Origin of the sequence: Synechococcus sp. GEYO (assembly GCF_900473955.1) — a bacterium.
In the GTDB taxonomy this organism is placed as follows: domain Bacteria; phylum Cyanobacteriota; class Cyanobacteriia; order PCC-6307; family Cyanobiaceae; genus Synechococcus_C.
In genome coordinates this window covers 277,325-392,667 of record NZ_UCNL01000007.1, presented here as the reverse complement: position 1 = coordinate 392,667, position 115,343 = coordinate 277,325, and the positions used below count along the sequence as shown (strand labels likewise).

Sequence of the window (115,343 nt, the reverse complement as noted above, 5' to 3'; positions counted from 1 at the left end):
CCTGCACCCTGAACCAGGGCTGCAGAAGCAGCGTTACCTACAGCAGAGAGAACAATGGTGTCATTACCGATGGTACCGATCTCATCGCCCTTGATTTGAACTGAACCGGTAAAGGCTCCACCAGCAGAAATGGTGTCATTACCACCACCACCTGCAATGGTTGCGTTTTGGAAGGTGGCACCAGCACTCAAAATAATGGTGTCATTGCCAGCTCCTGCGCCAATCAAGCTGGTGGTAACGCGATATGCAGAGGCAGTGATCAGGTCATCACCTGCGTTACTACCAATTGTGCTTCCAGCAACCCAGTTACCAGCACTCAGAACGATGGTGTCGTTGCCACCACCACCTTGAATCAGCGAGGCTGTGAAGGTTCCATTGTCAGCTGAAACTACGTCGTTTCCTGCACCGCCAAGGAAGCTGGCGTTAGCATTGTCTCCGGCTTCACTTGCAGAAAATGCAATTGTGTCATTACCTTCACCGCCGTTCAAGCGAACAAGAGTGAAATTAGAAACACCACCAGCTGAGGCGGTAATTACGTCATTTCCTGCAAGACCCTGAACGGTGACCTGGAGGCCTGTGTTGAGAACGATTGTGTCGTTGCTGTCCGTCCCCAGTGTGGTTGTATTGGGTGACGGAACAAAAATGTTTGCCATTGATCGAAGCGGGTCAAAAAGGACGGACCATTAACATAGTAGAGAGTTTGGGAGCAATGGTCAACATCAAACCGAAAACTGCTCTATTTGGAACAAGTAAAATATTTGATCCAATCAATCACTCTAACGTCATTTCCCTACAGCAAGATAATTCTCAGACACAATCTCAAGTGTCTACCGTAGAAATCACTTTCTAAGCTATTCGAGACCGATCTGAGACAAAAGCTTTGACCATATTAGGTTAAATTCAGAAAGTGAATACTTATTGGAAAAAACCCTGGCACGTGTTGAGTATTCAATTCTAAGTTCAGGGTTATTAAACAATTCATTAATATGTTTAAAAGCAGAATTAGGATCACCTGGTTCACAGAGGACGACAGGTGACTGCAAATCAGTAAAAAGACTTTTTACAGACAAAGTGTTCCAAGCAACAATGTTGCATCCAACAGCAGCTGCCTCAAAAAAACTCCAACTTGGCACAAAATCTAGAGAAAAATAACAATGGACATCACTTCTTCTTAAAAATGCTCTGTAATTTTTTAAATTTAAGCGACCTAAAAATCTTACTTTCTTCTGGTCAATCCAAGGTCTGAGTTGTTTAAAGGCCCAATCACCCCAAGTTTTGCCTGTTGGAGGTGGTGATGGATAATAAAAGCATTGGTTAAGACCAGCTATTTCAACACATACATCGTTTCGTTGCGTTAGAAGTTCTTTAGCAGCCAAGACAAACTCAGGAAAACCTCTCAGAGGTTCCATTCCGCGAGTGCCATATGTTAATAGCAAACTTCGAGAATTAGATCGTTGCGTTGTATCAGGTGAAAAAAAATCGGTATCTATTCCATCAAAACAAATATTACAGAGTGGCTTTATCAAGCGTGGAAGCATTGACTTCTGCCAAAGTGTAGGAGCAACAAGCAAGTCAGACTGACAAATCTCTAAGGCGATAATAGAATTACGTTTGGATGATTTTTGAGTCTGCAAAAAAGACTTGCTCATCCACTTAGTCTTTGAAAACATTCCCATAGGGGCAAGAGATGGTTCCAAAAACCACCACTCAATATATGAGATAATTTTACTTTTAGGCCAACATAAACGTAAAGCATCACCTGCACCCCAGCCAGAATGGGACACAATTAGATCAGGGTAAAAGCCTTGCGAGGACAATTGTCGATAAGAAGTGGCAAAAACTTCTTTAAAAACCTTCATTTTTTGAGTTTCAGTTAAATTATTAAACTTGTCATCACTTACTCGAGGGTCTTTGATCTTCAAACATCTGACTCCTTTAGGGAGCTGACCTGAAGCAGTTCGGCACAAAAAAGTAACGGAATCGCCTTTATTTAGATGATATTGAATATGACCCTTAAATTGTGCGGGACAATTGGTGTGTATAAATAATATGGCTCTGCTCATGCTAATCTTTGGGGTAAGGATCAAATAAAAGTCACATGCATCTACAAGACGCTATTAAGGCGCATATGAACGGACAACTAGAGGAAGCAGCAAAACATTATCAGAACGCATTAAAAACAGACAAGCAAACACCTGTACTCTACCAAAACTATGGGGCATTGCTGAAACAACTTGGCAAAGTTGAAGAAAGCCTCGTAATTTTGACAAAAGGAAGGAAAATATATCCAAATTGGGCTGGTATATCAATCAATAGAGCAAATACTCTGAAGAAACTCCACAGACCAGTAGCTTCTTTAGAGGAATCACTAGCTACTTTAAGAATATTCACAAAAGAAATAGGAAAGAAACCACAAGATGCTGAATTAGGACACTGGGTAACTACTATTAGACTACTAAGAGAACTTAAGCAAGACGAATGGGCCCTTGAAATCTGTAGACTCGCATTAGATTGCTACCCAAATAATGACAAATTGATTGTTGAAACAATCCTGATTGTTCAAGAATATACTGATTTAGACAATAAACCGGAACTAGCGTCAATTCTGGAAAAAACTCTTGAGAAATTACCTGAAAGTTACAAGCTCGAATATATTCTGAATCAACTAGGCGCCGCTGTAAAAAATGGTGACGGTAGCGAAGCTAATAAACTATACGAAAAATCGAAAATTATTTTAGGAGAGGCATTAGCTGAAAACCCGGACAATTCTGGAGAAATACTAAAGCAGTTTAACTCAAATTGCTGGAACTTTGGCTGCATGATAATAAAAAAACAAGAATTTAAAACAGGATGGAAACTATTCGATCATGGCCTACAAACCCCCGCTATAGGAAAACAAAGATGGCAGAGAGCAATGAAGAAGCCATTTTCTCACAATCAATTAAAACTTTGGAAAGGTGAATCGCTAAAAGGGAAAACAATTTTAGTCATTGAAGAACAAGCAGTAGGAGATGTGATGATGTTTTTAACAATTCTGCCAAATTTATTTGAAGAAGCCAAACATATCACATTGGTACTTAATGATAGACTGGTACCTATCTACGAAAGAAGCTTTAAAGCAGAAATATCAAAAAAGAAACTTACTATTGCTAGGCTAAAGAATTTGAGCCAAACCAACACAAAAAACTTTGATTTTCAAATACCACTAGGATCAATATGCCAATATCGATGCACAGACCCCGAAAAGTATTCTAATTTTGACCCAGTAGTAAAAGCGAATAAAACTGAAGCGCATGAATTGCGCAAGTCATACCTTAAATCTAAACCTAATGCGACTAAGGTGATTGGTATCAGCTGGTCTGGAGGTGGAAGAAAAGACAGAGTCAACCTGAAGTCTGTAAACACAAAGATTTTTACTGAGGTACTCAAAAAACATCATGACATTTTGTTTGTGAGTTTACAATACGGAAAGGTTTCGGCTGTACTAGAGCGCTGGAGCAAACAAAATTTCAATGTAATTAATGATCAAAGAGTAAATTCACTAGCGAATATGGACAAATGGATATCACAAGTTGAAGCGTGTGATGCAGTAATTAGCGTAGCGAATACAACAATTCATGGTGCAGGAGGATTAGGTAAACCAACTATATGTCTATTAAGCCGATCATCTGATTGGCGTTGGTTAGAAGACGAAGGCACTCAAAGAAGTTATTGGTACTCAAGTGTTGGAATCGCAAGACAAACATCGAACGGGAGTTGGGAGACCGCTATGAAAGAAGTGTCCGATTGGATTGATAAAGGTTGCATGCCCTATACTGGAAAACAATTCTACGAATCAAAATGAGTATTGCCGATCTTCATCAGTTGTATGAACAGGGCTACTACAAAAAGATTGTTAATATAGCAGATAAAGATGATGAATTTGACCCCGAGACTCAAAGACTTATAGCAGCAGCTAATTTTCAGCTTGGAAATTATTCAGATTGCCTTAATTTACTTGCAGAAATTGAAGGGTCGTTTCTAAACGAAGGATCCTTCTATTCGCTTTATGGTGCTGCTTTACGAAGAGTTGGGCTTCTGAAAGAGTCCCTTGATAAATTTAAATCTGCTATGGAACTTAGCGAGGAAGACAGGTACATTAAAAACAACTATGCGAACGTATTAGTAGACCTAGGCCAACATACAGAAGCTATTGAGATTTTAAAAGGCATTGTAAATCAGTATCCAGAATACTTAGACGCAAAAATCAATCTTGAAAGAGCAGAAGATAGATTAATTAAATCAAAAGACGAGAAAGATATAACAGAAGCCAAGACACAAGTATCTTCAAAAACAGATTTCGACCCATTGATGGCTGCGTTTTCAGATGAAGAAGTTGATCTTGCAAGCAAATCGCCATTAGGTAATACAGCTCAAAATCCTGTTATAAAGCATATACCAGATACCAACAAAGACAAAAAGATCTTGGAAAAACTAGAGCTTTTAAAGCAAACATTGGCCGAAAAGAACTATACCTTTGGGTTAAGTCTTTGCTCAGAACTAAAAGTACTCGGACTTCCAGCAGACCTAACTTACAAATATGCTAGCGACTGTTACGTTGGGCTCCAAAAATATGTCGAAGCGGAAATTTATTTATTACATTCCGCATTGCTTAATCCAAACAATATTAATTCAATAATCAATTTAGTTTCAGTATGTTCAATCAAAGGAGATCTAGAGAGAGCAACATATTTTTTTGATAAAATAAAAAATAAACCTGAATTAGACCATACACAAAAAGTACATTTAGAAAAAATTCTCGCGCAACGCACTAAAGAATTGAAAAACAAACCATTCAAGTTTGACTCCTAAGAGTCAAAATATTTATGTTGATTGCTGATTGTAGAGACTATAATAACGCTTCTTGTTTTTTATCATCTCATCATGAGTTCCATATTCAACTAATCTACCTTGGTCCATCAAAAGTATTAAAGTGCTCTCTTGAATAGTAGTAAGGCGATGAGTAATAAAGAATACTGTCCTATTTTTAGCCCATTTTTGCAGGTTCAGACATAGTTGTTTTTCTGTGCTGTAATCTAATGCACTTGTTGCTTCGTCCATCACTAGCAATCTGGGATTAGAAAGTACAGTACGAGCTATTGCGATACGCTGACGTTGACCACCACTAAGATTTCCACCTCTTTCTGCTATAGGAGTAGCATATCCTTGTCCAAGACTCATAATAAAATCATGAGCGCATGCTATCTTTGCTGCTTCAATAATACTTTCAGTGCTAGCATTGGGATCATTTAAAGCAATATTTTCGGCTATTGTACCTTCAAACAGTAGAGAATCTTGTGGGACTATGCCAATCTGACGTCTCAAGCTTGAAAGATCAATTTTAGCAATATCGTAGTCATCAATAAATATACGACCTTTTTCAAGCTCATATAGTCGAGCCAAAAGCTTCATCAAAGTACTCTTTCCGCTTCCGCTTTGACCCACAATTCCGATATATCCTCCGGCTGGGATATCAATAGTGACATCATTGACTTGATAAGGACCACTATTACCAAATCGAAAGCGTACATCCTCGAATCTAACTGCACCCTGAATATTAGGCAGGGGGATTTGCCCGCTCTCACCCTGCGTGGACATTTCAGGGTTCTGATCGACAATATCACTCAAGCGTTCCATTGAAAGTTGAACTCCCTGGAATCCCTGATAAAGCGTGGCTAACTGTAAAAGAGGGCCAGTTACATTACTACTGATAATTCTGAAAGCAATCAACATACCTAAAGTTAATTCACCCTTCAGGACTAACCACATACCCACCCACAAGACTAGCAATCCACTTATTTGATTTAAGAACTTTCCTACTTCAGAAGAAGTGGAGCCAAGTGCAACACTTTTAAATCCTTCACTGACAAATACACGATAGCGATCTTGCCACTTCCATCTAGAAGTTAATTCAAAATGCTGTGCTTTTACTGTTTGAATACCACTAATGACTTCAATTAAGTGACTTTGAGTACGAGCTTGAGCTACTGCACGCTTCCGAATCAAGGACTTATAAATTGGGGACAAACCAACAACCATTATTATATAAAATGGGAGAGTTGAAAGTGCAACAGCTGATAACAGCGGAGAATAGACGAGCATTACAACTAAATACATCGCCGAAAATATTATGTTCAAGACGCTTGTAAGTGCAGTTCCCGTCAAAAAACCTCGAATAGTGTTTAGTTCACCAAGGCGTTGGCTTAATTCACCTACAGGACGCTTTTCATAGTATTTGAGAGGAAGAGAAAGTAAACGATCAATCACAGAACTGCCTAGGGTGAGATCCATACGATCAGTGGTGTCAACAAAAATGTATGTACGCAAAGCAGTAAGTATTCCCTGGAATAGTGCCATTACTACCATTGCTGTCCCAAGTACATTCAGGCTGCTGAGATTACCTTGACTTAAGACTTTATCTATAATTTGCTGAATTAATAGAGGAATACCTAAACCAAATAATTGGGCCAGGAGAGACGCTACGAAGATTAATGCTAATGAACTACGGTACTTAAAAAGCAATGGAGTAAACCAACTCCAGCCGAAACGACTTCTAGGCGTAGTTGAGGTTCTTTTTGGAAGTGCTAAACGGACTTTTGAAGTAGGAATTTGCGTAATCAGTTCACTTAAAGCAAGCTTGCGCAAGCCTCTCTGTGGATCAGCTAAAATAATTTTATTTCCACGACTTCCGTAATATATAACAGGATGCTCTTCTAAAAATAAGATAGCTGGAGCTTCAACACTCAAAAAATACTTGGGATTAATGTCTGCTAATTGTGTGCTAAAGCCTATTGACTCGCAAATACCACCAAGCAATTCAATAGATAGACTTTTATCACGCTTAATGTGACCATCGAGAGCTTTCCGCACCGAATCCTTTCTAAAAGGGGTTTGAAAATATAAAGAAATCATCTCGCTGACTGCTACACCTTCTTCAAGCGGCCCAGAACCTCGACATATAGGAAAATAATCTTTATCTTCAAGATCATCCGCCTCTAATATTCCTAATTGTTGAAGATTGGTAGGTGGATTGTCAGCATTCATAGCGCGAATGCCTTTATTATTTAGTTGCTGACCTAAATTAATTGCCATATTAGACGGAAATCCAACGCAACGGTAAGGCATCTGATATCCAGGTATCTCTGGTATTACCATTCCATTTGCTAAGCTTGAACCCATTGGCATTCCTGGCACATTTGAAGTACTTAGATACCAAGAAATACTTGAATTAGGTATAGAGCTTGGAACCTTGAAAGGTTTACTAGGTTCAACAGTAATGGCCGACGCTTGAGCAGATAATTCAGAAAGTTTGTTATACCAATCCGCTTTAAGCTGTGGAGATAAATCACTAGCAGCTAGTGCAACAGCATAAGATTCTTGTGCTACTGGTAAACTTTTGAAAAAATCGGCAAAAGTCGTTGAAGCTAAAAAAGCTTGGATAAAATAATCTGCTCTTAAAGATAAAACGATACTTTCACAAGTTGCACTAACCCACTCACAAGGAGCACCGCGCGTCAAACCGACCCATCCAAGTAATTGCCCCGGACCACGCTTGTCAAAAGTGATAGGTCCAACACCCTGAGGGTCTGGTACCAATAAGCGCATCTCACCAGAGACAATTAAGTAAATTTCATTAGGGAGTTCATCAGGCCTCAGAAGGCGATAGCCAACATCACATCGTTTCAGTTCTGCTCCTTCAAACCACTTATCACGAAACTTGGAAGTCAAGAGACTGAAGGGCTCTTGTTTCGTTAAAGACGCTAAGATTTTCTCGAGCTGAACGGAGGATGCAGCTTTCAAGAGCGAGTAGCTATGACTTCTATGACTTTAAAGCAGCAAGTGCATACTCAGTCATTGAGCGGAGCCATCGGTCAAATTCATCACAAAGCAAACGCTGCCTCATAGCATCATCTAAACGCGCTTCAACAATTTCATCCAATTGCACAATTGCAAATATATTTCCAAGACGTTGTGGAGGTGTAAGCTCTCCAGGAGAAAGACTTCTTAATAGTATATCTAAACCGAATGGTAATTGAGACATAGGTTGTTGAGAAATTTTACCACCCTTAGAAGCTTCAGGACCAAGGCCAAATTCTTGTGCTGCTTGTGCAAAAGTAATTTCTTTGGCTTTAATGCGATGGAATAACTCAAAAGCCAAATTCTTGTCAGACACACGAAGTAAATTGCAGCTCGCTTGGTCGAGATCAACTTTACGTTCAAGATACCAAGCATCAACTCTATGGTTCCAACGTGCTTTAGCCCAACATATAGACGCAGGTCGAACCTTTAACTTATCTCGTAATTGTTCAATAGTAAGGCCCATCTCCTCTAAACTATTTTGCTTCAGCCATGCAGACTCAAGGTCAGAAAGAACAAGTGTATAATCTTCTTTAGGCCAAATAGTTTCATCAGAACAAGCTTCTTTAGAAATTTCAAGACATACCCAATATTCAACAGACCGCTTTAACAATCCTGCCAACGTCAAAAAATCAGAAATTTGAGAGAATTGGCTTTGAAGTCTTTGACGTCGCGCAGGTTTCAACCATAATTCTGGCAACGGATCAAGGACATCCACACGGGAATCATTTGGAGAGGTCATGCATGTGACAATGGTGTTTGATTTTTGAATCTCAAGGAGCCTAGGCCTACATGGCAGAAGTAATCAGTGACAAGCAGCGTCAGCTTAATAAAGCCCTGCACGAAAATGCCGAACAATTTGGAAGTCGTGATGATGGGGGTGGGGTCGCCGGAAAGCTTCCAGCAGCACTACAACGTATGCATGAGATGGGGATTTGCAACTCAGTTCTTGACTACGGAACCGGCAAAGGGCGGCTGTTAAAACGTCTGCAAAATAAAATAACTGCACCAATCAAAATCAGTGGTTATGATCCTGCTGTAGAAGAATTTTCGACAAAACCAGAAAAACCTGTTGATATTTTAACATGCTTGGACGTTTTAGAACATATTGAAATGGATAGTATCGATGCTGTTCTTGACGATATCAAGAATCTTACCAAGCAATTTTGTTACTTAGTCATTGACTTACAGCCCGCTGTTAAAAAATTAGCCGACGGCAGAAACGCTCATATTCTCTTGGCTCCCATGGACTGGTGGGTATGCAAACTTAGCCAACGCTTTAGCTGCGTAAGCTCATTCCCTATTTACCACCAATCTGGGGTTCCGCAGAAAATCGTATTTGCCTGCACTCAAAAAACTAAAATATTGCCACTAATGTATGGCTTTATAATCAAGCTCAAAATACATGATTTTACTATGGCTGGTGGAATATTAGATGGAATGATGCGAAAATAATGCAAATTCTTGTTATCCATCAAGGCTTTCCTGGGCAGTTTATTCATTTATTGCCACGTCTAAATAGTAAAGGTTACAAGATTACTGCAATAAGCAAGCCATGGAAAGGAGCTGCTCCATTGCCGTCATGGTTAAATTTTCATAGTTACGTGTTAAGAAGAGGAAATTCACTATCAATTCATGAATTTTGCTCAGAAATGGAAAGCAAAACCCTAAGAGCTGAAGCAGTAGCTCTTAAAGCCCTAGAATTAAAAAAAGAAGGTTATCAACCTGATTTAATCCTAGGCCATCCGGGATGGGGAGAAATGCTGTTCTTGAGTGAAATATGGCCTAAAGCCCCCCAGCTACATTACGTGGAGTTCTTTCACGGAGTTCCAGGTACAGATGATGACTTTGATGGTGGATTAAAACTCGAACGTACATGGGTTGATGGAGCGAGAGCGAAGATAAAAAATGCGCACAATCTCTCCTGCTTAAATCAAATGACCCAAGGGATTACACCGACAAAGTTTCAGCATTCATTACTACCAAAATGGGCACAAGAACGAACAACCATAGTTCACGATGGTATTGATACAAATTGGCTTAAACCTAATTCAAAGGCCAGTCTAGAAATTCCAGCTCATGACAGTATGCCTAAGAATCTAAAAATTAAGCATGGAGATCCTTTAATTACGTTTATCAATCGTACTTTCGAGCCTTATCGTGGAATTCATATTTTTATGCGAGCATTAACGCATATTCAAAAACAGCACCCACAGTTACAAACCATTCTGATCGGACAAGATACGGCTAATGTCAGCTACGGCAAAAAGCGGAATGATGGGAAAGGTTGGTTAACAACCTTACGCAATGAATTAGGTACATCATTGGACTGGTCACGAATTCACCAAATGGGATTAGTATCTCACTCGTCGCTCCTAAAAATATTTCAAATCAGTTCTGCGCACATCTATCTAAGCTATCCATTTGTTCTTAGTTGGAGCCTTCTTGAGGCAATGAGCTGTGGGTGCTTAGTAATAGGAAGTGACACTCCTCCTGTCAAAGAGGTTATTAAAGACGGCATAAATGGCTATCTTGTTCCATTCAATGACGAAAAAGCAATCTCAAATACTGTAACAAAAGCACTTGAACAAAATTCTGGCAACATCAGAATATCGGCAAGAGCTCATATCCAAACTCATTACGAACTTCAAGATTGCCTAGAGAAACAGATAGCCTTAATAGAAAACTTTGCATGAATCTAATAATTGTAAACGACCTTGATTATATATAGTTCTACTGTTGGCGAATACTCCGAACACTATCAGTCTGATCGACTAGCAAGTCACTAATTAATCCTATAACTCTTTTTTCTCTCAATTTCATATTACTGGTAACAGTCATTCCTGCTTGAAGAGGGATTTGAACATTCTTATTTTCTAGGAAGCTACGATTTAACTCTAATTTTACAGGAAACCGATAGAAATTCATATTGGTATCCGGAGGCAATGCATCTGCTCCAATCTGCGAGACAACACCATTAAGCTCTCCATATCGAGAAAAAGGAAAAGCATCAACTCTTACTTTGGCTTTTTGCCCAGTTTTTACAAATCCGATATCTTGATTAGGAACAAAAACCTCTGCATAAAGACCTTTCTGAGGAACAATAGAAAGAATACGCTCGCCTGCTTGAAGAACACCTTCAACACGAACTTGAGGGTCAAATACAATTCCAGCAACCGGAGAAGTCACGTTCTGGTACTGTAATTGAAGTTGAGCTTTTTTGAGCTGGGTTTTCATTTGATTAATACTCTTTTGCGTATCTAATCTGTACTGGGCCGCTTGTAGATCAAGCTGATTTAATTGCTGCTTTGTCTCAGTAATCTGTTTTCTAATTGTATACATTTCATCAAGCTGCTCTAACAATGAAATTCTTTGAAAGCCTCCCTGGTTTACTAATGATTGGAGCTCCTTGGTAATTATGCGTTTTGTATTTAATTTTTGATTTAATACATCAAGTCGGCCCTGTGTAGTTTCTTTTTGAATTTTGATTGATTCTAATTTAGATACTAGTTCTTTTTCTTCCACAATAATTAACCGAGTAAGTAGAATTTTTTCATCAGCAGCTTGTCTCGTATCAAACTTCATCAAAAGTTGTCCAGCCTCCACAGCCTCTCCATCGTTAAATAAGACTTCTGCTACACGACCTCCAGCAGGGGTTTTTACCTCAACCGTACCTCCAATTGACTTAAGCTGACCCTGCACGGTGACTACTTCATCAATACGGAAGACAAATCCACCGATTAATGCAAGAGAGCCGAGTCCTACAAGAAGTCCTGCTAAACTCTGAGCCCAAACCGGGGTCTGACGTAAAACTAGGTTTCGGTTTCGTGCTAACCAATCATTAGCTGCATTGCCAGCTTTGTCTTTAATGCTTTCGGATTGATTTGATGGGGTTTCCTCTGACGGATGGCTATCCTTCGGAGGCTTTGCGTTTAGCTCACCTTTGGTTCTGCTAGAGGGCTGAGAGTCTTTCATTAAAGTACTTTAGAACATACGACCTTTCCTAAGGTTGTAGATCAGGAAAATCGAGCATGGAAAGGAACTGGCCCTCTCTGTTTCCAGTTCACTGGATCAACCTAAACCGTCAGTCAACACGTAGGCTGCGCATGCAATGGGCATTAGAAAAAGGTGGATGGACTCACCGACGATGGATTGCCGTCGATGCCAAAGACCCACAACAACACTTCTGGTCAATTATGCGACCATGGCACAGAGGCTCTGCATTACCTGGCCTCCAACGCATAAACGAAGTTGAATCTGAGCGAATAACCACACGTGCAGAGCTCGCATGTCTAAGCAGCTGGCAAACTTTAATTGAAAACTTAAGTTCTCAAAGCTCTCCTTCTGGTTGGTTTCTTCTGATGGAAGACGATGTGGGTTCAAGTCTTGCTTGCCCGGACGCTTGGCCTATAAACTTTGCCCAACTTATTAAGGCAACAGGCCCATCAAGTCTTATTATTCAGTTAGCACCTATTAGCAGCAGAGCACGCTATAAACTCTACAATCAATGGCATATAAGCAAGGGAAAAAGTATTGTCATATCCAAAAAAAACATCCGAAGTCATGGAAACGGTGCTGTACTTTTAAATCAAAAAGCTCTCCCGTTTTTGCGTCGTAAAGTCGGGCGTTGGCTTGAAACGCATTTGCCAAATCACCACTTTTTAACACACCCATACTCAATAAGACCTGTCGCTGACAAATGGCTATATGGATCCCTGCCTGCTGAGAGCAGTTGGGTTTGCACATATCCTCTATTCTGCCTAGATGCAAACGATTCGAATCTGCATCATCAGCATGTCAAAGACTTTCACATTCCCAGCAGAGATTTAACACTTAAACTGTGGAAAGACGAGAAAGCTAACAGACTTCTTGAAGCCTTTAAAATTTGGAATAACTACAGCAAAGACAATTGAGACTCTGGGTCAAAGTCGAACACTCCGGCCAACGTGAGTGACCCTTGATCATTAAAAATATGAACCTCGCCATTTTTTGAGCTTATTAAATAATTCAGACTGGATTCAATTTCAATTTTATCGCCATCGATGATACTGAAATCAGTAATAATATCATCTCCTAAGCCAAGACGGAAACGATCACTTCCAGCGCCTCCAGTAAGAGTATCTTTACCTCCACCACCGACAAGAAGGTCTGCTCCTCCGCCTCCATTTAATCGATCGCTCGCATTCCCCCCACGAAGAATATCATCGCCACTGCCGCCAAAGAGTTGATCACGACCGAAAGCACCCTGCAACCAATCATTACCTTGATTGCCATTAATTACATCGGCTCCACCAGCACCAATGATTCGATCATCCCCAGAAAGACCGGATATTTTCTCAGAATACTTAGCCCCAAAAATAACATCGCTATCATATGTTAACCACTGATGCTCCGCTCCCCAAACATGAATAAGAGCATTTAGGTCATTATCGGTGAAAAAATCCGGCCATAAATTACCCTTTGGCGAGCGATAAGCCATAACAGTTTCTTCTGGGTATGAACTGTTCCAAGGATCAATGATGCCTTTTACTGCATCACCATCTTTATTTTCGAACGGATGTTCAAGGCCCAACGAATGACCAAACTCATGTATCAGAATATAACGAAGATAATTCTGATCATTTTGAAGTTTCGGATAGTCAATAAATAGCTCCCAACCGCTAGACATATCAGTTGTAGCAAGTCCCAAGACATCATCATCACCTAAATCAATTTCAACATCATAGTAAAGATCAACATCGGCCTGAGAAGCTGTCAATGATTTACGAAAGTCAAGATCAATAATAGCGTCAAGCTTCTGCACCATTGAATTAAAAAAATCTACATCAGAACCAGGAATACCAACTGATTGTATACTTTGCTGGTTGTAACTGCCCCCAGCAACAGTAACTTTGCCGCCAGGCTCATGAAGATAATAATCCATTATTCCGTCAGTCGCAGTTACATTGCGAGTAACGGAAACAAAGACTTCATCAATAAGTTCTGCTGGCGCTATAGAAAGCCCGTACAAGGCTTTTCCTTCAACGTGGCGCCCTGTCGAAAGAGACCCAGCCAGCGATTGTTCGCAGAGAATACACATACAACACGAGTTGGGTCAACTGGAATTCTTCCAAACTAGCCCTTCCATTAGCGAGAATTGTGCCTGAAACATAATTGATTGGTGAAAATTTTTTGGATTTTATTGTGATGGCCTGCTCAGGCAATAAAAGAGACATTATAGCCAAAATGATCGTGCACCACTCACAATTCGATAGATATCAACGGACCACTGATGCCAAACCCCACTCGAGGTAATGACGAGCCCTCCAGCCCAACTCAGCACTAAGGCGAGAAGATCAATTGCAAAATCAGGCTTGTCGAGGCTGACAGACAGACTTTGAGCTCGTTCAGCAAACACGTGCTGACTAAATCGCAGATAAGAAAAGAGCTGGAAAAAGGAATCCGCAACAACTTCATCGTCCACCAGCTTTGAGCACGGTCTTAATGGTGCGGAACAAAATCATTAAATCTAACCAAGTGCTGAAGTGAGTCAGGTAATAGAGGTCATAAGACAACTTGAGATCGGAGTCGTCAATACTGCTGGCATAGGGTGCACACACCTGAGCCCAGCCACTTAGGCCAGGACGCATCCAGTGCCGCTTGCGGTAGTGAGGAATACTGAGCTCAAGTTCCTGCTCAAGCTCCGGTCTCTCCGGCCGTGGACCAATCAGGCTCATCTCCCCGTTCAACACATTCAAAAGCTGCGGCAATTCATCCATTCGCACCCGACGCAGCAGACCACCAACGACGGTGATCCGATCATCCCCAGGTTGCGTCCACTCAGCAGGCGCGTCCACAGGTTGCTCCTTCATCGTGCGCAACTTGAGGACGCGAAACGGTCTCCCCAGCCAGCCACTCCGCTGCTGCACATAAAACACTGGGCCACGATCCTCAAGCCAGATCAGCAAAGCCGCTACTGCGATAAAAGGGGCTGTAAGAAGCAACAACACTGCTGCCATCAGTAAATCAGCCATCCTCTTCAGCTGGGCCTGCACACTGAAAATGGCCGCCCAGGGAAGGTCGTCATAAGCGAAGGTGACATCACCCATCAGACCAGGAGGCAGACGCTCCTGCTGCTGCTCAAACAGACTCAGCACAGACACACTGCGCAGGAGCCGCGGATCACGCATCTCCAAACTGTCAAGCAAGGAGCTCATGCCTGAATCACGGCGAATAGCCGCACTGACAGCCACCAGCAACGACTGATCCTGCCGATCCAGACGTCGTTTCAATTGCGAGGCACTAATCGGAGATAGCCGCTGGCGATGAGGTACACGCTGCCAGGCTGTGAGCACAGTTTGGATTTCATTACGGTGGGCCAGCAACAACAAACGGGGTGCGTCGGTTAACAGCAGACCACGACGCAGAGCCAATCTCACCAGGAACGCCCAAATGGTGATCAAAGCCATCCAGACGAACTGAACACGTCGATAGACCAGCCATACAGCCTCATCAGAATTGATCAACCAACGGACCGTCGCCACCACCATCAAGCTCACCACAGCAGTAATCAGCAACCGCTGAAGCAAGATCGGCAAAGCAAGACGTCGCCAACGCAAAACCGTGTAGCTGCCGAACAACCAACCAAGCGACGGGTAGAGAATTAACGAAAATAGAAGCCAGCCACCCTGCCCTTCAAGACTGCTGCCCCCAATGTTCAAACTAAGCGCGGAAGGCAACCAGATGATTAATCCCAACGCCAACAGTTGACCAAGTGCATCAAGCAGCAGCGCGCGCACCAATAGGGTGCGTGGATCATGCCTCCACACGATTAATCACCTCTTCTAAAGAGGAGCGCCAGTGTTGTGGGCGAAGTTGCAGCTGCTCTCTCGTGCGGCTGGATGCCAACAGCGCATAGGCGGGTCGCTTCGCTTGAGTTGGAAAATCAGCGGTAGTAATAGGTAGGACCTGGGCCGCCTTAGACAGGAGACCTCGTGCAGCAGCCAACTCACCAATCGCAACAGCAAAGTCATACCAGCTGGCGACACCGGCATCACTCCAGTGCTGCATCCCCATCACCTGGAGCTTGATCACAGCCCAGCACGCTGCAGCCAGTCCTGAGGTTGAGGTGGGGCAGCCAACCTGATCCGCAACCACGTTCAAAGACTCGCCGACTTCTGCCTTAAGACGGTGCAAGCGAAGCATCGTGAATAAAAAATTTTGGCCAACTGGGCCGTAAACCCAACCAGTGCGAAGAATCGTGGCGCGACCCTCATCAGAGCAGCCCAGAATTTCATCCACCGCCTGTTCCCCCGCGGTCTTGGTAGCGCCGTAGACCCCCAACGGATCTGGAGAATGCACCGGCTCATATGGATGCCCCTGACAGCCATTGAACACAAAGTCGGTGCTGATCTGCAATAGTCTGCCGCCGGTTACAGAGAGAGCTTCGGCGAAAGCACGAGGAGCCCCCGCATTGACTGCCATTGCCTGCTCTGGTTCTGATTCCGCCTTATCCACAGCCGTGTAAGCGCCAGCATTGAGAACCCAATCGGGACGATGCGCATGCACTGCTGAACGGCAGGACTGGGGATCAGAAAGGTCTAACTGCTTGCGCGCTGTTGCGATCAGCTCAACCTCGGCCGGCAACGACGCAGAGAGAGCCTGGCCCAGCTGACCGTCAGCACCAGTGAGCAGAATCTTCACTCGAACACTTCTCCCATCGACTCAAGCATCGACAACATTGGCGCCTGCGCATCTTTCTCAGTGAGCAATGGTTCGATCACCTCAGCCAACTGCAAGGGCCATTGAATTGCCAAGGTCGAATCATTCCAGCGCAAGGATCTTTCGCAGTCTCGATTCCAAAAGCCACTGGCCTTGTATTGCACTTCGGCCACATCGCTAAGGGTGAGGAAGCCGTGAGCGAATCCCATAGGAACCCAGAACTGCTGATGGTTATCGGCTGACAGCGTCGTCCCCACCCATTGGCCATAAGTCGGCGAAGCGCTGCGCAGATCCACAGCCACGTCAAAAATACTGCCCACACTGCAGCGCACCAACTTGCCCTGCGGTTCGGGGAGAAGCTGAAAGTGCAGACCACGCAAAACTCCACGGCTGGAGCGCGAATGATTGTCCTGACGAAACTGCAGACACTCGACCTCAGCGGCAGAAACTCCGTCATTCATCAAATCGTTGCGAAAGCAACGCTCATTCCAGCTCTCAAAAAAAAATCCCCGTTCATCAGCGAACACTTGAGGAGTGATCAGCAGCGGCCCCTGGACCGGCTGACCGGTCGCCGTCAAAAGCCGTTCAGCTGTCATGAGCGGTCTCCGATGAGCGGCTCTCCAGTTTGCGCTTCAATAGAGCATGCTCTCCTCTGGGCTCATTGAGCAGCTGCAGTAAATAGCGGCCGTAACCGCTCTTGAGCAAAGGCTGAGCCAACTGCTCAAGTTGAACGCTATCAATCCAGCCCTGGCGCCAGGCCACCTCTTCCGGGCAGCCAACCTTCAAACCCTGTCGTTGCTCAAGAGTTCGGATGTAAGCCCCTGCCTCCTGGAGGGAATCGAAGGTCCCGGTATCGAGCCAGGCCATGCCGCGGCCCATAAGTTCCACCGTGAGCTTCTGCTCCTGCAAATACATCTGATTAAGGCTTGTGATCTCCAGCTCACCTCGGTTGGAGGGCCTCACCCTCAGCGCCCTCTCCGCCACAGTGTGGTCATAGAAATACAGTCCCGTTACGGCATACCGACTACGCGGCTGAGCCGGTTTTTCTTCAATGCTGAGGGCCTTTCCAGAGGCATCGAACTCAACCACGCCGTAACGCTGAGGATCGCGAACGGGATAAGCAAACACAGTGCCACCCTGCTCACGTGCCATGGCTGCCTGCAACTGAGAAATCAATTCATGCCCATGAAAGAGATTGTCACCTAACACCAGAGCTGCCGGCGCTCCATCAAGAAACTCTGCACCGATCAAAAAAGCCTGGGCCAGCCCATCCGGGCTCGGCTGTATGGAATATGAAATGGTCATCCCCCAGGCTCCGCCATCGCCCAGCAAGCGCCGGAATGCTGCTTGGTCGTGGGGCGTGGTGATGATTAAGACCTCACGGATCCCCGCCAGCATCAGCGTGCTGAGCGGGTAGTAGATCATCGGCTTGTCATAGATAGGCATCAGCTGCTTGCTCACCGCAGTGGTGAGAGGAGCCAATCGGGTGCCGCTGCCGCCAGCAAGGATTATCCCCTTTCGCCTCATGGAAGGATTGCCGATACACCGCGGATTTTGGTCATTTCAGCATGCAAGGACTGGGAAAACCTTCAAAACCGACTTTCGATGCAGGAATGCGAGATTTCAAGAACAACAACCTTGAGGACAGATGATGAAGATCTGATTGCCAAAAGCATGGCCCGCATCCATCTGGTTGAACATGCACCAGGAGCCCCAGGCCTGCGCCTGATGGGGCTGGGGCCAAACCTACGCCCGACGCGCGGTCTGCTCAAACTTCGACGACTGTTGAATAAACACGCCTTCTGGGCCCAGGGACGCAGTCGTCAGCAACTGCGTGAAATGCTCAACGGCAGCCAGGTGATTGTGAGCCTCTGGCGCGGCAAACGGATGGTGGGCTTCGGGCGAGCCAGCAGCGATGGGATCTACAGAGCCGTGCTCTGGGATGTGGTGGTGGCCGGCGACCTTCAGGGTCGTGGGCTCGGGCGGCGGGTCGTTGAAGCGTTGCTGGCTTCCCCAAAATTGCGTGAAGTGGAGCGGGTGTATCTGATGACCACCAACAGCAATGGCTTTTATGAACAAATGGGATTCAGCAGCGTTTCCTCTCAGCACTTGCTGATCCGAAAGCAATGATTCAACAAGCGGATGAAGAGATTCGAACTCTCGACCCTCTCCTTGGCAAGGAGATGCTCTACCACTGAGCTACATCCGCAGGCCAGCCGGTGAATGTCACCTGACGACCTGAGAAGCATGCACCACCAAGGGGCCGTTGGTCAATCCACCGTTCAAGCCGCTGGCAATGCCTTCACAAGAGAGCCCATTTCCAGAGCCTGCAGGGCATAACTCCATCCCAGATTGCTCTTGATCCCTGCCCGCTCGAGCGCTTGCTGCATCGTATCGGTTGTGAGCACCCCGAAAATCACGGGCACACCGGTGTCACGAGACACGCTGGCAATTCCCTTGCTGGCTTCGGCGACCACAACATCGAAATGGGGCGTGTCACCACGAATGACAGCCCCAAGCGTGATCACCACTTGGTAACGACCGCTGCGAGCCAGCTGCTGGGCCACCAGAGGTAACTCAAAAGAACCAGGCACCCAGGCCGTATCGAGCTGATTGCTGTCTGCACTGGTGTCAATCCCATGGCGTCCAAGACAGTCAAGGCAGCCGCTCAACAACTTGGCCGTGACCAGGTCGTTGAATCGGGCAACAACCACAGCGATGCGCAGGCCCTGCACATCGGTGAACCGTCCTTCAAAGGTGGCCATGACGCCTTGATCCGTTCATCCCATGTTCACACCCGACCGGCGTGAACTGGATAAAAAAGATGCCCGTAGGCCCGGGCTGACCTCAGACCACGAAAAAACTCATGCCCCAGTTCACCAGCACCAAGGCGACCCAGGCAATGCCACCCAGCAGAATCAAGCGATTGGAGCGGCCACTGTCCTCGTTCGAGGCGTAAAGAACTGGCACAGCCACGATCAAGGCAAAGGACATCACCACCAAGGCCAGAACGGTGAGGGTGTTAAGGATCTGCATGGTGAATCGGTCGACGCCAGGTCGTTCACGGGGATTCTCACATGTGGGGGAGAGTCGTCTCCGTCGTCTGCGCATCAAGCTTCACAGCTTGTGGTGAACGCCATCGGTACGATCCAGCGACTTCCGGATGTCCCATGCCCCGCACCTGCCCCCAGCCCGAGGAGCAGTCGCTGCAGGGGAATCTGTTCGGCGCTCCGGAACCGACTGATCAACCCACAGCCAGCTCTGCCAGGGCTTCTGAGGCCTTAGCCGCGGATGCACTGGCTGAGCTCACTGACGCCAACCTCAGCGCTGATGCCTCTGCCCGCCCCAGGCAGCGACAGGGCAACAACAGTGATCCCGACAAGGCCTCCAACCAGGCCGAGGAGCTGACCGGCTCAGACAGCGACGAGAGCGATGCCCCGCCTTGGGCCCACCACAGCCAGGTGGATCAGACCCTGCTGACGCCGATGTTGCGCCATTACGTAGAGCTCAAGGCGGAGCACCCTGAGCGCGTACTGCTTTACCGACTCGGTGATTTCTTCGAGTGCTTTTTCGAGGACGCCGTCGAGCTCTCACGGGTGCTGGAACTCACTCTCACCGGCAAGGAAGGTGGCAAGGCGATCGGACGCGTGCCAATGGCGGGAATTCCCCATCACGCCGCCGAGCGCTACTGCGCTGAACTAATCCGTCGTGGTTACTCCGTGGCGCTCTGTGACCAGCTGGAGACCACCCCCACCAAGGGGGCCCTGCTCAAGCGCGGAATCACCCGTGTGCTCACCCCGGGCACGGTGCTGGAAGAGGGCATGCTCGCTGCCCGCCGCAACAACTGGCTGGCAGCGGTGGTGGTGGAACCTGCCAGGAGCAAGCAACCCTTGCGCTGGGGCATGGCCAGCGCCGATGTGAGCACGGGCGACGTTCAGGTGATGGAACGCAGCGGCAGCGATGCCCTGCACCAGCACCTCGCACAACTTGAAGCCTCGGAACTGCTCTGGGCAGCCAGCAACGACACCAACATGCAACGCCCTGCCTGGTGTCCTGAACGCCTGAGGCTCAGCCCGATGGCGCTCACTCCCTTCAGCCGCCCTCAGGCCGAACAAGCCCTGCTCACGCACTACCGGCTGGCTGGCCTGGATGGCCTTGGCCTGCAAGAACTACCCCTTGCCCTGAGAGCCTTTGGTGGACTGCTGCAATACGTCAATAACACTCAGCCGCTCGAAGAGGCAACGCGGGTGCCCCTGGATGTGCCAAAGATCGTGCAAGCCGGCGATGCCCTGGTGCTCGATGCCCAGACCCGCCGCAATCTGGAACTGACGGCCACCCAACGCGACGGACAACTCCAGGGGTCACTGCTCTGGGCCATCGACCAGACCCTCACAGCCATGGGTGGGCGATGTCTGCGCCGCTGGCTGGAAGCACCGCTGATGGACATCAACGCCATCCGCGAACGGCAAAGCGTGGTGAGCCTGCTGGTGAACCAGAGGCCCCTACGCCAGGGCTTGCGGCGGCTGCTCAGGCCTATGGGAGATCTGGAACGGCTGGCGGGTCGGGCTGGCGCCGGTCATGCCAGCGCCCGCGACCTGGTGGCCATCGCCGATGGGCTGGAACGCCTACCTCGACTGGCCAGTCGCCTGGAGGGAACGCTGGACACATGGCCTCAGATTCTGGAGGCGATGCTGCCACCAAACCCAGCGCTCGCTGAACTGGCGGCCTCCGTCCGCCATGCCTTGGTGGACGCTCCACCGCTCTCTCTAAGCGAAGGCGGACTTATCCATGACGGGGTGGATCTGCTGCTAGATGGCCTGCGCAATCAACTCGATGACCAGGACGCCTGGCTGGCCGAGCAGGAACGATTGGAGAAAGAGCTCAGCGGCATCAGCAACCTGCGTCTGCAATACCACCGCACCTTTGGATATTTCCTGGCGGTGAGCAAAGCGAAGGCCTCCTCCGTGCCCGAACACTGGATCCGCCGCCAGACCCTGGCTAACGAAGAACGGTTCATCACTCCTGAACTGAAGGAGCGCGAAGGCCGCATCTTCCAGCTGCGGGCACGGGCCTTTCAGCGCGAATACGAACTGTTCTGCAAGCTGCGCGACCAGGTGGGCAACATGGCAACACCAATCCGCGAGGCGGCCCGTGCCATAGCGGGGTTGGACGCACTCACCGCCCTAGCTGACACGGCTGCCACAGCAGGTTGGTGTGCTCCGCAACTGAGCGACGATCGCGCGCTCAGGATCACCGCTGGCCGGCACCCAGTGGTGGAACAGTTACTGGTGGAAACTCCCTTCACCCCGAACGATCTTGGTTTGGGAGCTGACACCGACCTGATCGTGCTGACAGGGCCCAATGCCAGCGGCAAAAGCTGTTATCTGCGCCAGATCGGCCTGATCCAACTGTTGGCCCAAATCGGCAGCTGGGTGCCTGCATCATCCGCTCAGGTCGGCCTTGCCGATCGCATCTTCACGCGTGTTGGCGCCGTGGATGATCTGGCTGCAGGTCAGTCCACCTTCATGGTGGAAATGGCCGAAACCGCCAACATCCTTAACCACGCCAGCGACCGCTCCCTGGTGCTTCTTGATGAAATCGGCCGTGGCACAGCCACCTTCGATGGCCTCTCGATCGCCTGGGCCGTGAGCGAACATCTGGCCGGCGATCTCAAGGCGCGCACGGTGTTCGCCACCCACTATCACGAGCTGAACAACCTGGCGGAGCAGCGGGCCAACGTGGCCAACTTCCAGGTGATGGTGGAGGAAACCGGCGAGGATCTTATTTTCCTACATCAGGTTCAGATCGGCGGTGCCAGCCGCAGCTACGGCATCGAAGCCGCCCGTCTGGCCGGGGTTCCCTCCCGCGTTGTGGAACGGGCCCGGCAGTTGCTCGATCAGCTGGCGGCCTGAGCGGCTCGAAGCAGGGCATTGACTGCTGCCGCCACCAAACCGGCACCACCGCGCGTTCCCTCCAGGCGGATCTGAGCCAGAGGCGTCGACGCCAGTCGGCGCTTGCTTTCAGGGACGCCCACGAAGCCAACCGGCATGCCGATCACCAGCGAAGGGGCAAGGGCACCGGCATCCAGCTGGTCGAGCAACTGCTCCAACGCGGTCGGGGCACTGCCCACCAGCAGCAGCGGCATGGGCTGCCCCTTCGCGCTGGCCGCCTGCGTGAGTTCCGGCCAAGCCCTCAGCATCGCCGCGGCGGAACGGGTGGAATCTTGCGGTGAAACCTCAGGCGCCCAGTCGAGCAGGCAGCGCACCGAAGAGCCCAGTGTGCGCGCAGCCATCGGCGTTACGGCAGCCGCGGCCATGGCCGTATCGGTGAGGATCACTGCCCCGCCCTGCAACGCCCCAAGTCCCTGCTCGCAGGCCCCCTCGCTAAAGCGCAACAGCGGCGGCAGGCCTGGATCTCCACTGCTGTGCACCAGACGTTCCAACACCTGCTGCTGCAGAGGATCGAGTCCCGTCTCCCCCAGCGAAGCCCGAATTAGACGGATGCTTTCCGTGAAGATCGGATGATCGGCCATTGCTCCACATTCCTCTGACAGGGACTGCCAGTCGGGGCAGACTTCGACATTGTCCGACGACACGCCTTAATGCCGATCCAGTTGTTCTGGGGCGATGATTCCGCCGCGCTGGAACGGGCGGTTCAGACATTGATCGAGAAGGCGGTGGATCCGAGCTGGGCGAGCGTGAACGTGAGTCGATTGGATGGCAGCGAGGCAGGACAGGCCAGGCAGGCCCTGGAAGAAGCACGCACACCACCCTTCGGCGCTGGCTCCAGGGTGGTGCTACTGCAGCGATCTCCCTTCTGCAACGCCTGTCCCAGTGAGCTGGCCGATCGCTTCGAAGCCTCTCTGGATGGCATCCCTGAAAGCACAGAGCTGCTGCTTTGCCATCCCTCCAAACCCGACGGCAGACTGCGCACCACTAAAGCCCTGATGAAATGCATCAAGGCAGGAGAAGCCTGCGAACGCAGTTTCAAGTTGCCGGCGGTCTGGGACGGTGCTGGCCAGCGCCAGCTGGTGGAGCGCACCGCTGAGGAACTGAACCTGAGGCTGGAGTCCGGTGCCGTGGATGCCCTGATCGATGCCATCGGCAACGACAGCGCCAGGCTGACCATGGAACTGCAGAAGCTGGCTCTTCATGCTGAAAGCAGCGGAGAGGCGCGCATCAGCGCCAGCTCGGTTGCAAGCCTGATCGAGGGCCTCAGCACCAACGCTCTGCAGGTGGGGGACGCGCTGCTGGCAGGCGATCCAGGCCAGGCGATTGCCTTGCTGGATGCCCTCAATGACGCCGGCGAACCGGCCCTGCGCATTGTGGCCACGCTCACCGGTCAAATCAGGGGGTGGCTCTGGGTGATGCTGCTGGAACAACAGGGAGAGCGGGACGTGGGGGTGATCGCCAAAGCGGCAGGAATCGGCAACCCCAAGCGCATCTATGTGATGCGCAAGCAGCTGCAGGGGCGTTCACCCCAGCGCTGCCTCAACCTGCTAGGCCGCCTACTGGATGTGGAAGCAGCCCTCAAACGCGGCACCCAGCCAGGAGATGCGTTCCGCGATGGGCTGCTTGGAGCAACACAGTGAGACAATCGCCTGCGAAATGAGGCGGCATGGATGGCCCTGCTGGTGCAGAAGTTCGGCGGAACCTCCGTCGGCAGCGTGGAGCGCATCCAGGCCGTGGCCAGGCGTATCGCCAACTGCAGGGAGACGGGGCACGATCTGGTGATCGTGGTCTCGGCCATGGGTCACACCACTGATGAACTCACCGCCAAAGCCAACGCCATCAGCAGCAATCCACCCCAGCGAGAGATGGACATGCTGCTGGCCACCGGTGAACAAGTATCGATTGCGCTGCTCTCCATGGCGCTGCATGAGCTGGGCGTGCCTGCCATCTCCATGACTGGCCCCCAGGTGGGCATCGTGACCGAATCCGCACATGGGAAGGCAAGAATCCTCGACGTGCGCACCGATCGACTGCGCAGCCGACTGGCCGAAGGTCGCGTGGTGGTGGTGGCCGGGTTTCAAGGCACGAGCCAGAGCAGCGGCGGCACCGCTGAAATCACCACACTGGGGCGCGGAGGCTCCGACACCTCAGCCGTCGCCCTGGCGGCAGCCCTTGGTGCTGCGGCCTGTGAGATCTACACCGATGTACCAGGGGTGCTCACCACCGATCCCCGCAAGGTGGAAGACGCCCAGCTGATGCCTCAGGTGAGCTGCGACGAAATGCTCGAACTGGCCAGCCTCGGCGCTGCCGTGCTGCACCCACGCGCGGTGGAGATCGCGCGCAACTACGGCGTCACGATGGTGGTGCGCTCCAGCTGGAGTGATGAACCCGGCACGACACTCACCAGCCGCAACGCGCGACCCATTGGCCGCGAAGGTCTTGAACTGGGCAGACCAGTGGATGGCGCCGAGCTGGTGGAACACCAAGCCGTGCTTGCTCTCTCCCATGTGTCCGATCAGCCGGGCGTTGCCGCCCAGCTGTTCGAAAGCCTGTCTGAGGGGGGCGTGAATGTGGACCTGATCATCCAGGCCACCCACGACGGCAACAGCAACGACATCACCTTCACCGTGGCTGAAACTGACCTGGAGAGGGCTCGCAGCATCTGTGAATCCCTGATCCAGAAGCTGGGCGGTGAGCTGGTCGCCCAGTCCGGGATGAGCAAGCTGAGCATCAGCGGCGCCGGAATCATGGGCCGACCTGGTATTGCCGCAGGTTTGTTCCAGACCCTTTCCAGGGTGGGCATCAATCTGCGTGTGATCGCAACCAGTGAAGTGAAGGTGAGCTGTGTGATCAACGCCGACGTTGGCAGCAAAGCCCTACAGGCCACCCAAGAGGCCTTCGAACTGGAGGCTGGTCAGATCAGTCTGAATCCAAGCGCGAGCGGCGAAGGCGAGCCTGAAGTCCGTGGCGTGGCCCTCGACCGTGACCAGGCCCAAGTAAGCGTGCGCCATGTGCCCGACAAACCCGGAACCGCCGGAGCCCTCTGCAATGCACTGGCCGACGCGGGCATCAGCCTCGATGCCATCGTCCAGTCGGAACGCCAACACGCCGACGGGAGCCGAGATATCAGTTTCACTCTGAAACGCGAGGATCGCAGTGCGGCGGATCGGGCCCTGAGTGCTCTGTTAGCTCAGTGGCCTGGAGCCCTTCTGGAAGATGGTCCAGCCATTGCCAGGGTCAGTGCCGTGGGAGCGGGCATGCCTGCCACAGCGGGTACCGCAGGTCGCATGTTCCGTTTTCTGGCAGAAGCGGGCGTCAATATCGAAATGATCGCCACCAGTGAAATCCGCACCAGCTGCGTGGTCGCGGAGGCCGATGGTGTTGCAGCACTTCAGGCCGTGCATGCCGGTTTCAAGCTGGGCGGCAGCACCCGCCATGCCGCCAAAGGGAGCGAATCACCTCTAGTGGCCTAGCTGAACCTCGGCAACTCAGCTCTGACCAACCAGCTTCTGGCGCAGCTTCTTGATCCGATCTCGAAGGTTGGCAGCCTCCTCAAAATCGAGCTTCTTGGCTGCGTCTTTCATCTTGACTTCAAGCTGATCGATCAGTTCGGGCAAGGCATCGAGAGCCATGCCATCAGTGTCATCCTCCAAGGCTTGAACCGCCTTGCTGGCGACCTGTACCAGGTCGGCATCGGGGCCATCGGTCTTGAGTTTCCGTGAGAGCTCGAGAAACGAAAGAATCGAATTGCTGGCTTTTTTACCGGCCGCCGTCGGCACAATTCCATGTTTTTCGTTGTGGACCTGTTGGATCTTGCGCCGCCGTTCGGTCTCCTCGATCGCCTTGGCCATCGAATCGGTCATGTTGTCGGCATAGAGCAGCGCAACCCCCTCCACATGCCGCGCAGCCCGGCCGATCGTCTGAATCAGTGATCGCTGCGCTCGAAGGAATCCTTCCTTGTCGGCGTCCAGAATTGCCACCAGGCTCACCTCGGGCAGATCCAGGCCTTCCCGCAGCAGGTTCACACCCACGAGCACGTCGTACTCACCCAGGCGCAGGTCCTGAATGATCTCGATGCGCTCAATCGAATGGATCTCCGAATGCAGGTAGCGCACCCGCACCTTGTTCTCGGCCAGGTAATCGGTGAGGTCTTCCGCCATGCGCTTGGTGAGCGTGGTCACCAGCACGCGCTGCTGCTTCTCTGCCCGCGTTCGGATCTCTCCCAGCAAGTCGTCGATCTGACCTGTTGTCGGCCTCACCTCCACAACAGGGTCCAGCACTCCAGTGGGACGGATTACCTGCTCCGCAACCTGGCCATCACTCACCTTCACTTCCCAGTCGCCGGGCGTGGCACTCACAAACACGGTCTGGCGTGCCTTCGTCCAGAACTCTTCACCCTTGAGCGGCCGATTGTCGGCTGCACTGGGCAGACGAAAACCATGGTCGATCAACACCTTCTTGCGGGCCTGATCGCCGTTGTACATGGCCTGAAGCTGTGAACAGGTGACATGGCTCTCATCAACAATCAGCAGCCAGTCGTCGGGGAAATAATCGATCAGGCATTCCGGCGCGGAGCCCGGTTCACGTCCGGCCAGATGACGGGCATAGTTCTCAACGCCATTGCAATAGCCCACCTGCTGCAGCATCTCCAGGTCGTAGGTGGTGCGCTGCTCCAGTCGCTGAGCTTCCAGCAACTTGCCTTCGGTTTGCAGGAACTCCAGTCGGTCTTTGAGCTCATGGCGGATATCCTTCACCGCCAAATCCAGACGATCCTTCGGCGTTACAAAGTGCTTGGCCGGGTAGATGTTGATGGTTTCAAGACTCTGCAGGATTTCGCCAGTGGTGGGGTCGACGTAGCGGATCGCCTCCACCTCATCACCAAACAGCTCCACCCTCACCAGACGGTCTTCATAAGCAGGCCCGATTTCCAGCACATCGCCCTTGACGCGGAAGCGACCGCGCGTGATGTCCATGTCATTGCGGCTGTACTGGTTATTCACCAGTTCGCGCAAAGAACCTCGTAGGTCAAGAGATTCACCAACCCGGAACTGCACCGATGCCTTCAAGTATTCACTGGGTATTCCCAGGCCATAGATGCAACTTATGGAAGCCACAACAATCACATCGCGGCGTTCAAACAAGGATCGCGTCGCTGAGTGACGCAGCATGTCAATCTCTTCATTGATCGATGCTGTTTTGGCGATGTAGGTATCACTGACTGGCACATACGCTTCCGGCTGGTAATAGTCGTAATAGGAGATGAAATATTCCACAGCATTGTTGGGAAAGAATTCCCTCAGCTCATTGCAAAGCTGTGCAGCCAGAGTCTTGTTATGAGCCAACACCAGAGCAGGACGACTGGTCTGAGCGATGACATTGGCCATCGTGAACGTCTTGCCTGTGCCGGTCGCACCCAGAAGGGTCTGATAACGACGACCACCATTCACGCCCTCCACCAATTGAGTGATCGCCGTCGGCTGATCACCTTTAGGGCTGTAGGGGGCAGTCAGGTCGTAGGCAGGCATGGTCCTCGCGCTGTAAACCCTGAATGGGGCACCCACGTTACGGGGCCCATTGGGGCGCGCGTGTCCGCAGCAATCAGACTCGGCTGGTGACCTCACTGCCTAAGGCTTCACGCAGACCGCGCACCACAGCCACCATGGCAAGCTCATCATCGAGGCGATTCACCGCAGAACCAACGCCCACACCGGCTGCGCCGGCTGCGATCGCCATCGGCACGGTGACAGCCGAAAGACCCGATGCGCACAGCACCGGTGCCGTCTCACCGACGTGATGCAGAGCAGCACTGATGCTGTGAGCCGCGGCCAGAGTAGGAGCAGCCTTCTCAATCAGACCAAGGCTGCCGGCGCTGAAGGGCTTGGCACTGGTGCCACCTTCGGTCTGGATCAAATCGGCACCCGCCACCACCAGGTCCACCGCCAGCTGTTCTTGCTGATCCATGGGCAACACATGGGGAACGGTGACGCTCAGCACAACCTCAGGCAGCAAGCCGCGAGTGCGGCGTGTGAGTTCCAGCACCTCTTGAGCTCCGAAGATGCGCCCCTGGGGATAAAAGGCATCAAAGTTTCCGATCTCCACCATTGCCGCTCCAGCAGCCACAGCAGCGGGAAACTGCTCGGGCTCCACAGACGACACGCAGACCGGCAGGCCACCGGACGCCTCAACCGCCAACTTCACCAGTTGCGGATCACAGGCCACATCAAGCAGATCCGCTCCACCCAATCCAGCGGCACGGGACACGCGAGCGACCGAATCCGCATTGAAGTTCATCAGACCGGCGATCACCTTCAGCGCGGAACGCTGTTCAAGGCTGCGGCGGAGGGCAGCAGGCAGCAGAGAAAGGCGGGACATCAAGCTGACATCAGATGAATGCATTCTCACACCGCACGAACAGGCAGGATCGAATCGACATTCACCCAGAGCGATGAGAGCCGGCGAGCCTTGGCTGAACTGGCACGACAGACTTCACCGCCAACTTCTACAGAATCCCCAGCTGCTGCCTAAGGGGGCAACACTGTTGCTGGCGGTTTCCGGCGGTCAAGACTCAATGGCTCTGCTGGGGCTGCTGAGGGATTTGTCCGATCGACATCACTGGACTCTGCTGCTCTGGCATGGAGACCACGGCTGGCATCCAGAGTCCGGACGCATTGCCAGCGATTTGGCCAGCTGGTGCCAGACGCAACAGCTGCCACTACTGATCAGCACCAGCAAGTTCAGCACCACTGGCAGCGAAGCCAAGGCCCGTGCATGGCGTTACACCGAGCTGCATCAGGCCTGTGAGCAGCTCAACCTCAACAGCCCGGCCAACCCTTGCCGCACGGTCGTGACTGGACACACCGCCAGCGACCGAGCCGAATCACTGCTGTTACAACTCAGCCGGGGAACGGATCTGGCCGGGCTGGGCAACCTGCATTGGCAGCGGCCCCTCAATGCCACGTCAGCGAATGACATTCGCCTGGTGCGTCCGCTGCTGCAGTTCAGTCGTGAAGAAACCGCCGTCATCTGCCAGGACCTGAAACTACCGATCTGGACAGACCCGAGCAACGAAGATCCACGCTTCGATCGCAACCGCATCCGTCAGGAGGTCCTGCCGGTACTGGAGGCCCTGCACCCCGGCTGCAGCAGGCGCATGGCTGAACTGAGCGAGCGAGTGTCCCAACTGCAGGACACCCAGAGCGCACTGGTGACGCTGAGTCTGGACAAGCTGAAACGACAGGACGGCGCCTTACAACGATCGCCACTGCAACAACTGCCCGGTTCAGCACGACGACTGCTGTTGCATGGATGGCTGCAGGCCCAAGGCATGCCAGCACTTTCGGCCAGGCAGCTTGAAGAACTGAGCACTGCCATCGGTCCAAGCCAACCACCTGGTGAGCGTCATCTGGCCGGTCGAAAGCGACTCCACTGGTGCCGGGACTGGGTACAACTGGAAGACAGGAACTGAACTCACTTGGACGGCGACTTCCAAAGCAACTATCTCGCCGCTGAACAGGCCTACGGCGCTGGTGACTTTGAAACTGCGCAATCCATCACTGTTGAACTGCTCAATTAGCTTGAGCCAATCCAGGACAAGGGTGCTGAACGGGATGCAGTGCTGGCTTGGCGAGCCTTCGTGGCATTACTAGCGGGCCACATGACCTCTGCGGCTTTCAAGCCCCTGATCAAGCTGAAAGGCATTACCAGCTGGTGCTGACCAGTCACCCACAGGACACACTGCGGGAACTCGCGGAACAGGGACTGGAACGGATCAGGAGCGGTCGTGAGTCGGTGACCAGATCCACGCAGGCGACTGATCCAGCTGAGGATCGATTCAAGGAGTCTCTGGCAACCAAGGACTCCCTTGCCTAAGTGGCTGACCCTTCTATCAACGCGGCATCCCCGGCGGTGGACTCAGTGGAGCCGAGCGTCGTCACAACCGCGATGCCCTGGCTCAACAACGACGAACAATCAGACGACGGTCATGACCAAACCCTCTCCATCGAGATCAATGCCGTAACTGAGCCTGAGCCCGAAACTGAACCTCAGCCGATCAGTGAACAGGAACCTGAGCCTGGATCCGAACCTGAAGCAGGCGGTGAACTCGGCCAGGAGACAACGACTCAAGCCGTAACCCCAGCACCCAAGACCAAAGCCGACCCGGAGATCAGCGACACAATCCGGAAACGTTTAAGGGAAGGCAGGATTGTGGTGGAACTGCCAGCAACAGCCTTACCGCCATCCGAGGACAACTCAGACAGCAGCCAGGCCCCTAGCCGTTGGTCGTGGCTACAAAAAGCCTCACGCCGCAGCTGAGCGGCGACGGCGGGTACGGCCAGCGGGCATGTCTTGATCGACGGCTGGCGCTGCAGAGGCAGGTGCAACAGGCGCAGGCTCCTTGGAGGGCGTGGAGGCTGGCGAAGCTGCGGCCACAGGTTCCTTCACTGGAGCCGACTTGGCCTCAACAGCAGCTGAGCGAGATGTCGTGATCACCCGCGCTGGAGTGCCTTCGCGGTTGCGATCTCGGCCACCACCACCGTGCCGACCAGCTCCATGACCACCGCCATGGCGACCACCACGTCCACGGGGCGCTGGACGGTCATCGGGCTCAGTGTCCGCACGGCCTTTGTACACAGGTGTTCCTGCTGGTGCCGGCTGCACCAAACAGAGGATCAAAGGCTCCACCTGAAGTTCACGGCGCATGCGGCGGCTGAGACCGACCTCCACCTCCCGCTGCACACCCATCCAGTCGACATCCGGGGCCTTGCCACCTGTGTTGCGGGTGAGCTGCTTCCAGCGATTCTCAAGCACCCACTTGATTTCGCGTTCCGTCCAAAGCGACATCTTGCGGGCATCGGCAGTGGTGACGACACCGCGAAGATTCACGCGAGGTGGAGCCACCATGGCGCCATCGGTACTGATCGCAGCAAGGATCGTGACGATGCCATCTTCTGCCAGTTGCTGACGTTCCTTCAGCACGCGGGCATCAACAATGCCGTTGCGCGACTGATCGAGCAGCTCGATACCAGCCTTCACAGGATCCGACTTGGTGATTGAGTCTGCGGTGAGCTCAACAACATCGCCGTTATCAATGATCAGCGTGTTGTCCTCAGGAACGCCCATGGAATGACCGGTCCTGGCATGACGGACCAACATGCGGTGCTCACCGTGCACGGGCACGAAAAATTTCGGACGCGTGAGAGCCAGCATCAGCTTCTGGTCCTCCTGGAAGCCATGGCCAGAGACATGAATGCCCTCTCCCTTGCCGTACACGACCTTCGCGCCCAGCATCATCAGTCGGTCGATCGTGTTCACCACAGAAATGGTGTTTCCGGGAATCGGGCTCGCGGAGAAGATGATCGTGTCAGAGCTCTTGACTCTCACCTGCGGGTGTTCGCCGCGGGAGATGCGACTCAGTGCGGCAAGGGGCTCACCCTGACTGCCGGTCATCAGCAACAGGGTTTCACGATCGGAGACATTGTTGATCTGCTTGATCGGCACAAACAGCTCATCCGGAGCACGCATGTAGCCCAGCTCACGGGCCTTGGCGATCACGTTGAGCATGGAGCGACCCAGCAAGCCAACCTTGCGGCCGTTCTTGAGAGCAAGCTCAAGGATCATCGACACACGATGAATTGAACTGGCAAAGGTGGTGACGATGACACGCCCCTCGGCCTCGGCGATGTGACGGTCAAGGTTGGAGAACACCGACCGCTCGGGAGGACAGAAACCCGGCACCTCGGCATTGGTGGAATCGCTGAACAGGCAGAGAACTCCCTTGTCGCCGTGGTGAGCCAGCCGAGCCAAATCGAAGTGCTCACCGTCGACAGGGGTGTGATCGAACTTGAAGTCACCCGTGAAAATGATGGTTCCCACCGGTGTGGAGATGGCCAGCGAAAAGCTGTCGGCCATCGAGTGGGTGTTGCGGATGAACTCCACTGAGAAGTGCTGACCCACCTTCACCACGTCGCGAGGTCCGACGGTCTGCAAGGTGGTGCGATCGGCGACACCCGCCTCATCCATCTTTCCGGTGAGCATCGAGAGAGCCAGTCGCGGCCCATAGATCACAGGGATATTGAAGTGCTTGAGATGGTGAGCGATGCCACCGATGTGGTCTTCATGACCATGGGTAACGATCATGCCGCGGATGCGCTTCTGGTTTTCTCGCAGAAAGCTGGTATCGGGCAGAACCACGTTCACGCCGTGCATGCCATCGCTGGGGAAAGCGAGGCCGGCGTCAACCAGCATCAGGTCATCGCCATATTCAAAAACGCAGGTGTTCTTGCCGATTTCATGCAGTCCTCCAAGAGGAATCACTCTCAGGGTGGGTTGCTTGGTTTGGGCAGTTGTGACGGTCATGGGGTCGCTTGCGTATGGAAAAAATCAATCAGGGAGGCGCACATCAGCGCAGTCAGCAGCCTTGGCGTCAGGTCTGACGCAGGGCATCGAGGGCTTCGGAGAGGGCAGCGCGCATGGCGGGCTCCAGCGGAACGAGGGGAAGTCGGGGAGCACCCACCGGCCAGCCACTCAACTCCAGAGCGGCCTTCACCGGAATGGGATTGGTGGTGGCGAACAGGGCCTTGAACAGTGGCAGTAACTGCTCATGCTGCGAAAGGGCAACCGCGTTCTGACCAGCCAGATAAGCCTCAATCATGTTGCGCAGTCGGCGCCCCACCACATGGCTGGCCACACTGACAACGCCCACGGCGCCCACCGAGAGCATGGGCAGGGTAAGAGCGTCGTCACCGCTGTATATCGCCAGGCGATGACCACAGGCCTGACGGAGCTGAGAGACTTCTTCCGTAGTTCCGCTGGCAGCCTTGAAGCTCACGACATTGGCGCAATTCATCAGCCTGGCAACTGAGGCCGGCTGCATGTTGGAACCTGTCCTACCGGGAATGTTGTAGAGCATCAACGGCAGGTCAGACGCAGCTTCCGCAATGGCACGGAAATGGGCTTCCATCCCGTCTTGAGGGGGCTTGTTGTAGTAAGGCACCACCACCAATGCACCATCGGCACCTGCTGCCGCCGCCTCACGCGTGGCCTCAACCGCCTCACGGGTGCAATTACTTCCAGTTCCCGCCAGCACATGCACGCCAGGGCCCACGGCCTGCCGCACTGCCTCGAACATCTTCAGTTGCTCGCTCCAGCTGAGCGTGGGGGATTCTCCTGTGGTGCCGCACACCACTAGAGCTTCCGATCCCTCATCCACCAGGTGACGTGCCAGACGACCGGCGAGCGCCAGATCCACACCGCCCTCTGCATCGAAAGGGGTGACCATGGCTGTCACCAAACGGCCAAAAGGAGTGGGAGAGAGTTCTGCAGCAGTGCTCATGGCGTTCAGGCGGCGGGCAACAGCAGTTCAGCGATCTGGATGGCATTGAGAGCCGCACCTTTGCGGATCTGATCTCCACACAGCCAGAACTCAAGTGCGTTCTCTTCACTGATGTCCTGTCGAATCCTCCCCACAACCACCGGATCACGGCCAGTCACGTCCGTCGGCATGGGAAAGCGATTGCTGGCAGGTTCCTCGAGCAGTTCCACCCCGGGGGCAGCGGCGAGCAGCTCGCGGGCTTCCTTCACGGGAAACGGCTCAGCGAATTCCACATTGACTGCTTCTGAATGAGCGCGCAGAACCGGCACCCGTACACACGTCGCCGTGAAGCGAAGCTGCGGCAAACCCATGATCTTGCGGGTTTCATGGACCATCTTCATTTCTTCTTCGCAATAACTGTTGGACTGCAATGGTGAGTTGTGCAGAAAAAGGTTGAAAGCCAATGAGTGGGGGAGAACCTCACTGTTGGGCGTGCCGCCATCAAGCACCACACGGGAGAGATCCTTCAGTTCCTCCATGGCCCGGGCGCCAGCACCACTCGCTGACTGATAGGTGCTGACGACCACCCTGTGCATCGGACGCTTCGCAGCCAGAGGGGCCAGAGCCAGCGTGAGCAGGATCGTGGTGCAGTTGGGATTGGCGATGACACCGTTGTGCTCAGCAGCAGCCTGCGGATTCACCTCAGGAACCACCAGAGGCACGCCGTCTTCCATGCGGAAGGCACTGGAGTTATCCACCATCACAGCGCCAGCGGAAACAATCGCTTCACGCCATTGGCGAGAGACCGAACCGCCAGCGGATGCGAGCACCAGATCGACTCCCTGAAACGAGGACTCGCAGACTTCCTGAACCGTGATCGTCTGTCCATTCCAAGAACAAACCTGCCCAGCGGAACGGGCAGAGGCCAGCAGACGCAGCTCAGCAACCGGAAAGTTGCGTTCCTGAAGCAGCTGAAGCAGTTCCTGGCCCACCGCACCACTGGCACCAAGGACGGCCACCGTTAGAGGTCGATTCGGTAACGAGTTAACGGGGGTCAAACGGACGGGGACACAGAGACTTACGGGCAGGTGGTGCAACCACCGGCTGCAACGACCCTGAACACTTGAAGCCAGGGTGTGGCTTTTCCTACAAAGCAGCTTACGCGGGGGTGATGGTCAGGCACTTAATTAATGTGTTGGGCTGCTTGTACCTGCGACCCAGCCGATGAGTGCCGCCAGCCTGAAGGTTTCCACCTCCTCCCGTCCCGGTAGCCGACTGGCCGTGGAGGTCGCTGTTCCTGCGGAACGCTGTGAAGCCAGTTATGAGGAAGCGATCAAACGACTGAGCCGCAGTGTCAATCTGCCGGGGTTCCGCAAAGGCAAGATTCCCCGCACCGTGCTGGTGCAGCAGCTGGGAGCTTTGCGGATCCGTGCCACAGCGCTGGAAACTTTGGTCGACAGCGTTTGGCGCGATGCCCTCGAACAGGAAACCATCGAAGCTCTCGGCCAGCCTGAACTGAGCGGCGGCTTCGATGAACTGCTGGAGAGTTTCAAACCGGGTGAAGGCATCACGGTGACGCTGGAAACCGATGTAGCTCCCACACCAAAGCTGAAGAGCACAAAGGGTCTGAAGGCCGAAGCGGAGAGCGTCAGCTACGACCCGGCCCGCGTGGACGAAATGCTCGAGGACTCACGCCGCCAGCTGGCCACCGTGGTTCCCGTGGAAGGACGCAAGGCAGAGAAGGGAGATATCGCTGTTGTGGGATTTAAAGGCAGCTACAGCGATGACGGCAGTGAGATCGAGGGCGGCAGCGCCGATTCCATGGATGTGGACCTCGAGCACGGCCGCATGATCCCTGGCTTCATTGAAGGCGTGGTGGGCATGGCAGTTGGCGACAGCAAAACCGTGGAGTGCACATTTCCCGATGACTATCCCAAGGAGGATGCACGCGGTCGCAAGGCCAACTTTGAGATCGAACTGAAAGACCTCAAGACCCGCGAGCTACCTGAACTGAACGATGACTTCGCCAAGCAGGCCAGCGAACAGGAGTCTCTAGCCGATCTGCGCAGCGACCTTGAAAAGCGTCTGAAGGATGACGCCGAGCGCCGCGCACGCAGCAACCGGCACGACGCCTTGCTGGCCGCACTCGTGGAACAGCTGGAGGTTGAGCTTCCCGAAAGCCTGATCCAGCAGGAGGTTCGCAATTTGGTTGAACAGACCGCTGGACAATTTGCCCAGCAGGGCATGGATGTGAAATCTCTTTTCACTCCCGAACTGGTCCGCAACCTGATGGAGTCCTCACGACCTGAAGCGGAGGAGCGCCTGCGCCGAAGCCTCGCCTTAACAGCGCTGGCCGAGAGTGAAAAACTCACAGTCGAAGACGGTGAAATTGACGCCAAGCTCGAGGACGTGAAGCAGCAACTCGCCGGCGAACGCGACATCGACCCCGAACGTCTTCGTCAGGCCGTGTTGGACGACCTGCTTCAGGAGAAGCTCCTGGGTTGGCTGGAAGACAACAGCACTGTCACCGACAAGGCACCTGAAGACTCAGGCAAAGAGAGCAAGGGAACAGCCAAGAAGGCCGCGGCCAAGAGTGGCAAACCCGCTGAAAAGAAAAAAAACACCAAGGCGAAAAGCGCCAAGAAGGACAGTGATGACGCCGAAGCCTGATCTACAGCCATAGATTGCATGCAAAGCCCGCCAGCCGCCGAGTGATCGACGTCCGCAGTCACCATCCAATTCAGAACCGCTGGCAGGGGATTCAACCTGTCTCGCAGCATCCTCAGGCAGCTCCTGGAGTGCTGCCCACGGTGGTTGAACAGTCTGGTCGAGGTGACCGCGCCTTCGACATCTATTCCAGATTGTTGCGCGAGCGGATCATCTTTCTTGGCACCGGTGTTGATGATCAAGTGGCGGACGCCCTTGTGGCTCAGCTGCTGTTCCTCGAAGCGGAAGATCCCGAGAAAGACATTCAGATCTACATCAACTCCCCAGGCGGCTCTGTGACTGCAGGCCTGGCGATCTACGACACCATGCAGCAGGTGGCTCCTGACATCGTCACCATCTGCTACGGCTTGGCAGCCTCCATGGGAGCATTCCTGCTGTCTGGAGGTGCCAAAGGTAAGCGACTGGCGCTTCCTAACGCACGGATCATGATTCACCAACCCCTTGGTGGCGCTCAAGGCCAAGCTGTTGATATCGAAATCCAAGCCAAGGAAATCCTGTTCCTCAAGGAAACTCTCAACGGTCTAATGGCCGATCACACCGGCCAGCCCTTGGACAAGATTGCCGAAGATACGGACCGGGACAACTTCATGTCTCCCGCTGAAGCCGTTGATTACGGCTTGATCGATCGGGTTGTGGACAGTTTCGGAGACGGAGAAATCGTTACGGAGGGCTGACACCAGCCCGTTCTGTCGCGATCCTCAGTATCTGGAGTTGAGATCGTTCCGATCCTGCTCTGTGTTCCGACTGACCTGCGAAGCGCCCGATGGCCAAGTTCGACGCCCATCTGAAGTGCTCCTTCTGCGGAAAGTCCCAGGAGCAAGTGCGCAAGCTGATTGCCGGACCCGGTGTCTACATCTGTGATGAGTGCATTGATCTCTGCAACGAGATTCTGGACGAGGAACTGATCGACGCGCAGGGTGGTGCCCGGCAAGGCAGTGAGCCGACGCGCAAGAGCGGCTCAAGCCAGACGCGCAAGACCACAAAGCCTGCCCCAACCCTCGCCTCCATTCCTAAACCACAGGAGATCAAGGGTTTCCTTGACCAGCAGGTCGTGGGACAGGACGCTGCCAAAAAAGTGATGTCTGTGGCGGTTTACAACCACTACAAACGCCTGGCCTGGCAGGGCGACGGCAAAGGGGAAACGGAACAGACCGCCACCAGGCTGCACAAATCCAACATTCTTCTGATCGGCCCCACGGGGTGTGGCAAAACGCTGCTTGCCCAAACCCTGGCGGAGATGCTGGATGTGCCCTTCGCCGTGGCCGACGCCACCACTCTCACGGAAGCGGGCTACGTGGGCGAAGACGTGGAAAACATTCTGCTGAGGCTGCTGCAGAAGGCCGACATGGATGTGGATCTCGCTCAACGGGGGATCATCTACATCGACGAAATCGACAAGATCGCTCGCAAAAGCGAAAACCCATCGATCACCAGGGATGTTTCCGGTGAAGGGGTGCAGCAGGCACTGCTCAAGATGCTGGAAGGCACCGTTGCCAATGTCCCACCGCAGGGCGGCCGCAAACATCCCTATCAGGACTGCATCCAGATCGACACCAGCCAGATCCTGTTCATCTGTGGCGGTGCGTTCGTGGGGTTAGACGATGTGGTTCAGAAACGCATGGGTCGAAACGCCATTGGCTTCGTGCCAAGCGACGGACGCGGTCGCGGCAAGGCCACACGCGACCTTCAGGCTTCCCAGGTGCTGCGTCACCTCGAGCCCGATGACCTGGTGAAGTACGGACTGATTCCTGAGTTCATCGGCCGCATGCCGGTGAGCGCTGTTCTAGATCCACTGGACGAACATGCCCTGGAATCCATCCTCACCGAGCCCAGGGATGCCTTGGTCAAGCAGTTCAGAACGCTGCTGAGCATGGACAACGTGAAACTTGACTTCGAGGCAGGAGCCATCGAAGCCATCGCTCAGGAGGCGCATCGACGCAAGACCGGAGCTAGAGCCTTGCGCGGCATTGTCGAAGAGCTGATGCTCGACCTCATGTACGAGCTTCCCTCCCGCAAAAACGTGCCGGACTTCACAATCACCCGCGCCATGGTGGAGGAGCACACAGGCGGCAAGGTGGTTTCGCTGCCCGGCAAGGATCGCCAGCAGGAATCAGCCTGATCGGACCAGCCCCTGCGGTTCAGAAGACCCCACTCTCTCCGAGCCTGTCTGAACAGGAACTTCGCGAGAGACTCATGTCAGCCCTCGATCAAGGCCATGGCCACCGCCGACCATCTAAGGGTTCCTCGTCAGCACGGTTTGTTCCTGCACCACGGGATCGATCTGGGCGATGGCTCGGTTGCCCATTACCTGGAAGGTCGGGAAATCCTGCGCAGCTCCCTCGAAGAGTTCAGCAGGGGGCAAGAGGTGCGCATGGTCAGCCATGAAGAGGCATCGCCGGCGGGGGTGACCCTGAGAAGGGCCATGAGCAGGGTTGGCGAACAGAATTACAACCTGCTGTTCAACAATTGCGAGCACTTCGCCAACTGGTGCAAAACAGGGCGGCATCGGAGCGGTCAGGTGGAGGACTGGCTCCATACAGGCAGCCTCGGTGCACTGGCACTCGGCCAGCTGATGCCTGCGGCCCTGCTCACCGGCCTGGGTGTGCTGATGCGTAAGGGAGTCGTCGATGAACAGTCTCGCCAGCGTGCCAGGCGAGCTTTGGAACAACTTCAGAAGCTGCGAATACGACTGATGCAGAAACTGGACAGCACCCTGGAACAAGCGGAGACCTGGATGCAAGGCATGCCTGGTCAGGGGGCTGATGAACGCGTGACTCGACGCAGTCAGCAGCTGTTGCTCACAGGCCGGAGCATCGCCGATGAACTAGCAGCCGTTGAAGACATGGAAAACAAGCTCCATTCACTGCTGGATGAGACCTCTCAAGCAGAAAACAAAGTCTCACGACCTGAACCTCGGTAGCCTCAGAATCCTGCCGGCAGTGCATGAGCCAGCCGTACCAGCCACTGCATCACAAGTACCGGCCCCAACGGCTTGATCAGCTGGTGGGCCAGGAAGCGATTGCGGCCACCCTCGGGCATGCACTGCGCACCGGACGCATTGCCCCGGCCTATCTGTTCAGCGGGCCTCGCGGAACGGGTAAAACGTCCAGCGCTCGCATCCTGGCCCGTTCACTCAACTGCCTAAGCAACGACGGTCCGACGCCGGAACCCTGTGGCAACTGCGAACTGTGCAACACGATCGCCTCAGGCACAGCACTGGATGTCATCGAGATTGATGCCGCCTCCAACACCGGCGTCGACAACATCCGCGACCTGATCGAGCGCTCAAGGTTCGCTCCAGTGCAGGCGCGCTGGAAGGTTTATGTGGTTGACGAGTGCCACATGCTCTCCACCGCAGCCTTCAATGCGCTGCTCAAGACCCTGGAGGAACCACCTCCACAGGTGGTGTTCGTGCTGGCCACAACCGACCCACAGAGGGTTCTGCCCACCATCCTCAGCCGCTGCCAGCGATTTGACTTTCGGCGCATTCCTCTCGATGCACTTGAGCAGCACCTCCAATGGATCGCCTCAGAGGAGTCGATTCCAATCCAACCGGAAGCTCTGCATGTGGTGGCCCAACGTGCCCAGGGGGGCCTGCGCGATGCAGAGAGCTTGCTGGATCAGCTCAGCCTTCTACCTGGACCAATCGAAGCCGGAGCGGTATGGGATTTGCTGGGAGCGGTTCCTGAGCAGGAGTTGCTGGAGCTGGTGAAGGCCATGAGCACCAGTGAGCCCGTGACGCTGCTGGAAGCGAGCCGTCAATTGCTTGACCGCGGCCGTGATGCCGGATCCGTTCTTCAGGGCATGGCAGGGATCCTGCGGGATCTCGTGCTGATGGCCGCTGCTCCAAATCGACCTGAACTCACCGGTGTCTCCCCACAGTTCCGCGATCAACTGCCGGACCTCGCCAAATCCATTGGCAGGACACGACTGCTGCAGTGGCAAGCTCAGCTTCGAGGCGCTGAACAACAGCTGCGTCAGAGCGTGCAACCTCGGCTCTGGCTGGAGGTGCTGCTGCTCGGTTTGCTGGCTGAACCAGCCGCAACGACAAGCGCAGCAACCTCAGCACCAGCTCGAGTGAGCTCTGCGGCTCCTGCGGCTTCAGTGGCTGCTCCAACACCAGCGCCTGCCCCAGCACCAGCTGTTGCCTCAACAGCCAAGGCCTCAACAGCCGATACCTCAACAGCCGTGCCAGCGGTAAGCCTTCCCGACACATCCAACACCCACTCGCCGCCTTCACAGGCAGCTACAACATCCGAACCCCCAGCTGAAGCAGCTGCAACCACTCCCGCTCCAAGCGAAGACCTTGGCGAGCTCTGGCAACAAATCCTGGCCAGTCTGGAACTTCCCTCCACGCGCATGCTGCTGTCGCAGCAGGCCCGGCTGGTCCGGATCGACAGCCACCGCGCCGTCGTGCAGGTTTCCGGGAACTGGATGGGCATGGTGCAGAGCCGAGCAACCTTGCTGGAAAAAGCGATTGCAACTGCCATGGGAGGCAACCGTCAGCTGGTGCTCGAAAACCATGGAGGCGCAGCTCCGATGGCAGCAATGCCGAACCCAACAGCATCCACAACGGCACCGCCACCTGCACCAGCTCCCAGCAACAGCGTTCAGCTGCCTTCCCCCCCTGCATCGGCGGCTGTGTTGCCAAACAATGCAGCATCTCCAGCACCCACATCAGCAACGGCTTCTGTCCAGCCGCCGCAGGCAACTGCAGCTCCCTCGATTGCCACCAGCCAGACAGCACCTGTTCAGACAGGCACTGCCGACGTGTCGGCTAAAGCAGCAACAGTCCCGTCAGTGCGCGCTGAGCCTTCCGCTATGGATGAAAAGGTGAAGCGCTTCGCTGACTTCTTCAATGGTCAGGTCCTGGACGTGGACCTGGAATGACCTCGGGGTCATAACCAATGATTTCCTTTTCGCGAAACGTGACATAACGAATCGCCTGCCGGCTAGCCCAAGAATATGCAATATGAAGATCGCCATCACGACCCTCAATAAGAGACGGATAAGCCAGTTGGCCATTGAGATCCCAGTTCATCTGACCACAGAAACCAAATCCACTGTCGATATCGCGAATCCAAGGCCAGCTAAGACCGTCGTCATCGCTTATCGCAATTGACAATGGCCAGCGGGTACGTGGCCAACGCGCATTTCCCCATTCATGCACATGCTCGCCGGAATCAGAACTTATTTGCACAAAACCGAATTTGTTGAAAATCAAAGCCAATCTTCCACTAGCCAATCTGCAGGCTTGAATAGAACTGTTATTATTGGGAAGTTCAGTTGCAGCTGGTTTTGACCAATGTTTTCCGCTATCATGACTTCTGCTGAGATAGATGCAATCAGCCAATCGACTGCGTAAAAACATTAATAATGTTTCTCCATTCTCGGAGGAGACAATTGATCCATGAATTCGACCTACGCTCTGTGGAACTTCAACGGGTTTGGACGTAGGACGACCTTTGGAATCAAGCCTTAACACCTCGGTGTAGTCGTGCCCAAAAGCACCGCCTGCCTCAAGGGTTCGATATATCGGCAAAAGCCAAGTTCCATCGGCAAGAGGATGAGGCGGATGACGGCAAAATGCAGGTGTATTGAGAAGATCCTCAGCATCCGACCAAGCGTCCCTTCCCCAAGTCTCGAGAGACATCGGATTAAGCGATTCAAGCGGCAGAGACTGATGGCGAAGTGCAGCTGTCCATTGCATTGAGAAACTTGTTTCTTCATCACGCCAAGAGATATCCTCAGGCGAACGAACATGTTGAGCGGAATGAATCAAGTGAAGACAACCGTCACTGACAAATAGAAGGGGATTTTGCTCTGAACGTTTTTCATCTTGAGAAACAACCTGAGGCTCTATCCAACATTTAGTTTCCTCAGACAGGAGGCTGAGATAAATACACATCCCAGATTTTCCTTCTCCATCTCCTGCCATCCAAACGCAACCGAGAAGGTTTGGACGAATCCAACAAAGCTGAGGAGCATGATTTTGCTCCCCCATGGGCTCGAGTAAAGACCAAGCACCAAGTTGAAAAGGGGTTGTGAAAATTTCTCCAAAAGAAATATCTTCATATCTGTCACTAGCCAAGGCCAAAAAACTTGAATACATAAATTCTTAAGCCTGAATTGTCTCCTCTTGTCCGCTGTGCGTGGTTTTGGCCCAGACAAGTCGTTTAGGAAGAAACGCCATGCGCAGGGTGACCCAGGGGATCACAAGGAACCAGTGACTGAGATAGGCGATGCCAAGCAGAAGATTGAAAAGACCCGGCGAGGGCAAATCGGGCCCTTCGCTGGGGCGTCGACAGCCACGCCAATAGGCAACCCCGGACACGCTGAAGGCCACGATCGACAGAGGCCAATAAGCCGGCGTGGTGCGGCTAATCACACTCGTGAACAGATCCGCCCAGGAGACCACAGGAAGGGCGTACTGAAGCAAGAAGAAACATGCCATATCCCTTCGCTGGGCAGAGGTCAGACGCGAAGAAATTAAGCCCGGCCAGTAGTCGAGAAAGCGTTGCAAGCCTCCTTCTGCCCAACGCTGGCGCTGCTTCCAGAGTGCCTGAAGCGACTCAACGGCCTCCTCCTGCACCGGTGGATCCCAGAGGATGCCAATCCGAGCTCCGTGAAGCATCAAACGAAAACTCAGATCCAGATCGTCAGTGACGGTGTCCTCATTGAAACCACCGCAGGCTTCCAGCAGATCCCGACGCAACAGCTCACCATTGCCGCGCAGTTCAGCCACTCCACCACCGGCAAGCCGTCCATCCTGAAGCTGGGCATCAAAGGCCATCTCCATGGCCTGAACACGGGTTAACCAGTTGCTGCTTGCATTCGTTACCGCTTTGCGCATCTGAACGGCGGACCAATCACCGCTGGTTGCGAAGGGCATCAACCGTTCCAGCTGATCCGCACTCAGCTGGGCATCCGCATCAAGAATCAGCAGCCATTCACCCTCGGTTTGAGCCAGAGCGGCATTGAGAGCACCCGACTTTCCTCCGCCGGCATTCCTAGGCCGGCTGATCACCCGCAATGAAGGGAAACGAACCTGAAGCTCTGCGAGACGGTCGGGAGTGCGGTCTTCGCTGCCGTCATCAACCACACACAAACTCAGACGTCCATCGGGATAGCGCAAGGCACTGAGGCGCTCCACCAGGCGAGTGACCACCGCTTCCTCATCACGGGCAGCAACCACGACATCCACCGTTGGGAAGAGCTCCGCTGACATGGCCGCCGAGAAGGACGGGGAATCATCCGGATCGCTGCCCTCGCTCTGCGTGCTCTGCTGATCAGGGCCTCGCATCAAAGTGCGCAGGGCATAGCCCCCGAGCACCATCGCCAGAGTGAAGGCAGGAATCAGACTCCGGGATGGATCCAGCCAATGGGGCGCCGCGCCGGCCCAGCCACAGGCCGCCAGGAAGAAGACCGTCTTGCCGCGGCGGTGATCTCCAGTCCCTGCGGCCACAGCCCTCCCACCACGACGAAACATGGAGAACTTTAAGGGGCCTTAGCAGGAGCGGACCCAGCAGGAGCTGTGAATGGCCCCAGGTGGGTTCCGGGGTAATAGTGCTGCAGGATTCGCTGAGCACTCCAACCGCGATCGGCCAGATCGATCGCACCTGCCTGAGACAGCCCCACTCCATGGCCAAATCCTCCGCCTTGGAAGCGCCAGACCCCCGCCCCTTCAGCGTCAACAACGAACAACGTGCTGGGCAAACGGCGAAGGGTGCGCCGGATGGCATCCAATTCCAAGACCACGGGTTTGGCTCCACGATCCCGATCAATCTCAAGGGCGAGAACCCTTCCGCTGGGCCCGCGCTTCTGCACGCTCATCGATGTCGGGACAGTATCTCCCTGGTCTGCAGCGGCCAGGGCCTGGGCTAGCTGTCCTGCGGTGTAAACACGGCTCCATCGAAAACGGGGATGACCTGCTCCATAGGCACCACCCCCGTTGTTCAACAGAGCCTGAACGTCCTGGTTGCTGCGCAGAGGCAGGGAGATCGACTGACCCCAAGCGGCCGCACCATCCGCTTGAACTTGCACGTAGGGAAGTGGCTCCATGTTCCAGGCCTCCTGGGCGTAAGCACTCACACCGCCATTGGTCGCGTGATACACCGCATGAATCGGCTGGCCATCCCACAACAAGACCTCCCCGGACGTGGCACGGATGGCCTGTCGAACGGCTGGACTTGCCAGCCGTGGATCGCTGTACACCTGGCATTGGGTGTCACTGCAGAGGTGATATCCATCCAGAGCAAAACGATGGCTATTGGCCAAAGCCCATGTGCGAGCCAGCACAGCCTGAGCCTGCAAAGCAGCCGCTGGGGATCCTGCTCCGATCTCATGGGGCACCACCCCCTCGAGATAACGCTCAAGCGGAAGCTGCTCCAGCAACGTCCAGCTGCCATAGGCGTCCGCCTGCAGACGAAACGGTCCGCGCAGAACACCACCGTTCCAACGCATGCCATCAGGAGCTTGCACTTGCAGAGGCCCCTGCAGGGTGCGTCCTCCCTCGGGCCCCTCGAGCACGGGCATCACAACACTGCTGATGCGCTGACTGACCTCACGCAGAGACACACCTGCAAGATCAAGCGCATCAGCGGGAGCCCAAACCTCCCATTCGCCTGGATGAGCCACCTGCGCCTCCACCCCCTGACCACGCCATCGCTGAGCGATTTGCTCGGCTGACTCGAAACTCGCAAAGGGTCCGGCCACACGTCGGGCCACATCGAGAGGTTCCAGGAGAGCGACGCGTCGCCAGCTGAAGCGCAGCCGGTCAACCGACGACACAAGCTTTCCGGCTTGATCCAGCAGTCGTAGTGGAGCAGCTCCCGCGCTGATCAACGTCAATTGAGCAGCCGATCGATCGGACCGAGTTCCTGCACCAAGATGATCATCGAGTGACACCCAGAGAACGGAGTTCCTGGCCGAGGGCGGCAATGGCACGCTTCGATGAGTCGGCACCACAACAGCCTCATCTTGAGCTTCAGAAGGAGGCGAAGGCTGCTCGATGACCTGGGCCTGACAACCCAGGCCCGCCCAAACCGGAAGCCAAATCCAGGGGAGAAGCTTGAAAACTGCGACTGGAGCGGAACGGGGCATCACAGCGGGCTGGACAGCTGATCTGAGCATGAACCTGAACAAAGGGTTTGGCTGAAGGCAGGTTGAGGTTCTATGTTTGTTGTTTGTGCCGCGCACTGCCAGAGAAATGCCCAAGCTCAAGACCCGCAAAGCAGCCGCCAAGCGGTTCAAAGCAACAGGCACTGGCAAATTCCTGAGACGCCGGGCGTTTCACAACCATCTGCTGGATCACAAAAGCCCGAAATTGAAACGGCACCTGAAAACGAAAGCTGTCGTTGATCGCACCGACGAAGAGCGTGTGGCCCTGATGATGCCCTACGCCTGAGACACGGACTGCTTTGCAAGCAGTAGCTGATCACATCTTCCTTTAATTCCCTTTCTCAAGACCCATGGCACGCGTTAAAAGAGGCAACGTCGCCCGTAAGCGTCGCAACAAGATTCTCCGTCTGGCTCGTGGCTTCCAAGGCAGTAACGGAACCCTCTTCCGCACCGCCAATCAGCGGGTCATGAAGGCTCTGTGCAACGCCTACCGCGATCGGCGCCGGCGCAAGCGCGACTTCCGCCGTCTGTGGATTGCCAGGATCAATGCAGCAGCTCGCATGAACGGTGTGAGCTATAGCCGTTTGATCGGTGGTCTCAAAAAAGCTGATGTGCGCATCAACCGCAAAATGCTGGCACAAATGGCCGTGGTGGACCCCTCCAGCTTCGCCAGTGTGGTGAATGCAACTCAGGGTTGAATAGCGTCCCTTTACGGGAGCTCAACCAGCCTTCATGAATTCCTTCCTGCCGCAGACCTACCTGCTTGGGCTGATTGGCTTGCTTGCTATTGCGGCCGTCATTTCAGGTCGGCAGCTTCTACGAGTTCGCCGTGATGAATTAGAGCTCATTCGTCTTGAGCAATCCGAAGCTGGGTCCTCCAAGGATGCTGGAGATTTGTATGAGCTCGCCTCCGTCCAATTACGCAAACGTCTTTATCCGAAGGCCACAGCAACATTGCGTCAGGCCGTGAAACGCCTGAACAATGAACCTCAGGAAGCTCGGGCTCTGATCCAGAACGCATTGGGATTTTCCCTGGCTGCTCAGAAGGATTTTTCAGGAGCTGTAAGGCATTACAAATTTGCCCTGCAGGCCAAGCAGGACTATCCAGTGGCCCTGAACAATCTCGCGTTTGCTCAGGAGCGTTTGCTCAACAGGGAGGAAGCAGCAGACCTTTACCGCAAAGTGCTGGCACTTGAGCCGTCGAACAAAACGGCAAAAAACCGACTCAAACGATTGGAACGCGCAGCAAGAGGCCAAACAACCAGCTCCTTCATCGAATCGCAGAAGAGCTCACCAGAGAGCTCTGACAGCAGGGGCTTCTGAACCAGGACAGCTTGGAGCCAAGCTCAGGCTGCCGCCGCGATTGGTAAGCCGTGGAGCCTGCCAGCTCGAAAGGGACATTCCCTGAAGAGCGAGGTAACTGCCACCAGGCTCGAGGTCGTCCGTGAGCTGGCTGGCAAGCGGCAACAAATCCAACTGATCCGACGATGCATTGAGATTGCCCTGCACCAGCGTGCTGATCTCGCCGATCTGCATGTTTCCTCTCAGATCAACCATCTGGCCGATGGGCTGAACACTCGCAAAGGTGAGTTTCACATCCACGCTGTTGCCACTTGAGAACGACATGTAACTGCCGCACCATTCTCTCGGCATCGACATAGCGATATTGGCGGCCCTGGCAATCGGATCAAAACGCTGAACCGAACCTTCAAGATCAAGTGGCTCCGTCAAGGCGGAGGCATCGAGAGGTAGTGACGGTTCGAACGTCGCCGGAATCTCAATCGGCGCGTTCATGTCCATAGTGATGGGCATGACAAGAACGGATGATGGCCGCAGGGTAGGTCCCTCAACCGTGGCCTGTTCGACTTCCGATCCGGTTCCCCACTAGTCCGCAGCTCATTCAATGGCTTCGACCCCGTCCAACACCGACCCACTTCTGATCGGTGGTCGGCAGTTCAACAGCAGGCTGTTCACCGGCACGGGCAAGTATCCGAATCTGGAAGCGATGCAGCAAAGCCTCGTTCGCTCCGATTGCGACATGGTGACCGTGGCCGTAAGGCGTGTGCAGACAGTGGCAGCCGGCCACGCCGGCCTGATGGATGCCATCGACTGGAAACGCATCTGGATGCTGCCTAACACCGCTGGCTGTGCCAACGCGGATGAAGCCGTGCGTGTGGCCAGGCTGGGCCGCGAGCTGGCCAAGCTGGCAGGCCAGGAAGACAACACGTTCGTGAAGCTGGAGGTGATTCCCGACAGCCGGCACCTTTTGCCGGATCCCTTCGGAACTCTTGAGGCTGCTGAACAGCTTGTGAAGGAGGGATTCACAGTGCTGCCCTACATCAATGCCGATCCGCTGCTCGCCCAACGGCTTGAAGAGGTGGGCTGCGCAACAGTGATGCCCCTGGGTTCACCGATCGGATCCGGGCAGGGGCTGCGCAACGCATCAAACATCGCACTCATCATCGAGAACGCCGGTGTTCCAGTCGTGGTGGATGCCGGGATCGGGGTCCCCAGTGAAGCCGCCGCCGCTCTGGAAATGGGCGCCGATGCCGTCTTGGTCAACAGCGCCATTGCCCTAGCGGGCAATCCTGCGGCGATGGCTGAAGCGATGGGTCAGGCGGTTCAAGCGGGCCGCACTGCTTACCTTTCTGGCCGACTGCCAAAACTCGAACAAGCCAGTGCCAGCTCTCCGACCACCGGACTGGTCAAGTAAAGACTAGTGAAGTGACATGAAGCAAGCGACATAAATGAGGTCATTAAGCAATTGCACTCATAAGGTCCGTCCAGTCACAACGGACCCATGCAGGTCACAACCGAAGACGGTGGACGTCTGAATGCCTTTGCCAAGGAGCCCCGCATGGAGGTCATGGCCAAGGAAACCAGCCGCAGCAGTGCCTCCAGAGCGTTGATCATCAGCGGCTCAGTGCTGGTGGTGGCACTGATGGCCCTAACCGTGGCGATCAGCTGAAAACCCTGTAGTAGCTTGCACCTCATTGGCGGCTCGCACGCTTCAGCAGGAGTTTGGGGTGAAAGTTCTCGTTCTCGGTGGTGACGGCTTCTGCGGCTGGCCCTGCGCCGTGAATTTGGCGGATCAGGGCCACGATGTTGTGATCGTGGACAACCTGAGTCGCCGCAAGATTGACATCGACTTGGAGGTTGAATCGCTCACACCGATTGCCAACATCGGTGATCGCCTCAAAGCCTGGGAAGAGACCGGCGGCAAGCCCATGCGCTTCGTGCACATGGATATCGCCCACGAGTACGAGCGCCTGGTTGATCTGCTCAACCAGGAAAAGCCTGAGGCGGTCGTGCACTTCGCTGAACAGCGCGCAGCTCCCTATTCGATGAAAAGCAGCGCGACCAAGCGCTACACGGTCGACAACAACGTCAACGGAACCCACAACCTATTGGCCGCCATCGTGGAATCCGGCCAAGACATTCATGTGGTCCACCTAGGAACCATGGGCGTCTACGGATACGGCTCCCACAGAGGCGCCACTATCCCTGAGGGCTACCTGAAAGTGGAAGTCCCCCAGCCGGATGGCAGTCGCTTCGAGGAGGAAATCCTCCACCCGGCAAGCCCTGGCAGCGTCTATCACATGACCAAGACGCTGGATCAGCTGCTCTTCCTCTATTACAACAAGAACGACAAAGTCCGCATCACCGACCTGCATCAGGGCATCGTCTGGGGCACAAACACAGACGCAACCGATCGCGACCCACGGCTGACCAATCGTTTTGATTACGACGGCGACTACGGAACGGTGCTCAATCGCTTCCTGATGCAGGCGGCCATTGGCTATCCACTGACCGTGCACGGCACTGGGGGCCAGACACGCGCTTTCATTCACATCCGCGACTCCGTGCGCTGCGTCCAGCTGGCCCTTGATAACCCTCCAGAACAAGGCGAACGGGTCAAGATCTTCAACCAGATGACCGAAAGCCACCAGGTGGGTGAACTGGCCAAGAAAGTTGCAGCCCTCACTGGAGCCAAGGTGAACAACCTGCCCAATCCCCGCAACGAAGCCGTTGAAAACGATCTGATCGTTGACAACCGTTGTTTCATTGAGCTCGGGCTCAACCCCACCACACTCGATGACGGCCTGTTGAAGGAAGTGGTGGAAATCGCCACCCGTTACGCCGATCGCTGCGATCGCAACCGCATCCTCTGCACCTCTGCCTGGACGAAAACCCAGGCCCAAGCCATCGGCTCCGCCTCCTGATCAGGCCCTTCCCTTGAAAATCGCCTTCTTCACCGAAACCTTCCTGCCCAAGGTCGACGGCATCGTCACCCGCCTCACCAAAACGGTGAAGCATCTGGTGGACGCCGGCGATGAGGTGATGGTGTTCTGTCCAGAAGGCTGTCCGGAGGAGTACATGGGTGCCCGCCTGATCGGTGTGCCCGCCATGCCTCTCCCGCTCTATCCGGAGCTGAAGCTGGCTCTGCCACGACCAGCTGTCTCCGAAGCGATCGACAGCTTCGCGCCAGACCTCATTCATGTTGTGAATCCAGCGGTGCTGGGGCTCGGGGGCATCTGGCTCGCCAAGACCAAATCAATCCCGCTGGTTGCCAGCTATCACACCCATCTGCCCAAGTACCTCGAGCACTACGGCATGGGCATGCTCGAGCCATTGCTGTGGGAACTGCTGAAAGCTGCCCACAACCAGGCCCTTCTGAATCTGTGCACCTCCACCGCCATGGTTCAGGAGCTGAGTGACAAGGGGATCCAGCACACGGATCTCTGGCAGCGAGGGGTGGACACCGAACTGTTCAGTCCTGAGCTGCGCAGCAATGCAATGCGCCAACGCTTGATGGGCGATCAAGACGACCGCGGTGCTCTGCTGCTCTACGTGGGCCGGCTCTCCGCCGAGAAGCAGATCGAGCGGATCAAACCTGTGCTGGAAGCTCTACCCGATACTCGTCTGGCGCTGGTCGGAGACGGACCTCACCGCCAGCAACTGGAAAAACATTTTGAAGGCACGGCCACCACATTTGTGGGCTACCTAGCCGGTGAAGAGCTGGCAAGCGCCTATGCATGCGGTGATGCTTTCCTCTTCCCCTCCAGCACTGAAACTCTCGGACTGGTGCTGCTGGAAGCAATGGCAGCCGGTTGCCCGGTGGTTGGAGCCAACCGCGGCGGCATTCCCGACATCATCACCGACGGCGTGAATGGCTGTCTCTATGAACCCGAAGGCAACGATGGAGGTGCTTCCAGCCTGATCACAGCCACGCGTCGCCTGCTCGGCAATGACATCGAACGCCAGTCACTGCGCAGAGCCGCCAGAGAAGAAGCAGAACGCTGGGGCTGGGCAGGTGCAACGGAACAATTGCGCGGCTACTACCGCAACGTTCTCCAGAAGCAGCAACTGAGCGCTGCCGCCTGAATCATTGTTTGCCGCGGGTGCGGTTCCAGACCTCCATTACCTTTTTAGCCATCGGCAGGGCATGCACTGATCCGCCGCCAGGTGTGTTCTGGGCAAAGGCCACGATCACGATCTTCCCCTCTGGATAAGGCGCGTACGTGGCGAACCAGGCATGGTCCGGTCCGCCGGTGCTGTCTTCTGCAGTTCCTGTCTTGCCTCCGGCCGGTGGAATCCCAGGACCGTTCAATCCATAACCGGTGCCATCAGACACCACCTTGCGCAGACCCTCGCGGATCTTGTTGAGCGTGGATGGTTTGATATCGACTTTTGTGCGCCGAGCAGGGTCAGTCCAGTCGAGCCCCTGATCTGCCAGATGGGGGGTGACCAGCCAGCCACCATTGGCGAACACGGAATAGGCCCTGGCCAACTGGAGAGGCGTGATCTGAACCACCGACTGCCCGATGGAAGCACTGGCCATGTCTTCCGGAATCCAGGGGGTCGTTCCGGGGTCAGCCCAGCCACGACCGGCCGCCGCCCAGTCTTCATCACCCACGAGCCCCACACTTTCCTCCCAACCGATCTCGATGCCGGTCTTCTGTTGAAAGCCCAGCGCATCCGCCGCTTTCTTCAACGCAAGGGATCCTGAGCCAACACCTACTTGGTAGAAAAAGGTGTTGCTGGAGAAACGCAAAGCATCGGCATAGCCGATACGTCCAAAGCCGGCACCGTTGTGATCAGGAAAGCAATGACCTCCGTAAGTGATGCAGGCGGTGGTGTTGAGTTGCGTATCAGCAGGAAACTTGCCGGACTCCATGCCGGCCATCGCCGTCACAGCCTTCCAGGTGCTGCCGGGGTCATAAGCATTCATAGACCGGCTGAGCAAAGGCTTTTTCGGATTGGAAAACAGTGCGTCGTACTCCTTCTGGGTGGTGACGAGCTTGGAGAAGAAATTGGGATCGAATGTGGGCTTGCTGGCCAGAGCAAGAAGGGCGCCATTGCTGGGATCCATCGCGACGATCGCACCACCAGGCTTGTCGGCCAAAGCCTGCTCCGCTGCCCTCTGTAGATCCAGATCCAGCGTGAGCTTGAGGTCCTTGCCGGCAACCGAAGGCCGATCGCCAAGATGACGCTGCACCTCGCCCATGGCATTCACTTCGAGCATCTGCCCACCCCAGGCACCGCGAAGATGGGTTTCGTAAGCTGCCTCCACGCCGATGCGCCCGATGCGATCTCGGATTTTGTATCCCTTGTCGGCGAGAGTCTTGTATTCCTGCTCCGTGATGGGCTGGGTATAGCCCAGGGCATGAGCCGCCAGGGTGCCGTGAGGGTAGAAGCGCAGGATGTCCACATCCACCTGGGCCCCCTTCAACCCCTTCGACTGTTCACGGAAACGCAGAACCTGCTCAGGTTTCAGATCGGTAGCCAGATTGATGCGATAACCGTCCCGTGCCTGTCCGCTGCCGCGGCGCTGATCCAGAACGGCCGCATCAAGACTCAGCAAGCTGGCCAGACGATCGCGCAGGTCTGGCCAGCTGGCTTCGTCCACCAAGCGAGGCTCGACATAAAGGGAGTAGGTCAATTTGCTGGAGGCCAACACCCGCCCTTTGCGATCCAGCAGCCGTCCTCGTGTCGGTGAACGAGGAACAAGGCGAATGCGATTCTCATCAGCCAGTTCGCGGTAGCGGGACCCCTCAAGCACCTGAAGCCACACCAGGCGGGAGACCATCGCCGCACTCACCAGCAGAACGAGCGCCAAAAGCACCAGTGGCTGCTGACGCAAACCGCTCTGACGCTGACCATCCCGTTGCGAGAAACCAGGACCCGCCATCCCAGTCAACTCACCTTGTTCACCAGCGCATCCAACCGCTGCAGACGCCCATCAATCCGTGCCAGAACGTCCTGCAACTGCGACGCGTCACTGTGATCCGAATCGAGACTGTCTTGCAGCGCCACAGGCTCATCCACCTCCACCTGGACAGACATCACAGGATTTCCCAGCCCGGGGCTGATCTGATCCAAGCGTTCACGAACCTCCCGAGCCGCGACTTCACCCTGCTCTCGCAGATCGCCAAGGGGATCATCCCCTCTGGCGACCGACTCAACGGCCTTGGCGGGGCCATCCGTGCGGACGCGATCGACAAACGCCAGACCCATCGGTAGAACCTCCTGCATCAGCGCAAGGCGCAGCGAATCAAGTGGTTGGCTATCGGCCATAGAGGCGGGCCTAATGATTCAACGAAGTCCAGTCTGCTCCGAAGGGAGAACAAGTGTCGGACAGGCTGAACGAGAGGACCCCAATGACCAGCCGATCACACCGGACAGCACGACAATCGCCACGATCGGAACCAAAGCATGATGCGTGGTCTCGAGGGCAATCCACTCAGACCAGCCACGCCAGAAGCGATCCCGGGCAAACCGACGCTTCTCCCGGCTTTGAAGTCGTACCCGCCTTCGGTACGACTTCTCCACCCAGCGCTCGAAGGAGCGCTTCTTGGTGATCGCCATCTTGCGCTCGACCTCAAGCAGCTGGCCTGACGTGAGCTCGGGATGAAACGTTCCGATCAGTTCCAGACTTTTCAGGAACATCTCCACCGCGCCATCCTTGATCTCCTGATCGGAGGGATCCAGCAGAGCCCACTCCAACTCTGGATAGAAACGGCCGCGATTCTGCTGGATCTGATCCTCATTCAACTGTCCAGGCTCGCGCAACCAGCGATCGGTGTTGCTGTCGAAGCGCCGCCAGTAGAGAAACGGATTGATGTAAATGGTCTTGCCAGCAAGCTGGATGCTGTCCTGCTGGAGACGTCGCTGCAGTTGCTGGTCCTGCTGTTGGGCAGCGGTCACATCCTTGAAGCCGGGGGCCAAGGTTATCGGTGCTGGCAACGGCCTACCAGCCCCCTGAAGGCACTCCTTGACACTCCCGTCGAGGGCCAACTTGGACTAGCAAAAAAGCAACTAACTCAGCCATGAACCAGCCAGTGCTGGATTTCAAAGCCTGAGCTATTCCCACTCGATGGTGCCCGGAGGCTTGCTGGTGATATCCAGCACCACACGGTTCACACCTTTCACCTCATTGACAATGCGATTGGAAATGGTCTCCATCAGGTCGTAGGGCAAGCGCGACCAGTCAGCGGTCATACCGTCTTCACTGGACACGCATCGGAGCACAATCGGCCAGGCATAGGTGCGCTTGTCACCCATCACCCCCACCGATCGCACAGGTAACAGAACAGCGAAGGCCTGCCAGATGTCGTGATACAGACCAGCCTCCTTCACCTCTTCACGCACGATCAGGTCAGCATCACGGAGGCAGTCGAGCTTCTCAGCTGTGACTTCACCAAGAATGCGAATGGCCAGACCCGGACCAGGGAAGGGATGACGACGCACTATCTCCTCAGGAAGTCCAAGTGAGCGACCCACTTTGCGCACTTCGTCTTTGAACAGCTTGCGCAGCGGTTCCACCAACTTGAACTGAAGATCCTTGGGAAGGCCACCCACGTTGTGGTGGCTCTTGATCTTCACGGCAACTCGCTCCCCGGTCTTGGGGTCAACGTTGGTTCCTGCACTCTCGATCACATCGGGATACAGCGTGCCCTGGGCCAGGTAATCAAAAGGACCGAGGCGACGACTCTCCTCTTCAAACACACGGATGAATTCGGTGCCGATGATCTTGCGTTTCTGCTCGGGGTCCGTGACGTCCTTGAGCTTGGTCAGGAATCGTTGCCGAGCCTTGATGTACTCAACGTGAATATTGAACTTGCGGTCGAAGAAGTCCATCAGGAACTCAGGCTCACCCTTCCGCATGAAGCCCTGATCAATGAACATGCAGGTGAGCTGATCACCAATGGCCTTCTTGAGCAAAAAGGCCAAGGTTGATGAATCCACGCCACCTGAGAGAGCGAGCAACACCCTCTTGTCACCCACCTGATTGCGGATCTGCCTAACAGCTTCCTCAATGAACGTTGCTGTCGTCCAATCAGGCTCGCAACCGCAAATGTGGTAAACGAAATTACGAATCATCGCCATGCCGCAGGTGGAATGGACCACCTCGGGATGGAACTGCACGCCATACAACTGGCGATCATGATTGGCAACGGCCGCCTCAGGTGTATTGGCCGTATGGGCAAGACGCACGAATCCCTCCGGCAGCGCCTCCACCGAATCCCCATGACTCATCCACATCGTGGAGCCGTTATCCACATTGGTGAGTAAGTCCGTGGGATCGTCCACTTCAAGCGGTGCTTTGCCATATTCCGCTTTACCGGTGGCTGCCACCACACGACCGCCCAACTGCTGCACCATCAGCTGCATGCCGTAACAAACGCCGAGAACAGGAATCCCCATCGACCAGATCTGTGGATCACAGAGGGGAGCACCGTCGGCGTACACCGAGCTTGGGCCACCGCTGAGGATGATCCCCTTTGGCGCGATTTGACGCAGCTCTTCAACGGATGTGCTGTAGCCCAGCACCACGGAGAACACCTCGGTCTCTCGCACCCGGCGGGCAATCAGTTCGGAGTACTGGGAGCCGAAATCAAGAATGACGATGGCCGGCTGACGCGGACCTTCAATCGGAACCTGGGACATCTCGCACGAAAGCCGTGGAACGGTAGGCCGCGAAATCGGCCGCCAATGAATCAGCGTAGAGAAGGGCCTTGACCTGAATCAGCAGCCAAAGGATGCAGTTGAACGCCGCAATGCCGAAGCATCAGTAGACCTTCAGGCCCTGCCCAACGCAGCTGACGATACCGATTGAACAAGGCTGCACCAACTCGCATGCCGGTGCAGCCATAGCGCTTCAGATAAGCCTCACTCCTGCCTTCAACCGCCTCAGCCACGGCCATCCAGAGACCCATAGCCTGCTCCAGATCATGGGCTTGCAACCAACACCAGGCCTGTTCCATCGAAGCGGTTTGAAGCAGGGCGCGAATGGATTCCAGATCGAGGCCCTGCTGCACGGCCAGAGCAGCCAACACTTCAAGACGTGCATCAGCGAGGTGGTGATGGGTGTGAAAGATCCCTCCCGCCAATTTGATCAGTTTTCCGTGATATCCGAGCAAGAGCAGCTGCCGCACTCCGGATTCAGCAGCAGCAACCAACAAGGGGCCGATCCAGTTTCCTGACTTCAGTAGCGGCTGCTGATCAGACAGTCCCAACTGCTCAGCCAGATCCAAACCGTTTTCACCAATGACAAGCGTCAACCGACCTGCGAAACCGTTCTGATCAGTGAGCTCACGCAACCGCTCACGAGCCAATTGCAACTGATCAGGGGAAGCGCTGGTCTGCACCTCAGCCTGCGTGCCAATCAATGCGAGACCATCAACCACACCGAAAGCTGAATTGCTGGTGCGCAATGCCAACTCCCGTCCGCGGGGAAACACCACCTCAACATCCAGGCCACCCAAAACTGGCAACAGATCGCTGAGATTGAGCTCAAGCAACTCACGGGCGAAACCTGAAATACACATTGACCGTTCTTGCTCCAGCCGACCAACGCCCTCGCCGGCGTGGATCTGCAATCCCTCCCCAGGGGAGCGAAGGCTCACAAGCACCCAGATCTCCAGGCCGCGGGTGAGATCCAATCCAGCACCGGGATCGCAGATGCTGATCGCCAGTGCCTTGTCACCACCATCCAGCAGCGAAGCCGCATGCAGCTCCACACGACGCAGCCCCTGTTCAGCAGGAATCCTGAGATCAACGCTCGTGGGCGCTGCGGATCCAGCAAGAACAAGCGCCGCAGCTCGCGCCGCAGCCGCCACCCAAACAGGCAGGGTCAGCCCGGATCCTGAATCGGCAAACGTTGTGGCGATGGGAAATCCTGCAGATCATTTTTTAGGATGGACGATTGGCACCCATCGAGCCCGTGCAGGACAAGCTCACCCTGATGATCCCGGGACCCACCCCGGTGCCCGAAACAGTGCTCAAGGCCATGGGACGCCACCCGATCGGCCATCGAAGCGGCGAATTCCAAGCCGTGGTGGAACGCACCAATACACAGCTGCGCTGGCTGCATCAAACCAACAGTGATGTGCTGGTCATCACCGGTAGCGGTACCGCCGCCATGGAGGCGGGAATCATCAACACACTCAGCCGCGGAGACAAGGTGCTCTGTGGTGACAACGGCAAGTTCGGCGAACGCTGGGTGAAAGTGGCGCGGGCCTACGGCCTGGATGTGGAAGTCATCAAAGCCGAGTGGGGTCAACCACTCAATCCAGACACCTTTCGCAGCGCACTGGAAGCCGACACGACCAAATCAATCAAGGCAGTGATCCTCACCCACTCCGAAACCTCCACCGGAGTGATCAATGACCTTGAGACCATTAGTGGCCATGTCAAAACCCACGGCATGGCTCTCACCATTGCGGACTGCGTCACAAGCCTTGGAGCCGCGAACGTACCAATGGATGCCTGGGGCCTTGACGTCGTGGCCTCAGGTTCCCAAAAGGGGTACATGATGCCCCCCGGCCTGAGCTTCGTTGCCATGAGCGATCGAGCTTGGAAGGCCTATGAACGCTCCGATCTTCCGAAGTTCTACCTGGACCTTGGCCCTTATCGGAAAACAGCCGCCAAGAACAGCAACCCCTTCACTCCGGCAGTGAATCTCTACTTCGCACTGGAAGCAGCGCTGGGGATGATGCAAACCGAAGGCTTGGAGGCAATTTTTGCTCGCCATTCCAGGCATCGGGCAGCTTCCCATGCAGCCATGAAGGCGATCGGTCTGCCACTGTTCGCCGAGGAAGGGTATGGCAGTCCTGCCATCACGGCTGTAGCACCGCATGGCATTGATGCGGAACAGCTACGCAAGGCTGTTAAAGACCGCTACGACATCCTGCTCGCAGGCGGTCAGGATCATCTCAAGGGCAAAGTCTTCCGGATCGGACATCTTGGATTTGTCTGTGACAGAGACGTGCTAACGGCAGTGGCAGCAATCGAATCAGTTTTGCAATCACTCGGTCTGCACAAGGGCTCGATGGGTGCTGGGTTAAGTGCAGCCTCAGAGATTTTGAGTCAGTGAAAAGCCAGAATGACTATTGAGAAGTTTCCAACATGAGATAGAATATTTGAGTGCGGGTGTAATTCAGCGGTAGAATGTCAGCTTCCCAAGCTGAACGTCGCCGGTTCAAATCCGGTCACCCGCTTTATAAATTGATAAACAATAATCTTCTAACTGCGACTACCCCAATTGGAAGTTGAAGCTCTTGGTTTAATCAGTTGAATAACCTGTGGGCCAACACTACCGGCCCTGCGTTCATGATTGAGAGCCCTCAAGATCAGTTGGGCTGACCCAACAGTATTTCCTTCGCTTGCCTGAGCGCGCGCTTGATCAAACCATTGGCGTGCTCGGATGAGCAGTTGTTCGCGATCAGGCTCCACGGATTGAAGAGGTACAGCAGATTTCAACAACGTCGTCAAAGCGACAATGCAATAATTGCATGAATAATATCAAATGGTCGCGGAAAATATCAATTCACAAAAAAGCGAAGAGTCCAAATATTTGACCCCGGGCTTCTTGCGTCTCAAGCCCGTTTCCTGTCGACAGGAGCAATCACAACTCAAGTGCCTGGTTCTTCGATATTGCCGCCCAGATCCGCGATCTGAGCACGCAACTGATCAGACCTTGATCGATCACCTCTGGTAATGGCTACAGCTAAAGCGAATTCCAGCTTTTCAAGTTGATGACCACCTTCAAAGAAACCGCTGCAATTCGCAGACGACAATCCGGGTGAACCTGGAGCGTGGGAACAACGGCTGTTGCCGGTATTGCGAGGACCAGAGGTTGAAAAGGTGGTGGATGCCATGGTCGGCTTTCTTTTTATTTTGCCACCTGTGACCAGCTTTATGCAGCTTCAGCCTCGTATTCGGACTCACTCATAGAAGGCTGAGACAACGCTCCTGCAGAGTCGGAAGCCGCATCCGAACTCAGCTGAGTGCTGTTGAGCAACTCCTGGCAATCAAGCAGCAGTTGGTCCACGTCATCGAGGCGCTGCCGTTCTTCAGCAGGCATGGTTTCTGCCTCGCTGCGCTGCTGACGGACCTGCAGCTCCAGACTCTCGAGCCTCTGTTCAAGCTTCACCAAGCGCTGCGACAAGGCGTTGAGCATCTGGGCGACATCTTCCGCCGTACGGGTGATGCGGAAGGACACAGACTGAGTCATCCGAAGACAGGCGAGTGTTGGCCTGATGACAACACATGGGTGGCCAACTCTCAAGAGCAGTGCAATGAGGCCATCCCGCTCTGCCTTCAAACTGAGAGATCTGCTGCCTGCGGGTGCCATGCCTTCTCTGATGACCCTGCTGGTGTATGCCCTGGCCGGCACTGGCATGGGACTGCTCGCCATGAAAACTGGAATTCCCGCAGCACCGCTTGCGGGCGCACTGATCGGTGCTGCAGTCGTGAGCATGAGCGGACGCGTTGAAGTTGCCGCATGGCCGCCCGGTACACGCACCGCTCTTCAAATCGGAATCGGGACTGTGATCGGCACCGGACTGACGCGAACCTCTCTTGAGCAGCTGCAACAACTCTGGAAGCCTGCGGTCCTGATCACTCTCACGCTGGTGATGACAGGTCTAGTGATTGGTCTGTGGACCAGTCGTCTGCTTGGTGTCGACCCGCTCATCACCCTGCTGGGAGCAGCGCCCGGTGGAATCAGTGGTATGAGCCTGGTCGGAGAGGATTACGGAGTTGGCGCCGCTGTTGCGGCACTGCATGCCGTACGACTGATCACCGTGCTTCTGGTCCTACCACTGGTGGTGAAACTGCTCACCCCTCTGGGACTAGGTAATTCCTGATTCCCCTCTGGACAGTCAAACGGGAGCCGATACGTTGACGCAGATCGCCTTCCCTGTCCATCAATGGCCAGCCTCCGCACCCGCCTTGCCGTCCTGCTGCCTATGGCGGGGATGCTGCTTGTAGCTGCTCCTGTTGAGGCAGCCAGCACCGACTCCAAAAAAGGGGCTGAGATTTATTGCTTCATGCGCAGCAAGGGCAATGATCACTCTGTGAGCTTCGAAGCCTCCTATGCCTTGATCAAGCGTCAGAGCCGTGGAGTGTTCAAGACATCTCCGAAGCATGCGGCCGTCATGATCACCGAAACCGTGGTGGAGGAACCCGGCAGCTATCCGGATTGCGGCCAATATCTTGGCGATCTGTTTGGAGGCAAAACCTCCAAGAAGTCCTCAAGCACCTCCAGTGAGAGCACAATCACGAGCAGTGGTTTTACCAGTGAAGCTTCAACGGACTGGGATGCTGATGATCGGTACAGCTACTGAAACCCTTGTCATTGCATAAGCCTGCGCGAGCCGATTGGCGGTCCACATGGCCGCAGTCGGTTCTCCTGATTGGTGGTCTGCTGCTCACCATCCAGGCCTGCAAGAACTCCGAGAGTCCTCAAGCTGCGTCACCAGATCCACAGGTGAAAGCATCCAGCTGCCTTGAAAACATCAATCTGGAGCGACTGGACAAAGCCCTAGGGCAGTGCAATGCGGTTGTGGCAAATCACCCTGACAATCCATTGCCACTGACCGACAGGTCATTGATCCAAACATTGATGGGGCGTGATGATGAGGCTTGCGCTGATGTGAGCCAGGCCATCTCCCTGCTGAATAGCCGGAACAAATCCAAAGACCCTCTGCTCAAGCACGAGCTGGAGGTCCGTCAGCAATCCTGCAAACATCGGGCCACCATCGCCGGCAACGGCTGACGATTCACACTGATGCGACGCGGACCCAGCAGCAACTCGATCTTGTCAGCTTTGCTCGCCACCAGACCATCCACAAGTTGATCGGCCAAACCAAGCTGAAGCCAATGGCTGGTCAGCCCACCATCCATGCCGATGCGGTGGCAACGATCCTCCGCCTGGTCAACATCGCCCGGGGTCCAGGGCCGCTCCAGAAGCACAACCTGACGTGCCCGATGCAGTGTGAATCCCAACCCTCCGCATCCATAGGTCGCCAAAAGCAGGTCGGTCCCACCAGCCTGAAAATGATCGACTGCAGCCTGTCGCTGTTCCGGTTTTTGCCGACCGGTTAACAGAACACCACCCAGCCGCTCCTGCAGAAGCTGCAGCGGTGACACGAAGGAGCTGAACAGCACGATCGCCTGACCATCAGCACGCAACTGCTCCACAAGCGCCTGAGCAGCGGGGAGCTTGAATTCGGCCGCAATCATGCGCAGGGAGGTGAGCACGGCCAGTGATTCAGCATCCGAACGCACTTCGCCGAGCTGCACGCGTCGGCGATAGTCCTCCACCACAAGACGCAGGCGGTGATCGAATCCCAACGCCTGATCAGCAGCCAGTGCAATGCCATGGCAGCGGCGCTGCTTGGCGGGCAGACCCAGCACCTGCTGCTTGCGTCGATGCAAAACCAATGGTCGGGTGAGGCGGCGCAATTCCTCCAGACGACTTGCACCATTGGCACGCCAGCGTCGCCGACCACCCTGCTCAGTCCAGTGTCCTTGGCAAAAGATCTCCTCAAAGGAACGCTGATCACGAGCCAGTGGATGATCCATGGCCGCCAGTAGCGGAAAAAACTGAATCGGTCGACCATTGCGGATGGGTGTGCCCGTGAGCATCCACACCGCCCGCAGGCGCGGATGGCGAGCCAAGCGCAACATGGCCTGGGTTCGCTGAGCCTGAAGCGACTGGGCGAAATGAGCTTCATCAACCACCAGAAGTGTTCCGGCTTCCGGAAGGTCAGCCGGCAACCGGGCCCAACTGTGCAGTGTGCACTCGAGATCGAGAGACTCAACTTCGCGCTGCCAGTGCGGATGAAGTCCCACAGGAGCGATCACCATCAAGCGCAGAGGTACGGCACGCATCAGTGCACGAGCTGCCAATAGCGACGTGAGCGTCTTTCCAAGACCCATCTCATCAGCCAGCAAGGCTCCGCGACGTGCCAGCAACCAACGAGCACCCGACCGTTGATGTGGCAGCGGTACACGGCCATCCGCTAGGGGCTGATCCAGGTCGGCACGAGCCATCAGCTCCCGGTGACGAGGAAGCGGTGGCAGTGGATGACGATGCCAGTCCAGCCAACGCAACAGATCGTCTTCAACCCGAAAACGTGAACCCAAACGGTCGAGTAGGTACTCGGCTGCGGCCAGTGGAAATTCCCAGCCATGCTGCGAACCTTTCCAGAGTCCCCGAGGCCTGATCCGGCCCATCTGCGCATGGGTGACGGCATCAAAGGGATAGGTGACCCTCACCAGTCCTGAAGGGGTCAGCCCAAGGCTGCAGCAGGACGTTGATGATGCCGTAACGACATTTCAGCAAATGCAATTGTATTGCTTCTTGTGCTCCCAGCAAGGGGCTTGAAGCTCAAAAATCACACTTCAAAAAGTGCCAAAAATGCAGCGAAGAACACATTGACGAACCCAGCGAAAGCGCCAGAATTCTTTCAACCGAACCATTCGGATGCATAACAGGGACGCGGTTTTCCTTGAAGATCTATGCCCCAAACTGCGAGTCCGAAGATGGCGTCAATCACTACATACTTACACCGGTAAAAGCTGTATTTACTGCGGAAAACAATCTGAATCGATTGATCATATTCTTCCAAGAGCCAAGGGCGGTTTAAGCACCACCGAAAACTGCGTTCCAGCCTGTCTCTCATGCAATGGGCATAAATCTGATTCTGAAGTTTTTGATTGGTATCGACGCCAACGCTTTTACGATCCGCGACGAGCCATGGCGATCCGTGCCTGGATGGATGGAGATTTGCGGCTTGCCCTGAGACTTCTGCAGTGGGCTCAACCCGAATTGAATCAAACCTCTCACGCATCAATGGCACCTGATGCTTCACTCAATCACCAGAGTCATCAGAACTGGGGCCTCGAGGCTGCCTGAAACGACTGAACCCGATCCTGCATCACCAAACTCTGCAAGCTTCTGCTGAATGATGCTGCTGACAAATTGAAGCCTGCTGTTCAGGCTGCTCGGGTGCCAGCACAAAGGCTGCACTCACCAACACCGAGGCGAAGACGGTTGCCGCCAAGCGACGCAGAGCAGTGCTCTCGCCAGTTTCCACGACCATGCTGCGATTGCCAGCACTTCGAGGCAGCATGGATGACTGAGACGACATCAGGGGAAGACAGGAACTGGTCACGGCTGCATTGCCACTGATACGTTTGTACTCATGACGGAATCACTTGTCAACCGTTGCCGATCGCTGCCCGCTGGATCCACGTTGTGCATCCTTGGGGCCGGCTTCAGTGGACGCCGGCTGGCTGCACTGGCTGAGGCCCTGAACATCAGGGTGCTCACCACGAGCAGAAACCCCGATCCCGAGAGCAGAGATCTACGTTTTGACACTGCCCAAAACCTGATACCAACCGACGCTGAGCTGGATGGCGTGACCCATCTACTGAGCACGATTCCACCTGGGCGGGATCAGAACGACCCTGTGTTGCGGACACTGGGGCCTCAGCTCAGGCAACTGCCGCTTCGTTGGGCGGGCTATCTGTCGACCACAGGCGTCTATGGCAACACAGAGGGGGCCTGGGTGAGCGAAGCGGATCCACCACAACCCGGTCAGGACCGCAGCCGCAGACGCCTGGTCTGTGAACAGGAGTGGATGAACAGTGGTCTGCCAGTGCAGATTCTGCGGTTACCAGGGATCTACGGACCAGGTCGCTCACCCCTCGCGGCTGTGAAGGCCGGCAGCCTGAAGCCTGTCCATAAGCCGGGCCAGGTGTTCTGCCGGGTGCATGTCGATGACATCGCCGCGGCCTGCCTGCACTTAATGCACTGCTCTGCTGCAGGACAGCACCCTCCCGTTGTGAACCTCTGTGATCATGAGCCCGCTCCCAGTCATGTGATGCAGCGCCATGCCGCAGACCTTTTGGACTGCGACCTGCCAGAGACTCGCAATTACACGGATGCTGAAGCTGACATGAGCGCCATGGCCCGAAGTTTCTGGGCCGAAAACCGCAGAGTGAGCAACGATCTTCTCTGCAAGACACTTGGCTACACCATGGTTCATCCCAACTTCCGCAGTGGGCTTGCCCACTGTCTGGAAGCAGAAAGACTCATGGGGAATCCGACTCAGAGCTCTTCGGGCTAAGCAGAGGAACCTGATCCAGCTTCAAGGGCTGATCAGGATCAATAAAGGTCAGACCTGCATCATGCAGCAAGCGACTCCACTGAACTTCCAGCCATCCCTCCCGAAACGCCGTTCCCAGGCCGTAGAGCAACAGGCCGATCACCAGCCAACGCAGCATGACCCCATCCATCGAATGCCATGACGCTAAGCAGCGCCTCGTAATCGCACTCGGTGATCCTGCTGGGATCGGCATGGAAGTCACGCTGAAAGCCCTGGCTGATCCCAGGCGGCCAGCGGACATGCCGATGCCTCTGCTTGTTGGCTGCAAGGCCAGCCTGCAAAAGACCGCTGACCAGCTCAGAGTGCATTCACAGGATCCCATCGCAGATCCAGATGCATTGAGCATTGAGGATTTACCCGTGCCCGGAGGGCCTCTCGAACCCGGCGACGCAGGACCAACAAGTGGAGAGGCAGGTTTCCAATGGCTGAGCAGAGCTGTGGAGCTGGTCCAACAGCAACAAGCACGGGCACTGGTGACCGCACCGATCGCGAAACATGCCTGGCATCAAGCCGGACATCGCTATCCCGGACAGACCGAACGTCTTGCGGAACTGGATGGACGCAACACTGCCTCGATGCTGTTCACGGCTGTCTCACCGGCAACCGGATGGAGGCTGAACACCTTGCTGGCCACCACACACATCCCGCTTGGACAAGTACCAGAGGTTCTCACGGCGGATCTGGTTGAACGCAAGCTCGATGAACTCGCAGGGTTCTGCCTGCGTTTCAATCCCGCTCCTCAATTGCTGGTGGCCGGCCTCAACCCGCATGCCGGAGAGCAAGGACAACTGGGAGGTGAAGAGCAGCAGTGGCTGAACCCGCTACTGGAGCGCTGGGCAAGCAAGCATCCTTGCGTGCAACTGAGAGGCCCCCTCCCTCCAGACACGTGCTGGTTGAGTGCTGCTGAAGCATGGAGCAACAGTGCTGGTCAGGTCGGACCTGATGGAATCCTGGCCTTGTATCACGATCAGGGCCTGATTCCGGTGAAGTTGCTGGCCTTCGATCAGGCCGTGAACACCACTCTGGGCTTGTCTTTTCTACGAACCTCCCCCGACCACGGCACCGGCTTCGACATCGCCGGACAAGGAGTGGCAAGAGGAACAAGCATGCTGGCCGCCATCCAGGCGGCCTGGGAACTCAGCCGGGCTTGACGCGCATCAGCACCTGACCGAATTCCACCGGGGTGCCGTTATCCACAAGGATTTCAACCACTTCACCTGCGACCTCCGCCTCCAGCTCGTTCATGAGCTTCATGGCTTCAAGAATGCAGATTGTCTGACCGGCATTGATCCGATTACCGATCTCCACGAAGGGAGCTTCACCTGGGGCAGGAGCGGTATAGAAGGTGCCGACCATTGGTGCTGTGACATCGACCAGGTCAGAACGGGAACCCGCCGCAGCCGGTGGAGCCGCTGAAGCTGATTCTCCCTGGGCGGGAACATCAACTACTGGCACCGGTGCTGGAACCTGAGCGATAGGGACCGCCTGGGCAGCCACGGCTGTAACCGGCAAGTTGCGACGAACTTCCAGACGGAAGTCGTCGCCTTCAAGGCGGAACTCCTGGATATCGCTTTCACCAAGGGCATCCAAAAGCTTGTGCAGCTGATCGTGATCGAGTTGCATAGTCAGCTGCTCTCCCGACCAAGATAGGAATCATTGCGCGTGTCCACCTTGATCTTCTCGCCTATCGAGAGAAACAGAGGAACCATCACCTGAGCACCAGTTTCAAGGATCGCAGGCTTGGTTCCACCGGTGGCAGTATCACCTTTCACACCAGGATCGGTCTGGGCGATCTCCAGCACAACGGAGTTGGGCAACTCCACTTCGAGGGGCTTCTCGTTCCACGAGACCACACTCACTTCCATGCCCTCCTTGAGGTACTTGCGGCTGTCACCGATCTGCTGAGCGGTGAGGCGAGTTTCCTCATAGCTCGACATGTCCATAAAGACATAGTCCTCACCCTCCATATAGGTGTGCTGGAGAGTGGCTTTCTCCAGAACAGCCTGAGGAAGCATCTCTCCGGCACGGAAGGTTTTGTCGACAACGCTCCCGGTCTGAACCGCCTTGAGCTTGGTGCGAACGAAGGCCGACCCTTTGCCAGGCTTCACGTGCAGGAACTCGACCACGCGCCAAACGGCACCGTCGAGCTCGATCGTGGTGCCGGTGCGAAAGTCGTTGCTGGAGATCATTCCCGCCGAACTGTTCAGGGGATCATACGGCTGTGCCAAAGTCCTTTCAGCACCTGGGGTTCTCCTTGGCGATTCGGTTGGGATTTCAACGCTTTAGCGCATGGCTTATCAGCCTGCTGATCATGGTTGGCCTGGCCTGGACCCCACCCGCCTTGGCGGGACTCCCCCAGGGAAACGCAGTGCAGGATCCAGCAGCGATCCTGCGTGATTCGTTGCCCATGAATCAGCAGGACCTGCGCGATCTTCAACATCAACTTGAAGGCACCAGTGATGACTTGCGTGCCAAGCGCTGGAGTGCTCTCGGACGCGGTCTCAAACGCACGCAATCCCTGCTGAGCAAAAGAAGGGAGGCGATCATCGCCGCGATGCCCAGCGATGATCAATCCAAAGCCGACCAGATCCTTGATGCAGTGGCCGATGACCTAAACGTTCTGCAGGAACGCATTGAAAACAAAGACAAAGCCGGGTTTATCCAGTCACGACGCAAGACCCTCAGCCAGATCGGTGATCTGGAATCACTGCTGATTGATGATCGGCTGCCTGACATCCCGTCGGAATTCGACGACCTGCCACGGCTGGCAGGCCGAGCCACCGTGGTCATCGAAACCACTGAGGGCGATCTGACGGCTGTGGTGGATGGTTACAACGCACCGCTGACTGCGGGTGCATTCATTGATCTCAGCCTGAAGGGCTTCTATGACGGCCTGCCCTTCAACCGTGCGGAAGATTTCTACATCCTGCAGAGCGGAGATCCCAAAGGACCTGACATTGGCTATGTGGATCCAAAAACCAAGCAGGAACGCCACGTGCCCTTGGAAATCCGTGTTCCCGATGAGACGGAAACTCTTTACAACCAAACCTTCGAAGACGTCGGCATGTTCAAAGCCACTCCGGTGCTTCCCTTTGCCACCCTGGGAACGCTGGGTTGGGCACACTCCGATCAGGCCCTGGATGACGGCTCATCCCAGTTCTTTCTGTTTCTCTACGAAGCAGAGCTGACACCAGCAGGGCTGAATCTGGTGGATGGGCGCAATGCAGCCTTCGGTTATGTCGTTGACGGATTCGATGTGCTCGAGGAACTGGGCGTCAACGATGAAATCAAACGGATCAAAGTAGTCGAAGGGGCCGATCGACTCCAGCAGCACGCCTGAGCTCCGTGACGGTCACACTGGCTGGGCTGGGTGAAGCGGAGCTGCTCAGGCGGCTAGCTCGCTTCGCTCCTCCTGGCCAGCTGGCTGATGACACGTGCACCTTGGCCGCCGACACCCGGCAGCTGCTTGTGAACACCGACGTACTTGTGGATGGCATTCACTTCAGTGACCGCACCACAAGTCCAGCGGATGTGGGCTGGCGGGCCGTGGCAACCAACCTGTCGGATCTGGCAGCCAGCGGCGCCGTTGCTGTGGATGGGATCACAGTGGCTCTGGTGGCACCTGGAAGCACTCCATGGAGCTGGGTTGAGGATCTGTACCGCGGTATCAGCGAAGCGCTCAACTGCTATGGAGGGATCCTGCTGGGAGGAGACTGCTCCGCAGGCACAGAAAAACTGATCTCGGTCACCGCACTCGGTCGACTCGGGCCTTTACGCCTGCATCGTGGTGATGCTTGTCCAGGCGATTGGCTCGTCACCAGCGGGCACCATGGACTAAGCCGTTTAGGGCTAGCACTGCTTCAAGGTGATCCGACTCTGAATGGCACCAGTGCACTAATGGAAGCCCTTCAACACCAGGCCATCAGCCAACATCGCCGCCCCAGACCCAGGCTGGATGCCTTAACCACCCTGATCGAGAACAAGCCTGAAAACTTGCCCTGGAGAGCCGCCGGCACGGATAGCAGTGACGGTCTCCTGGCGGCGGTGCAGGCTCTTTGCAACAGCAGTGACTGCGGAGCTCAACTCACCCATGACTGGCTTCCGCGAGCGGAAGGCTGGCCCGCTGGCGAGCTCTGGGATCAATGGTGCCTGAACGGTGGCGAGGATTTCGAATTGGTGCTGAGTCTCCCAGCCCTCTGGGCCCAACGCTGGCTTGAACATCAACCGGACAGCCGGCGGATCGGCTGCATCACCGCGGGGAGCAATCAGATCGTCTGGAGTGAGACCAGACGTCCTGTCACCGCTGCAGAGTTTGATCACTTCGGCTCTGCTCTGAATGAAACGTGACCAAAAAAAATCCCTCCCAGCGGGAGGGATTGAAAAACAGCTCAAATCCTGATTATTTCCAGTTCCTGGCCACGACCTCGGCGAGGTCCACAACTCTTTGGCTGTAGCCCCACTCGTTGTCGTACCAGGCAACGATTTTGAAGAAGTTGTCACCCATTGCAAGGGTGAGATCCGCGTCAAAAATGGTCGACTGATTCGTGCCGGCGTAGTCGCTGGACACCAAGGGCAGATCGCCGTACTTGATGATCTTGCTCATCGGACCATCAGCAGCTGCCTTGAGGATCGATTTGATCTCATCCACGGAAGACGCGCGGTTGGACTCGAATACCAGATCAACGGCTGAAACGTTCGGAGTCGGAACGCGCATTGCGATACCAGTGAACTTGCCCTTCACAGGGGGGTAGACCAGAGCCACGGCTTGGGCTGCACCCGTGGAGGTGGGGACCATGTTCACAGCAGCGGCACGAGCACGACGCAGATCGCGATGGTTGTTGTCGAGAATCCTCTGGTCACCTGTGTAACTGTGAATGGTGGTCATCAGGCCACGGTTGATGCCGATCGACTGATCGATCACTTTCACCAGCGGGGCGAGGCAGTTGGTGGTGCAGCTGGCGTTGCTGAGGATGTCGAAATCTTCATGACGGTATTGATCCTCATTCACACCGACCACGAACGTGCCGACCTTTGGGCCTTTGCCAGGAGCGGTGAGAATCACCTTCTTGGCGCCGGCCTGAATGTGCATGCTGGCCTTCTCGTCGGTGTTGAAGACACCGGTCGACTCAAGAACCAGATCCACACCCCAGTCCTTCCAGGGGCAATTGAGGGGATTGCGGTCGGAGAAGAACTTCACCTGCTTGCCATTGACGATCATCGAGTCGTCAGTGGTTTCGATCTTCACGCTGGGATCCAGCTTGCCCAGAATGGAGTCGTAGGTCAGCAGATGAGCACTGGTCTTGGGGTCCGAGGTGGCATTTACGCCCACAATCTCGATGTCGGTGTCAGCGCCACGGCTGATCCAACCCCGCATCACATTGCGACCGATTCGGCCGAATCCATTGATCGCAACGCGCAGAGTCATATGAGGAGCGGACAATCCGCAGGGAATGGCCGCTGATCATACAGAAATCGCTAATTTCCAATGAAACAGCCCCAGCTTCAAATTTTTGAGGGGGCTAGCGCGACAGTCTGCGCCGATTGGTGGTCAGCAGGAAATGCTGATTTATCGTGCGCGTCCACGGCATTTGTTCTTGAGCAGATCGCTTGACAGCCCTTCCTCAGTGCACTTCATCGGTGCAGGCGGAATCGGCATGTCTGCCCTGGCGAGAATTCTGCTCAACCGCGGTCACCAGGTGAGTGGCTCCGACCGCAAGATGTCCCCAACAATGGAAACCCTGCAGTCGCTTGGCATGGTGGCTTTCGCCTCGCAAACTGCAAATAATTTTGATGAACTGAAAACACGTGGTTTAGCCACGCCCTTGGTGGTGATCAGCAGCGCCATCCCCGAAAGCAATGCTGAACTGACCGCAGCCCGGCAATTGCAGCTAACTGTCTGGCACCGCTCCGACCTACTCGCTGCCCTGATCGATCAACAGCCGTCGATCGCAGTCGCGGGAAGTCACGGCAAAACCACCACAAGCACAGTGGTGACGTCACTTCTTCACAGCGCTGGTGAAGATCCAACCGCTGTGATTGGTGGAATCGTTCCCTGCTACGGAAGCAACGGACATGCGGGCTCGGGCCGGCTGCTAGTGGCAGAAGCCGATGAATCCGATGGCTCCCTGGTGAAATTCAACGCAACCCTGGGGGTGATTACCAACCTGGAACTGGATCACACCGATCACTACAGAGATCTCGATGATCTGATCACCACCATGCGCCGCTTCGCCGCCGGTTGCGGTCGACTGCTTGCCAATCAGGACGACCCGATCCTGAGCGAACACTTCCAAGCTGACGCCTGGTGGTCAGTGCAACGCAGCGACAATGTTGATTTCGCCGCTCTGCCGGTAGCCCTTGAAGGCGATCACACGGTTGCCGATCTATATGAACAGGCTGAGTACGTTGGCCGAATCACGTTGCCGCTGCCAGGGCTTCACAACCTGAGCAATGCCCTGGGGGCTCTCGCTGCATGTCGTTTGGAAGGAATTCCTCTCGAGCGTCTGGTGACCCACCTGAGCGAACTCAAGACACCTGGACGCCGCTTCGACTATCGGGGCGACTGGCAGGGACGTCTAGTGGTGGATGACTACGCCCATCACCCCAGTGAAGTGGCGGCGACCCTGGCGATGGCCGCTCTGATGGTGTCCAGTGGGCGAAGCCCACTGCCGCGAAGTCCAAAACGACTGTTGGCGGTCTTCCAACCGCATCGATACAGCCGCACTCAGGAATTTCAGAACGAATTCGCGGTGGCGCTCTCCAACGTCGACATCGTTGTTCTGGCTCCGGTGTTTTCAGCCGGTGAAACTCCAATCCCCGGTGTGAGCAGCGAAGCCCTGGCATCGTGCATTCAGCAACACAGTGCCGATCAGACGGTTCTGGTGGCCGACACCATGGACGAACTGGCTGATCTTGTTCGGGAGCACAGCTGTGCCGATGACCTCGTACTGGCCATGGGAGCCGGTGATGTGAACAGTCTCTGGTCACGGCTGTCACCGAACGCCTTGCAGGAGCAGACGTCATGTCAGTCGACACTGACAGCTTGAGAGACCTGAAGGAAGAGGGAATCCTGCAAGAGCAGGTGTCCCTAGCCCACTACACAACCTGGAGAGTGGGCGGACCAGCGCAATGGTTGGCCGAACCGAATCAAGCCCAGCAGATTCCCACCCTGCTCCATTGGGCGGCAAACGAAGGATTACTCGTCCGTGTGATCGGTGCAGGCTCCAATCTGCTGATTGCTGATGCAGGGCTTCCAGGACTCACTCTCTGCCTGAGACGGCTGCAGGGACTTGAACTGAACGCCCAGACCGGCAGGGTGCGGGCAAGTTCTGGTGAACCGATCCCGACCCTGGCAAGGCGTGCGGCGCGAAAAGGATTGCAAGGGCTGGAGTGGGCCGTGGGCATCCCTGGCACCGTCGGCGGAGCCGCTGTGATGAACGCCGGTGCCCAGGGTGGTTGTACCGCTGAACGGCTGCTCAGCGTGGATGTGGTTCCTCTGCAAGGCGATGATTTCAGGATCCGGAGGCTTGAGCGGGAATCGCTCGATTTCGCGTACCGCCACAGTGCTCTACAGACCCAACCCTTCCTGGTCGTGGCCGCCGAATTTCAGCTGGAAGCAGGTCATGATCCGACCGAGTTGCAAGAGCGCACCAGCGAAAATCTCAACCATCGCACCAGCACCCAGCCCTACAAGCAACCGAGCTGTGGCAGCGTCTTTCGCAATCCAGAACCTGCAAAGGCCGGTCGTTTGATCGAAGGTCTTGGCCTGAAAGGCCGCCGTGTCGGTGGGGCGCAGGTCTCTGAAGTGCACGCCAATTTCATTGTCAACACTGGAGGAGCCCGGGCTGCAGATATCCGCAGCCTGATTGGCTTGGTGCAACAGGAGGTAGCCGATGCCCACGGCATCCAGCTCCAGCCTGAAGTGAAACGACTGGGGTTCGAGATGGCGGCCTAACCTTTCGGTTCCTTCAGCGATGCCATGGCCGGGTTCGGACTTCCCAATTTTGGACAGCTCACCGAAGCCTTCCGCAAGGCACAGCAGATCCAGCAAGACGCTCAGAAACTGCAGGAAGAGCTCGATGCCATGGAGATCGAAGGCAGCAGCGAAGACGGCCGAGCCTGCATCTGGCTCTCCGGCAACCAGCAGCCCCTACGTGTGAAGTTGGATCCCAGCCTTCTGAATGAAGGGCAAGAAGCCGCTGAAGCAGCCACACTTGCCGCACTTCAATCTGCCTACGAACGCTCCACTGGAACCATGAAGGAGCGAATGCAGGAGCTCACCGGCGGGCTCGATCTCAACCTGCCCGGAATGGGCGGCTGATCTCAAGAAGCTCCTCCACAGCTTTGCGATACATGGGATAGCGCTCCCAGTCGCGAGTCACACCACAACCCGGTTCATCCCGGTGCAGGCAGTCACGGAAACGACAGGGATGTTGATCAAGCTGGACACGCAGTTCTGGGAACAGCACTTCCAGATTGGAAACATCATCCGGTAAGTCCGGACGGTTGAACCCTGGAGTGTCAGCAACCCTGGAGCCAGGAGAGAACGCATGTAATTCCACATGACGCGTGGTGTGACGCCCTCTCTGCAGACGACCTGACACCGCACCCACCCGTAACGCCAGTCCGGGCAGGAGACCATTCAGCAACGAACTCTTACCGACCCCCGAGGGGCCGCAAAGCACCGAGATCGGAACAGTGGCTAAGTGGGCGCGCAGTTCTTCCAGGCCCATTCCAGAACGAGTGGACACAAGAATCGGTTCATACCCCCATCCCTGCAAACGTTTACGCAGTTTTGACAAGGCATCGGCATCCAGCAGATCGCACTTGGTCAGCACGAGCAACACCTGCAATCCGGTCTTCTCAGCCGTGAGCAAGAACCTGCTGACCTGATCGGCATCAAAAGCAGGTTGCTCAACGGCGACCGCCACCAGGATGCATGAGGCATTAGCCACGGGAGGACGAACCAGAAAACTGCTCCGAGGTTCCACTTCCGCCACCACAGCCCTGGCGTAATCACAGTCAATGGCTTCCACACGCACACGATCACCCACATGGACCGCAGCACCACGATGGTTCAGTCGGGTGCGACGCGTGCAGAGCAAACGGGGAGGAACATCAACAGGTGGGGCCTCCAGCTCCACCTCGAGATAGTTGGCCTGCAGTGCAACGACCATGCCCGGATGCAGCTCATGGCTAATCACCGGCACAGATCACCTTCAGTCGCACCTGAACATCAGAGAGACGCTCCACATGGACCTGATGGCCATCACGTCGAAGTCCCGGAACCACCATCTCTTCTGGCTCACCAGGATCGAGATCCACCTCAAGGCACTGACCAGCAGTCATGTTCTCAAGAGTGAGCCGACAGCGAATGAAATTGAGCGGACAGGGCGTCCCACAGAGATCGAGCTGACGATCGGGGAGACGTTCCGTCATGGTCAACGCTGTCCGAACAGACGAGCAAACAGACCACTCTTGTGGTGATGGTGCTGCTCTCCCCTGGCGGAGTGATGACCGGCCAGCTCTTCGAGCAATCCCTTCTCTTCAGTGTTGAGACGAGTTGGCAGCTTCACATTGACCGTGATGCGTTGATTGCCGCGGGCCACAGGGTTGCCCAGCTTGGGAATGCCCTTGTTGTCTAGGGTGAGAACGGCATTGGGTTGAGTTCCAGCAGGAATCTCGAGGCTGGTTGGCCCGTCCACTGTGTCCACTTCGATGGTGTCACCGAGAATCGCCTGGAGATAGCTCACCTTCACTTCAGAGTGGACCGTCAATCCATCCCTCTGCAACGACGGATGGGATTTAACGGTCAGGAACACGTACAAGTCGCCAGAGGGACCACCCCGTAAGCCAGCATTGCCCTCGCCGGTCACCCTGAGACGGGTACCGGTGTCAACACCAGCAGGAATATTGATCCGCAACTTCTTGCGCACCTGAGTGACACCCTGTCCGCCACAGGCATTGCAGGGATCAGCAATCACCTGACCACTGCCATTGCAGCTGGGACATTCCGCCACTTGGGTGAAACTGCCGAAAGGGGTCCTGGTTGCCCGGCGCACCTGGCCAACACCGCCACAGGTGGAGCAAGTGGTGGGGCCACTGCCGCTCTTGGCACCGCTACCGCTGCAGGTGCTGCAGGTTTCCAAGTGAGGAACGCGAATCTCCCGCTCCTGTCCGAACACCCCCTGCTCAAAGTCGATCGTGAGGTCGTAGCGCAGGTCATCTCCCTGCTGAGGTCCACGACGGCGTTGCTGACGACCACCACCGGCGGCTCCACCGAACCCACTGAAGAAGGTTTCAAAAATATCGGCAAAGCCACCCATGTCGCCCATGTCGGGCATGCCAGCCGCGCCACCGAGTCCCGCCTCACCGAATTGGTCGTAGCGACCACGGGTCTGGGGGTCACTGAGAACCTCGTAGGCACGTCCGATCTCTTTGAAGCGATCCTCTTCGCCAGGGTCTTTGTTGATGTCGGGGTGATATTGGCGAGCCAGTCGCCGATAGGCCCGTTTGAGGGTGTCGGCATCAGCATCCCTGCTAACACCGAGTAGCTCGTAGTAATCGGCCATCAGCTGGACGTCCTGAAAATCACAGTAAAAGCAGAGGTCTGATCAACTGTTGGCATCTCCCGAAACCTCCCCTTCAGAGGCGACCTCAGCATCAGAAGTGGACGTCTCGCTGCCGGCAGCTTGTTGTGGGCCAGGCCCCATCGACACCTTGACCATGGCGTGACGCAGGACGCGGCCATCGAGGTGATAACCACGCTGCAGCTCCTCAATCACCACATCCTCTGAATGCTCTTCACTGGGCTCACGCAGCACCGCCTCGTGCAGGGTTGGATCAAACTCCTGGCCAACCACTCGCATCGGAGCAACACCCAGCTGTTTGAGCACCTCAACCAGCTGTTTGTAGAGCCCCTGATAGCTGCGGTGAAGCCCCTGCGCTTCTTCCGTCTGAGGATCGAGCTGCTGACGAGCACGCTCGAAATTGTCCACAACGGGAAGGATTTCAGTGAGGGTGCTGCAGATGAGCTGCAGCTTGAGATCATCCTGGTCGCGACTCTGACGCTTGCGGAAGTTGTCGAAGTCCGCAGCGATGCGTACGTACTGACCGCGCAACACCTCATGCTCCTCTCTGAGCGCGGAGTGCTCCTTCTCGAGCTGCTCAAGACGGGCGTCGTTGTCAACGGACTGGGTCCCTGACTCCGATTCGGCTGTCACTTCAGTGGACGCTGACTCGTCCACGACTGGTGTCGTGTCCAGAGTTTCGTTTGGCGTCACAGCAGGTTGCTGGCCGTCGGCACCAGCCGACGACGGATCCTGCGCTGGGGTGGAAGCATCGCCACTCATGCTGACCGGTTGCGAATTCACGTCTAGACATGTTGATAGGTGAGGCAGTCCTCCCACAAGCGGGGGAAGCCCGCACCTTTCTGCAACTTTGATCCGTGAGCCAAGACCGCCGGCATCTGGAACTGGAACTTCTGTAGCAGCGAATCATCCCAGGCAAGCTCCTCAGCGCCGATGAACCCTCACTGCTCCAGGAACTGGAAGCGATGGGATTTGACCGTGCACGTCACGCCGCCCTTGCAGAACGGCTGAATGAACTACTAAGTAGCCAATCCCAGGACACGTCACCTACACCTCAGACCAACGCTGAAACCACTTCCACTATTGACAGCCTGGAAGAGAAAGCGATCTCCTACTTGCAGGACTTTTCGGTGGAAGGGGTTCTGGTCGAGGATCCCGACGAGGCAACCGCACAAAACTCCGGTCCGGAAGATCTCGAGTCCAGCCTCAACGATGCTGAGCAGGCACCGGTGATCAATTTGGTGGACAGGATCCTGATGCAAGCTCTAGCGCTTGGTGCCAACGACATCCATGTGGAACCGCAGCAAGCCGGTCTTCAGCTGCGTTTCTGTCAGGACGGTGAGCTGCAGAGCTACATCGAACCCCTGCCCAACCGAATGGTTCCCGCCGTGACCTCCCGGTTCAAAATCATGGCGGATCTGGACATTGCCGAACGACGCATTGCCCAGGATGGACGCATCCGGCGGGAGCTTGCTCTCCATCGATTTGGGGGGAAGCATTCCAGAAACCTCCGGGGGTGAAGGAGAAAGCGGTCTGGGCCAGCAAGCTGGCGACGCCGGTGGATGCAGGGGTGCCAATCGTGCGCAGTCTCGATCTGATGAGCACCCAGCAGAAGCTGCCGATGTTCAAGAAAGCGCTCATCGCAGTGGGCATGGAAGTGAACCAAGGCACAGCGATGGGAGCAGCCATACACCAGTGGCCAAAAGTGTTTGACCAGCTCACCGTGGCCATGGTGGAAGCCGGTGAAGCCGGCGGGGTGCTGGATGAATCACTGAAACGGCTGGCCAAGCCTCTGGAAGACAACGCTCGCCTGCAGAACCAGATCAAGGGTGCACTCGGTTACCCCGTGGCGGTGCTGGTGATCGCCAGCCTTGTGTTCCTGGGCATGACCATTTTTCTGATTCCAACATTCGCGGGGATCTTCGAAGATCTGGGCGCTGAACTACCACTGTTCACCCAGATGATGGTGGACCTAAGCGAGCTTCTGCGCTCATCCGCAGGTCTGCTGTTTGCCGGTGGTCTGCTAGTGGCTGTATGGCTGTTCAGCCGTCATAAAGCAACTCCTAACAGCCGGCGTGTGGTGGATCGCTTGATGCTCAAAGTGCCCCTGTTCGGGGACCTAATCATGAAAACGGCAACCGCCCAGTTCTGCAGGATCTTCAGTTCATTAACCAGAGCCGGTGTTCCCATCCTGATGGCACTGGACATCTCCAGTGAAACGGCAGGCAATTCGATCATTTCCGACGCGATCCTCGACTCAAGAGCGCTGGTTCAGGAAGGGATGCTGCTGAGCACAGCTCTGACACGGCAGAAAGTGTTGCCCGACATGGCCCTGAGCATGCTTTCAATCGGCGAAGAGACCGGAGAGATGGGCCAGATGCTCAGCAAGGTGGCCGACTTCTATGAAGACGAGGTATCCGCGTCAGTCAAGGCACTGACCTTAATGCTGGAGCCGGCGATGATCGTGGTGATGGGTGGAATCGTTGGTTCGATCCCCTTGGCGATGTATCTGCCGATGTTCACCGTGTTTGATCAGATTCAGTAACCACCAGCTGGGATTCGGCAGCGGCGATGGCCTGGCCAGCAAGCCAGCCTCCACTCCAGCAAGCCTGAAAGTTGAATCCGCCGGTGACACCATCCACATCCAGCAGCTCACCGGCGACATAGAGCCCTGGACAGCGACGACTTGCCATCGTGGCCAGATTCACCTCGCCGAGGGCCACTCCACCAGCAGTGACGAACTCCTCACCAAATGGGCCGCGGCCCTGAATCAGCAGGCGCTGAGCGCAGAGAATATCGACCAGCTGGCGTTCAACCTTCAACGGCAGATCCGCCCAACGGCGCTCACCATCGACAGCAACGGCAGACAGAAAAGCCTGCCACAAGCGACGCGGCAAGTGCTCAAACGGTTTGGCCGAAATCAAGGTGCGACGTGCCATTTCCACCCGCCACTGCCGCAGTCTCTGCTCCACACCCTGACGGCCCAGGCCCCCACTCCAGTCCACCTTCAGTTCGCCCTTGTAGTGGCTGTCGTGAAGCGCTCGAGCGGCAAAAGCCGATAGTCGCAGCGTTGCCGGACCACTGAGTCCGCGATGGGTGATCAGGACCCGACCGGTTTGCCGGAAGCGCTGATCCCCGAGCTTCAGATCAAGGCTCACCTCATCAATGGCAATGCCACTGCAGGCGGCAAGTGCTTTGGACTGCAGCGACAGGCTGAACAACGAAGGAACCGGCGGCACCACGTGATGACCGAGGGACTCCGCGAGCTTTCGACCACTGGGATGACCACCGGTGGCCAACATCACATTGCGAGCCTTCAATCGCTGATCAAGCCCACGCCCATCAACCACAAAACCACCATCCCTCTGCACCTCAACCCGCTGCACCATCACCTTGGTCCGCAGCTGCACACCCACCCGAGTCGCGGCGTTCTGCAAGCAGTGAATCACCGCCTCCGAACGGTTTTGCTGCGGAAACATGCGTCCGTCTGGTTCTTCAACAAGGGTGAGGCCATGGTCATCAAACCAGGCGATCGCATCACCACAGGCGAAACGACTGAACGGACCCCGCAACGGTCGACTGCCACGGGGGTAATGGCTGGACAGTTCAGCGGGATCCCAGCAGGCATGCGTGACATTGCAGCGGCCACCACCACTGATGCGCACCTTCTGAAGTGGCTCCGGCGTGGCCTCCAGAACCACAACCTCGCGCAAACCCTGCTCAGCCGCAGTGATCGCTGCCATGTAACCAGCAGGACCACCACCGATCACAATCAGATCAAGCGGCCTGGAAGCGCAGAGCGACTCCGTTGTTGCAGTAACGCTTGCCGGTGGGCCTGGGACCGTCATTGAACACATGACCCTGGTGGCCGCCACAGCGGCTGCAGTGGTATTCCGTGCGCGGAACAATCAACTTGAAATCTACTTTCGTGTCGATGGCACCTGGCAGGGGCTGCCAGAAGCTTGGCCAACCCGTGCCACTGTCGAACTTGGCCTGCGATGAGAACAACGACAGATCGCAACCCGCACAGTGATAGATACCGGATCTCTTCTCGCTGTTGAGCTCACTGGTGAACGGGGGCTCGGTGCCTTCCCTGCGCAGCACCTGATACGAATCCGACGACAAACGTTTCTTCCATTCCTGATCGGAGAGATCCCATTTGGAATCCGATGGATCGGAGGCAGCGGCAACCTGCTTCGGAGCCCGGAAAACACCAACCAGGCCTGAAATCGTGGCGAACAACATGGAGCGCCTGCTCAATAGCCACTTTTCGAAGCTGGAGGGCATCACAGATGTCGCGTCGTTGCTTGAACCGTTCTAAACAACTCGGAACCAAGAACCAGGCAGCATGGAGGGATGGATTCCCTCACCAGAACCGATCGGGAACCTTGCTGGCGCTTCAGCATCGCTCCGATGCTGGACTGCACAGACCGGCATTTCCGCCAGTTGATGCGCCAAATCAGCTGTCATGCATTGCTGTACAGCGAAATGGTGGTAGCCCAGGCACTTCACTACACCAAGCGAAGGGAACGCCTACTCGACTTCGATGTAGAGGAGCATCCGATCGCACTGCAAGTTGGCGGCGATCAGCCATCACTGCTCGCCGAGGCCGCTCGCATGGCAGCGGACTGGGGCTATGACGAAATCAACCTCAATGTGGGCTGCCCAAGCTCTCGAGTTCAGGCCGGCAATTTTGGAGCCTGCCTAATGGCAGAACCCGAACGCGTCGCCCGCTGCGTAGAAGCGATGGTGACCGCCAGTATCCTGCCGGTGACGGTGAAACACCGGGTTGGCATTGATGATCTGGATAGCGACACCCTGCTCACTGCTTTCGTGGATCAAGTGGCCACGGCCGGTGCCACCCGCTTCAGCGTGCATGCGCGCAAAGCCTGGCTGGATGGCCTCGATCCCAAACAGAACCGCACGATCCCGCCGTTACAGCACGAGCGTGTGATCGCGCTCAAGCAACGAAGGCCCAAGCTCATAATCGAGCTCAACGGCGGACTCGATACCCCAGAGCAGTGCCTGTCTGCTCTGAATCACTGCGATGGCGCAATGGTTGGCCGGGCCGCCTATGCCCATCCTCTGCGCTGGGCAACGATGGATGCCCTGATCTATGGCGCTGCTCCACGGACCGTGAAAGCATCGGACGTGATCACAGGCCTGATGCCCCATGCCGAACGCCACCTGCAACGGGGTGGCCGTTTGTGGGATCTCTGCCGCCACCTGGTGCAGCTCGTGGAAGGGGTTCCGGGTGCCCGCCACTGGCGACGCGACCTTGGTGAGCAAGCCCAGCGCACAGGGGCAGATCTCAGCGTGCTGGAACATTCAGCCCGGCAACTCACAGATGCCGGGCTTTAAACGTTGAACTGAACGAATCGGTGACTCAACCTTCGGCGCCGCCGTAACCGCCGTAGTCATCTCCACCGCCATCACCGCCGCCGCCATAGCTGCTTCCACCACCATCGTTCGGGGAAGCACCACCACGGCGACGACTGCGTCGACCCTCTTCCACACCACCTCCGTAAGGAGAACCGGACTGATCGCCGCCGCCAGCAGCTCCACCACCGCTGTAACCGCCACCGGACGAACCGCCGCCATAGCTGCGATCTTCCCAGCCTCGGGCACCGGAGCGACGATCGCCACCACCACCGCCGCCGTAGCCACCACCACCGCCGCCGTAGCCACCGCCGCCGTAGCCACCGCCACCACCACCGCCGCCGTAGCCGCCGCCACCACGACGAGGTGCGCTACCGCGGGGCTCAGCCTTGTTGATGCGGAGGGGACGACCCATTAATTCAGCGCCCTGGAGAGCCTCGATCGCCGCGGCCTCCGCCGCTTCATCGACCATCTCCACAAAGGCGAAACCACGCTTGCGACCGGTGTCACGCTCAAGAGGAAGGGCACAGTTCGTGACCTCTCCATGAGCTGCAAACAGTTCGATCACGTCTTCCTGCTCGGCGCGGAAGGGCAGATTGCCGACAAAAATGCTCACTTGACTGCTGGACCTGAAGAGAAAGGACCCAATCGGATCAGACAAGCCATTGGTTCAGGATCCAAGGAAGGACCAACAACCTTTGGCTCTCTCAGGGTAGACCCGGTCTCGCGAAATGATCAGTGATTCGTTAACCCAAGCCGAGCGCTCCAGAGCGCCAACTGCTCCTCAACCCGTTCAAACCCAGTACCGCCCTCACTCAGGCGAGCGGCGACAACCTGACGGGGCGCGAGAGCATCAAACAGGTCAGCGTCTATCGAGGGGTGAAACTGCTGCCAACGTTCAAGGCTCAGATCGCGCAGCAACACTCCATCGCTCAGACATTGCTTCACCACGGAACCAACGATTTGATAGGCCTCGCGGAAAGGGACCTGTCGGGCCACCAGATAGTCGGCTACATCGGTGGCATTGGAGAAATCTGATCCAACAGCAGCCTCCAGCCGATCAGGACGAAAGCTCAGCCCTTCCTCGATCAGGATCGTCATCGCCTCAACGCACTGGAAGCTGGTGTTCACCACATCAAACAGCGCTTCCTTGTCTTCCTGAAAATCCTTGTTGTACGCAAGCGGCAGCCCCTTGATCATGGTCAGCAGCCCCTGCAGATGACCAAACACCCGACCACACTTGCCACGGACCAGTTCAGGAACATCAGGATTCTTCTTCTGTGGCATCAGGCTGCTGCCAGTGGCGCAACGGTCGCTCAGACGCACAAATCCGCATTCCTCCGAAGCCCAGAAGATCACCTCCTCGGCCAGACGGCTGAGGTGCACCATCAACAACGATGCTGCAGCTGAAAACTCCACAGCGAAATCGCGATCACTCACAGCATCAAGACTGTTGGCATAAATCCCCTCGAATTCCAGGGCTGCAGCAGTGCTGCGCCGATCAATCGGCACCGGCGTTCCAGCCAAGGCTGCGGCACCCAGTGGTGAGCAGTTGACCCGCTTGCGCACATCCTGAAACCGTTGACGATCCCGCTCGAGCATCTCCACGTAAGCAAGCAGGTGGTGCGCCAAACAAACGGGCTGCGCCCTCTGCAGGTGGGTGTAACCGGGAATCAGCGTGGTGCGGTGCTCAAGCGCCTGACGCAGCAGAGCGGTCTGAAACAGCCGCACCTGCGGGTCAAGCTCATCGATTCGACGACGAAGCCACAGACGCAGATCTGTACCCACCTGATCATTGCGACTGCGGCCGGTATGCAGTTTTTTTCCCACCGGCCCCAGCAGTGCAATCAACCGACGCTCGACAGCGAAGTGCACATCCTCATCGTCGAGACCGGGATTGAAGCTGCCGGCAGCCGCCTCTGCGCGGATCTGTTCCAGACCGCTGCAGAGCTGATCAGCCTCCACCGTCTCAATAACTCCGCACTCAGCCAACATGCGGGCATGGGCCACTGAACCATCCAGATCCTCTCGAAGGAGATGGATGTCGAAGCCGATCGAGGCATTGAAGCGTTCGATCGCCGGATGCAGTCCCTGTTCGAACCGGTCACTCCAGGTGGCGGAGCCTCCGCCCGTCACTCCACCTGCCATGGGCCACCCTCAACACAGATCCCTTCAGCTTGTCAGGCCGGAGACCGTGGAACCGATGGCAACATCAACCCTTCCCGAACCTTGAGAACCACCATCGAGGCATCATCCTCGAGCTGGCGATCCGGACCCACAAACCGATCAAGACGGCCGAACAACTGATCAAGGATTCCCTGCGAACCCGTACCCGAACGACAGGCGGTCTCGAGGTTGCGGATCAGGCGCGCCTCATCGAAGCGGTCACCCGTCAACCCAGGGGCTTCGGTGACGCCATCGGTGTAATACAGCAGCACATCGCCGGGTTCGAGCACCGTGGAACCACTTCCGTATTCCGCTTCAGGCTGCAGACCGATCAACAGACCAGGAGCATCCAGACGACTAATGCAGCGTTGCTGAGCCCGCCAGATCAAAGGCGGATTGTGCGCAGCATTGGCAAAGCGGAGCCGACGCGTTCGCGGATCAAAATCCGAATAAAACAGCGTCACAAAGCGGTGCGACTGGGATAGATCCTCGAGGGCGAGCTGGTTGAGGTCATGAAGGATGCGGTCCGGCGGTAATCCGCTCAGCACTTCCGCACGCAACATGCCGCGCAGCATCGTCATCAGCAGACCGGCTGGAACGCCCTTACCCATCACATCGCCCATCACCAGCGACCAACGACCTCGCTCACGCCGACGACCGATCAACTCCGGACGAGTGGGGATGAAGTCGTAGTAATCACCACCCACCTGAAAAGCCGGACGGCAACGAGCCGCCAGTTCGACCCCCTCAATCACCGGACAATGATCCGGCAGCAACTGGGCCTGAATCTCTGCACCGATGCTGAGCTGGCGATCCATTCGCTCGTGCAGGCGGGCCTCCTGGAGCATCTGATCGTTTTCGATCGCAACACCGGTGAGATCAGCCACCAGCTGCACATTGCGACGATGGGCATCACTCCAGACCAGCGATCCAGACGTGTTGAACACATAAAGACGTCCGCGCTGGCGACCTCTGGCCACCAGAGACGTTGCGAACACACCAGCCGGTCCAAGGTGACTTTGCACCAGTCGATCCAGGCCAAGCACGAGAGCATCATCGGATCCGAACCCGGCCGAACGTCCAGGCTCATGGTTGATCACCGCCTGCAATAAAGTCTCCGACCGCAAGACGGACTGCATCTGCAACTGGTCAGTCCACAGACGCCCGTCAGCTTGATAAGGGATCAGCAGTGCACCATCGACCCCGACCAGACGAGCAGCCACAACGGGCACAAGCTCAAGGAAGCGATTGAGGTTGGTAAAACTGCGCAGCGCAAAACCAATCGAAACCAGCAGCTCCTGATTGGCGCGCTGTTCCTTGGAAAGACTGTCGAGCAACTGACGCAGCGACGTTGTCGCCGTCAATGAAGGAGGCCCCGAACGAAGCGAAGAAGCCGGATGGCGCCGTGATGGATTGCTGCTCACGGCAACCCCTGGCAGAAAACGCAAGGTAGCAACTCTGACCGGAGAAAGCTGAAGGCTTCAGTTCCGCCTTGGAAACAGCCGTCAGCGACCTGCCAGCAGTGCTTCCACAAACTCGAAACTGTTGAACGGCCGCAGATCTCTGATTCCCTCCCCGGCACCGATGAAGCGGATGGGCAACCCGGCCTCGGAAGCCACCGCCAGAGCCACTCCACCTCGGGCCGTTCCATCGAGCTTGGTGATCACCACACCAGTGAGACCAACAGTTTTGGCAAAGGCCATCGCCTGCTTAAGACCGTTTTGTCCCTGACTGGCATCCAGTACGAGCAGGGATTCCACATGAGCTTCAGGAGCCAGGCGATCCACGACGCGACGAATCTTCTCCAGTTCTTCCATCAGGTTGTGTTTCGTCTGCAGGCGACCGGCCGTGTCGACCAAAACAAGATCAGTGCCCTTGGATCGGGCAGCTCCAATGGCATCGAACACCACTGCCGCTGGATCAGCATTAGAGGAAGGGTTGGCAATCACCGGCACATCACTGCGATCTCCCCAGACCTGCACCTGCTGTACCGCAGCGGCCCGGAACGTGTCGGCAGCAGCAATCATTGCCGAGTAACCACTACGCACCGCGAGGTTGGCGAGTTTTCCGAGCGTGGTGGTCTTGCCAACACCGTTCACACCGACCATCAGCCACACGTTGAGCTGATCACGCTGTGGAGCCAGCAACTTCACGCCGCTGTCGCGCGTGGGCTGGTCGAGCAGATCACGTAACTGTTCCTTGAGGAAGCGGATGCCCTCGATGGGATCCACCACCTGCTCATTCATGCGCCGTCGCAAAGCATCCAGCACCTGGTCTGTGGCCTGAACTCCAGCATCTGCGCGCAAAAGCAACGACTCGAGGTCATCAAGCACCTCCGGAGTGAGCGGGTCATCGCCGAGGTTTTCCAGCAGACCAGTGACAAAGCCCTGACGGGTCTTTTCAAGGCCCTGTCGCAGGCGGCCAAGCCAATCGATCTCTTCAAGGGTGATCTGATCAGAGCGAAGACCTTGGGCGGCAAGAACCTCTGCTGACCAGGTGAAGGTTTCGTCGAACTCGCCAAGACTGGGCTCATCGGATTGATCAGCGGTCTGCTGAGACTGAACAGGCGCGGGCTTGGCTTGCTCAACAACAACAGGGGCTGGAGCCTGCTCTAATTGCTGCTGACGTTCCTGCCGCTGGGCCGCAGCCTGCTCAAGCAGAGAGAGACCCGGTGCAGAAGCAGCAAAAGGGGCAGACGGCTGTTGCTGTGCAGACGGTTGTTGTTGAGCAGACGACAGTGGCGAATCGGGTTCCGATGCTGGAACCACAGAGTCAGGCGCAGGTGGATCAGGAGACACCACAGGCGGTTCGGCCGTCACCGGTTCAGCCGTCACCGGTTCAGCCGTCACGGACTGCGTGGTCTTCTCAAGCTCCTTCTGCGCTTTCAGACGGGCATAGGCCTGCCGTGCCCACTCAAGTGGGTCATCCTCTTCCGAAGCAACGGCCTGCACGGATTCAGCTCCAGCGGACTCCGGATCTGACTGCGGCAATTCTTCAGCCGGTGCGGTTTGTCCTGAATTGTCCTGAGCAGTTGCAGGATCGAGGGTCTGCTCAGACTTCGATGGCTGCTCAGGAGTCTGGGGAGCCTCGGCGCTTCGATTAAACCAGTCGTAAACCATTCGAATAAAAGCAGCGCCTAAGCGGTGGCGTTCTGAAGACGCCGAAGAACCCCATTAATCATGCGACGGCCCTGTTCATCGCTGTAGCGATTGGCCAGCTCCACAGCTTCACTACAGGCGACGGAAGCCGGGGTGTTCATCGAACGGAGATCAACCACTGCCAAGCGCAGGATGTCGCGATCAATGCGAGGCAGCCGACTCAGTCTCCAACCCTCCATGACGCCGTCCAGTTGATCGTCAATGTCCTGACGAGACTTCAGGACTAACTGAATGCGGCGCATGGCTTCCTGACGAACCTGTTCCTGATCAGCAAGCGCTAAGAGACGAGGCAACTCAAGACTGGCCGAAAGACCATTGAGAACTTGTTCCGCCCCTGTGAGAGTCTCGCGCAGATGGGTGCGCACAGAGGCCATGTCAGTGGAAGTACTGCCGTCCTGCAACTCGCTGTCGAGCAGCGATTGCTGAGCTTTTTCGAGATCACCAGCGCAATGATCAAGCACCTCGCGCCAGTGCTGCATCAAGCTGTCGAGTGCTTTCTGAAGCAGTATCTCGAGATTGTCCTGCGTCGCTGAGGAACGCTCTCGTTCAGCGCACTGACCGAGCACAAACAGTGCAAGCTCACGGGAGAGGGTTCGGGTCTGCATAAGCGGCGGAATGTATCGAACGAACGACTCAGGACGATGAGGGTGCCACAGATGCTCTGAGTTGAGCGATCAGACTGGAAAAACTGCGATTCACCGGCGCTTCGCGTTCATCCGGATTCACAATGCCAGCGGAAATGATGGTTCTGAACGCATCTTCAACAGAAATATCGAGTTCTCTGACTGATGCCTCAGGGACAAGCGTGTACCAACCTGTGGTGGGATTCGGCGCCGTAGGAATGAACACACTCAGCAAGTTCTGACCGAGATCGGACTGAAGAGACGGCCCCACCTGGCCTGTGACAAAACCAACGCTGTAAAGACCTTCGCGCGGGTACTCAACCAACACGACGCGTCGAAAGCGCCGTGAGTTATCGCGGAGAAACGTTTCCAGCAGCTGCTTGAGCGTTTTGTAAACGGAACCGGCGAGAGGGATGCGCTGCAGAGTTCCCTCTCCAAATTCCAGCAGCCATCGACCAACGATATTTCTCGCCATCAACCCAATCAAGAGGATTCCCATCAAGGGGACCGTCAGCCCAAGCGCCAGGTTGATCAAATCCTGGAGCAGAGGATTGAGATTGATGAATGGATTGAACTGTTTGGGGATCGATGTGACGAACGCCAGCACAAATTTGCTGACAATCGTGGAGAGCCAGATGGTGGTGGCAAGCGGAATGACCACCAGAAGACCCGCGATCAGATCGTTCTTGAGATCATTCTGAAGCCTGGCGCTAAGCGGCAGGTCAGGTCTTGGATTGGACTGAACCAAGGAACGCCGGGGGCCTGTAGCCAACTAGTCCCACCAACCTAACCAGCGGTCAGAGGACTGCGCCGAGAGCCAGCAAGACCAGCGCCACTGCCAACACAGCAGCACTGATGGTGCCGCCAAAGAAACGCTGATTCATTGTCAGACCACGTTGGCGTTCCGCCTGCTGAATCTGCTTAGTCATTTGTGAAAGCTGTTTGTCAATGAACGTCTGAGCAGCCTGAATCTTGTCCTCCTCGGTGGCATCAGCTGGAAGCTGACCTGCCTGAGCCAACTGCTCGCCGAGAACCTTCACGTTCTCTGGATTCGCCGACTGTTGACGGGCCATCTCGAGCTGACTGCGCCTTTGCTCAAGGGTCTGATCAGCCTCGCCCATCAGGGATTGATTCCCTGTAATTCCAAGCGGAATCACCGCGATCATGACCACAGCGAGAACTGCGGAAATAATGCAAACAACCCAGCGAATCGGCGTGCGCAGCTGTTGCGGGTCATCCAGACGGGACCCAATCAGCATCAGCAGCAAACCGACAAAACCCATCGGAGCCTGGCTCACAAGGCGTTCGATCAAAAGCTGTTGAAAAACCCCATCACTCCATTCAGCAGCACTGAGCACAACTCCGATCTGTAATGCGAGCAGAAGCACCAAGGTGATTCCCAACCAACGCAACAAGGGCGCGGCACGCAAAGAAGAGTCTTGGGAGGGAGCTGACACGGCACGATGCCAAAAGGGTTACCAACTTTAAGGTCGGGTTTTTGAATGTTCCAGCCAACGTTGCAGAGCTGAGCCTGGCCCTCAAACAACGGGCCAAGGAAGAGGGATTCGACCCCGTTGGCATCGCTTCACTCCCTGGTAGCCAACGTTTGCAAATGCGGACTGCAGCTTTGCAGCGCTGGCTAGAAGCAGGCCACCAAGCAGACATGAACTGGATGGCGGCACCGCGTCGCCTTTCAGCAGCAAGCCTGTTGGAGGGGGCTCAAAGCATCCTGGCGGTGGGCTTGAACTATCACGTCGCTGCCGAGCGCCATCCCAACCGTCTGGCGGTCGCCCGCTACGCCTGGGGAAGGGACTATCACCGGGTTGTGAATCAGCGACTTCGACGGGTCGGTCGCTGGCTGGAAACCATCCGACCTCAGTGTCGCTGGCGCGTCTGCGTGGATGCTGAGCCACTTCTGGACAAAGCCTGGGCAGAAGAGGCAGGCCTTGGCTGGATCGGCAAACACAGCAATGTGATCCACCCCAGGAGGGGCTCATGGATGGTGATCGGTCATCTGATCACCACAGAACATCTCCAAGCCGATCAACCAGCCAAAGCGCGGTGCGGTCAATGCCGCGCCTGTATCGAAGCTTGTCCAACCAATGCGATTACAGAACCGTTTGTGGTGGATGCACGACGCTGCATCGCTTTTCACACTCTTGAAAACCGCAATCCAGAACTGCCTGCTGCCATGGCCGAAGCCATAGGGCCCTGGGTGGCCGGATGTGACATCTGTCAGGACGTCTGCCCTTTCAATCAGGGCGCGATTCCATCCAGCGATGATCCTGATGTGCAACCGAGATCGTGGTTGCTAGACCTCCAGGCAGAGCACATCCAACGCTGGACGGACGAGGACTGGGACGAGCGGCTGCGGGGATCGGCGCTACGCCGGATCAAACCCTGGATGTGGAGACGCAATGCCGCTGCAGCGAGACCTGACAATCCCCCTAGTGTGAGCTGATTCTAGGATCAGCGATGGGAGTTCAAGCTCGTAGAAGACGGAGCTGGCATCGAGCTCTGATGATCACGATGCTGACAGGAACTCTTAGTGCTCTCAACGCTGCACCAGCGAGGGCTCTGCCCCCATACGTCTACACACCCAGCGCCCAGGAGCTGGAGGGAGCCGGTGTCGGCATCGGCCGTACCGCTGCACAATTGCTGCGCCTGGGGCAACCGGAGGAAGCAGCAAGTCTTGCTGCACTAGCGGTCAGACTCCAGCCGAATGACGAACGACTGTGGTCGGTTCTGGCTGAAGCGCAGCTGCGCAGTGATCAGCTCAAAGCGGCCGCCGGCTCACTGGCAAAGGCCAAAGCACTGAAACCGGGGAAAGCAGGACTCTGGTTTGCAGAAGCATCGATTGCACTGCGCGACGAACGTCCTGATGACGCCATCTCTCTTCTCGATGAGGGTCTACGACTAGAGCCCAAAAACGCAGGTGCCTACTTTGATCTCGGCAATGCCCGCGTGATGCAGTCGGACCTGAGACAAGCTCTAAAGGCTTTTGAACAGGCCACAACCATCAAACCCAGCTTCTGGGAAGCACTGAATAATCAAGCTCTGGTGCTGTTCGAAATGGGCAACACACCCGAAGCCATCAAGCGCTGGCGTTCCGTGCTGTCGATCAAACGCAACCCAGAGCCGATGCTGGCTCTGGCCGCTGCGCTCAATCAACAAAATCCTGGCGACGCTGAATCGCTTGAACTGGCTCGCAAAGCGCTCGCTGAAGATCCCAATTACGTGCTTCCAGGGCATCAGGAGAATCAACTCTGGGGCTCGAAACTTCGCCAGGCGACTGACGTTCTGCTGACGACACCCAGCCTCAGAGGAGTCGTCGAACGTGCTGAAGCCAATGCCGATCCCAAATCAGCTGAGTGATTCAGAACGAAGATCTGTAGGCTAAGCGCCTTCTGCCTTCTTGATTCCGGAGCGGATGGCCGAGGAGCGCGTTCAACCGATCGCCCTGCATCACGAGATGCAGCGCTCCTATCTCGAGTACGCGATGAGCGTGATCGTGGGTCGGGCCTTGCCAGATGTCCGCGACGGTCTCAAACCGGTTCAGCGCCGCATCCTGTACGCGATGCACGAGCTCGGGCTCACACCTGATCGCCCGTATCGCAAATGCGCCCGCGTCGTCGGCGACGTTCTCGGTAAATATCACCCTCACGGTGATCAGGCGGTTTACGACGCGCTGGTCAGACAGGTCCAGAACTTTTCTAGCCGCCATCCGCTGCTGGATGGCCACGGCAACTTCGGTTCCGTGGACGATGACCCACCTGCCGCAATGCGTTATACCGAAACGCGACTAGCACCGATCGCTCATGAGGCACTGCTCGATGAGATCGGCGACGACACGGTCGATTTCGCTGCCAACTTTGATGGGTCCCAGCAAGAACCGACGGTCCTGCCGGCACAGCTGCCGTTTCTGCTGCTGAACGGCTGTGCTGGCATCGCGGTGGGCATGGCCACCAGCATCCCGCCCCACAACCTCGGTGAAGTGGTGGATGGGCTTGTGGCCCTGGTGCGGAAACCGGATCTGAGCGATGAGAAATTACTGGCTCTGATCCCGGGTCCAGATTTCCCCACAGGCGGTGAAGTGCTGCTCGGCAGCGGAATCCGTGACACCTATCTGCGTGGTCGCGGCAGCATTCCGATGCGGGGCGTCGCCCACGTGGAGGAAGTGCAACCAGGAAAGGGCAAACACAAGCGCAACGCAGTGATTGTCACTGAGCTGCCCTATCAACTGAGTAAGGCTGGCTGGATCGAAAAGCTTGCTGAACAGGTCAACGACGGAAAGATCGGTGGCATTGCCGACATACGCGATGAAAGCGACCGCGAAGGCATGCGGATTGTGGTGGAGCTGAGGCGAGACGCTGATACGGACACAGTTCTCAAGGACTTGCAGCGCCGAACGTCTCTGCAAAGCAATTTCGGGGCCATCCTGCTGGCACTGGTGGACGGTCAACCTCGGCAACTTTCGCTGCGCCGAATGCTTCAGACCTTCCTGGAATATCGGGAACTGACGCTGATTCGCCGAACCAGCCATGCCCTGCGCAAAACAGAGGACCGGCTCGAGGTGGTGGAAGGCCTGATCACAGCGCTGGCTTCTTTGCAGAAAGTCATCGCCATGATTCAGGAGGCGCGCGATGCATCAACGGCCCGAGCAAGCCTGATGGTGCAACTGGATCTCAGCGAGCGACAGTCTGATGCGGTTCTGGCCATGCCCTTGCGACGGCTCACGGGGCTGGAGCAAGAGAGCCTGCACCAGGAAGCCGATGAACTGCGAGCTGAACGGCAACGACTGAAGCTGTTGCTGGACAATCGCGAACAGCTTCTGGATGCACTGGTTCAGGAGCTCCGCCAGCTGAAAAAACGCTTTGCCACCCCTCGCCGCACACGTCTAGTGGAAGGAGGTGATCACCTGATGGCGGAACGGGCAGCAAGCCAGCGCCCCAATGCCGAACTGCAACGCCGTCAGGCCCTCGATGCTCTGCCACCTGAATCGCGCATCCTGGTACAAACCGACGGTCAGGTGAAGGTGGTGAGCCCCCAGCTGCTCGGCCGATTGCACCTCAATGAAGCAGTCGATCTGGGCGACGAACCCTCCCCGGCACGACTGATCCTGCCGATCAACCCTGCACCGCGATTGCTGGCACTCACCACCAGTGGTCGGATCGCACTGGTGCGCTGGGAGTTTGCAGGTCAGCAACCTGGAGGCCTGGAGCGATTCCTACCGACAGCCTTAGAGGGCGAAACAGTGATCAACCTGCTTCGACTTCCCGCTGTTGATGACAAAGACACCAACAGCCGATCGTCTCTTGGTCTGCTGACTACAGACGGACGCTTCAAACGACTTCCACTAGATGAAATTCAGGAGCTCTCAGGGCGCGCTGCCACCATCTTGAAACTGAAGGAAGGCGTTTCACTGCTTTCAGCAATGATCTGCGAACAAGGTGGAACCGTAGCTCTAGTGAGTGACATTGGTCGAATTCTCTGCCTTCCAGTTGAAGAGCAGTGCCTGCCCTTGATGGGCAAGTTGGCCCAGGGGCCAATGACAATGCGCATGCTGCCCGGAGAAAACCTTGTGGGGGCAGTCAGCCAACCCGCTGACAGCAGCAGTTCTGAATCAAACAACAGTGGGGAGGTGCTGATCGGCACCAACAACGGTTGTCTAATTCGCGTATCCCTCAGCGAACTGCGCCGATGCAAACGTGGAGATCTAGGGGAAGTCGCAGTGAAACTGAACGCCGATCACAAAGAAAGCGAACGCCTGGTCTCAGTCTGTAAAAGCGCAGATCTGGTAGGTGTGATAACCAACAAAGGGCGCCATGCCCGCATCGAAAACACAACCATCAGCATAGATAGCAATCAACCCACGCAACTGAGATTCAAAGCAGAAGAAACACTGGTTGAGCTTGTTCCTCTAATGAGCTGAATTCATTTCAAGAACTGCAGTTCCCCTCCAGCCACTCGAAGTAGTTCTCATCAATATCTCCGGTCACATAGTGACCGTCAAAACAAGACATTTCAAGGTCCTGGATATCAGTACCTTGAACAATGCTTTTCTTGAGATTATCAACGCTCTGATACACAACATGATCGGCAGCGAGCACGTCTGCAATTTGATCAGTCGAACGTCCATGAGCTAGAAGCTCTGCCCTCGTGGGCATGTTAATTCCATACACATTGGGAAAACGAACAGGCGGCGCAGCCGATGTGAATGTGACCTGATTGGCTCCAGCGTCGCGCGCCATCTGCACAATTTCCCTGGATGTCGTACCACGAACAATGGAATCATCCACAATCAGAACATTCTTTCCAGCAAATTCAGTCCCCAAAGCATTGAGTTTTTGCCGTACTGATTTTTTTCTTTCCGCTTGTCCTGGCATGATGAACGTGCGACCCACATAACGGTTTTTATAAAATCCTTCGCGATATTCGATCCCAAGTTGTTTTGCCACCTGCATAGCAGAAGGTCTGGCTGAATCTGGAATCGGCATCACAACATCGATATCACCAGCTGGTAATGAGTCAGAAATTGTTTTTGCAAGCAGATCACCCATGCGAAGCCTTGTTTCGTAAACAGAAATTCCGTTCATAACGGAATCTGGCCTTGCGAGATAAACGTATTCAAAGGCACAGGGAACAAGCTGGGAAGACTGCGCACATTGACGTTGGTGCAAGTTGAAATCAAAGTCGATGAAGATTGCTTCACCAGGTTCAACATCACGAACAATTTCATAACCGCTGTTTTCAATCACGAGCGATTCACTCGCAACGATCCATTCATCCCGTCCATTTTTGGCACTCCTGCGGCCAAGAATTAATGGTCTGATGCCAAAAGGATCACGAAAAGCAAGAAGGCCGCGGCCTGAAATCAGAGCAATCGCTGCATAGGAGCCCTTGACTCTGCGATGCAACGACGACACGGCATCAAACAATTGATCAGGAGAAAGATCAGGACCAGTGAGATGGGATTGAATTTCAGTGGCAAGAACATTCACCAACATCTCCGTGTCGCTGGAGGAGTTGGTATGACGTCGATCAATCTTGAAAAGATCCTGTTCGAGCTGACTGGTATTGGTCAGATTGCCATTGTGAACAAAGGTGATTCCATACGGAGCGTTGACATAAAAAGGCTGGACTTCATCTTCAGCTGCAGCAGCTCCACTGGTGGCGTAACGAACATGGCCAAGACCAACATTGCCAAGAAGTTTGCGCATATCGCGCGTTCGGAATGCTTCACGAACCCGTCCACGTTGTTTATGGACGTGAAATGTATAGTTATCCATCGTGACAATTCCTGCAGAATCCTGTCCACGATGCTGAAGCAGAAGAAGATTGTCATAGATCTGCTGATTAACAGAATCAACAGAAAAAACTCCAATAATTCCACACATAACTACGACTCGCTCACAAAGTTATTCAGTGATTCAAATATGATCGTTGAATTCATAAATAAATCATCAATATGATCAGCTTGAAAGCCAAACAATGCGGGAGACAAAATCATTTCAATTTTAGCAAAGCGACACATGGTTATTCAGCAAGCTCCCCGTTGCCATCAATTCTTCGCGGTAGTGAACTGCTGTAGACATCACGACACTGCTCAACCTCCAGATTCAGACAAGGGTGATGATCAACATGAACCTGCAAGCAAGGCTGTTCGGTCACAACACCAATCCGAGTGATTGGCAGATCGTCCTGCTCAGCTAACAGCGCTTCCCATAGACCCATGCGATCTGCCTTGACCGACACCACGATCCGACTCCCACCTTCCGCAAACAGAACACGATCCAAACGCACACCCTGAACACTGAGGTCAATCTCGATTCCCAACCCCGAAGCAATCGAAGATTCCGCCAAAGCCACGCAGAGACCGCCATCGCTGCAGTCATGAGCTGAGCCCAGCAGACCGCGAGTAATCGCCTCACGCACAAGACAGCCAACCTTGGCTTCCATCGGAAGATTGGGCAAAGGTGGTCGACCAGCCAGAGACCCTGTGATCAGCTGTTGATAGGCACTGCCTGCCAATCCCAGAGAGAGATCCTCGGCGTCATCAGGGACGACACCAATGAGGTAAATGGAATCCTGAGCTTGTCGCCATCCCAGACCAATCACGGTCGCGATGTCGTCGACACCACCCACCATGCCGATCACAGGCGTGGGGTGAATCGGCTGCAGGGTGCCGTCATCTTTTTTGATCTCGTTGTAGAGCGAGACATTGCCACCGGTCACCGGGGTGTTGAGAGCTCTGCAGGCATCCGAGATACCGCGGCATGCCTTCGCAAGCTGCCAGTAGCCCTTGGGGGTTTCAGGCGAAGGAAAATTGAGATTGTCGGTGACAGCGAGAGGTTCAGCACCCACACAACTCAGATTGCGTGCAGCTTCGGCAACAGCTGCCTGGGCACCCCGTTCAGGATCCAACGCAACCCAACGATTGGGACAATCCACCGTGGCAGCCACTCCCTTGGTTGAAGCATCCAGCGATCCTTCACCCTGTTGCGGCCGAAGTCTGACCACAGCTGCGTCTGCGGATCCAGACGACACCACGGTGTTCGCCAGAACCTGCTGGTCGTACTGACGATGCACCCAGCGTTTGCTTGCAATCGTGGGATCATCCAACAAGCGCAGAAGACTCTGACTCCAGTCAGAGTCTTGGCTTGGGAGGGGAAGATCCGCTTCTGACCAACGCCACAGCTCCTGAATCTCAGCAGGAGGTTCGCTGAGCAAATCATGGTGATTGATCGGCGTGTCTTCCGCCAAAGCCCTCGAAGGGACCTCTGCAGCCACAACGCCTGCCTGAAGCACCCGAACGACAGGATCAGCTAGGACGCGACCCACGACAGCCGCCTGCAGACCCCAGCGGCGAAAACGCTCCATCAGAGGCTCTTCGCGGCCAGCACGCACCACGAACAGCATGCGCTCCTGCGATTCAGACAACAGGTATTCGTAGGCGGTCATGCCCTGCTCCCGCGCAGGAACTTTGTCGAGATCCAGCTCAATTCCCAGATCTCCTTTAGCTGCCATTTCCGAACAACTGCAGGTAAGACCAGCAGCCCCCATGTCTTGAGCGGCGACCACATCACCGCTCTGGAATGCTTCCAGACAGGCTTCAATCAACCCCTTTTCCAGAAACGGATCTCCCACCTGCACAGCGGGACGATCATCCAGAGAAGCAGAACTCAGCTCAGCACTGGCAAAACTGGCACCACCCATGCCATCACGACCGGTGGTGCTGCCCACATAAACCACGGGGTTACCAACTCCAGAAGCCCCGGACTTCACAATGTCGTCGGTCTCCATCAGACCGAGGGCCATCGCATTGACCAGAGGATTGCCGCTGTAAGAGGGATCAAAAGCCACTTCACCACCCACGGTGGGCACACCCACGCAATTGCCGTAATGGGCAATGCCAGCTACCACGCCCTGCATCAATCCAACATTGGCTGGATCATCCAGGGGGCCGAAACGCAAGGCATTCAGCAGAGCGATCGGACGAGCACCCATGGTGAAAATATCGCGGAGAATTCCACCAACACCTGTCGCGGCACCCTGAAAGGGTTCGACTGCCGAGGGGTGATTGTGGCTTTCGATCTTGAACGCGAGGCGATGGCCTCCGCCAAGATCCACCACACCGGCGTTTTCACCGGGACCCACCAGGATGCGAGGTCCCTCTGTTGGAAAACCACTGAGCAGCGGTCTGGAGTTGCGGTAACAGCAGTGCTCTGACCACATCACCCCGAACATGCCGAGTTCAGCCCGGTTGGGGTCTCGCCCTAGGCGACGTTGAATCTCGACGTAATCCTGCTGCGTGAGCCCTTCCTGGCGGAGGGCGGCCGCGACATCAAACGTCTCAGCCGCAGAAGAAGACTGGACCACAGTCAACAGGTCATCTGCACCCAGTGTTGCCGACAGCCCGACCGTGCCAATCAGATCCAGGGATCTCCATCTCGTTCCCCGAGCCGTCGGTTCTGCATGGCCGGCTCTCGATCGATCCAGTCGTCGTCATGCCAATCCTCCAGTGGATCTGAATCCATGGGTTGGGAACGATCATCAGGCCCGTTGAGATCACGGCGAGAGGGGTAGTCGTCCCAAGGAGGTTCCTCCAACCACCCCTCAAGCCGTTCACCGGCACGATCACCAAACTGTTGCAACTGCTCCCGCCAGTGACGAGACCGACGAACGAAATCCTGACGAACGCTGGCGCGCGCCTCGGGAAGATCATCCAGATCACGAAGACCAGTGGAGACCAACCCAGGCTGCTGGTCGACAATGCGATCAGGCGTGAGCCGCCAGCGGCTGCTTCCTGGCAGACGTGGATCGCTGCGAGACACCAGATAGTGCAAGATCTCTCCTGTTGAGGGAACAAAGGCGAGGTCTACAACCTGGCCAAGGCGCTCTCCAGCGACATCGAGCAAGTCGGCATCCAGCAGGGTGGGAAGCCGCTCAAGGGTGAGCTGATCAATCTCTGAAGGAGCCCCTTTCACAAACACCTGCTGATCATCGAGACCACGACACTGATCAAGTCTCCAGACAGTGCGGGAGTTACGCAGAGCGGAAGGACGACTCACCCAGCCCAACAGGCGATGCACCGGAGGATGCATCCAAGCCATCACCCCAATGCCGTGATCAAGTCCCTGATCACAACGCACACGGTGCCTGAGTAGATCGCTGAGCAGCAGTGGGTCAGGCAGCGTCAAGGTTAGGAACGAATCTGAACAGGCATCACCAGATAGGTGAGGCCTGAAGCATCATCTGATGGTGAAAGGATGGCTGGGGTTGTCGGGGCATTGCACTGCAGGCGAACGCGTTCCGAATCCATCGCTTTCAAACCATCAAGCACATAACGCACATTGAATGCGATCTGTACAGGGTCACCTTCAATCTGAGCCGATAGGGACTCGGAACCACTACCAACATCCTGAGCATCCGCACTGATCTGAACCAGACCCTTGTCAGGATCACTGCCGATGCGAACAACATTGTTGTGCTGATCAGCCAAAACAGCGATGCGTTCGAGTGAAGCCACGAAGGCCCGACGATCAAGATCAAGCGTGCGATTGAACGAATCAGGAATGAGCTGGCGGTAATTCGGGTAGGTGCCCTCAAGGGTGCGACTGGTCACCATCTGATCAGCGGCCAGAACCACAACCTGACCGCTTTCGCAAAACAGACTCACAGCATCTGTTCCTTTCCATCCCGCCATCAGACGTTCCACTTCTCTCAGGGAACGGGCCGGAAGGGTGACAGCAAGGCCAGGCTCCTCCGAAGCCTCCTGGTCTGAGAGAGCAAGAGGGTCCTGTAGTGCGTCATCAACACTAAGCACTGCCAGACGATGACCATCCGTGGAAGCAGCCTCAAGGCTGGTGCGATCAAAACGGAGATGCACCCCTGTGAGCAGCTGCTTGGCTTCGTCGGAACTGCTGGCAAACAGCGTGCTGCGCAGTGCTTTCACCAGAGCTGCTGGATCCAGTTTGAGCGCTGTGCCGTTCTCAACCAGAGGCAGCTCCGGGAAATCATCCGCAGGCATGCCGCGCATCTGGTAGCTGCCGCTCAAGCTGGTGAGTTCAACCTGTTCTCCGGCTTCATCGGTGACAAGGGTGATGGGCGAATCGCTGGAAAGACGCGAAACGATCTCACCAAACAGTCGCGCTGGCAGCGTGACCGCACCACTGGTTTCAACGGTCGCAGCCAGGGAAGTCTGAATGCCCAGATTGAGGTCAAAACCAGTGAGGCTCAACCGATCAGTGCCGGCATCCGCGGTCAGCAACACGTTGGCAAGCACCGGATGGGTCGGTCTTGCTGCAACCGCCCTGCTGACCAATTGCAGCGCAGCGTTGAGTTCCGTTTGGGAACAAACCAGTTTCATGGCGACGTTGTCCGCTGCAAGGCCTGAGGTCACCCACGGTTTCACAGGGACGCACGAAGCGCAATGGTCCAAACGAACTTGCCGTTTTTGCTGCTTATTGGCTGTTTAAGTCTTTTAGAAAAAACTAAAACAGCCGTAGTAGGGCCTGTGGAAACCGTGGAAAACCATCAAGTCCCTTGCTGACCAGCTCTTTTCTGATCACACAGGCCTGGGGAATCTTTTTGCACTGATGAGGAGAAATAGCTGTTTTTCACAGAATTAACAGCCTGGGGAAATCTGAAGGTTGATGGAGGAGGGCTTTTGAGCCTCGATCTCCACAGCTTTCAGGCATGGTTTTCCACCAGCTTCCGCAGGCAGTTCGTCATCTGGTTGCTATTCCTCTTCGCTCGTTTGACATCAAAAAACCCCTTCTTTGAAGGGGCTCGTTCGAGATGGAGACCATGTCCGGCTGAGCTGATGACTCAGAAACCCATCACTTTGGCCACCGTGTCCAGGTCGGGGTTCAGATCGGTATGGAAGGCAGCGTCGTTGTTGTTAATGGCGCAATCGGGGTCTTTGAGTCCGTTGCCTGTGAGCACGCAAACCACCGTCGCTCCTGCAGGCACTTCATCTTTGCGTTTGAGCAGACCTGCCACTGAAGCCGCGCTAGCTGGTTCGCAGAAGATGCCTTCTTGTCCTCCCAGCAGCTTGTAGGCCTGAAGGATTTCCTCATCGGTCACATCCAGGAAAGCGCCGTTGCTTGCTGCCCGTGCGGCAATGGCTTTCTCCCTGTTCACAGGATTGCCGATGCGAATCGCCGTGGCAATCGTTTCCGGATCGCTCACGGTCGTTTCGTTGACCAACGGAGCTGATCCACTGGCCTGGAACCCCATCATTCTGGGCAGAGTGCGGCTTCGGCCTGCCTGGTGATACTCCTGGAATCCCATCCAGTAGGCGGTGATGTTGCCAGCGTTGCCCATCGGGATGCATAACCAATCTGGGGCGTCACCAAGAGCGTCGATCAGTTCGAATGCGGCTGTTTTTTGGCCCTGCAGGCGATACGGGTTCACCGAATTCACCAAGGTGACTGGGTACTGATCTGACACTTCCCGCACAATGTCGAGTGCCTTATCAAAGTTGCCGCGAATGGCGAGCACCTCGGCGCCGTAGACCAGTGCCTGAGCCAGCTTTCCTTGGGCGACATATCCATCGGGGATGAGCACGAAGGCCCGCATCCCTGCCCGTCGTGCATAGGCCGCGGCTGCCGCTGATGTGTTGCCGGTACTGGCACAGATCACCGCTTCACATCCAGCCTCCTTGGCCTTGCTGATCGCCATGGTCATGCCCCGGTCCTTGAATGAACCAGTCGGGTTCAACCCGTCGTATTTCACGTAGACCTTCACCCTTTTTCCGATCCGTTCAGCGATCGCAGGCACGGGGATTAATGGGGTTGCGCCTTCCCTCAAGGTCACCACCGGAGTGGAGTTGCTCACTGGTAACCAGTTTCTGTAAGCCTCAATCAGCCCTGGCCAGTCCTGCATGACCGGGGCAGGGGAGAAACGGCGACGGAAGCTGTTGAGCAGTGACACCTGCGCAGGGCAATATTCCTCAGGAATCTATGTGGCAGGCACTGCAGTCTGGTTCAGTTGCTGCCGTCCTTCAGACCGTCCAAGGGGGAATCTGAGAAGAACTGCACCAAGCCCGCGATGGATTCTGCCTTTTGGATCACGGCAAGCAGTGCTGGGATATTCACTTCCATCACGTCCGATGGATAGGCCTCAAGAAATTTGATCGCAGTCAATCCGCCTTCACCGATCTGCAGACCGTTGATCACGCCAGCCCGGATGGCTGGAACACTCACCGAGGGAGCGGGCACTCTCAGTGGATAGATGATCCGAGCCACTCTGGTCAGAATCACATCTCCGATCCTTGTGGACATCAGTCTGCTTGTCAGCACCAGTGGCAGATTCAGCTCCTGATTGAGCAGTTTCGCCACGTCCTCAGGATCTTGACGACTCAGTTTCAGCAGGTCGACCAGTAGTCCGCGCGCTTCGCCTGTTTCAGCCAGGTAAGCGAGGTCCGCAACACTGATCGAACGGATAAAGGCCCCACTGACCAGGGCTACGTCCTTGGCGGCGTGAACGGGTTGGAAACAACTCAGTAGGCTCAGAGCCATCGCCGAACCTGTTGCCAGAGCGTGCCTGCGAAGGCGTGATCGTGCAGACATGGGCAGATCGAGTTGTGCGAAATCTAGGGGGAGACTCCTGCTGCTGCTTTGACCAGTCGGACAACTCCTCGTTCGGCCAAACCCTGTGCGAGTTCAACTCCCATGCGACGGGCGTCAGGTTCACGCATCAATCGGGGTAAGCGGCTGAATAGCAGATCTGGACTGAATCCAGGCAGTTGTTGGAGCACTTGGATCAGCTGACGGACGGGTTCAAGGTCCATATAGAAGTCCTGATCTAACTCGGCTCCTGACGCCATGAGGCGGGAGGGTTGTAACGGACGGGGTAGACGCCGGCCAAGGCGTTGCAGGGTCATCCATCCCAGTGAATCGATGCGATCGGCTGCGGTTTCAACGAGCTGATGGCGCAGCATGCCCCCATGGGTTGACACCAGGAAATCCAGAACTTGGTCCAGCAGGGCTTCCAGGTTCAGCTGATCTTGACTTGCTGCACTGGCCACAAGATTTTCTAAGCGCGTCCAGCTGAAGATGTCGCCGTCGAACAACATCTCCTTCAGGCTTTTGCGAAGCTGTGGATCAGGATCTTCCATCAGCCTGCGGGCGAAGTAGGGATAGGCAGCTCCGAGAATCTTGAAGTCGGAATCCACGCTCAGGGCAATCCCCTCCAGGGTCACCAGTGAGCGGATGATTAGTGCGTAGTAGGGCGGAACTCTGAACGGGAACTTGTACATCACCCCAGAGAGATCATCGGTGACCGCTTTGAAGTCCATGCGGCTGACACCTGCTTCCAGTGCCTGACTGAACACGGTTTCAAACGCTGGAACAATGGGCTCCAGATTCACGTCCTCAGCGAGGAAACCAAGGTTGACGAAATCCTTGGACAATTTGCCGAAATTACGATTCACCAGGTGAACCACGGCTTGGATCAATCCGGTGCGTGATTCACGCGAAACTTCGCTCATCATTCCGAAATCCAGGTAGCAGAGCCGTCCATCAGCGAGGGCCAGCAAATTGCCTGGGTGTGGATCGGCGTGAAAAAAGCCGTGCTCAAGAAGCTGTTGCAGGCTGCAGTTCACGCCCACAGACACCATGTCGTCGGGATCGATGCCCATGTCTCTCACCGCCTCCAGGTTGGTGAGCTTGACGCCATCGATCCATTCCATCGTCAGCACTCTTCGACTGGTGGCTTCTCGATAGATCTTTGGAACGGCGATGCGGGGATTCTGTTGATGCAGCTCACTGAATTTTTCCGCATTCGAGGCTTCATTGAGATAATCCATCTCTTCGAACACCCGACTGCCCAGTTCGTCAATCAGGGCAACAAGATCGCTGCGGATCAGGCCGATGTTGCTGTTGAGCCAGGCGGCGATGTTGCGCACGATGTAGAGATCAAGCGTGATCTGTTCGCGTAGACCTGGCCTCTGCACTTTCACAGCAACGCGTTGACCGTCGTGCAATGTTCCGCGATGCACCTGGCCAAGAGAGGCAGCCGAGATCGGCTCGCGTTCCAGTTGTGCGTAGATGCTGTCGACGGGAGCCCCTAGGTCCTCTTCAATGCAAGCCATGGCTAGAGCGCTGTCGAACCCTGGAAGTTGGTCCTGAAGCTGGGCAAGTTCCTCCAGGAGCACCGGAGGCACGATGTCTGGACGTGTGGAGAGAGCCTGGCCCGCTTTGATGAAGGCCGGTCCGAGTTCCACCAGCAGTTCAGCGCATTCCCGTGCCCTGCTTCGAGCCCGCTTCTGATCCTTCAGCAGCTGGAAGATCCAGTCGAAACCGATGCCGATCAGCAGCATTCCAATCGGCACCAGTGTCTGCCACAGACGCCGCAGTAGCCGTTGGGGATGACCCGCGTAGATCCGGGTGATGGCTGCCGGGTCATACGTGAGCAGACCGGCGGCTTCGATGAAATCTCCGAGTTCTTGAGGGGCCACTGGCCTCAATGCCATGTGCACCCCTTCTAAACGAGCTGAGCCGCCGCTACGGTCGGCTCCAACACCGAGGTCTGCCGTGCTAACCGGCCTGCGACTCGAGAACATCGCCTTAATCGACAGCCTTGATCTGGCATTTGATCAAGGTTTTTCTGTGCTGACCGGCGAGACGGGAGCAGGGAAGTCGATCCTTCTGGATGCTTTGGATGCCGTGCTTGGAGGTCTGCAGTCAGGTGCAGGTGCGCGTCTGTTGCGGTCCGGTTGTGACCGAGGCGTGATCGAGGCCAGTTTTCGTCCTGGCGCAGCCGCCAGCCGCTGGTTGCGCGAGCAGGAGATCAGCGATGTAGAGGAAGACTTGGTGGTGAGCCGTGAATGGCGGCGTCAGGAGGATCGCCTTAGCAGCCGCTCAAGGCTGAACGGCGTGATGGTGAATCGTCAGCAACTACTGGTGCTGCGTCCTTTGCTGATTGATCTCACTGTTCAGGGTCAAACCCAGCAGCTGGCACGTCCTGGTCAGCAGAAACTCTGGCTTGACCATCTCGGCGGAGCTTCTCTTGATGCTGAGCTCAGCCAGGTTCGTCGTCACTGGAATGATTGGCTTCGCTGTCAGTCCGAGCTTGAGCGGGTTGAAAGTGATCGGTTGCTTCTGGATCAACAGCGTGAGGAGCTGGAGCTGTTGCTGGCTGAACTCGAGCGAGCTGAGCTTGATGACCCCGAGGAAATTGATCAGCTCGAACGGGAACAGGACCGCCTTGTTCATGGGGTGCGCTTGCAGGAGGGTCTGGGTCTGTTAATCGGGCGTCTTCAGGACGGTGCTGATCAGGCACCCTCAACGCTTGATCATTTGCTGGCCTGCAGCCATGAGCTGCAGCAGATGCAGGGTCTCGATCCGTCGCTGCAGTCTTTAAGTGAGCGATGTCTTGATCTTGAATCAGGTATTCAGGATCTGATCAGGGAGCTGGAGGGTTACGGAGCCTCTTTGGACAGTGATCCCCATCGTCTGTCTCTACTTCAGGATCGTCTGGCTGAGCTCAAGCGCCTGGAACGCCGGCATGGTCAGGATCTGATCGATCTGATCAAGCGCCGCGATGAGTTGCGTGATCGTCAGCAGTCTGGTGGTGTTGATGGACTGCTTGAGCAGTTGCGCAGCCAGGAGCAGGCGGCTTGTGTCATCCGTGATCGCAGCAATGCTTCGCTGCGTTCAAAGCGATTGATTGTTGCGGCGGAGCTGCAAGAGCGGTTGATGGACCATCTCAGGCCGATGGGATTGGCCAATGTGCGTTTCGAGGTCGCTGTTGAGCCGTCTGAACCTGGCGAGAGCGGTGCGGATGCGGTGTGCTTCTTGTTTTCAGCGAATCCAGGTCAGCCCATGGCACCGCTCTCTGAAGTGGCTTCCGGGGGGGAGATGTCGCGTTTTCTGCTGGCTCTCAAGACCTGCCTGGCCGAGGTGGATGGATCCAGCACCCTCCTCTTCGATGAAATCGATACTGGAGTGAGCGGCCGTGTTAGCGGTGCGATGGCCGATTTGCTGCGCTTGTTGTCGCGCCATCGTCAGGTGTTCTGTGTCACCCATCAGCCGCTGGTGGCTGCTGCGGCTGATCATCATTTCCGCGTCAGCAAAGACGTTTGCGATGGGGTGACCAATTCGCGAGTGTCCCAACTGCGGGACACTCAGGAGCGTCAGCGTGAGCTGGCTGAACTGGCAGGCGGTGAACGCCGCGAAGCTGAGGCTTATGCAGCCAGCCTTCTGGATCAGAAAGCAGCATGAGCATCATCTGATCTCAGTAGAATCCTCAGTTCCTGAGATCCAGCCGTATGGGGCGAACCGCTCCCACATCAAAGGCCTCGTCTCCGGCGGAGCCAGTGAAACTCGCGATTGGATCAGAAGAGAACGTGATCCGCGTTCGTGGTGCTCGCCAGCACAATCTCAAGAACGTTGATCTCACCATCCCTCGTAACAAGATGGTGGTGTTCACAGGGGTGAGCGGCAGCGGTAAAAGCTCCCTGGCTTTCGACACGATTTTCGCTGAGGGTCAGCGTCGCTACGTCGAGAGTCTTTCCGCCTATGCGCGTCAGTTTCTGGGTCAGGTCGACAAGCCGGATGTTGATGCCATTGAGGGCCTTTCACCGGCGATCTCGATCGATCAGAAATCCACCAGTCACAACCCACGTTCGACTGTTGGAACTGTCACGGAGATCCAGGATTATCTGCGTTTGTTGTTCGGTCGGGCCGGCGATCCGCATTGCCCCAAGTGTGATCGTCCGATCCGGCCGCAGACCATTGATGAAATGGTCGATCAGATCCTCACCTTGCCTGAATCCACGCGGTATCAGCTGCTGGCTCCAGTTGTGCGTGGCAAGAAGGGCACTCACGCCAAATTGATCAGCGGCCTGGCCGCCGAAGGTTTTGCCCGGGTGCGGATCGATGGAGAAGTGCGCGAGCTGGCCGACAACATTGAGCTCGATAAAAACCAAAGCCACAACATTGAAGTGGTGGTGGATCGGCTTGTTGCTCGTGAGGGAATCCAGGAACGGCTCACGGACTCCCTGCGCACCTCACTGAAACGCGGAGATGGTTTGGCCATCGTTGAAGTGGTTCCTAAAAAGGACGAGCAACTTCCTGAAGGAGTCGATCGGGAGCGTTTGTTCTCCGAGAATTTCGCCTGCCCCGAGCACGGGGCGATCATGGAAGAGCTTTCACCAAGGCTGTTCTCGTTCAACAGTCCTTACGGTGCTTGCGAGGCTTGTCACGGTATCGGCCACCTGCGCAAGTTCACACCTGAGCGCGTGGTTCCAGATCCCTCACTGCCTGTTTACGCCGCAGTGGCTCCCTGGGCCGAGAAAGACAACTCTTATTACTTCTCCCTGCTGTATTCCGTTGGGGAGGCCTTTGGGTTCGAGATCAAGACTCCTTGGAAGGACCTGTCTGAAGAGCAGCAGGATGTGCTGCTCAATGGCAGTCGCGAACCGATCCTGATTCAGGCCGATAGCCGTTATCGCAAGGGAACTGGTGCCTATCAGCGTCCTTTTGAGGGGATCCTGCCGATTCTTGAGCGGCAGTTGCGTGATGCCAGTGGTGAGGCCCAGCGTCAGAAGCTGGAGAAATATCTGGAACTGGTTCCCTGCTCCAGTTGTGCAGGCAAACGATTGCGTCCTGAGGCATTGGCCGTGCGCATGGGCTGCTTCCGAATTACGGATCTCACTGCTGTGAGCGTGGGCCAGACCCTTGACCGGATTGAGCAGTTGATGGGTGAGGGTGCTTTTGAGGGCAGTGAACCACTGCTCACGAACCGTCAGATGCAGATCGGAGATCTCGTGCTGCGCGAGATCCGCATGCGATTGCGTTTTCTGCTGGATGTTGGTCTCGACTATCTGAGCCTCGATCGGCCGGCGATGACGCTGTCCGGTGGTGAGGCGCAGCGAATCCGTCTGGCGACTCAGATCGGTGCCGGCCTCACCGGAGTGCTGTACGTGCTCGATGAACCGAGCATTGGTTTGCACCAGCGAGACAACGATCGCCTGCTCGCCACCCTCGAGCGTCTCCGTGATCTGGGGAACACGCTGGTGGTTGTGGAACACGATGAAGACACCATTCGCGCTGCCGATCACCTGGTGGATATCGGTCCAGGAGCCGGTGTGCACGGAGGCCACATCGTGGCGGAGGGATCTCTGGAAGATCTCCTGAACGCGGAGGACTCCGTGACAGGTGCCTATCTCAGTGGTGAGCGAAGCATTCCCACGCCTCCGGAACGGCGCTCGGCAGGGACTCGCAGCCTCAAGCTGCTCAACTGCAATCGCAACAATCTCAAAGACCTGAGTGTGGAGTTTCCGCTCGGACGCCTGGTCTCCATCACTGGAGTGAGCGGTAGCGGCAAGAGCACGTTGGTGAATGAGTTGCTTCACCCTGCGCTGGAGAATGGCCTCGGCCACAAGGTGCCTTTCCCCAACGGTCTCGGCGAGATGCGTGGCCTCAAGTCGATCGACAAGGTGATCGTGATTGATCAGTCACCGATCGGCAGGACTCCCCGTTCCAATCCCGCCACCTACACCGGTGCCTTTGATCCGATTCGTCAGGTGTTCGCAGCCACGGTTGAAGCGAAGGCCCGCGGTTATCAGGTGGGTCAGTTCAGTTTCAACGTCAAGGGCGGACGCTGCGAAGCCTGTCGTGGTCAGGGGGTCAATGTGATTGAGATGAATTTCCTGCCGGATGTGTACGTGCAGTGCGACGTGTGCAAGGGCGCCCGATTCAATCGTGAGACGCTTCAGGTCACCTACAAGGGGCACACCATCGCCGACGTTCTGGAGATGACCGTTGAGCAGGCGGCCGACGTGTTTTCTGCCATTCCGCAGGCGGCTGACCGACTACGGACCCTGGTGGATGTGGGTCTTGGGTACGTGAAGCTGGGTCAGCCGGCACCCACGCTCTCCGGCGGTGAGGCGCAACGGGTGAAGTTGGCCACTGAACTGTCCCGCAGGGCCACCGGCAAGACGCTGTACCTGATTGATGAGCCCACTACTGGCCTGAGTTTCTATGACGTGCACAAGCTGATGGATGTGATGCAGCGTCTTGTGGACAAAGGGAATTCGATTATCTGCATTGAACACAATCTCGATGTGATTCGTTGTTCCGACTGGTTGATCGATCTCGGTCCCGAGGGTGGTGATCGCGGTGGAGAGTTGGTGGCTTGTGGAACGCCGGAAGAGTTGGCCCAGCACCCAACCAGTCACACCGGTCGCTACCTCGCCAGAGTTCTGAAGCAACATCCCCCTCAGAGTGCTCCTCTGGCGGCATGACGTCCTTCCCGTATTTCCGCTTGCGTGGCTTGGCTGCAGCCTTGGCTTCGCTGCTGGTCGCCCAACCGGTGGAAGCGGTTGAGCGGCTCACCTTCACCTTGCCTTTGCTGGATGAAAGCATCAGCTTGGATTTGAGTCGGTCCACCAATGCTCGGGAGTTGATCGATTCCAATCCAGATCTTCAGGAGCTGGATTTGGCAGGCGATGGATCAGTGCAGAAGCTGATTGAATCGCTGCTGACGGCCCCTCTTCCTGAAGAAACCAGCGGCATTGTTCGCCAATCTCTTGGCCATCCCCTTTTTCAACAGCTGCTTTTGGCTGTTTCCGAATTGGTTGAGGTCAAGGGTCTTCCAACCGACACCAGCGGACGCATGGTGTCTGAGGCTTTGGCCGCGGCCTATCGGGATGAGCAGCCCCATTTACTGGGATTTCTGCGTCAAGTTCCGGGAGACGAGCTCTCGATCAATTTGCAGGCGCTCGCTTTCTACGCCAAAAGACTCAGAGCCAACCAGGACGATGCACGGGCCCTGGTGCAAAAGGGCACCGCAGCCAAGCCTGTGTCTTCAACGATCGTCTCTGCAGCGGCATCCGGTTGGACCCGCAGGCAACGCTCCGTTGCGGTGAACCATCGTCCGCAGCCTTTACAGGTCACGGAGATCTTCCCCACCGCAAGCTCCAATGGTCGATTGGTGGTGATCTCCCATGGGCTTTGGGATGAACCGTCCAGTTTTGAGGGTTGGGCCTACCTGCTTGCTGCCCATGGATACTCCGTGTTGCTTCCAGATCACCCGGGCAGTGATGCAAAGCAGCAGGAGTTGATGATCAAGGGCAAACAGCCTCCGCCGGCTTCGGAAGAACTGCGTTTGCGTCCTATGGATGTCACGGCCGTGATTGATGCGGTCGAAACCGGCAATCTGCTTTCCGGTTCCTCTGTGCAAACCGATTCCGTTGCGGTTGTGGGTCATTCCTGGGGTGCCACCGCGGCTCTGCAGCTGGGTGGTCTTCAGACCACAAGCCGAAAGCTGAGTGCCCGTTGTCAGGATCCACGTGATCCAGACCGCAACCTCAGCTGGGTTTTGCAGTGCAGCTGGCTCAAAGGTGCCGATCAAGGCTCGTTTTCTGATCTGAGGGTTCGGACAGCGGTTGTGGTCAGTCCTCCTCTGCGACTGCTGTTCGACGAAGCCAGTGGCCCGTCGATGCATGCCAAGGTGCTGCTTGTGAGCGGGACCCGCGATTGGGTTGTTCCATCGGATCCTGAAGCGGTCGTTCCGCTTCGCAATGGTCAGCCTTTGGCCAATGGTCACCGCATTGTGCTGGCTTCAGGTGGTGATCATTTCAATCTCTGGGCTCCTGTGGGTGCTGAAGAACCACCGATCCTGGGACCTTTGATCCTTGCTTGGATCAATGATCATCTGGGAATCACTGATTCGCTCAGCTTCCAGGGCGGTGGTTGGGGTCATCAACGTGTGCCACTGATGGATGTCACCAGCCAATTATGAAAATTCTTTACGCCATATCAGTGTTGTAAACAAGACTTTTTTGTCTGCATTTCTACATCCAAAAAATTCTCAAGTCACAGTGCTGGTCGGCCTTAAACCACCTTGAAGGCAAGCGATCTGGGCATGTTTTTGCATTGCCATCTTTCAGTTATCAGATTGTTTTTATCTTTTCGAAGTTCTAGATCACCTAACCCTTGATCGGACACCAGGACCTGTTCCTGAACGTGTTGGAGGTCTTGTGGGACTGAAGCTGCTACATCTTCATCTCCATGGCTTATTTCGCTCGCAGGATTTGGAGCTTGGCCGTGATGCGGACACTGGAGGTCAGACCCTCTACGTGTTGGAACTGGCCCGCAGCCTGGCCAATCGCGCCGAGGTGGCTCATGTCGAGGTCGTCACGCGGCTGATTCAGGATCGGCGAGTGTCTCTTGACTATTCCAAACCTCTCGAGCCGATTGCACCTGGTGCATCGATCCGACGATTCAGTTTTGGTCCTCGGCGTTATTTGCGTAAGGAACAGCTTTGGCCGTATCTCGATGAGCTGGCCGATCAGCTGGTTCGTCATCTCCGTGCCAGCGACAATCGTCCCGACTGGATTCACGCCCATTACGCCGATGCCGGCTATGTGGGGGCCCTGGTCAGTCGACGTCTTGGAATTCCCCTTGCCTATACAGGCCATTCCTTAGGACGTGAGAAGTTGCGCCGTCTGCTTGCGGCTGGTGGAGAGCATGAACAGATCGAGCAGAATTATTCGATCAGTCGGCGCATCGATGCTGAGGAACTGGCTCTTGCTCATTCCGATCTGGTGATCACCAGCACGCGACAGGAGCGTGATGAGCAATACGCCCGTTATGGCTGCTTCAAACCTGACCATGCGGAGGTCGTGCCACCGGGTGTCGATAGCAGACGTTTTCATCCTCAAGGCAACTCTGATGAGTTCACTGAGGTGTCAGAGCTCTTGAGTTCATTTCTGAGGGAGCCTGAGCGTCCACCTTTGCTGGCCATTTGCCGTGCAGACCGGCGCAAAAACATCCCTGCGCTCGTTGAAGCATTCGGTCGATCCGCGGTCCTTCGGCAGCGTCACAACCTGGTGCTCGTGCTTGGCAATCGTGATGACTCTCGCCAGATGGACCGTCAGCAGCGGGAGGTTTTTCAGCAGATCTTTGATCTGGTTGACCGTTATGACCTCTACGGGTCCGTTGCCTATCCCAAGCACCATCGCCGTGATCAAGTCCCGGCCATCTACCGCTGGGCCGCGGCTCAACGCGGTTTGTTCGTCAATCCAGCATTGACCGAGCCTTTCGGTCTCACGCTGCTTGAGGCTGCGGCATCAGGTGTGCCGATGGTCGCCACCGATGACGGGGGGCCTCGAGAGATTCTGAGTCGTTGTGACAACGGACTTGTCGTTGACGTGACCGACCGGGAATCGCTCCAGGATGGATTGGAGCGTGCCGGTGCTGATCGCGACCGCTGGCGGCGGTGGAGCGACAACGGCGTCGAGGCTGTCAGCCGTCACTACAGCTGGGATGCTCATGTCTGCGGTTACCTGGCGCTAATGCAGGAGCGTCTGAAGCGCTCGAGCACGGTGACTGTTTCCTCGCAACTGTTGGCGACGCCATCGGGGCTGAGTCCTTTCGGCTCCCGTCTGCTGCTGCTGGATCTCGATAGCAGTCTTGAACAGCCGGATCTCAAGGATCTGCAGAGTCTGCGTCAACAGCTGATGGCACCGACTGCCCAAGCTGCCCAGACCAGCTTCGGCATCACCACTGGACGGCCTCTCGGTGTGGCCCGGCAGCGTTTCGCGGAGCTTCATTTGCCTGACCCGCAGGTCTGGATCACTCAGGCGGGCACACAGATCCACTACGGCCAAGAGGAGCAGGCGGATCGCTTCTGGCAGGCTCAGATCAGCGTTGACTGGCAGCGCGAGTCCGTGGAGCAGACCCTCTCCGACCTTGGCGATCACATCAAACTGCAGAAACCTGAGCACCAGGGTCAGTTCAAGGTCAGTTATCTGCTGGAGCAACCGGGCCCTTCCGTGTTGCCGCTGATTCGCCAGCGTTTGCGCCAGAGCGGCCTGCCTGCAAGGCCTCAATTGCGCTGTCACTGGTTCCTTGATGTGCTTCCCATGCGGGCCTCGCTGAGCGAGGCGATTCGGTTCCTATCGCTGCGCTGGGGTTTGCCTCTGGAACACATTCTTGTGGTGGCCAGTCAGCAGGGCGATGCGGAGCTGGTCCAAGGTCTGCCGGCGGCTGTGGTGACTGCCGATCATGACCCCTGTCTCGATGGCTGTCGCCATCAGCAGCGGGTTTATTTCGCCAATCGGTCGCGCTTGATGGGTGTGCTGGAGGGTCTCCAGCACTACCGCTTCCTCAACGCACGGTCCCGACTGGATTAGGCCTCGATCTGAAGGGTCACAGCAGCAGCGCTGTGATCGGCCTTTGCCTGGGCATCAGCTCGGTGGTCGCCGCAAGCCAGAGCCACACCCATGCGCCGGCCGGGGCGGGCCTCTTCTTTTCCGAACAACAACACTTGGGTGTCGGGTTCACTCAGCGCTGACTCCAGACCGCTGAAGCTCACCCGGCTGCCATGGCGGTCCGCAAGGATCACTCTGCTAGCAGCCGCTGTTGCACAACGGATCATTGGGATCGGCAAACCAAGCACAGCTCTCAGATGCAGTTCGAACTCGCTGAGGTTTTGGCTGATCAGAGTGACAAGACCCGTGTCATGGGGACGGGGGGACAGCTCTGAAAAAATCACCTCATCACCGCAGAGAAAAAACTCCACTCCGAACAGACCGACCCCTCCCAGGTTGTCGGTCACGGTGCGGGCCATGGTCTGCGCCTTGTGCAACTGCTCTTCGCTCAGCTGGGCCGGCTGCCAGCTGCATTGATAGTCACCATTGGCCTGTTCATGTCCGATCGGTGGACAGAACAGGGTGGATCCGTCGCGTTGGCGGATTGTGAGCAGGGTGATTTCCTGATCAAAGTGCAGGAACTCTTCCACGATCACCTGGTTGGAGGTGCCACGTGCATTGGCCATGGCCGCTTCCCAGGCTTGATCAAGATCTTCGGTGCTTTTCACCACGCTCTGCCCCTTCCCGGACGAGCTCATCACCGGTTTCACAACCACCGGCCACCCCAAGGGTTCTGCAGCGTTGTGCAGGTCTTCGGCACTGGACGCATAGGCGAAGCGAGCGGTGCGCAGCTCAAGCTCTGCTGATGCCAGGTCGCGGATTCGATCACGGTTCATCGTCACGGCAGTGGCGCGGGCCGTGGGAATCACGGTGATGCCTTCGTCCTCCAGTTCGGCCAGTGCATTCACGGCCAGAGCTTCAATCTCTGGAATCACCACGCTGGGCCTGTGGCGTCGCACCACGTCCAGCAGTGCCTCAGGCTTGGTCATCGGCAGCACTTCCGCCAGATCTGCCACCTGCATGGCCGGTGCCCCGGCATAGCGATCGCAGGCGATCACCCTGCAGCCCAGGCGCTGGGCGGCAATGGCTACCTCTTTGCCCAGTTCACCACTGCCTAACAGCATCACGGTGGCGGGAAACGTCGTCATGGCCTTTTTCAGGGCAGCATGGATTGATCCTCGCTCCACGCCTGATGCTCTCATCATTGAGCTTCACTCCCGTCGCATTTACGACGGCTGGAGATGCTGCTGATGGGCTGATCTTCGGCTGGGAGATCGCCACGGTGCAGAAATGGGCCTTGATCTATTTGGGTGCGTCGCTGCTGGCGTTTGTCATCGTCTGGCTCGTTGGAGCTCTGCGCACGAGGGTCTGAGGTCCATCAGCCTCACGGTTCGAGGTCGTGCATCAGGGTCAGTTGGCGTTCCGCTGGTTCCTCGTTCACAAAGCCCCACGACTGGAAGATGTCAGCATCCGTGTGGGTGATGTGTTGAGCGCCATTGCGCTGTTCCAGCACGAATCCTTTGTCGGCCATGCGGCGCATCAGGCTGGCGGCCTCCTCGAAGCGAGAGGCCATTGCCTCAAGGCTGGCGCAGTCGGCGGTTAGACCTGCTTCTTTCCAGGTGAAGTAACTCATTTTCTCAACTGGAACATAGGACTCAGTTGTAGCAGGGGTTTCAGGCGGTAAAGGTTCAGCACAACACTGTGTGAATGTGGTGTGAATGAATTAGCCGCTTTCAACTGACAGACCCGGTTAGCCGCAGTGCTGGTGAAGAGGTTACGAGGAAACGCAAGACAGATCGCTAGAGACCGAGATTGAGGTTTTCAGCCTGAGTGGTGTTGTTGCTGATCCGTGGTTAGCGGTGGGAGTGAGACGAGATAGCCGAGGTAAACGGCGGTCTTGGCTCGGGTGATCTGCCTTTACGGCTGGCCGGATCACCCTGTGTCGCCGCATCTATATGGATGTGTTGGTCACCCCAGCCTGTGACTGGGCTTAGGTCTCTGTATTTGTAGACGAACTCAGCTGATCTCAGCCATAGCAATGTGTTTGCTTGTCATGTGTGTATGGATTCTGAGTGTCGTGTGTATGCCTGTGGCATAGCGCGGAGGGCTAGAAGCTCTTACGAGGCCATGCAGCCGCGCCTCTGCGTTGGACGACGGAGGGGTACCGGGGGTCTTTGCGTCCGTGTCTCTACGTAAAAGGGGTTCAGAAATTTCTGCCGGGATTTGAGCTTCAGATTCACTTCCTGGACTCCGTGCCTACTCCTGCACTAATACAGCTGTACTAGCTTGAGGGGTATGTCAGTTGATCATGCAAGCGCCGTTGCAGCGCTCAATCGGAGAGCAGCTCCCAATACCCAGGCACTAAGGACCACGACAAGCAAGACGTAGAGAGACCGGATAGACAGCGGATCCTCAGCAGTGTCCACCTCTGGTAAAGGATCCAATGGTCCTTGTCGAGGTGACCCATTCATCGGTCACATCCAGCAACGTCACTGATGCTCTTTGCTGCTCTTGCATCCGTTGTGATCGCCTCCTGCTACGACGGTGATACCTGCACCACCACAACAGGAGAACGAGTTCGACTCGCTTGCATCGACACTCCTGAACTTGTTGGCAAGAGAGCTGAGCCGGCGCCAGCCAAAGCTGCTCGAGACCACCTGAGAAATCTTGTAGTGGGCAAGAAGGTTGAAATCCGAAGGATCACCGAGGACCGCTACGGACGAACCGTGGCAGAGCTGTTCCTTGGAGAGACGAACGTGCAGCAAGAGATGGTCGTCAGTGGTCACGCAGAGATCTACTGGAGGTATGCCTATCAATGTCCTTGGACAGAAAAGCAGTGAGCACTTTTACCGAGCTGGAGCTTCAAGAACCGCCAGGGCTAGGCTATGAAAGCGATTTGGCGAGGTGAGAATGGTCTCTCCAATACCAAAATCTAACAAAAACGGGTATAGCCTGATTGAGCTTGTAGTTATTATCGCTGTCCTTACAATATTACTTCCAATAGGATTTAATCTATTCTCTGGCCTTGTTGATTATGTGAAGTTTGTAGCCGCACAAGTAGTCCTGACAGACAGCGTCAAAGCCTGCAAATCAAATAAACAGCCACAGACCAGTCGTATACCTGACGTTGTATTTAGCATTTTCGGGACAGACAAGCCAATTAGCTGTTCAGAAACGGCCTTTGCAGCTCAAGTTCTAAATAAGTGCTGCTTGGTGATCGACCCAAGCAACGGCAAAAAGAATTTTGGCGCAGGATGGCCTAATTCTTTGGCTACGTGCACTTCCTGTTCAGAGCTTGAGCTGGAGAAGTATTCGCAGCCAATAACCGACTGGAATGAATACGCAAAGAGCCTTGAAAATACAAGCAAGACTTTATTTACGAAAGCCAAAGCCGATTGCGAAGAGCCAGCAAATACAAGTGACAGAGCAGTTAGTGGGAAATCTGAATATGCCATAGATGACAACACAAATACAAGTTGGACATGCAAAGGCGAGGCAAGTATTGACATAGAGCTCCCAGCCAAGACCTTGATAAAGTCAATCAACCTGGATTATCAAGGTAGCGCCGAAGAAGCTGCTTTCATTCAACTATACGTTGACGGGAAGATTGTCGCTGAGGGGACTCAGACTGCTCATAGAAAAACATGGCTGATTCAGCCAATAACAGGAAAAACTATTACCTACAAAATGCTTCAAAAGCCTGCAGTGCAGAGTGGAACCCTCGAATCAGCAGTCCAAACATCTGTTGCCGAATGGACTGAACTAGGATATGCAAGCGTAAACGGAAAGCCAGTGGAGTGCACTAATAAGAGCTGCTATAACAGCCACTTCGATAAGACATACTAGGATTTATAATTCTTGCGTTGGCTATCTTCAAGCCTGGGCTGATTAAGTTCTTCAGCCAAGATGAATCCAAGAGCTACACCCTCCTTAAACCGTATCCGAGCACTACCTGATTCAAAGTAGGTCTCAACGACGTCGTCGAATTTAGTAATTGGTTCTGTCATTGTGCTGTTGCAATACCTCTGCGTTCATCGGTGTATTCGTCTTGCCACATAAAGGCAACCCAGCCCATCTGCCTGGCTTCTTCAAGCCTGTACCTTTCGCCTGTCCTCTTGTACGGCATAGGTCCATACACATAAGGGTTCTTGCTTAGACCGAAGTAATGCCACCACCCAGAGGATGAACGAACAATGCTGATAGGCGAACAAGCTCTGCAGGGACGATTCAATGCTGTCTGTGCCTTCTTCGAAGTTTGTCTGCTAGATGTTCGCGTCGTTGAGCCGCAGTCCTGACATTCAAAGACCGTGTAAGTACGACCATTAATGTTGATTTCTTTAGATGTTTTCATTGTTTAATTGGGTGTCTGAAATTACCTACCTCGCATGGAAGCAGGCATCAGACACAAATGTGAACCGAAGGAATCGAACCTTCGTGAAGTCACCAGACATTCACTGATACTTATCCACTAAGTATAATTAACCGTCTGGGATGAGACTGGCTTTTTTAATGGGGTTGATTATTAGGTAAATTGAGACACCCAACTCAATTTGCTAGTGGCTTAATCACTTCCACTAGCTAATGCAACCTAC

The 115,343-nt window shown here is 55.7% G+C and carries 104 protein-coding genes, 2 tRNA genes and 2 pseudogenes (1 of these 108 cut by a window edge); 50 read left to right on the top strand and 58 right to left on the bottom strand.

Annotated elements, in window-relative coordinates; translation table 11 throughout:
- Together DXY37_RS06975 and DXY37_RS06970 are read right to left on the bottom strand one after the other, a co-directional pair.
- On the bottom strand, positions 1-653 hold the 5' portion of the coding sequence (locus tag DXY37_RS06975; protein ID WP_115125948.1) for a hypothetical protein. 802 nt of this gene lie to the left of the window's left edge; only the first 653 of its 1,455 coding nucleotides appear in the window; it begins with the start codon at positions 651-653; the stop codon falls past the left edge of the window.
- A gap of 198 nt (positions 654-851) precedes the next feature.
- Positions 852-2,063 carry a glycosyltransferase gene (locus DXY37_RS06970; RefSeq protein ID WP_115125947.1) on the bottom strand — a complete coding sequence of 404 codons (1,212 nt, stop codon included), beginning with the start codon at positions 2,061-2,063 and terminating at the stop codon, positions 852-854.
- Between the two features lie 35 nt (positions 2,064-2,098).
- Here DXY37_RS06970 and DXY37_RS06965 point away from each other — a divergent pair, with 35 nt between their 5' ends.
- Positions 2,099-3,844, top strand: a complete 1,746-nt coding sequence (locus tag DXY37_RS06965; protein ID WP_115125946.1) for a tetratricopeptide repeat protein — start codon at positions 2,099-2,101, stop codon at positions 3,842-3,844.
- Complete coding sequence (locus DXY37_RS06960) at positions 3,841-4,851, top strand: M48 family metallopeptidase (RefSeq protein WP_115125945.1); 1,011 nt, start codon at positions 3,841-3,843, stop codon at positions 4,849-4,851. The genes DXY37_RS06965 and DXY37_RS06960 overlap by 4 nt, the downstream gene beginning before the upstream one ends.
- Positions 4,852-4,863: 12 nt before the next feature.
- Here DXY37_RS06960 and DXY37_RS06955 read toward each other — a convergent pair whose 3' ends face one another.
- Both DXY37_RS06955 and DXY37_RS06950 read right to left on the bottom strand, forming a co-directional pair.
- The gene (locus tag DXY37_RS06955) at positions 4,864-7,839 is read right to left on the bottom strand and encodes a peptidase domain-containing ABC transporter (protein ID WP_115125944.1); all 2,976 of its coding nucleotides are present in this window, start codon (positions 7,837-7,839) and stop codon (positions 4,864-4,866) included.
- A 19-nt stretch (positions 7,840-7,858) separates the two neighbouring features.
- Positions 7,859-8,638 (bottom strand): peptidylprolyl isomerase, encoded by a 780-nt coding sequence (locus DXY37_RS06950; protein WP_115125943.1) that lies wholly within the window; start codon positions 8,636-8,638, stop codon positions 7,859-7,861.
- A gap of 50 nt (positions 8,639-8,688) precedes the next feature.
- Here DXY37_RS06950 and DXY37_RS06945 point away from each other — a divergent pair, with 50 nt between their 5' ends.
- Together DXY37_RS06945 and DXY37_RS06940 are read left to right on the top strand one after the other, a co-directional pair.
- Positions 8,689-9,351 (top strand): methyltransferase domain-containing protein, encoded by a 663-nt coding sequence (locus tag DXY37_RS06945; RefSeq protein ID WP_115125942.1) that lies wholly within the window; start codon positions 8,689-8,691, stop codon positions 9,349-9,351.
- Entirely contained in the window at positions 9,351-10,592 is a 1,242-nt protein-coding gene (locus tag DXY37_RS06940) for a glycosyltransferase (RefSeq protein ID WP_115125941.1), read from the top strand. The genes DXY37_RS06945 and DXY37_RS06940 overlap by 1 nt, the downstream gene beginning before the upstream one ends.
- 37 nt (positions 10,593-10,629) lie before the next feature.
- Here DXY37_RS06940 and DXY37_RS06935 read toward each other — a convergent pair whose 3' ends face one another.
- A complete protein-coding gene (locus DXY37_RS06935) occupies positions 10,630-11,871 on the bottom strand; it encodes an HlyD family secretion protein (protein ID WP_115125940.1) in 1,242 nt (413 codons plus the stop codon).
- A gap of 131 nt (positions 11,872-12,002) precedes the next feature.
- Between DXY37_RS06935 and DXY37_RS13065 the strand changes: the two genes are divergently transcribed.
- Positions 12,003-12,809: a hypothetical protein gene (locus DXY37_RS13065; RefSeq protein ID WP_136975565.1), complete on the top strand. Its 807-nt coding sequence runs from the start codon at positions 12,003-12,005 to the stop codon at positions 12,807-12,809.
- On the opposite strand, the gene DXY37_RS06930 is transcribed toward DXY37_RS13065, so the two are convergent.
- The 5 genes from DXY37_RS06930 to rfbA all read right to left on the bottom strand — a co-directional run bounded on the left by DXY37_RS06930 (position 12,791) and on the right by rfbA (position 18,123).
- Positions 12,791-13,975, bottom strand: a complete 1,185-nt coding sequence (locus tag DXY37_RS06930; protein ID WP_115125939.1) for a hypothetical protein — start codon at positions 13,973-13,975, stop codon at positions 12,791-12,793. The genes DXY37_RS13065 and DXY37_RS06930 overlap by 19 nt on opposite strands.
- 373 nt (positions 13,976-14,348) lie before the next feature.
- Positions 14,349-15,674, bottom strand: a complete 1,326-nt coding sequence (locus DXY37_RS06920) for a sugar transferase (RefSeq protein WP_244276927.1) — start codon at positions 15,672-15,674, stop codon at positions 14,349-14,351.
- A 16-nt stretch (positions 15,675-15,690) separates the two neighbouring features.
- Positions 15,691-16,578, bottom strand: coding sequence for a dTDP-4-dehydrorhamnose reductase (gene rfbD / locus DXY37_RS06915; RefSeq protein WP_115125936.1), 888 nt, complete (start codon positions 16,576-16,578; stop codon positions 15,691-15,693).
- Entirely contained in the window at positions 16,575-17,192 is a 618-nt protein-coding gene (rfbC, locus tag DXY37_RS06910) for a dTDP-4-dehydrorhamnose 3,5-epimerase (RefSeq protein WP_115125935.1), read from the bottom strand. Before rfbC ends, rfbD begins: the two co-directional genes overlap by 4 nt.
- Positions 17,182-18,123, bottom strand: coding sequence for a glucose-1-phosphate thymidylyltransferase RfbA (gene rfbA / locus DXY37_RS06905; RefSeq protein ID WP_115125934.1), 942 nt, complete (start codon positions 18,121-18,123; stop codon positions 17,182-17,184). The genes rfbC and rfbA overlap by 11 nt, the downstream gene beginning before the upstream one ends.
- Positions 18,124-18,270: 147 nt before the next feature.
- On the opposite strand from rfbA, the gene DXY37_RS06900 reads away from it, so the two are divergent.
- Positions 18,271-18,726, top strand: coding sequence for a GNAT family N-acetyltransferase (locus tag DXY37_RS06900; RefSeq protein WP_115126034.1), 456 nt, complete (start codon positions 18,271-18,273; stop codon positions 18,724-18,726).
- Between the two features lie 7 nt (positions 18,727-18,733).
- On the opposite strand, the gene DXY37_RS06895 is transcribed toward DXY37_RS06900, so the two are convergent.
- From DXY37_RS06895 to psbZ, 3 genes are all read right to left on the bottom strand, one after another.
- Positions 18,734-18,805 (bottom strand) — tRNA-Gly (locus DXY37_RS06895).
- 73 nt (positions 18,806-18,878) lie between these two features.
- Positions 18,879-19,361 carry a 6,7-dimethyl-8-ribityllumazine synthase gene (gene ribH / locus DXY37_RS06890; RefSeq protein WP_115125933.1) on the bottom strand — a complete coding sequence of 161 codons (483 nt, stop codon included), beginning with the start codon at positions 19,359-19,361 and terminating at the stop codon, positions 18,879-18,881.
- An 82-nt stretch (positions 19,362-19,443) separates the two neighbouring features.
- Positions 19,444-19,632 carry a photosystem II reaction center protein PsbZ gene (gene psbZ / locus DXY37_RS06885; protein ID WP_011932021.1) on the bottom strand — a complete coding sequence of 63 codons (189 nt, stop codon included), beginning with the start codon at positions 19,630-19,632 and terminating at the stop codon, positions 19,444-19,446.
- 134 nt (positions 19,633-19,766) lie between these two features.
- On the opposite strand from psbZ, the gene mutS reads away from it, so the two are divergent.
- On the top strand, positions 19,767-22,508 hold the full coding sequence (gene mutS, locus DXY37_RS06880; protein ID WP_115125932.1) for a DNA mismatch repair protein MutS: 2,742 nt from the start codon (positions 19,767-19,769) through the stop codon (positions 22,506-22,508).
- Here mutS and DXY37_RS06875 read toward each other — a convergent pair.
- Positions 22,493-23,128, bottom strand: a complete 636-nt coding sequence (locus DXY37_RS06875; RefSeq protein ID WP_115125931.1) for a precorrin-8X methylmutase — start codon at positions 23,126-23,128, stop codon at positions 22,493-22,495. The genes mutS and DXY37_RS06875 overlap by 16 nt on opposite strands.
- 69 nt (positions 23,129-23,197) lie before the next feature.
- On the opposite strand from DXY37_RS06875, the gene holA reads away from it, so the two are divergent.
- Both holA and DXY37_RS06865 read left to right on the top strand, forming a co-directional pair.
- Positions 23,198-24,187, top strand: a complete 990-nt coding sequence (gene holA, locus DXY37_RS06870; RefSeq protein WP_115125930.1) for a DNA polymerase III subunit delta — start codon at positions 23,198-23,200, stop codon at positions 24,185-24,187.
- 30 nt (positions 24,188-24,217) lie between these two features.
- Positions 24,218-26,020, top strand: a complete 1,803-nt coding sequence (locus tag DXY37_RS06865) for an aspartate kinase (protein WP_115125929.1) — start codon at positions 24,218-24,220, stop codon at positions 26,018-26,020.
- Between the two features lie 15 nt (positions 26,021-26,035).
- Here the strand turns inward: DXY37_RS06865 and uvrB are convergent, their stop codons facing one another.
- Both uvrB and DXY37_RS06855 read right to left on the bottom strand, forming a co-directional pair.
- On the bottom strand, positions 26,036-28,072 hold the full coding sequence (gene uvrB, locus DXY37_RS06860; RefSeq protein ID WP_115125928.1) for an excinuclease ABC subunit UvrB: 2,037 nt from the start codon (positions 28,070-28,072) through the stop codon (positions 26,036-26,038).
- Between the two features lie 73 nt (positions 28,073-28,145).
- Positions 28,146-28,919, bottom strand: a complete 774-nt coding sequence (locus DXY37_RS06855; protein WP_115126033.1) for a DUF561 domain-containing protein — start codon at positions 28,917-28,919, stop codon at positions 28,146-28,148.
- A 73-nt stretch (positions 28,920-28,992) separates the two neighbouring features.
- Here DXY37_RS06855 and tilS point away from each other — a divergent pair, with 73 nt between their 5' ends.
- From tilS to DXY37_RS06840, 3 genes are all read left to right on the top strand, one after another.
- Positions 28,993-30,012, top strand: coding sequence for a tRNA lysidine(34) synthetase TilS (gene tilS / locus DXY37_RS06850; RefSeq protein WP_115125927.1), 1,020 nt, complete (start codon positions 28,993-28,995; stop codon positions 30,010-30,012).
- 155 nt (positions 30,013-30,167) lie between these two features.
- Positions 30,168-30,416, top strand: coding sequence for a hypothetical protein (locus DXY37_RS06845; protein ID WP_115125926.1), 249 nt, complete (start codon positions 30,168-30,170; stop codon positions 30,414-30,416).
- Positions 30,417-30,860 carry a hypothetical protein gene (locus DXY37_RS06840; RefSeq protein ID WP_115125925.1) on the top strand — a complete coding sequence of 148 codons (444 nt, stop codon included), beginning with the start codon at positions 30,417-30,419 and terminating at the stop codon, positions 30,858-30,860. It abuts the gene before it with no gap.
- Here the strand turns inward: DXY37_RS06840 and DXY37_RS06835 are convergent.
- The 3 genes from DXY37_RS06835 to DXY37_RS06825 all read right to left on the bottom strand — a co-directional run bounded on the left by DXY37_RS06835 (position 30,846) and on the right by DXY37_RS06825 (position 34,877).
- Complete coding sequence (locus DXY37_RS06835) at positions 30,846-32,903, bottom strand: ribonuclease J (protein ID WP_115125924.1); 2,058 nt, start codon at positions 32,901-32,903, stop codon at positions 30,846-30,848. The two genes, DXY37_RS06840 and DXY37_RS06835, sit on opposite strands and share 15 nt — an antisense overlap.
- 67 nt (positions 32,904-32,970) lie before the next feature.
- Entirely contained in the window at positions 32,971-33,879 is a 909-nt protein-coding gene (dapA, locus tag DXY37_RS06830; protein ID WP_115125923.1) for a 4-hydroxy-tetrahydrodipicolinate synthase, read from the bottom strand.
- A 5-nt stretch (positions 33,880-33,884) separates the two neighbouring features.
- Positions 33,885-34,877: an aspartate-semialdehyde dehydrogenase gene (locus DXY37_RS06825; RefSeq protein WP_371637950.1), complete on the bottom strand. Its 993-nt coding sequence runs from the start codon at positions 34,875-34,877 to the stop codon at positions 33,885-33,887.
- A 205-nt stretch (positions 34,878-35,082) separates the two neighbouring features.
- Between DXY37_RS06825 and tig the strand changes: the two genes are divergently transcribed.
- The 5 genes from tig to DXY37_RS06800 all read left to right on the top strand — a co-directional run bounded on the left by tig (position 35,083) and on the right by DXY37_RS06800 (position 41,475).
- Positions 35,083-36,528, top strand: a complete 1,446-nt coding sequence (gene tig, locus DXY37_RS06820; RefSeq protein WP_115125921.1) for a trigger factor — start codon at positions 35,083-35,085, stop codon at positions 36,526-36,528.
- Between the two features lie 41 nt (positions 36,529-36,569).
- Positions 36,570-37,259, top strand: a complete 690-nt coding sequence (gene clpP / locus DXY37_RS06815) for an ATP-dependent Clp endopeptidase proteolytic subunit ClpP (RefSeq protein ID WP_115126032.1) — start codon at positions 36,570-36,572, stop codon at positions 37,257-37,259.
- Between the two features lie 89 nt (positions 37,260-37,348).
- Positions 37,349-38,704 (top strand): ATP-dependent protease ATP-binding subunit ClpX, encoded by a 1,356-nt coding sequence (gene clpX / locus DXY37_RS06810; RefSeq protein ID WP_115125920.1) that lies wholly within the window; start codon positions 37,349-37,351, stop codon positions 38,702-38,704.
- Between the two features lie 96 nt (positions 38,705-38,800).
- Complete coding sequence (locus DXY37_RS06805; protein ID WP_115125919.1) at positions 38,801-39,505, top strand: lecithin retinol acyltransferase family protein; 705 nt, start codon at positions 38,801-38,803, stop codon at positions 39,503-39,505.
- Between the two features lie 23 nt (positions 39,506-39,528).
- On the top strand, positions 39,529-41,475 hold the full coding sequence (locus tag DXY37_RS06800; protein WP_115125918.1) for a DNA polymerase III subunit gamma/tau: 1,947 nt from the start codon (positions 39,529-39,531) through the stop codon (positions 41,473-41,475).
- On the opposite strand, the gene DXY37_RS06795 is transcribed toward DXY37_RS06800, so the two are convergent.
- From DXY37_RS06795 to DXY37_RS06785, 3 genes are read right to left on the bottom strand one after another with little or no spacing between them, the layout of a single operon-like run.
- Positions 41,441-42,697 (bottom strand): exo-alpha-sialidase, encoded by a 1,257-nt coding sequence (locus DXY37_RS06795; RefSeq protein ID WP_115125917.1) that lies wholly within the window; start codon positions 42,695-42,697, stop codon positions 41,441-41,443. The two genes, DXY37_RS06800 and DXY37_RS06795, sit on opposite strands and share 35 nt — an antisense overlap.
- Before the next feature lie 6 nt (positions 42,698-42,703).
- The gene (locus tag DXY37_RS06790; protein WP_115125916.1) at positions 42,704-44,074 is read right to left on the bottom strand and encodes a glycosyltransferase family 2 protein; all 1,371 of its coding nucleotides are present in this window, start codon (positions 44,072-44,074) and stop codon (positions 42,704-42,706) included.
- Positions 44,075-44,082: 8 nt separating this feature from the next.
- On the bottom strand, positions 44,083-45,687 hold the full coding sequence (locus tag DXY37_RS06785; RefSeq protein ID WP_115126031.1) for a SpoIID/LytB domain-containing protein: 1,605 nt from the start codon (positions 45,685-45,687) through the stop codon (positions 44,083-44,085).
- A 106-nt stretch (positions 45,688-45,793) separates the two neighbouring features.
- Between DXY37_RS06785 and rpmI the strand changes: the two genes are divergently transcribed.
- From rpmI to DXY37_RS06770, 3 genes are all read left to right on the top strand, one after another.
- Entirely contained in the window at positions 45,794-45,991 is a 198-nt protein-coding gene (gene rpmI / locus DXY37_RS06780) for a 50S ribosomal protein L35 (protein WP_066908876.1), read from the top strand.
- A gap of 64 nt (positions 45,992-46,055) precedes the next feature.
- Positions 46,056-46,403 (top strand): 50S ribosomal protein L20, encoded by a 348-nt coding sequence (gene rplT / locus DXY37_RS06775; protein ID WP_067093397.1) that lies wholly within the window; start codon positions 46,056-46,058, stop codon positions 46,401-46,403.
- Positions 46,404-46,437: 34 nt separating this feature from the next.
- Entirely contained in the window at positions 46,438-47,028 is a 591-nt protein-coding gene (locus tag DXY37_RS06770) for a hypothetical protein (protein ID WP_115125915.1), read from the top strand.
- Here DXY37_RS06770 and DXY37_RS06765 read toward each other — a convergent pair.
- Complete coding sequence (locus DXY37_RS06765; protein ID WP_170951807.1) at positions 46,996-47,517, bottom strand: hypothetical protein; 522 nt, start codon at positions 47,515-47,517, stop codon at positions 46,996-46,998. The two genes, DXY37_RS06770 and DXY37_RS06765, sit on opposite strands and share 33 nt — an antisense overlap.
- A gap of 91 nt (positions 47,518-47,608) precedes the next feature.
- On the opposite strand from DXY37_RS06765, the gene DXY37_RS06760 reads away from it, so the two are divergent.
- From DXY37_RS06760 to DXY37_RS06745, 4 genes are all read left to right on the top strand, one after another.
- Positions 47,609-48,418: a thiazole synthase gene (locus DXY37_RS06760; protein ID WP_115125913.1), complete on the top strand. Its 810-nt coding sequence runs from the start codon at positions 47,609-47,611 to the stop codon at positions 48,416-48,418.
- Positions 48,419-48,505: 87 nt separating this feature from the next.
- Complete coding sequence (gene psb34, locus DXY37_RS06755; RefSeq protein WP_067093401.1) at positions 48,506-48,673, top strand: photosystem II assembly protein Psb34; 168 nt, start codon at positions 48,506-48,508, stop codon at positions 48,671-48,673.
- A gap of 58 nt (positions 48,674-48,731) precedes the next feature.
- Positions 48,732-49,928 (top strand): NAD-dependent epimerase/dehydratase family protein, encoded by a 1,197-nt coding sequence (locus DXY37_RS06750; RefSeq protein WP_115126030.1) that lies wholly within the window; start codon positions 48,732-48,734, stop codon positions 49,926-49,928.
- 13 nt (positions 49,929-49,941) lie between these two features.
- The gene (locus DXY37_RS06745; protein WP_115125912.1) at positions 49,942-51,090 is read left to right on the top strand and encodes a glycosyltransferase family 1 protein; all 1,149 of its coding nucleotides are present in this window, start codon (positions 49,942-49,944) and stop codon (positions 51,088-51,090) included.
- A 1-nt stretch (position 51,091) separates the two neighbouring features.
- Here DXY37_RS06745 and mrdA read toward each other — a convergent pair whose 3' ends face one another.
- From mrdA to cbiD, 5 genes are all read right to left on the bottom strand, one after another.
- Positions 51,092-52,897: a penicillin-binding protein 2 gene (gene mrdA / locus DXY37_RS06740; protein ID WP_115125911.1), complete on the bottom strand. Its 1,806-nt coding sequence runs from the start codon at positions 52,895-52,897 to the stop codon at positions 51,092-51,094.
- 5 nt (positions 52,898-52,902) lie between these two features.
- On the bottom strand, positions 52,903-53,283 hold the full coding sequence (locus DXY37_RS06735; RefSeq protein WP_115125910.1) for a hypothetical protein: 381 nt from the start codon (positions 53,281-53,283) through the stop codon (positions 52,903-52,905).
- Positions 53,284-53,301: 18 nt separating this feature from the next.
- A complete protein-coding gene (locus DXY37_RS06730; protein ID WP_115126029.1) occupies positions 53,302-53,913 on the bottom strand; it encodes a hypothetical protein in 612 nt (203 codons plus the stop codon).
- A 156-nt stretch (positions 53,914-54,069) separates the two neighbouring features.
- Entirely contained in the window at positions 54,070-55,656 is a 1,587-nt protein-coding gene (guaA, locus tag DXY37_RS06725; RefSeq protein WP_115125909.1) for a glutamine-hydrolyzing GMP synthase, read from the bottom strand.
- Between the two features lie 50 nt (positions 55,657-55,706).
- Positions 55,707-56,879, bottom strand: a complete 1,173-nt coding sequence (cbiD, locus tag DXY37_RS06720; RefSeq protein ID WP_115125908.1) for a cobalt-precorrin-5B (C(1))-methyltransferase CbiD — start codon at positions 56,877-56,879, stop codon at positions 55,707-55,709.
- A 53-nt stretch (positions 56,880-56,932) separates the two neighbouring features.
- Between cbiD and DXY37_RS06715 the strand changes: the two genes are divergently transcribed.
- Both DXY37_RS06715 and DXY37_RS06710 read left to right on the top strand, forming a co-directional pair.
- Positions 56,933-58,084, top strand: a complete 1,152-nt coding sequence (locus tag DXY37_RS06715; protein WP_115126028.1) for an alanine--glyoxylate aminotransferase family protein — start codon at positions 56,933-56,935, stop codon at positions 58,082-58,084.
- A gap of 52 nt (positions 58,085-58,136) precedes the next feature.
- A tRNA-Gly gene (locus tag DXY37_RS06710) sits at positions 58,137-58,208 on the top strand.
- A 414-nt stretch (positions 58,209-58,622) separates the two neighbouring features.
- On the opposite strand, the gene DXY37_RS06700 is transcribed toward DXY37_RS06710, so the two are convergent.
- Positions 58,623-58,868: a hypothetical protein gene (locus DXY37_RS06700; protein ID WP_115125907.1), complete on the bottom strand. Its 246-nt coding sequence runs from the start codon at positions 58,866-58,868 to the stop codon at positions 58,623-58,625.
- 38 nt (positions 58,869-58,906) lie between these two features.
- Positions 58,907-59,224 carry a chemotaxis protein gene (locus tag DXY37_RS06695; protein WP_115125906.1) on the bottom strand — a complete coding sequence of 106 codons (318 nt, stop codon included), beginning with the start codon at positions 59,222-59,224 and terminating at the stop codon, positions 58,907-58,909.
- A gap of 64 nt (positions 59,225-59,288) precedes the next feature.
- Between DXY37_RS06695 and DXY37_RS06690 the strand changes: the two genes are divergently transcribed.
- From DXY37_RS06690 to DXY37_RS06680, 3 genes are all read left to right on the top strand, one after another.
- Complete coding sequence (locus tag DXY37_RS06690) at positions 59,289-59,858, top strand: AbrB family transcriptional regulator (RefSeq protein ID WP_115125905.1); 570 nt, start codon at positions 59,289-59,291, stop codon at positions 59,856-59,858.
- Between the two features lie 63 nt (positions 59,859-59,921).
- Entirely contained in the window at positions 59,922-60,338 is a 417-nt protein-coding gene (locus DXY37_RS06685; RefSeq protein WP_115125904.1) for a DUF6554 family protein, read from the top strand.
- 5 nt (positions 60,339-60,343) lie between these two features.
- The gene (locus DXY37_RS06680; protein WP_244276925.1) at positions 60,344-60,769 is read left to right on the top strand and encodes a hypothetical protein; all 426 of its coding nucleotides are present in this window, start codon (positions 60,344-60,346) and stop codon (positions 60,767-60,769) included.
- Here DXY37_RS06680 and DXY37_RS06675 read toward each other — a convergent pair.
- The gene (locus tag DXY37_RS06675; RefSeq protein ID WP_115126025.1) at positions 60,724-62,232 is read right to left on the bottom strand and encodes a DEAD/DEAH box helicase; all 1,509 of its coding nucleotides are present in this window, start codon (positions 62,230-62,232) and stop codon (positions 60,724-60,726) included. The genes DXY37_RS06680 and DXY37_RS06675 overlap by 46 nt on opposite strands.
- A 250-nt stretch (positions 62,233-62,482) precedes the next feature.
- On the opposite strand from DXY37_RS06675, the gene DXY37_RS06670 reads away from it, so the two are divergent.
- Positions 62,483-62,914 (top strand): HNH endonuclease, encoded by a 432-nt coding sequence (locus tag DXY37_RS06670; RefSeq protein ID WP_115125903.1) that lies wholly within the window; start codon positions 62,483-62,485, stop codon positions 62,912-62,914.
- A gap of 22 nt (positions 62,915-62,936) precedes the next feature.
- Here the strand turns inward: DXY37_RS06670 and DXY37_RS06665 are convergent, their stop codons facing one another.
- On the bottom strand, positions 62,937-63,173 hold the full coding sequence (locus tag DXY37_RS06665) for a serine protease inhibitor (RefSeq protein WP_231856355.1): 237 nt from the start codon (positions 63,171-63,173) through the stop codon (positions 62,937-62,939).
- 30 nt (positions 63,174-63,203) lie between these two features.
- Here DXY37_RS06665 and DXY37_RS06660 point away from each other — a divergent pair, with 30 nt between their 5' ends.
- Positions 63,204-64,130: an SDR family oxidoreductase gene (locus tag DXY37_RS06660; protein WP_115125902.1), complete on the top strand. Its 927-nt coding sequence runs from the start codon at positions 63,204-63,206 to the stop codon at positions 64,128-64,130.
- Here DXY37_RS06660 and DXY37_RS06655 read toward each other — a convergent pair.
- Complete coding sequence (locus tag DXY37_RS06655; protein ID WP_115125901.1) at positions 64,096-64,287, bottom strand: 4-hydroxythreonine-4-phosphate dehydrogenase; 192 nt, start codon at positions 64,285-64,287, stop codon at positions 64,096-64,098. The two genes, DXY37_RS06660 and DXY37_RS06655, sit on opposite strands and share 35 nt — an antisense overlap.
- Here DXY37_RS06655 and pdxA point away from each other — a divergent pair.
- Positions 64,286-65,320, top strand: a complete 1,035-nt coding sequence (gene pdxA / locus DXY37_RS06650; RefSeq protein WP_115125900.1) for a 4-hydroxythreonine-4-phosphate dehydrogenase PdxA — start codon at positions 64,286-64,288, stop codon at positions 65,318-65,320. The genes DXY37_RS06655 and pdxA overlap by 2 nt on opposite strands.
- On the opposite strand, the gene accB is transcribed toward pdxA, so the two are convergent.
- Both accB and efp read right to left on the bottom strand, forming a co-directional pair.
- Positions 65,307-65,792, bottom strand: coding sequence for an acetyl-CoA carboxylase biotin carboxyl carrier protein (accB, locus tag DXY37_RS06645; protein WP_115125899.1), 486 nt, complete (start codon positions 65,790-65,792; stop codon positions 65,307-65,309). The two genes, pdxA and accB, sit on opposite strands and share 14 nt — an antisense overlap.
- A gap of 2 nt (positions 65,793-65,794) precedes the next feature.
- Entirely contained in the window at positions 65,795-66,358 is a 564-nt protein-coding gene (efp, locus tag DXY37_RS06640) for an elongation factor P (RefSeq protein WP_067093415.1), read from the bottom strand.
- A gap of 32 nt (positions 66,359-66,390) precedes the next feature.
- Between efp and DXY37_RS06635 the strand changes: the two genes are divergently transcribed.
- The gene (locus tag DXY37_RS06635; RefSeq protein ID WP_371637943.1) at positions 66,391-67,509 is read left to right on the top strand and encodes a peptidylprolyl isomerase; all 1,119 of its coding nucleotides are present in this window, start codon (positions 66,391-66,393) and stop codon (positions 67,507-67,509) included.
- 5 nt (positions 67,510-67,514) lie between these two features.
- Entirely contained in the window at positions 67,515-68,516 is a 1,002-nt protein-coding gene (thiL, locus tag DXY37_RS06630) for a thiamine-phosphate kinase (RefSeq protein WP_115125898.1), read from the top strand.
- 52 nt (positions 68,517-68,568) lie between these two features.
- Here the strand turns inward: thiL and gap are convergent, their stop codons facing one another.
- A complete protein-coding gene (gene gap, locus DXY37_RS06625) occupies positions 68,569-69,594 on the bottom strand; it encodes a type I glyceraldehyde-3-phosphate dehydrogenase (protein ID WP_115125897.1) in 1,026 nt (341 codons plus the stop codon).
- 169 nt (positions 69,595-69,763) lie between these two features.
- Between gap and murC the strand changes: the two genes are divergently transcribed.
- From murC to DXY37_RS06610, 3 genes are read left to right on the top strand one after another with little or no spacing between them, the layout of a single operon-like run.
- On the top strand, positions 69,764-71,215 hold the full coding sequence (gene murC / locus DXY37_RS06620) for a UDP-N-acetylmuramate--L-alanine ligase (protein WP_115126022.1): 1,452 nt from the start codon (positions 69,764-69,766) through the stop codon (positions 71,213-71,215).
- Entirely contained in the window at positions 71,191-72,123 is a 933-nt protein-coding gene (murB, locus tag DXY37_RS06615) for a UDP-N-acetylmuramate dehydrogenase (protein WP_115125896.1), read from the top strand. Before murC ends, murB begins: the two co-directional genes overlap by 25 nt.
- 24 nt (positions 72,124-72,147) lie before the next feature.
- Positions 72,148-72,489, top strand: a complete 342-nt coding sequence (locus tag DXY37_RS06610) for a YbaB/EbfC family nucleoid-associated protein (RefSeq protein WP_115125895.1) — start codon at positions 72,148-72,150, stop codon at positions 72,487-72,489.
- Here DXY37_RS06610 and rsgA read toward each other — a convergent pair.
- From rsgA to grpE, 4 genes are read right to left on the bottom strand one after another with little or no spacing between them, the layout of a single operon-like run.
- On the bottom strand, positions 72,464-73,345 hold the full coding sequence (gene rsgA, locus DXY37_RS06605) for a ribosome small subunit-dependent GTPase A (protein ID WP_115126021.1): 882 nt from the start codon (positions 73,343-73,345) through the stop codon (positions 72,464-72,466). The genes DXY37_RS06610 and rsgA overlap by 26 nt on opposite strands.
- A gap of 19 nt (positions 73,346-73,364) precedes the next feature.
- A complete protein-coding gene (locus tag DXY37_RS06600; protein ID WP_115125894.1) occupies positions 73,365-73,607 on the bottom strand; it encodes a sulfurtransferase TusA family protein in 243 nt (80 codons plus the stop codon).
- Positions 73,608-73,609: 2 nt separating this feature from the next.
- The gene (gene dnaJ, locus DXY37_RS06595) at positions 73,610-74,740 is read right to left on the bottom strand and encodes a molecular chaperone DnaJ (RefSeq protein WP_115125893.1); all 1,131 of its coding nucleotides are present in this window, start codon (positions 74,738-74,740) and stop codon (positions 73,610-73,612) included.
- 42 nt (positions 74,741-74,782) lie between these two features.
- A complete protein-coding gene (gene grpE, locus DXY37_RS06590) occupies positions 74,783-75,520 on the bottom strand; it encodes a nucleotide exchange factor GrpE (protein WP_115125892.1) in 738 nt (245 codons plus the stop codon).
- 203 nt (positions 75,521-75,723) lie between these two features.
- Here grpE and DXY37_RS06585 point away from each other — a divergent pair.
- Both DXY37_RS06585 and DXY37_RS06580 read left to right on the top strand, forming a co-directional pair.
- A pseudogene (locus DXY37_RS06585) lies at positions 75,724-76,161 on the top strand (type II/IV secretion system protein); the annotation flags it as partial.
- Between the two features lie 86 nt (positions 76,162-76,247).
- A pseudogene (locus DXY37_RS06580) lies at positions 76,248-77,303 on the top strand (type II secretion system F family protein); the annotation flags it as partial.
- On the opposite strand, the gene DXY37_RS06575 reads toward DXY37_RS06580, so the two are convergent.
- Both DXY37_RS06575 and msrB read right to left on the bottom strand, forming a co-directional pair.
- Positions 77,278-78,606, bottom strand: a complete 1,329-nt coding sequence (locus DXY37_RS06575; RefSeq protein WP_115125890.1) for an NAD(P)/FAD-dependent oxidoreductase — start codon at positions 78,604-78,606, stop codon at positions 77,278-77,280. The pseudogene DXY37_RS06580 and the gene DXY37_RS06575 overlap by 26 nt on opposite strands.
- Positions 78,536-79,045, bottom strand: coding sequence for a peptide-methionine (R)-S-oxide reductase MsrB (msrB, locus tag DXY37_RS06570; RefSeq protein WP_115125889.1), 510 nt, complete (start codon positions 79,043-79,045; stop codon positions 78,536-78,538). Before msrB ends, DXY37_RS06575 begins: the two co-directional genes overlap by 71 nt.
- A 69-nt stretch (positions 79,046-79,114) precedes the next feature.
- Here msrB and dusA point away from each other — a divergent pair, with 69 nt between their 5' ends.
- Positions 79,115-80,119: a tRNA dihydrouridine(20/20a) synthase DusA gene (gene dusA / locus DXY37_RS06565; RefSeq protein WP_115125888.1), complete on the top strand. Its 1,005-nt coding sequence runs from the start codon at positions 79,115-79,117 to the stop codon at positions 80,117-80,119.
- A 25-nt stretch (positions 80,120-80,144) separates the two neighbouring features.
- Here dusA and DXY37_RS06560 read toward each other — a convergent pair whose 3' ends face one another.
- From DXY37_RS06560 to DXY37_RS06530, 7 genes are all read right to left on the bottom strand, one after another.
- A complete protein-coding gene (locus tag DXY37_RS06560) occupies positions 80,145-80,753 on the bottom strand; it encodes an RNA-binding protein (RefSeq protein ID WP_115126020.1) in 609 nt (202 codons plus the stop codon).
- A gap of 119 nt (positions 80,754-80,872) precedes the next feature.
- Positions 80,873-82,285 (bottom strand): argininosuccinate lyase, encoded by a 1,413-nt coding sequence (gene argH, locus DXY37_RS06555; protein WP_115125887.1) that lies wholly within the window; start codon positions 82,283-82,285, stop codon positions 80,873-80,875.
- Positions 82,286-82,317: 32 nt separating this feature from the next.
- Positions 82,318-83,727 carry a PP2C family protein-serine/threonine phosphatase gene (locus DXY37_RS06550; protein ID WP_115126019.1) on the bottom strand — a complete coding sequence of 470 codons (1,410 nt, stop codon included), beginning with the start codon at positions 83,725-83,727 and terminating at the stop codon, positions 82,318-82,320.
- A gap of 81 nt (positions 83,728-83,808) precedes the next feature.
- Entirely contained in the window at positions 83,809-85,422 is a 1,614-nt protein-coding gene (gene ftsY / locus DXY37_RS06545; RefSeq protein WP_115125886.1) for a signal recognition particle-docking protein FtsY, read from the bottom strand.
- 17 nt (positions 85,423-85,439) lie between these two features.
- Positions 85,440-86,066 carry a transcription antitermination factor NusB gene (nusB, locus tag DXY37_RS06540; RefSeq protein WP_115125885.1) on the bottom strand — a complete coding sequence of 209 codons (627 nt, stop codon included), beginning with the start codon at positions 86,064-86,066 and terminating at the stop codon, positions 85,440-85,442.
- Positions 86,067-86,094: 28 nt separating this feature from the next.
- The gene (locus DXY37_RS06535; RefSeq protein WP_067093790.1) at positions 86,095-86,832 is read right to left on the bottom strand and encodes a DUF502 domain-containing protein; all 738 of its coding nucleotides are present in this window, start codon (positions 86,830-86,832) and stop codon (positions 86,095-86,097) included.
- A 49-nt stretch (positions 86,833-86,881) separates the two neighbouring features.
- On the bottom strand, positions 86,882-87,541 hold the full coding sequence (locus DXY37_RS06530; protein ID WP_115125884.1) for an HpsJ family protein: 660 nt from the start codon (positions 87,539-87,541) through the stop codon (positions 86,882-86,884).
- A 41-nt stretch (positions 87,542-87,582) separates the two neighbouring features.
- On the opposite strand from DXY37_RS06530, the gene queG reads away from it, so the two are divergent.
- Genes queG through DXY37_RS06515 form a run of 3 tightly spaced genes read left to right on the top strand, consistent with a single transcriptional unit; the run spans position 87,583 to position 92,016 of the window.
- Entirely contained in the window at positions 87,583-88,545 is a 963-nt protein-coding gene (gene queG, locus DXY37_RS06525; RefSeq protein WP_115125883.1) for a tRNA epoxyqueuosine(34) reductase QueG, read from the top strand.
- Between the two features lie 59 nt (positions 88,546-88,604).
- Positions 88,605-89,459, top strand: a complete 855-nt coding sequence (locus DXY37_RS06520) for a tetratricopeptide repeat protein (protein ID WP_244276923.1) — start codon at positions 88,605-88,607, stop codon at positions 89,457-89,459.
- 55 nt (positions 89,460-89,514) lie between these two features.
- Entirely contained in the window at positions 89,515-92,016 is a 2,502-nt protein-coding gene (locus DXY37_RS06515) for a DNA topoisomerase (ATP-hydrolyzing) subunit A (RefSeq protein ID WP_115125881.1), read from the top strand.
- A 7-nt stretch (positions 92,017-92,023) separates the two neighbouring features.
- On the opposite strand, the gene purF is transcribed toward DXY37_RS06515, so the two are convergent.
- The 7 genes from purF to DXY37_RS06480 all read right to left on the bottom strand — a co-directional run bounded on the left by purF (position 92,024) and on the right by DXY37_RS06480 (position 102,063).
- Entirely contained in the window at positions 92,024-93,481 is a 1,458-nt protein-coding gene (gene purF / locus DXY37_RS06510) for an amidophosphoribosyltransferase (protein WP_115125880.1), read from the bottom strand.
- Positions 93,482-93,620: 139 nt separating this feature from the next.
- Entirely contained in the window at positions 93,621-95,963 is a 2,343-nt protein-coding gene (gene purL, locus DXY37_RS06505; RefSeq protein ID WP_115126018.1) for a phosphoribosylformylglycinamidine synthase subunit PurL, read from the bottom strand.
- Between the two features lie 50 nt (positions 95,964-96,013).
- On the bottom strand, positions 96,014-96,784 hold the full coding sequence (locus tag DXY37_RS06500; protein ID WP_115125879.1) for an RNA methyltransferase: 771 nt from the start codon (positions 96,782-96,784) through the stop codon (positions 96,014-96,016).
- Positions 96,785-96,786: 2 nt separating this feature from the next.
- Positions 96,787-97,953 (bottom strand): DNA polymerase III subunit beta, encoded by a 1,167-nt coding sequence (dnaN, locus tag DXY37_RS06495; RefSeq protein ID WP_115126017.1) that lies wholly within the window; start codon positions 97,951-97,953, stop codon positions 96,787-96,789.
- 461 nt (positions 97,954-98,414) lie between these two features.
- Positions 98,415-99,473 (bottom strand): threonine synthase, encoded by a 1,059-nt coding sequence (gene thrC, locus DXY37_RS06490; RefSeq protein ID WP_115126016.1) that lies wholly within the window; start codon positions 99,471-99,473, stop codon positions 98,415-98,417.
- A 101-nt stretch (positions 99,474-99,574) separates the two neighbouring features.
- A complete protein-coding gene (locus DXY37_RS06485; RefSeq protein ID WP_115125878.1) occupies positions 99,575-100,159 on the bottom strand; it encodes an alpha/beta hydrolase in 585 nt (194 codons plus the stop codon).
- Between the two features lie 23 nt (positions 100,160-100,182).
- Positions 100,183-102,063 (bottom strand): AarF/ABC1/UbiB kinase family protein, encoded by a 1,881-nt coding sequence (locus DXY37_RS06480; protein ID WP_115125877.1) that lies wholly within the window; start codon positions 102,061-102,063, stop codon positions 100,183-100,185.
- A 61-nt stretch (positions 102,064-102,124) separates the two neighbouring features.
- On the opposite strand from DXY37_RS06480, the gene recN reads away from it, so the two are divergent.
- The 4 genes from recN to DXY37_RS06460 all read left to right on the top strand — a co-directional run bounded on the left by recN (position 102,125) and on the right by DXY37_RS06460 (position 110,733).
- The gene (gene recN / locus DXY37_RS06475; RefSeq protein ID WP_115125876.1) at positions 102,125-103,813 is read left to right on the top strand and encodes a DNA repair protein RecN; all 1,689 of its coding nucleotides are present in this window, start codon (positions 102,125-102,127) and stop codon (positions 103,811-103,813) included.
- Between the two features lie 47 nt (positions 103,814-103,860).
- A complete protein-coding gene (gene uvrA / locus DXY37_RS06470) occupies positions 103,861-106,839 on the top strand; it encodes an excinuclease ABC subunit UvrA (protein ID WP_115125875.1) in 2,979 nt (992 codons plus the stop codon).
- A complete protein-coding gene (locus DXY37_RS06465; RefSeq protein ID WP_115125874.1) occupies positions 106,836-108,338 on the top strand; it encodes an alpha/beta fold hydrolase in 1,503 nt (500 codons plus the stop codon). Before uvrA ends, DXY37_RS06465 begins: the two co-directional genes overlap by 4 nt.
- Positions 108,339-108,576: 238 nt before the next feature.
- Entirely contained in the window at positions 108,577-110,733 is a 2,157-nt protein-coding gene (locus tag DXY37_RS06460) for an HAD family hydrolase (protein WP_115125873.1), read from the top strand.
- Here DXY37_RS06460 and purT read toward each other — a convergent pair.
- Positions 110,730-111,899: a formate-dependent phosphoribosylglycinamide formyltransferase gene (purT, locus tag DXY37_RS06455; RefSeq protein WP_115126015.1), complete on the bottom strand. Its 1,170-nt coding sequence runs from the start codon at positions 111,897-111,899 to the stop codon at positions 110,730-110,732. The two genes, DXY37_RS06460 and purT, sit on opposite strands and share 4 nt — an antisense overlap.
- Before the next feature lie 44 nt (positions 111,900-111,943).
- Between purT and DXY37_RS06450 the strand changes: the two genes are divergently transcribed.
- On the top strand, positions 111,944-112,123 hold the full coding sequence (locus DXY37_RS06450) for a cytochrome B6 (protein WP_114990623.1): 180 nt from the start codon (positions 111,944-111,946) through the stop codon (positions 112,121-112,123).
- Positions 112,124-112,135: 12 nt separating this feature from the next.
- On the opposite strand, the gene DXY37_RS06445 is transcribed toward DXY37_RS06450, so the two are convergent.
- The gene (locus tag DXY37_RS06445; protein ID WP_115125872.1) at positions 112,136-112,384 is read right to left on the bottom strand and encodes a hypothetical protein; all 249 of its coding nucleotides are present in this window, start codon (positions 112,382-112,384) and stop codon (positions 112,136-112,138) included.
- A gap of 862 nt (positions 112,385-113,246) precedes the next feature.
- Between DXY37_RS06445 and DXY37_RS06440 the strand changes: the two genes are divergently transcribed.
- On the top strand, positions 113,247-113,591 hold the full coding sequence (locus tag DXY37_RS06440; RefSeq protein WP_115125871.1) for a thermonuclease family protein: 345 nt from the start codon (positions 113,247-113,249) through the stop codon (positions 113,589-113,591).
- Positions 113,592-113,661: 70 nt separating this feature from the next.
- Positions 113,662-114,597 carry a Tfp pilus assembly protein FimT/FimU gene (locus DXY37_RS06435; RefSeq protein ID WP_115125870.1) on the top strand — a complete coding sequence of 312 codons (936 nt, stop codon included), beginning with the start codon at positions 113,662-113,664 and terminating at the stop codon, positions 114,595-114,597.
- Positions 114,598-115,343: the final 746 nt, after the last annotated feature.

What these genes read in the sequence shown, in the direction of transcription:
- DXY37_RS06970 (WP_115125947.1), bottom strand. Translation starts at nt 2,063, where the DNA reads ATGAGCAGAGCCATATTATTTATACACACCAATTGTCCCGCACAATTT.
- DXY37_RS06965 (WP_115125946.1), top strand. Translation starts at nt 2,099, where the DNA reads ATGCATCTACAAGACGCTATTAAGGCGCATATGAACGGACAACTAGAG.
- DXY37_RS06960 (WP_115125945.1), top strand. Translation starts at nt 3,841, where the DNA reads ATGAGTATTGCCGATCTTCATCAGTTGTATGAACAGGGCTACTACAAA.
- DXY37_RS06950 (WP_115125943.1), bottom strand. Translation starts at nt 8,638, where the DNA reads ATGACCTCTCCAAATGATTCCCGTGTGGATGTCCTTGATCCGTTGCCA.
- DXY37_RS06945 (WP_115125942.1), top strand. Translation starts at nt 8,689, where the DNA reads ATGGCAGAAGTAATCAGTGACAAGCAGCGTCAGCTTAATAAAGCCCTG.
- DXY37_RS06940 (WP_115125941.1), top strand. Translation starts at nt 9,351, where the DNA reads ATGCAAATTCTTGTTATCCATCAAGGCTTTCCTGGGCAGTTTATTCAT.
- DXY37_RS06935 (WP_115125940.1), bottom strand. Translation starts at nt 11,871, where the DNA reads ATGAAAGACTCTCAGCCCTCTAGCAGAACCAAAGGTGAGCTAAACGCA.
- DXY37_RS13065 (WP_136975565.1), top strand. Translation starts at nt 12,003, where the DNA reads ATGCAATGGGCATTAGAAAAAGGTGGATGGACTCACCGACGATGGATT.
- DXY37_RS06930 (WP_115125939.1), bottom strand. Translation starts at nt 13,975, where the DNA reads ATGTGTATTCTCTGCGAACAATCGCTGGCTGGGTCTCTTTCGACAGGG.
- rfbC (WP_115125935.1), bottom strand. Translation starts at nt 17,192, where the DNA reads ATGACAGCTGAACGGCTTTTGACGGCGACCGGTCAGCCGGTCCAGGGG.
- rfbA (WP_115125934.1), bottom strand. Translation starts at nt 18,123, where the DNA reads ATGAGGCGAAAGGGGATAATCCTTGCTGGCGGCAGCGGCACCCGATTG.
- DXY37_RS06900 (WP_115126034.1), top strand. Translation starts at nt 18,271, where the DNA reads ATGGCCCGCATCCATCTGGTTGAACATGCACCAGGAGCCCCAGGCCTG.
- ribH (WP_115125933.1), bottom strand. Translation starts at nt 19,361, where the DNA reads ATGGCCACCTTTGAAGGACGGTTCACCGATGTGCAGGGCCTGCGCATC.
- psbZ (WP_011932021.1), bottom strand. Translation starts at nt 19,632, where the DNA reads ATGCAGATCCTTAACACCCTCACCGTTCTGGCCTTGGTGGTGATGTCC.
- mutS (WP_115125932.1), top strand. Translation starts at nt 19,767, where the DNA reads ATGCCCCGCACCTGCCCCCAGCCCGAGGAGCAGTCGCTGCAGGGGAAT.
- DXY37_RS06875 (WP_115125931.1), bottom strand. Translation starts at nt 23,128, where the DNA reads ATGGCCGATCATCCGATCTTCACGGAAAGCATCCGTCTAATTCGGGCT.
- holA (WP_115125930.1), top strand. Translation starts at nt 23,198, where the DNA reads ATGCCGATCCAGTTGTTCTGGGGCGATGATTCCGCCGCGCTGGAACGG.
- DXY37_RS06865 (WP_115125929.1), top strand. Translation starts at nt 24,218, where the DNA reads ATGGCCCTGCTGGTGCAGAAGTTCGGCGGAACCTCCGTCGGCAGCGTG.
- uvrB (WP_115125928.1), bottom strand. Translation starts at nt 28,072, where the DNA reads ATGCCTGCCTACGACCTGACTGCCCCCTACAGCCCTAAAGGTGATCAG.
- DXY37_RS06855 (WP_115126033.1), bottom strand. Translation starts at nt 28,919, where the DNA reads ATGTCCCGCCTTTCTCTGCTGCCTGCTGCCCTCCGCCGCAGCCTTGAA.
- tilS (WP_115125927.1), top strand. Translation starts at nt 28,993, where the DNA reads ATGAGAGCCGGCGAGCCTTGGCTGAACTGGCACGACAGACTTCACCGC.
- DXY37_RS06835 (WP_115125924.1), bottom strand. Translation starts at nt 32,903, where the DNA reads ATGACCGTCACAACTGCCCAAACCAAGCAACCCACCCTGAGAGTGATT.
- dapA (WP_115125923.1), bottom strand. Translation starts at nt 33,879, where the DNA reads ATGAGCACTGCTGCAGAACTCTCTCCCACTCCTTTTGGCCGTTTGGTG.
- tig (WP_115125921.1), top strand. Translation starts at nt 35,083, where the DNA reads ATGAGTGCCGCCAGCCTGAAGGTTTCCACCTCCTCCCGTCCCGGTAGC.
- clpX (WP_115125920.1), top strand. Translation starts at nt 37,349, where the DNA reads ATGGCCAAGTTCGACGCCCATCTGAAGTGCTCCTTCTGCGGAAAGTCC.
- DXY37_RS06805 (WP_115125919.1), top strand. Translation starts at nt 38,801, where the DNA reads ATGGCCACCGCCGACCATCTAAGGGTTCCTCGTCAGCACGGTTTGTTC.
- DXY37_RS06800 (WP_115125918.1), top strand. Translation starts at nt 39,529, where the DNA reads ATGAGCCAGCCGTACCAGCCACTGCATCACAAGTACCGGCCCCAACGG.
- DXY37_RS06795 (WP_115125917.1), bottom strand. Translation starts at nt 42,697, where the DNA reads ATGTATTCAAGTTTTTTGGCCTTGGCTAGTGACAGATATGAAGATATT.
- DXY37_RS06790 (WP_115125916.1), bottom strand. Translation starts at nt 44,074, where the DNA reads ATGTTTCGTCGTGGTGGGAGGGCTGTGGCCGCAGGGACTGGAGATCAC.
- DXY37_RS06785 (WP_115126031.1), bottom strand. Translation starts at nt 45,687, where the DNA reads ATGCCCCGTTCCGCTCCAGTCGCAGTTTTCAAGCTTCTCCCCTGGATT.
- rpmI (WP_066908876.1), top strand. Translation starts at nt 45,794, where the DNA reads ATGCCCAAGCTCAAGACCCGCAAAGCAGCCGCCAAGCGGTTCAAAGCA.
- rplT (WP_067093397.1), top strand. Translation starts at nt 46,056, where the DNA reads ATGGCACGCGTTAAAAGAGGCAACGTCGCCCGTAAGCGTCGCAACAAG.
- DXY37_RS06770 (WP_115125915.1), top strand. Translation starts at nt 46,438, where the DNA reads ATGAATTCCTTCCTGCCGCAGACCTACCTGCTTGGGCTGATTGGCTTG.
- DXY37_RS06765 (WP_170951807.1), bottom strand. Translation starts at nt 47,517, where the DNA reads ATGCCCATCACTATGGACATGAACGCGCCGATTGAGATTCCGGCGACG.
- DXY37_RS06760 (WP_115125913.1), top strand. Translation starts at nt 47,609, where the DNA reads ATGGCTTCGACCCCGTCCAACACCGACCCACTTCTGATCGGTGGTCGG.
- psb34 (WP_067093401.1), top strand. Translation starts at nt 48,506, where the DNA reads ATGCAGGTCACAACCGAAGACGGTGGACGTCTGAATGCCTTTGCCAAG.
- mrdA (WP_115125911.1), bottom strand. Translation starts at nt 52,897, where the DNA reads ATGGCGGGTCCTGGTTTCTCGCAACGGGATGGTCAGCGTCAGAGCGGT.
- DXY37_RS06735 (WP_115125910.1), bottom strand. Translation starts at nt 53,283, where the DNA reads ATGGCCGATAGCCAACCACTTGATTCGCTGCGCCTTGCGCTGATGCAG.
- guaA (WP_115125909.1), bottom strand. Translation starts at nt 55,656, where the DNA reads ATGTCCCAGGTTCCGATTGAAGGTCCGCGTCAGCCGGCCATCGTCATT.
- DXY37_RS06700 (WP_115125907.1), bottom strand. Translation starts at nt 58,868, where the DNA reads ATGGCATCCACCACCTTTTCAACCTCTGGTCCTCGCAATACCGGCAAC.
- DXY37_RS06695 (WP_115125906.1), bottom strand. Translation starts at nt 59,224, where the DNA reads ATGACTCAGTCTGTGTCCTTCCGCATCACCCGTACGGCGGAAGATGTC.
- DXY37_RS06690 (WP_115125905.1), top strand. Translation starts at nt 59,289, where the DNA reads ATGAGGCCATCCCGCTCTGCCTTCAAACTGAGAGATCTGCTGCCTGCG.
- DXY37_RS06685 (WP_115125904.1), top strand. Translation starts at nt 59,922, where the DNA reads ATGGCCAGCCTCCGCACCCGCCTTGCCGTCCTGCTGCCTATGGCGGGG.
- DXY37_RS06675 (WP_115126025.1), bottom strand. Translation starts at nt 62,232, where the DNA reads ATGGGCCGGATCAGGCCTCGGGGACTCTGGAAAGGTTCGCAGCATGGC.
- DXY37_RS06670 (WP_115125903.1), top strand. Translation starts at nt 62,483, where the DNA reads ATGCATAACAGGGACGCGGTTTTCCTTGAAGATCTATGCCCCAAACTG.
- DXY37_RS06660 (WP_115125902.1), top strand. Translation starts at nt 63,204, where the DNA reads ATGACGGAATCACTTGTCAACCGTTGCCGATCGCTGCCCGCTGGATCC.
- pdxA (WP_115125900.1), top strand. Translation starts at nt 64,286, where the DNA reads ATGACCCCATCCATCGAATGCCATGACGCTAAGCAGCGCCTCGTAATC.
- DXY37_RS06655 (WP_115125901.1), bottom strand. Translation starts at nt 64,287, where the DNA reads ATGCTGCGTTGGCTGGTGATCGGCCTGTTGCTCTACGGCCTGGGAACG.
- accB (WP_115125899.1), bottom strand. Translation starts at nt 65,792, where the DNA reads ATGCAACTCGATCACGATCAGCTGCACAAGCTTTTGGATGCCCTTGGT.
- efp (WP_067093415.1), bottom strand. Translation starts at nt 66,358, where the DNA reads ATGATCTCCAGCAACGACTTTCGCACCGGCACCACGATCGAGCTCGAC.
- gap (WP_115125897.1), bottom strand. Translation starts at nt 69,594, where the DNA reads ATGACTCTGCGCGTTGCGATCAATGGATTCGGCCGAATCGGTCGCAAT.
- murB (WP_115125896.1), top strand. Translation starts at nt 71,191, where the DNA reads ATGTCAGTCGACACTGACAGCTTGAGAGACCTGAAGGAAGAGGGAATC.
- DXY37_RS06610 (WP_115125895.1), top strand. Translation starts at nt 72,148, where the DNA reads ATGGCCGGGTTCGGACTTCCCAATTTTGGACAGCTCACCGAAGCCTTC.
- rsgA (WP_115126021.1), bottom strand. Translation starts at nt 73,345, where the DNA reads ATGGTCGTTGCACTGCAGGCCAACTATCTCGAGGTGGAGCTGGAGGCC.
- DXY37_RS06600 (WP_115125894.1), bottom strand. Translation starts at nt 73,607, where the DNA reads ATGACGGAACGTCTCCCCGATCGTCAGCTCGATCTCTGTGGGACGCCC.
- dnaJ (WP_115125893.1), bottom strand. Translation starts at nt 74,740, where the DNA reads ATGGCCGATTACTACGAGCTACTCGGTGTTAGCAGGGATGCTGATGCC.
- grpE (WP_115125892.1), bottom strand. Translation starts at nt 75,520, where the DNA reads ATGAGTGGCGATGCTTCCACCCCAGCGCAGGATCCGTCGTCGGCTGGT.
- DXY37_RS06575 (WP_115125890.1), bottom strand. Translation starts at nt 78,606, where the DNA reads ATGACGGTCCCAGGCCCACCGGCAAGCGTTACTGCAACAACGGAGTCG.
- msrB (WP_115125889.1), bottom strand. Translation starts at nt 79,045, where the DNA reads ATGCCCTCCAGCTTCGAAAAGTGGCTATTGAGCAGGCGCTCCATGTTG.
- dusA (WP_115125888.1), top strand. Translation starts at nt 79,115, where the DNA reads ATGGATTCCCTCACCAGAACCGATCGGGAACCTTGCTGGCGCTTCAGC.
- argH (WP_115125887.1), bottom strand. Translation starts at nt 82,285, where the DNA reads ATGGCAGGTGGAGTGACGGGCGGAGGCTCCGCCACCTGGAGTGACCGG.
- ftsY (WP_115125886.1), bottom strand. Translation starts at nt 85,422, where the DNA reads ATGGTTTACGACTGGTTTAATCGAAGCGCCGAGGCTCCCCAGACTCCT.
- nusB (WP_115125885.1), bottom strand. Translation starts at nt 86,066, where the DNA reads ATGCAGACCCGAACCCTCTCCCGTGAGCTTGCACTGTTTGTGCTCGGT.
- DXY37_RS06520 (WP_244276923.1), top strand. Translation starts at nt 88,605, where the DNA reads ATGATCACGATGCTGACAGGAACTCTTAGTGCTCTCAACGCTGCACCA.
- DXY37_RS06515 (WP_115125881.1), top strand. Translation starts at nt 89,515, where the DNA reads ATGGCCGAGGAGCGCGTTCAACCGATCGCCCTGCATCACGAGATGCAG.
- purF (WP_115125880.1), bottom strand. Translation starts at nt 93,481, where the DNA reads ATGTGTGGAATTATTGGAGTTTTTTCTGTTGATTCTGTTAATCAGCAG.
- dnaN (WP_115126017.1), bottom strand. Translation starts at nt 97,953, where the DNA reads ATGAAACTGGTTTGTTCCCAAACGGAACTCAACGCTGCGCTGCAATTG.
- thrC (WP_115126016.1), bottom strand. Translation starts at nt 99,473, where the DNA reads ATGCAGGACTGGCCAGGGCTGATTGAGGCTTACAGAAACTGGTTACCA.
- DXY37_RS06485 (WP_115125878.1), bottom strand. Translation starts at nt 100,159, where the DNA reads ATGTCTGCACGATCACGCCTTCGCAGGCACGCTCTGGCAACAGGTTCG.
- DXY37_RS06480 (WP_115125877.1), bottom strand. Translation starts at nt 102,063, where the DNA reads ATGGCATTGAGGCCAGTGGCCCCTCAAGAACTCGGAGATTTCATCGAA.
- uvrA (WP_115125875.1), top strand. Translation starts at nt 103,861, where the DNA reads ATGGGGCGAACCGCTCCCACATCAAAGGCCTCGTCTCCGGCGGAGCCA.
- DXY37_RS06465 (WP_115125874.1), top strand. Translation starts at nt 106,836, where the DNA reads ATGACGTCCTTCCCGTATTTCCGCTTGCGTGGCTTGGCTGCAGCCTTG.
- purT (WP_115126015.1), bottom strand. Translation starts at nt 111,899, where the DNA reads ATGACGACGTTTCCCGCCACCGTGATGCTGTTAGGCAGTGGTGAACTG.
- DXY37_RS06450 (WP_114990623.1), top strand. Translation starts at nt 111,944, where the DNA reads ATGCTCTCATCATTGAGCTTCACTCCCGTCGCATTTACGACGGCTGGA.
- DXY37_RS06445 (WP_115125872.1), bottom strand. Translation starts at nt 112,384, where the DNA reads ATGAGTTACTTCACCTGGAAAGAAGCAGGTCTAACCGCCGACTGCGCC.
- DXY37_RS06440 (WP_115125871.1), top strand. Translation starts at nt 113,247, where the DNA reads ATGCTCTTTGCTGCTCTTGCATCCGTTGTGATCGCCTCCTGCTACGAC.
- DXY37_RS06435 (WP_115125870.1), top strand. Translation starts at nt 113,662, where the DNA reads ATGGTCTCTCCAATACCAAAATCTAACAAAAACGGGTATAGCCTGATT.